At 34.3% G+C, this 87,329-nt stretch carries 75 protein-coding genes, 1 tRNA gene, 2 rRNA genes, 1 pseudogene and 1 riboswitch (2 of these 80 only partly in view); of the genes and pseudogenes, 59 read left to right on the top strand and 20 right to left on the bottom strand.

All coding sequences use genetic code 11. The annotated features are described in order from the left end of the window. The 3 genes from J0J69_RS08315 to J0J69_RS08305 form a co-directional block, all read left to right on the top strand. Positions 1–2,443 (top strand): 23S ribosomal RNA (locus J0J69_RS08315) (it extends 448 nt beyond the left edge of the window). Positions 2,444–2,495: 52 nt separating this feature from the next. Further along, positions 2,496–2,604, top strand: a 5S ribosomal RNA gene (rrf, locus tag J0J69_RS08310). Positions 2,605–2,615: 11 nt separating this feature from the next. Continuing rightward, a tRNA-Gly gene (locus tag J0J69_RS08305) sits at positions 2,616–2,689 on the top strand. Positions 2,690–2,866: 177 nt separating this feature from the next. Here J0J69_RS08305 and J0J69_RS08300 read toward each other — a convergent pair. The 3 genes from J0J69_RS08300 to J0J69_RS08290 form a co-directional block, all read right to left on the bottom strand. Next, entirely contained in the window at positions 2,867–4,963 is a 2,097-nt protein-coding gene (locus J0J69_RS08300) for a sensor histidine kinase (protein ID WP_237252641.1), read from the bottom strand. Between the two features lie 135 nt (positions 4,964–5,098). Then, complete coding sequence (locus J0J69_RS08295) at positions 5,099–5,344, bottom strand: hypothetical protein (protein ID WP_055243941.1); 246 nt, start codon at positions 5,342–5,344, stop codon at positions 5,099–5,101. Positions 5,345–5,512: 168 nt separating this feature from the next. Further along, positions 5,513–6,217: a response regulator transcription factor gene (locus J0J69_RS08290; protein WP_055243938.1), complete on the bottom strand. Its 705-nt coding sequence runs from the start codon at positions 6,215–6,217 to the stop codon at positions 5,513–5,515. 137 nt (positions 6,218–6,354) lie between these two features. On the opposite strand from J0J69_RS08290, the gene rfbB reads away from it, so the two are divergent. Beyond that, entirely contained in the window at positions 6,355–7,311 is a 957-nt protein-coding gene (gene rfbB / locus J0J69_RS08285) for a dTDP-glucose 4,6-dehydratase (RefSeq protein WP_070099810.1), read from the top strand. 38 nt (positions 7,312–7,349) lie between these two features. Here rfbB and J0J69_RS08280 read toward each other — a convergent pair whose 3' ends face one another. Next, the gene (locus J0J69_RS08280; RefSeq protein ID WP_212725952.1) at positions 7,350–8,315 is read right to left on the bottom strand and encodes a tocopherol cyclase family protein; all 966 of its coding nucleotides are present in this window, start codon (positions 8,313–8,315) and stop codon (positions 7,350–7,352) included. Positions 8,316–8,407: 92 nt separating this feature from the next. Between J0J69_RS08280 and J0J69_RS08275 the strand changes: the two genes are divergently transcribed. From J0J69_RS08275 to J0J69_RS08245, 7 genes are all read left to right on the top strand, one after another. Then, entirely contained in the window at positions 8,408–8,926 is a 519-nt protein-coding gene (locus tag J0J69_RS08275; protein WP_212725953.1) for a GNAT family N-acetyltransferase, read from the top strand. Positions 8,927–8,995: 69 nt separating this feature from the next. After that, positions 8,996–9,121 carry a hypothetical protein gene (locus tag J0J69_RS08270; protein WP_256637855.1) on the top strand — a complete coding sequence of 42 codons (126 nt, stop codon included), beginning with the start codon at positions 8,996–8,998 and terminating at the stop codon, positions 9,119–9,121. A 126-nt stretch (positions 9,122–9,247) separates the two neighbouring features. Continuing rightward, the gene (locus J0J69_RS08265; protein ID WP_212725954.1) at positions 9,248–10,627 is read left to right on the top strand and encodes a YjiH family protein; all 1,380 of its coding nucleotides are present in this window, start codon (positions 9,248–9,250) and stop codon (positions 10,625–10,627) included. A gap of 275 nt (positions 10,628–10,902) precedes the next feature. After that, on the top strand, positions 10,903–11,331 hold the full coding sequence (locus J0J69_RS08260) for a MarR family winged helix-turn-helix transcriptional regulator (protein WP_212725955.1): 429 nt from the start codon (positions 10,903–10,905) through the stop codon (positions 11,329–11,331). Between the two features lie 17 nt (positions 11,332–11,348). Continuing rightward, positions 11,349–13,073 (top strand): ABC transporter ATP-binding protein, encoded by a 1,725-nt coding sequence (locus J0J69_RS08255; RefSeq protein WP_212725956.1) that lies wholly within the window; start codon positions 11,349–11,351, stop codon positions 13,071–13,073. A 2-nt stretch (positions 13,074–13,075) separates the two neighbouring features. Further along, positions 13,076–14,905 (top strand): ABC transporter ATP-binding protein, encoded by a 1,830-nt coding sequence (locus tag J0J69_RS08250; RefSeq protein ID WP_212723401.1) that lies wholly within the window; start codon positions 13,076–13,078, stop codon positions 14,903–14,905. A 164-nt stretch (positions 14,906–15,069) separates the two neighbouring features. Beyond that, positions 15,070–15,996, top strand: a complete 927-nt coding sequence (locus J0J69_RS08245) for a dipeptidase (RefSeq protein ID WP_212725957.1) — start codon at positions 15,070–15,072, stop codon at positions 15,994–15,996. A 51-nt stretch (positions 15,997–16,047) separates the two neighbouring features. Here J0J69_RS08245 and J0J69_RS08240 read toward each other — a convergent pair whose 3' ends face one another. The 3 genes from J0J69_RS08240 to J0J69_RS08230 all read right to left on the bottom strand — a co-directional run bounded on the left by J0J69_RS08240 (position 16,048) and on the right by J0J69_RS08230 (position 18,820). Beyond that, a complete protein-coding gene (locus J0J69_RS08240) occupies positions 16,048–16,641 on the bottom strand; it encodes a GNAT family N-acetyltransferase (protein ID WP_212725958.1) in 594 nt (197 codons plus the stop codon). A 359-nt stretch (positions 16,642–17,000) separates the two neighbouring features. After that, complete coding sequence (locus J0J69_RS08235; protein WP_212725959.1) at positions 17,001–17,486, bottom strand: hypothetical protein; 486 nt, start codon at positions 17,484–17,486, stop codon at positions 17,001–17,003. A 95-nt stretch (positions 17,487–17,581) separates the two neighbouring features. Beyond that, a complete protein-coding gene (locus tag J0J69_RS08230) occupies positions 17,582–18,820 on the bottom strand; it encodes an NAD(P)/FAD-dependent oxidoreductase (protein ID WP_212725960.1) in 1,239 nt (412 codons plus the stop codon). Positions 18,821–19,056: 236 nt separating this feature from the next. Between J0J69_RS08230 and J0J69_RS08225 the strand changes: the two genes are divergently transcribed. The 3 genes from J0J69_RS08225 (at position 19,057) to J0J69_RS08215 (ending at position 21,854) form a co-directional block, all read left to right on the top strand. After that, on the top strand, positions 19,057–20,601 hold the full coding sequence (locus J0J69_RS08225; RefSeq protein WP_212725961.1) for an oligosaccharide flippase family protein: 1,545 nt from the start codon (positions 19,057–19,059) through the stop codon (positions 20,599–20,601). 67 nt (positions 20,602–20,668) lie between these two features. After that, on the top strand, positions 20,669–21,319 hold the full coding sequence (locus tag J0J69_RS08220; protein ID WP_055243913.1) for an SAM-dependent methyltransferase: 651 nt from the start codon (positions 20,669–20,671) through the stop codon (positions 21,317–21,319). Between the two features lie 235 nt (positions 21,320–21,554). Then, on the top strand, positions 21,555–21,854 hold the full coding sequence (locus J0J69_RS08215; RefSeq protein ID WP_055277028.1) for an RNA-binding S4 domain-containing protein: 300 nt from the start codon (positions 21,555–21,557) through the stop codon (positions 21,852–21,854). A gap of 311 nt (positions 21,855–22,165) precedes the next feature. Here J0J69_RS08215 and J0J69_RS08210 read toward each other — a convergent pair whose 3' ends face one another. Beyond that, on the bottom strand, positions 22,166–23,095 hold the full coding sequence (locus J0J69_RS08210) for a prenyltransferase (protein ID WP_212725962.1): 930 nt from the start codon (positions 23,093–23,095) through the stop codon (positions 22,166–22,168). A 776-nt stretch (positions 23,096–23,871) separates the two neighbouring features. On the opposite strand from J0J69_RS08210, the gene J0J69_RS08205 reads away from it, so the two are divergent. The 13 genes from J0J69_RS08205 (at position 23,872) to J0J69_RS08145 (ending at position 40,345) form a co-directional block, all read left to right on the top strand. After that, the gene (locus tag J0J69_RS08205) at positions 23,872–24,918 is read left to right on the top strand and encodes an ABC transporter substrate-binding protein (RefSeq protein ID WP_212725963.1); all 1,047 of its coding nucleotides are present in this window, start codon (positions 23,872–23,874) and stop codon (positions 24,916–24,918) included. 497 nt (positions 24,919–25,415) lie between these two features. Continuing rightward, positions 25,416–26,153 carry an ABC transporter permease gene (locus tag J0J69_RS08200; RefSeq protein ID WP_212725964.1) on the top strand — a complete coding sequence of 246 codons (738 nt, stop codon included), beginning with the start codon at positions 25,416–25,418 and terminating at the stop codon, positions 26,151–26,153. A gap of 172 nt (positions 26,154–26,325) precedes the next feature. Beyond that, positions 26,326–26,643 (top strand): sporulation protein YabP, encoded by a 318-nt coding sequence (gene yabP / locus J0J69_RS08195; RefSeq protein WP_055243903.1) that lies wholly within the window; start codon positions 26,326–26,328, stop codon positions 26,641–26,643. Next, positions 26,643–27,167 carry a spore cortex biosynthesis protein YabQ gene (gene yabQ, locus J0J69_RS08190; protein ID WP_055243901.1) on the top strand — a complete coding sequence of 175 codons (525 nt, stop codon included), beginning with the start codon at positions 26,643–26,645 and terminating at the stop codon, positions 27,165–27,167. The genes yabP and yabQ overlap by 1 nt, the downstream gene beginning before the upstream one ends. Continuing rightward, the gene (locus tag J0J69_RS08185; protein ID WP_055243899.1) at positions 27,127–27,465 is read left to right on the top strand and encodes an FtsB family cell division protein; all 339 of its coding nucleotides are present in this window, start codon (positions 27,127–27,129) and stop codon (positions 27,463–27,465) included. Before yabQ ends, J0J69_RS08185 begins: the two co-directional genes overlap by 41 nt. Before the next feature lie 46 nt (positions 27,466–27,511). After that, the gene (locus tag J0J69_RS08180) at positions 27,512–27,868 is read left to right on the top strand and encodes a S1 RNA-binding domain-containing protein (protein WP_055243898.1); all 357 of its coding nucleotides are present in this window, start codon (positions 27,512–27,514) and stop codon (positions 27,866–27,868) included. A 211-nt stretch (positions 27,869–28,079) separates the two neighbouring features. Next, positions 28,080–29,405 (top strand): MATE family efflux transporter, encoded by a 1,326-nt coding sequence (locus J0J69_RS08175; RefSeq protein WP_055277021.1) that lies wholly within the window; start codon positions 28,080–28,082, stop codon positions 29,403–29,405. Positions 29,406–29,764: 359 nt separating this feature from the next. Next, positions 29,765–30,925 carry a SpoIIE family protein phosphatase gene (locus J0J69_RS08170; protein ID WP_055277018.1) on the top strand — a complete coding sequence of 387 codons (1,161 nt, stop codon included), beginning with the start codon at positions 29,765–29,767 and terminating at the stop codon, positions 30,923–30,925. A 3,614-nt stretch (positions 30,926–34,539) separates the two neighbouring features. Beyond that, complete coding sequence (tilS, locus tag J0J69_RS08165; RefSeq protein WP_317452380.1) at positions 34,540–35,946, top strand: tRNA lysidine(34) synthetase TilS; 1,407 nt, start codon at positions 34,540–34,542, stop codon at positions 35,944–35,946. Then, positions 35,930–36,478, top strand: a complete 549-nt coding sequence (hpt, locus tag J0J69_RS08160) for a hypoxanthine phosphoribosyltransferase (RefSeq protein WP_425330334.1) — start codon at positions 35,930–35,932, stop codon at positions 36,476–36,478. The genes tilS and hpt overlap by 17 nt, the downstream gene beginning before the upstream one ends. Before the next feature lie 15 nt (positions 36,479–36,493). Beyond that, positions 36,494–38,527, top strand: a complete 2,034-nt coding sequence (gene ftsH, locus J0J69_RS08155; protein ID WP_055242410.1) for an ATP-dependent zinc metalloprotease FtsH — start codon at positions 36,494–36,496, stop codon at positions 38,525–38,527. 629 nt (positions 38,528–39,156) lie between these two features. Next, a complete protein-coding gene (gene hslO / locus J0J69_RS08150) occupies positions 39,157–40,026 on the top strand; it encodes an Hsp33 family molecular chaperone HslO (protein ID WP_055277014.1) in 870 nt (289 codons plus the stop codon). A 16-nt stretch (positions 40,027–40,042) separates the two neighbouring features. Then, positions 40,043–40,345: a hypothetical protein gene (locus tag J0J69_RS08145; protein WP_055242414.1), complete on the top strand. Its 303-nt coding sequence runs from the start codon at positions 40,043–40,045 to the stop codon at positions 40,343–40,345. A 44-nt stretch (positions 40,346–40,389) separates the two neighbouring features. Here the strand turns inward: J0J69_RS08145 and J0J69_RS08140 are convergent, their stop codons facing one another. Next, the gene (locus tag J0J69_RS08140) at positions 40,390–40,566 is read right to left on the bottom strand and encodes a hypothetical protein (protein WP_156343902.1); all 177 of its coding nucleotides are present in this window, start codon (positions 40,564–40,566) and stop codon (positions 40,390–40,392) included. 166 nt (positions 40,567–40,732) lie between these two features. Here J0J69_RS08140 and J0J69_RS08135 point away from each other — a divergent pair, with 166 nt between their 5' ends. Then, positions 40,733–42,016 (top strand): alkaline phosphatase family protein, encoded by a 1,284-nt coding sequence (locus J0J69_RS08135; protein ID WP_212725965.1) that lies wholly within the window; start codon positions 40,733–40,735, stop codon positions 42,014–42,016. A gap of 29 nt (positions 42,017–42,045) precedes the next feature. On the opposite strand, the gene J0J69_RS08130 is transcribed toward J0J69_RS08135, so the two are convergent. Then, a complete protein-coding gene (locus tag J0J69_RS08130) occupies positions 42,046–42,417 on the bottom strand; it encodes a helix-turn-helix domain-containing protein (RefSeq protein ID WP_055242418.1) in 372 nt (123 codons plus the stop codon). 217 nt (positions 42,418–42,634) lie between these two features. Here J0J69_RS08130 and J0J69_RS08125 point away from each other — a divergent pair, with 217 nt between their 5' ends. From J0J69_RS08125 to srtD, 6 genes are all read left to right on the top strand, one after another. Next, positions 42,635–43,591 (top strand): ABC transporter permease, encoded by a 957-nt coding sequence (locus tag J0J69_RS08125; protein WP_212723396.1) that lies wholly within the window; start codon positions 42,635–42,637, stop codon positions 43,589–43,591. Continuing rightward, positions 43,578–44,528, top strand: a complete 951-nt coding sequence (locus tag J0J69_RS08120; protein ID WP_212725966.1) for an iron chelate uptake ABC transporter family permease subunit — start codon at positions 43,578–43,580, stop codon at positions 44,526–44,528. The genes J0J69_RS08125 and J0J69_RS08120 overlap by 14 nt, the downstream gene beginning before the upstream one ends. Then, positions 44,525–45,280, top strand: coding sequence for an iron ABC transporter ATP-binding protein (locus J0J69_RS08115; protein ID WP_055277006.1), 756 nt, complete (start codon positions 44,525–44,527; stop codon positions 45,278–45,280). The genes J0J69_RS08120 and J0J69_RS08115 overlap by 4 nt, the downstream gene beginning before the upstream one ends. A 37-nt stretch (positions 45,281–45,317) precedes the next feature. Next, on the top strand, positions 45,318–46,292 hold the full coding sequence (locus J0J69_RS08110; RefSeq protein ID WP_212725967.1) for a siderophore ABC transporter substrate-binding protein: 975 nt from the start codon (positions 45,318–45,320) through the stop codon (positions 46,290–46,292). A 705-nt stretch (positions 46,293–46,997) separates the two neighbouring features. After that, the gene (locus J0J69_RS08105; protein ID WP_212725968.1) at positions 46,998–48,653 is read left to right on the top strand and encodes a hypothetical protein; all 1,656 of its coding nucleotides are present in this window, start codon (positions 46,998–47,000) and stop codon (positions 48,651–48,653) included. Positions 48,654–48,706: 53 nt separating this feature from the next. Then, a complete protein-coding gene (gene srtD / locus J0J69_RS08100) occupies positions 48,707–49,267 on the top strand; it encodes a class D sortase, LPxTATN-specific (protein WP_212725969.1) in 561 nt (186 codons plus the stop codon). Between the two features lie 34 nt (positions 49,268–49,301). Here srtD and J0J69_RS08095 read toward each other — a convergent pair whose 3' ends face one another. Next, positions 49,302–49,874 (bottom strand): hypothetical protein, encoded by a 573-nt coding sequence (locus J0J69_RS08095; protein ID WP_055242433.1) that lies wholly within the window; start codon positions 49,872–49,874, stop codon positions 49,302–49,304. A gap of 116 nt (positions 49,875–49,990) precedes the next feature. After that, the gene (locus tag J0J69_RS08090; protein ID WP_082411238.1) at positions 49,991–50,242 is read right to left on the bottom strand and encodes a hypothetical protein; all 252 of its coding nucleotides are present in this window, start codon (positions 50,240–50,242) and stop codon (positions 49,991–49,993) included. Positions 50,243–50,420: 178 nt separating this feature from the next. Between J0J69_RS08090 and J0J69_RS08085 the strand changes: the two genes are divergently transcribed. After that, positions 50,421–51,203: a tyrosine-protein phosphatase gene (locus J0J69_RS08085; protein ID WP_055242435.1), complete on the top strand. Its 783-nt coding sequence runs from the start codon at positions 50,421–50,423 to the stop codon at positions 51,201–51,203. Positions 51,204–51,292: 89 nt separating this feature from the next. Here J0J69_RS08085 and J0J69_RS08080 read toward each other — a convergent pair whose 3' ends face one another. Continuing rightward, on the bottom strand, positions 51,293–51,580 hold the full coding sequence (locus J0J69_RS08080; protein ID WP_055242438.1) for a hypothetical protein: 288 nt from the start codon (positions 51,578–51,580) through the stop codon (positions 51,293–51,295). A 151-nt stretch (positions 51,581–51,731) separates the two neighbouring features. Between J0J69_RS08080 and J0J69_RS08075 the strand changes: the two genes are divergently transcribed. The 4 genes from J0J69_RS08075 (at position 51,732) to J0J69_RS08060 (ending at position 55,408) form a co-directional block, all read left to right on the top strand. After that, positions 51,732–52,232 carry a lecithin retinol acyltransferase family protein gene (locus J0J69_RS08075; RefSeq protein WP_055276995.1) on the top strand — a complete coding sequence of 167 codons (501 nt, stop codon included), beginning with the start codon at positions 51,732–51,734 and terminating at the stop codon, positions 52,230–52,232. Between the two features lie 400 nt (positions 52,233–52,632). Beyond that, positions 52,633–53,493, top strand: a complete 861-nt coding sequence (locus J0J69_RS08070; protein ID WP_212725970.1) for a class I SAM-dependent methyltransferase — start codon at positions 52,633–52,635, stop codon at positions 53,491–53,493. Between the two features lie 18 nt (positions 53,494–53,511). Next, complete coding sequence (locus tag J0J69_RS08065; RefSeq protein WP_055242444.1) at positions 53,512–54,372, top strand: class I SAM-dependent methyltransferase; 861 nt, start codon at positions 53,512–53,514, stop codon at positions 54,370–54,372. Positions 54,373–54,535: 163 nt separating this feature from the next. Continuing rightward, positions 54,536–55,408, top strand: a complete 873-nt coding sequence (locus J0J69_RS08060; protein WP_212725971.1) for a hypothetical protein — start codon at positions 54,536–54,538, stop codon at positions 55,406–55,408. Positions 55,409–55,466: 58 nt separating this feature from the next. Here the strand turns inward: J0J69_RS08060 and J0J69_RS08055 are convergent, their stop codons facing one another. After that, positions 55,467–55,556: a sporulation protein YjcZ gene (locus J0J69_RS08055; RefSeq protein ID WP_082411259.1), complete on the bottom strand. Its 90-nt coding sequence runs from the start codon at positions 55,554–55,556 to the stop codon at positions 55,467–55,469. A gap of 194 nt (positions 55,557–55,750) precedes the next feature. Here J0J69_RS08055 and galU point away from each other — a divergent pair, with 194 nt between their 5' ends. The 8 genes from galU (at position 55,751) to J0J69_RS08015 (ending at position 62,720) form a co-directional block, all read left to right on the top strand. Next, complete coding sequence (galU, locus tag J0J69_RS08050; protein ID WP_055242448.1) at positions 55,751–56,734, top strand: UTP--glucose-1-phosphate uridylyltransferase GalU; 984 nt, start codon at positions 55,751–55,753, stop codon at positions 56,732–56,734. 122 nt (positions 56,735–56,856) lie between these two features. Next, positions 56,857–57,825, top strand: coding sequence for a hypothetical protein (locus tag J0J69_RS08045; protein WP_068759185.1), 969 nt, complete (start codon positions 56,857–56,859; stop codon positions 57,823–57,825). A gap of 51 nt (positions 57,826–57,876) precedes the next feature. Continuing rightward, on the top strand, positions 57,877–58,296 hold the full coding sequence (locus J0J69_RS08040) for a DUF3908 family protein (RefSeq protein ID WP_055277653.1): 420 nt from the start codon (positions 57,877–57,879) through the stop codon (positions 58,294–58,296). Between the two features lie 138 nt (positions 58,297–58,434). Continuing rightward, the gene (gene rbr / locus J0J69_RS08035) at positions 58,435–59,037 is read left to right on the top strand and encodes a rubrerythrin (protein WP_055277651.1); all 603 of its coding nucleotides are present in this window, start codon (positions 58,435–58,437) and stop codon (positions 59,035–59,037) included. A gap of 98 nt (positions 59,038–59,135) precedes the next feature. Beyond that, positions 59,136–59,975, top strand: a complete 840-nt coding sequence (gene folP, locus J0J69_RS08030) for a dihydropteroate synthase (RefSeq protein ID WP_237252645.1) — start codon at positions 59,136–59,138, stop codon at positions 59,973–59,975. 15 nt (positions 59,976–59,990) lie between these two features. Then, positions 59,991–60,353, top strand: a complete 363-nt coding sequence (gene folB, locus J0J69_RS08025; RefSeq protein ID WP_068759183.1) for a dihydroneopterin aldolase — start codon at positions 59,991–59,993, stop codon at positions 60,351–60,353. 11 nt (positions 60,354–60,364) lie between these two features. Beyond that, entirely contained in the window at positions 60,365–60,847 is a 483-nt protein-coding gene (gene folK / locus J0J69_RS08020) for a 2-amino-4-hydroxy-6-hydroxymethyldihydropteridine diphosphokinase (protein WP_212725973.1), read from the top strand. Positions 60,848–61,103: 256 nt separating this feature from the next. Continuing rightward, positions 61,104–62,720, top strand: a complete 1,617-nt coding sequence (locus J0J69_RS08015; protein WP_256637854.1) for an IS1182 family transposase — start codon at positions 61,104–61,106, stop codon at positions 62,718–62,720. A gap of 178 nt (positions 62,721–62,898) precedes the next feature. Here the strand turns inward: J0J69_RS08015 and J0J69_RS08010 are convergent, their stop codons facing one another. After that, positions 62,899–64,116 (bottom strand): phosphodiester glycosidase family protein, encoded by a 1,218-nt coding sequence (locus tag J0J69_RS08010; RefSeq protein WP_055242520.1) that lies wholly within the window; start codon positions 64,114–64,116, stop codon positions 62,899–62,901. Positions 64,117–64,327: 211 nt separating this feature from the next. Next, positions 64,328–64,447, bottom strand: a pseudogene (locus J0J69_RS13595) (hypothetical protein); the annotation flags it as partial. A gap of 429 nt (positions 64,448–64,876) precedes the next feature. Between J0J69_RS13595 and J0J69_RS08005 the strand changes: the two are divergent. The 3 genes from J0J69_RS08005 to dusB all read left to right on the top strand — a co-directional run bounded on the left by J0J69_RS08005 (position 64,877) and on the right by dusB (position 67,758). Then, on the top strand, positions 64,877–65,443 hold the full coding sequence (locus tag J0J69_RS08005) for a manganese efflux pump MntP (protein WP_212725906.1): 567 nt from the start codon (positions 64,877–64,879) through the stop codon (positions 65,441–65,443). Positions 65,444–65,467: 24 nt separating this feature from the next. After that, on the top strand, positions 65,468–66,424 hold the full coding sequence (locus J0J69_RS08000) for a calcium/sodium antiporter (RefSeq protein ID WP_212724876.1): 957 nt from the start codon (positions 65,468–65,470) through the stop codon (positions 66,422–66,424). A 326-nt stretch (positions 66,425–66,750) separates the two neighbouring features. Continuing rightward, on the top strand, positions 66,751–67,758 hold the full coding sequence (gene dusB / locus J0J69_RS07995) for a tRNA dihydrouridine synthase DusB (RefSeq protein ID WP_055242465.1): 1,008 nt from the start codon (positions 66,751–66,753) through the stop codon (positions 67,756–67,758). 33 nt (positions 67,759–67,791) lie between these two features. Here dusB and J0J69_RS07990 read toward each other — a convergent pair whose 3' ends face one another. Then, positions 67,792–68,832, bottom strand: a complete 1,041-nt coding sequence (locus J0J69_RS07990; protein WP_212725905.1) for a M42 family metallopeptidase — start codon at positions 68,830–68,832, stop codon at positions 67,792–67,794. Positions 68,833–69,064: 232 nt separating this feature from the next. On the opposite strand from J0J69_RS07990, the gene J0J69_RS07985 reads away from it, so the two are divergent. The 8 genes from J0J69_RS07985 to J0J69_RS07950 all read left to right on the top strand — a co-directional run bounded on the left by J0J69_RS07985 (position 69,065) and on the right by J0J69_RS07950 (position 80,012). Then, positions 69,065–69,514 (top strand): RDD family protein, encoded by a 450-nt coding sequence (locus J0J69_RS07985; RefSeq protein WP_055242522.1) that lies wholly within the window; start codon positions 69,065–69,067, stop codon positions 69,512–69,514. A gap of 24 nt (positions 69,515–69,538) precedes the next feature. Further along, positions 69,539–70,195, top strand: coding sequence for a VanZ family protein (locus J0J69_RS07980; RefSeq protein ID WP_212725904.1), 657 nt, complete (start codon positions 69,539–69,541; stop codon positions 70,193–70,195). 193 nt (positions 70,196–70,388) lie between these two features. Continuing rightward, positions 70,389–70,490: riboswitch (purine riboswitch) on the top strand. Positions 70,491–70,706: 216 nt separating this feature from the next. Beyond that, positions 70,707–72,002 carry an NCS2 family permease gene (locus J0J69_RS07975; protein ID WP_055242470.1) on the top strand — a complete coding sequence of 432 codons (1,296 nt, stop codon included), beginning with the start codon at positions 70,707–70,709 and terminating at the stop codon, positions 72,000–72,002. A gap of 197 nt (positions 72,003–72,199) precedes the next feature. Further along, a complete protein-coding gene (gene guaA / locus J0J69_RS07970) occupies positions 72,200–73,735 on the top strand; it encodes a glutamine-hydrolyzing GMP synthase (protein ID WP_055242471.1) in 1,536 nt (511 codons plus the stop codon). A 263-nt stretch (positions 73,736–73,998) separates the two neighbouring features. Then, a complete protein-coding gene (gene adhE / locus J0J69_RS07965) occupies positions 73,999–76,659 on the top strand; it encodes a bifunctional acetaldehyde-CoA/alcohol dehydrogenase (RefSeq protein WP_055305063.1) in 2,661 nt (886 codons plus the stop codon). A 201-nt stretch (positions 76,660–76,860) separates the two neighbouring features. Then, positions 76,861–77,700 carry a prephenate dehydrogenase gene (locus J0J69_RS07960; protein ID WP_055305065.1) on the top strand — a complete coding sequence of 280 codons (840 nt, stop codon included), beginning with the start codon at positions 76,861–76,863 and terminating at the stop codon, positions 77,698–77,700. 132 nt (positions 77,701–77,832) lie between these two features. Further along, positions 77,833–78,399 carry a DapH/DapD/GlmU-related protein gene (locus tag J0J69_RS07955; protein ID WP_055275289.1) on the top strand — a complete coding sequence of 189 codons (567 nt, stop codon included), beginning with the start codon at positions 77,833–77,835 and terminating at the stop codon, positions 78,397–78,399. A 230-nt stretch (positions 78,400–78,629) separates the two neighbouring features. Beyond that, entirely contained in the window at positions 78,630–80,012 is a 1,383-nt protein-coding gene (locus J0J69_RS07950) for a DUF7309 domain-containing protein (RefSeq protein ID WP_212725903.1), read from the top strand. Between the two features lie 686 nt (positions 80,013–80,698). Here J0J69_RS07950 and J0J69_RS07945 read toward each other — a convergent pair. Beyond that, positions 80,699–83,317 carry an FAD-dependent oxidoreductase gene (locus J0J69_RS07945; RefSeq protein WP_212725902.1) on the bottom strand — a complete coding sequence of 873 codons (2,619 nt, stop codon included), beginning with the start codon at positions 83,315–83,317 and terminating at the stop codon, positions 80,699–80,701. Between the two features lie 303 nt (positions 83,318–83,620). Here J0J69_RS07945 and J0J69_RS07940 point away from each other — a divergent pair, with 303 nt between their 5' ends. Continuing rightward, on the top strand, positions 83,621–84,979 hold the full coding sequence (locus J0J69_RS07940; RefSeq protein WP_147614348.1) for a DUF7309 domain-containing protein: 1,359 nt from the start codon (positions 83,621–83,623) through the stop codon (positions 84,977–84,979). A 111-nt stretch (positions 84,980–85,090) separates the two neighbouring features. Here the strand turns inward: J0J69_RS07940 and J0J69_RS07935 are convergent, their stop codons facing one another. Together J0J69_RS07935 and J0J69_RS07930 are read right to left on the bottom strand one after the other, a co-directional pair. Next, complete coding sequence (locus J0J69_RS07935; protein ID WP_055275281.1) at positions 85,091–85,885, bottom strand: YidC/Oxa1 family membrane protein insertase; 795 nt, start codon at positions 85,883–85,885, stop codon at positions 85,091–85,093. Positions 85,886–86,574: 689 nt separating this feature from the next. Then, positions 86,575–87,329, bottom strand: the 3' portion of a protein-coding gene (locus J0J69_RS07930) for a YidC/Oxa1 family membrane protein insertase (RefSeq protein WP_055275279.1). Its footprint extends 37 nt past the window's final position; 755 of the gene's 792 nt are visible here — the last part of the coding sequence; its start codon lies beyond the right edge, outside the window; it ends in the stop codon at positions 86,575–86,577.

Genomic DNA, 87,329 nt, shown 5'->3' with positions numbered 1-87,329 from the left:
TCTCGTAAGGCTAAATACTACCTAGTGACCGATAGTGAACCAGTACCGTGAGGGAAAGGTGAAAAGAACCCCGGAAGGGGAGTGAAAGAGAACCTGAAACCGTGTGCCTACAAATAGTCAGAGCCCGTTAATGGGTGATGGCGTGCCTTTTGTAGAATGAACCGGCGAGTTACGATATCGTGCGAGGTTAAGCAGAAGATGCGGAGCCGTAGCGAAAGCGAGTCTGAATAGGGCGAAGAGTACGATGTTGTAGACCCGAAACCGTGTGAGCTAGCCATGAGCAGGCTGAAGGTCAGGTAACACTGACTGGAGGGCCGAACCAGGGCACGTTGAAAAGTGCTTGGATGACTTGTGGCTAGGGGTGAAATTCCAATCGAACACGGATATAGCTGGTTCTCTCCGAAATAGCTTTAGGGCTAGCCTCGATGTTAAGTCTACTGGAGGTAGAGCACTGAATGGGTGATGGCCCCACCTCGGGGTACTGATCTCAATCAAACTCCGAATGCCAGATAGATATAATCGGGAGTCAGACTGTGGGTGATAAGGTCCATGGTCAAAAGGGAAAGAGCCCAGACCGCCAGCTAAGGCCCCCAAGTGTCCGTTAAGTGGAAAAGGATGTGGAGATGCACAGACAACTAGGAGGTTGGCTTAGAAGCAGCCATCCTTTAAAGAGTGCGTAATAGCTCACTAGTCGAGTGACTCTGCGCCGAAAATGTACCGGGGCTAAACGGACCGCCGAAGCTGCGGATTGACTTTAGAGTCAGTGGTAGGAGAGCGTTCTAACAGCGGTGAAGCAGTACCGGAAGGAGCTGTGGAGCGGTTAGAAGTGAGAATGCCGGTGTGAGTAGCGAAAGATAGGTGAGAATCCTATCCATCGAAAGCCTAAGGTTTCCAGGGGAAGGCTCGTCCGCCCTGGGTAAGTCGGGACCTAAGGTGAGGCCGAAAGGCGTAGCCGATGGACAACAGGTTGATATTCCTGTACCACTTATTAAACTGATGGAGTGACGGAGAAGGCTAAGTTGAGCGTGTGATTGGATTCACGTGTAAGCAGTGAGGTGGTCATGTAGGCAAATCCGCATGGCATAACATTGAGCTGTGATGCCGAAGCCGAATGGCGAAGTCAACTGACGTCACGCTTCCAAGAAAAGCTTCTAGGGTTAATTTAATAAGTGCCCGTACCGATAACCGACACAGGTAGGCGAGGAGAGAATCCTAAGATGAGCGAGAGAACTCTTGTTAAGGAACTCGGCAAAATGACCCCGTAACTTCGGGAGAAGGGGTGCTTGTGAAAGCAAGCCGCAGTGAATAGGCCCAGGCGACTGTTTATCAAAAACACAGGTCTCTGCTAAACCGCAAGGTGATGTATAGGGGCTGACGCCTGCCCGGTGCTGGAAGGTTAAGAGGAGAGGTTAGCGCAAGCGAAGCTTTGAATTGAAGCCCCAGTAAACGGCGGCCGTAACTATAACGGTCCTAAGGTAGCGAAATTCCTTGTCGGGTAAGTTCCGACCCGCACGAAAGGCGTAACGATCTGGGCGCTGTCTCAACAAGAGACTCGGTGAAATCATAGTACCTGTGAAGATGCAGGTTACCCGCGACAGGACGGAAAGACCCCGTGGAGCTTTACTGTAGCTTGATATTGAGCACTGGTGGCACATGTACAGGATAGGTAGGAGACGAAGAAACCAGGACGCCAGTCTTGGTGGAGTCGCTGTTGGGATACTACCCTTGTGTCACTGGGGTTCTAACCCGTGGCCCTTATCGGGTCAGGGAACAGTGTCAGGTGGGCAGTTTGACTGGGGCGGTCGCCTCCCAAAGAGTAACGGAGGCGCCCAAAGGTTCCCTCAGAATGGTTGGAAATCATTCGAAGAGTGTAAAGGCAGAAGGGAGCTTGACTGCGAGACCTACAAGTCGAGCAGGGACGAAAGTCGGGCTTAGTGATCCGGCGGTACCGAATGGAAGGGCCGTCGCTCAACGGATAAAAGCTACCCCGGGGATAACAGGCTGATCTCCCCCAAGAGTTCACATCGACGGGGAGGTTTGGCACCTCGATGTCGGCTCATCGCATCCTGGGGCTGTAGTCGGTCCCAAGGGTTGGGCTGTTCGCCCATTAAAGCGGTACGCGAGCTGGGTTCAGAACGTCGTGAGACAGTTCGGTCCCTATCCGTCGTGGGCGTAGGAAATTTGAGAGGAGCTGTCCTTAGTACGAGAGGACCGGGATGGACACACCGCTGGTGTACCAGTTGTTCTGCCAGGAGCATAGCTGGGTAGCTACGTGTGGACGGGATAAACGCTGAAAGCATCTAAGCGTGAAGCCCCCCTCAAGATGAGATTTCCCATTCGAAAGAAGTAAGATCCCTTGAAGACGACGAGGTTGATAGGTCAGGAGTGGAAGTGTGGTGACACATGGAGCGGACTGATACTAATCGATCGAGGACTTAACCAAAGAAACTGAAGAAGATATCTAGTTTTGGAAGATTAACAACATCTTTCAATGGTCTAGTGATGATGGCAAGGAGGGCACACCTGTTCCCATACCGAACACAGAAGTTAAGCTCCTTAGCGCCGAGGGTAGTACGCAAGTGCGAGAGTAGGACGTCGCTGGGCCAAACCTATATGCGGGTGTAGTTTAATGGTAGAACTTCAGCCTTCCAAGCTGACTGTGAGAGTTCGATTCTCTTCACCCGCTCCAATTCGAATAGTCGCACTCTTAGAGTGCTTTTTTTTATCTTTATAAGTCTATTTTTACAAAACTAATTTTATATCTTATCTTTTTGTATATTATAAAACTCCAATCAGTTGATTGGAGTTTTTTTATAAGTTGAATTAATAGATGGAGAGGTATTGAGGGTGTTAGAAACTCTCTATTTTACAGTGTATTTATTTTGATAATAACTTTGAATAAATCACCATCTTGTGATAATTCAAATGCTGCTCCGTGTAATTCTAAAATTGATTTTACAATGGATAGTCCGAGTCCTGAACCTTCTGTATGGCGAGAACTATCTCCTCGTTTGAAGCGTTCAGCTAGTTCAGATACGTCGAATCCTAATTCATAGTTCGATATATTTTTTAATGTTATGATAATTTCAGAACCTTCATAAGTCATTTCTAAGTATACTCGTGTTGCGGGTTGTGTGTATTTGATTACATTACTAAATAGGTTTTCAAATACACGGTACATTTTTCTTCCATCACAATAGGCATACATGTGTTGATTAGAAGTTTTTGTTCTAACAATTAATTTTTGATCTTCAAATCGATCTTCATATTCTGCTAGTGCTTGATACATTAAGGCAACTAAATCTACTTGTTCTTTATTTAATTCAACAGCTCCACTAGCCATTTTGCTAGCTTCAAATAAGTCATCGATTAATACTTTTAATCGTTTCGATTTATTATCAATGATTTGTAAGTATTCTTGTCGTTCTTCTTCTGTGATGTCACTTCTTTTAGCTAAGTCGACATAGTTTAAAACACTAGTTAGAGGTGTTCTAAGATCGTGAGAAACGTTTGTAATTAATTCTGTTTTCAATCTTTCACTATTTGATTGTTTTTGATTTGAGATTGCAAATCCTTCACGAACGGCATTCACATCTTTAGCAATATTAGCAATAAGACCATTTCCTTTAACATAGATTTCAGATGTTATTTCGTTATTTGCCATTTTAGATAAAGTATCAGCAATTGCCTGAATTGCTTTAGTGCGTTTTTTAATGATAGATAAAAGAATGAGTGCGAGTATTACACTAATAAACGTAATAACTAGGAATGCCCCATAGTCATGGAAACAAAATCCCCAGATTATTCCCCATACCCCAATAATACATGAATATACAGTGATTCGTATAAATGTATTACGATAAATAGGTAGTTTACTCCAATCATCAATATTACTCATGTAAAATCCTTTATACCATTCTTGCTTAAATAACTCTGGATTTTTTATTCGATGGATAATTCCTTTAAGTTGTAAAAAGAAGAAGTATAAAATAGATAATAGGATAATAACTTGTAGAATTAATTTGAATCCATAAGATAAAAGATTTCCATAGTATCGATAGTATGTAGTTAGGTTCATATTTTGTAATATGTACACTGTTACTAGGAAGATTAGACCTTTGAATTCAATAGGTAAGTCCAAGTATTTATCTTCAATCCACTTGTATTGGGGTGGAATATTAAGTTGTGTATTTTTAATTTTTTTAAAATTACGATAGATAGGAATGACAAGGATAATCGCTGCAAGAATTGCTCCAATCCAAATAACTTTAGTTGTTATATTTTGAATAAATGCACCTTGGATTGTTGATTCTCCCATTGGATATTTAGGGAGGTAGAGTGTTCCGCTAATTCCTTTATCACGAGCACTACTATTAACAATACTAAAATTCGAAACATTTTTTCCTTTATAGGGAATTTCAATAATATTTAGATAATCTTTTTCTTCTAAGACTACATTAGTATAATGATTTCCATTACTATCAGTTATATCATAATAAAAAGCATCTTGTTGGTCATAGTATGTATTTTTATAGTGAGAGACTTCAGATTGATATTGTTGATATTTATCATATTGAATCATATCTCTGATTTGCTCATCAGTTAAGGTATTAATCGAATAGTGTTCGCCAGTATTGTCATCATAAAGGTATTGTTCATATTGATAGCTATTAAATTTTGCATCAAGAATCTCTTGTTTAGTCACCTCAATCTCTTCTAATGGGATTTGAAGTTTTTGTAATTGGATTTGCGTTATGTAAAACGAATCTAGAAATTGTACTACTTGTATAGCATATTGATCTGATTGAAAATAATTAAGTGGGAATATTTGACCAAACCTTAGTTGATCAGTGATGTAATTAAAGGATAGTAAGAAGATAAAACAAGAAAGTAAGAATTTAATCCAGCTTTTTTTTAGAGTTTCTGGGACTCTAGATTGATTCATGTCCTCTTTATTTTTCATAAGTTCAACTCCATTATTTTATTGATTCTATTGTAAGAGTAACATCTATATCTTAAAAATTACATAGTTGATTTCTTAAGAAATTCTTAATACTAAGAAAAAACCACAGCACGATTTGCTATGGTCTATATCAGATTAGATTAATGGTTCTTTACGATCAATTTTATGTAACTTTTCATATTCCTTGATTGCTTTTTTGAATTGATGATATTGCTCTTTATAATTTTTTTCAAACTCTTTTGTTTGTGGCGGCACTAATAGTACTAAGTTGATGTCAACACGATACCTTGTTGTCCAATTAGATTGTGGTTCATTTTTTGCTTCAGTTGGGTGTTGGTTATAACTAATTGTATGTTGTATTGATTGTAATAACTTAACCATTCCAGTTTTGACACGGTCATTTGTTGATTCGATCAGTAATGCTAGTTGTGGGATGTCGTAGCATTTGAAGATTGGTGATTTAAATTATAACGGTGATTTAGTTGATGTAATTCGGAATAATTAAATATAAGTATCCCCTTAGTATGAATATTATATAATTGGGTAAATCTAAGCTTCAATTTTATAGCCGATTCCCCAAACAACTTTAAGATATCTAGGATCACGGGGGTTAATTTCAATTTTTTCACGAATTTTTCGGATATGAACGGCAACGGTATTTTCTGCGTTATATCCGGGTTCATCCCAGACATTTTCATAGATATCACTGATAGAGAAAACACGGCCTTTATTACGCATGAGAAGACTAAGAATTTTGAATTCTGTTGGTGTCAGACGAACTTCTTTTCCATCTACAAAGACTTGCTTTGTTGCAGTGTTGATACGTAGGCCATTAACTTCAAGGATATCTTGATTAGTACTTGAAGTAACAGTTTGCGAACCGAGTTGTAAATAGCGACGAAGTTGACTTTTAACACGTGCAACTAATTCCATTGGATTAAAGGGTTTGGTAATATAGTCATCTGCTCCAAGCGAAAGTCCCATGATTTTATCAGTGTCTTCTGACTTAGCAGTGAGCATGATGATGGGAACATTTGAGAATTCTCTGATGAGACTTGTGGCAACTATTCCATCTATGCCTGGCATCATCACGTCCATTAGAATTAGATGAATGTCTTGTTGCTTCATTAAATCGACAGCTTCTTGACCGTTAGTAGCCATAATAGTTTCAATATCTTCCCCGCGAAGATAAATACGGATGGCTTCTCTAATTTCACGTTCATCATCGACTACGAGTACACGAGGTTTTGTCATAGAGATGAATCCTCCTTAAAAAGTATTTTTATTTATTATACCGTTCTTTCCTTATACTAGTAAATACCGTCTATTGTTTTGAGATTTGATTATAAGTATAATATAGTTTAGTTTATGTAATTTTACGGGGGATAGCTATGACAAAGTTGTTAGTAACGGGTGGATCAGGTTTTATTGGTTGTAATTTTATTGAGTATATGTTGAAGACGTATCCCAATTATGAGGTCATTAATTTAGATTTATTAACGTACGCAGGTTGTTTAGAAAATAACGGAGCTGTACAAGATTATCCACAGTATCGATTTATTCATGGTGATATTCGAGATAGGGCGTTTATTTTTGAATTGTTTGAGAAGGAACAATTTGATTGGGTTGTTAATTTTGCCGCTGAGAGTCATGTGGATCGTTCAATTGAAGATCCGAGTTCATTTTTGACGACGAATGTATTAGGAACTCAAGTGTTAATGGATGCTTGTCGATGCTATGGGGTGAAGAGATTCCATCAAGTATCAACCGACGAGGTGTATGGAGATTTATTATTAGAGGATGATACTTTATTTACAGAGATGTTCCCATTGAAGGCATCTAGTCCGTATTCTGCCTCGAAGGCTAGTGCAGATTTATTGGCATTATCATATTGGAGAACGTTTAAATTACCTATCACGATTTCTCGTTGTTCAAATAATTATGGGCCTTTTCAGTTTCCTGAGAAGTTAATTCCATTGATGATTTTAAAGGCAATGAAAAATGAAAAGTTACCTGTATATGGAACGGGGCAGAATATTCGAGATTGGTTACATGTTTGGGATCATTGTCAGGCTATTGATTTTATTTTACATAAAGGGCGTATTGGAGAAGTTTATAATGTAGGTGGAAATAATGAGTATTCGAATTTAACGATTGTAAAGCTGATTTTGGATGAACTGGGTAAGCCATATGAGTTGATTGAATTTGTGAAGGATCGTCCAGGTCATGATTTACGGTATGCGATTGATTCAAGTAAGATTAAATATGAACTTGGATGGGAGCCTTTGTATACATTCGAAGATGCATTAAGGTCGACAATTTCGTGGTATGTGGATAAGTTTAATTGATATAAAAAGGGGATATCTCATTTTGAGATATCCCCTTTTTAGTCATCAAGAAGTTTGGAGAAGTCGCCACCATATTCAATGCCGCACGCTTTTCCAATTCCATGATAGATTAGTAGATTTTTTTTGGTATTGATAAGTGTCATTTCGACTTCACCTTTAAGTGTTTCTTCAAGTATTGGTGACATTTTTCCGTTTTTAGGTCCGTAACATTCAACAAAGTCTTCTGGTTTACTTTTTGTTTTAAGAATGAGTTGGAGATTATCATGCGTTGCACACAGGATGATGTCTCGATCGCAGACGGTAATGTTAAGTTTACTGTTGTTCATCGTTGTAAAAGGATAGAATTTGTGATCGACAGTAACACCAATCAGAAACCCGCGGAATTCTTTAATGAGTGGAAATGGAACAATACCGAGCGAGCACGTTACAGTTGCTCGGTGATTCTCGAAGTTATTACTTTGAACCCAAATCCATGAGGTAGGAAAACTCTTTCCCCAATTTTTTTCGATATAGTATTTTCCGTTACTAAAATCAATTACTTGTCCGTTAATTTTTAGATGACCCTCTTCAATATCCCCGTCGATTGCGCATACTTGGCTGTAACATTCCATAAAGGGAAGGTGATTGTAAATCCCCATGCTCCCTGGATTGAGTTTAGAATCTGGCCATTTCGTAGGTGATCCTAAGTATAAGATGCCGTGAATTTGTTCGAGATTGACGTAGATTTTATTAAAGCTAAATTCATTAATTCCGATATTTATTTTTAGATGACGGTTATTTGAGTAAAAATCATCTATACTATATCGGTAATAGTGATAGGAATGATTAACTAAGTTAATCACTTGAATGAAGCTATGATGATCTCGTGTATCTTCACTGCGAGAGATTCCAGGAATAAACGCTAAGGCATAAGTTGCAGTGGCGTCTACGATTTTAAAATACCAACCCTCAAAAAAATTAGTATATTGATCGTGGCCATGATATAAATCAGGATTTATTTTCATTGTTTGGCCTCCATATATTAACTTTCTTGTAAATGTGAATAATTCATGTTATTATGTGCAATATGACTAAGTTTTATGCAGAAGGTGATAATTTGGATCAATTGTTTGATGCAGTTTATGAAATTATGAAAGAATCATTTCCAAGGGATGAATTTAGAAGTTATGAAGGTCAAAAAGCATTACTTGAACGTTCGGACTATCATTTGAAGACGTATGAGCAGGAAGGGGAATTATTAGGCTTTTGTGCATATTACGTGTTTGATGAGTTTTTATATATTGAACATTTAGCTTGTACACCATTATCCAGAGGTCTTGGAATTGGGACAAAGTTAGTTCAAGATATTTTATCAGAAGCGGGTAATCATCCCGTTATTTTAGAAGTGGAACCGCCTGTAGATAAAGTGACGAAACGACGAGTTGGATTTTATGAACGTTTAGGGTTTGTTTTAAATCTTTATCCACATTATCAACCGCCATTAAATCCAACAACAGATATGGTTGAATTAAAAATTATGTCCTCTTTTAAAGCATTAGAGGAAGAAGAACAAAAGGCATATCGTCGTATTTTAAATCAAAGAGTATATGGTGTAGATGCAGAGTTTAGAATATAGGGACCGGATTCGGTCTCTTTTTTGTATGATGAAGGTAATAGTGGTTATAATAGGGATGAGGTGATCGGATTGAAAGATTATGAGATTGCATCGTTAACAGATGAAGAAATTGCAGCATTACAAATGATGGAACAAGAGTTTTTTAATACGTTTCACGAAGAGATTGTTCTTGTGGCATGGAAGAAGACTGAATAGTAAAAAAGGGTCTTCTTTTTTGTTGTAAAAAGATGATTATTGTCGTTAAAATGGTTGATAAGTTTTGGCCTACCAAGTATACTTATAAAATCAAAGAAAAAATTTTTTATAAGGATGGTAATAATTATGAATAAAAACAATCAAGTTCCAGTTAAAGGCTCGTGTAGCTCATATAAGATTTCAGAAATATTAAAGTTTTTAGTTCCTTCTTTAATTGGTGTGACGTTATTTATGCTTCCTGTTTCTCAGGCTGGTGGGATTACGATTCCGATTGCGATGTTATCAAATTGGGTTCAAGCACACTTTGCAGATGTTTTACCTACAGTAGTTTTATTTTTAGTGATGATTACAGTGATCGGAACGATTGTAACGAAGTTATTTACACCAAAATTCATTCTTAAAAATGAATTTTTAAATAATTTATTTAATGTGACACCCGTTTGGTTTGTGATTCGTATTTTAGCAGCAATTTTTATTGTTATGGCTGTTTATGAAATAGGATTCGAGGCCATTTTCTCGTTAAACACGGGTGGATTAGTTTTATATGATTTGCTCCCAATTCTTTTCTCCGTATTTTTATTTGCAGGGTTATTCTTACCTTTATTATTAAACTTTGGATTATTAGAGTTTGTTGGGACATTATTATCAAAAGTGATGCGTCCAGTCTTTAATTTACCTGGTCGTTCGGCGATTGATTGTATTGCGTCATGGTTAGGTGATGGGACAATCGGAGTTTTATTAACAAGTAAGCAGTATGAAGATGGATTCTATACGAAGCGTGAAGCAGCTGTCATTGGAACGACGTTCTCATTAGTATCGATTACGTTTAGTTTAGTCGTGATTAATACGGTTAATCTTGGAAATATGTTTGTTCCATTTTATGTAACAGTGACGATTGCGAGTTTAGTAGCTGCTATTATGTTACCGAAGCTACCGCCATTATCTAAAAAAGAGGATCGATTCTTTGATGGCACGCTAAAGGTTGAGAATGAGAAAGCATTAGCTGGATTAAATAATTTTTCTCATGGATTTGCTCAGGCAATTGAAAAGGCGAAATCACAGGATTTAATTCAAGTTATTTTTATTGATGGGTTTAAAAATGTGTTAGATATGTGGCTAGCAGTTATTCCAATTGTTATGGCAGTTGGAACGATTGCTTTAGTGATTGCTGAGTATACGCCAATTTTCAAAATTTTAGGGTTACCATTCTTACCGGTTTTAATGTTATTACAAATTCCTGAGGCTATGGCAGCTTCTCAAACTTTAGTAGCGGGATTTGCTGATATGCTATTGCCATCTGTTTTAGCATCTGGAATTGAGAGTGAGATGACTCGCTTTGTCATTGCAGCCGTATCTGTTTCTCAGTTAATTTATTTATCTGAGGTTGGAGCTTTATTATTAGCTTCAAAGATTCCTGTTAATTTAAAAGAGTTATTTATTATTTTTATTCAACGTACATTAATCACATTACCAGTGATTGCTTTAATTGCACATTTAATTTTTTAATTAAGTTAGGCAGAAAATCAAAACGATTTTCTGCTTTTTTATTTTTTAATGCTTAATTTTTTATTTCTGTTTCACACTAACTATATAAGAAGGAGTAGGTACTATAACATGTATGATCCGTATTTGGTTAAAGGGTGTCGCTGTTTAAGTTTTATAAATTGAAATTGCTATCTTTTGTGGAAGAATTGTATAAAATAATTAGTTAACTAATAGTTAGTTGACTAACTATTATAAGTGTCGTAAGATAGTTTTAGTTTAATGTGAGGTGAGTTGTGTTGAATAGTCAAGAAATCAATGAGGTAGCTATTATGTTTGGTCATTTGATAAGAAGTCAAATGTCAATCGCTCAACGAAGATTAGAGGAAGAGGGATTGTGCCGAGCACAACCTGGGATTGTTCATGCTTTATCTCAATGTGAAGGATCAACACAAGTTGAACTAGCTCAAAAACTAGGTGTGACAGCAGCGACAATTAGTGCTATGTTAAAACGTATGGAGCGTGATGAAGTGATTGAACGTCGACGTAGTGAAGCTGATCAACGAGTGACGCATGTTTATTTAACTGAAAAGGGTAAAGGTCAGGCAAAAATTGTGAATGAAATTTTTAAAGAACTAAATCTTAGATCTTTCGGAAATTTTTCAAAAGAAGAATTAGAGCAGACAAGAGCTATTTTCAGTAAATTAATAGCGAATTTTAGTGATTAAGGGAGGAATAGATAGACATGTTAAAGTTATTTAAAGGATTAAAACCTTATTGGACGTTAGTTATCGGTGTTTTAGTCCTAGTGTTTATTTCGACTCTGACGGATCTAGAGTTACCAGATTTAATGTCAGATATTGTTGATACTGGAATTGTTCAAGGAGATGTTTCCTATATCCTTGGACGAGGTGGTGTCATGTTATTAGTGGCTTTATTAGGGACAGTGTGTACGATTTTAACGAGTTATCTTTCATCAAAAATCGGGATGGGATTTAGTCGTGATTTAAGAAAGAAAGTTTTTGAAAAAGTTGAATCATTTTCATTAACTGAAATTAATGAGATGGGTACAGCGTCTTTAATTACGCGTACAACAAATGATATTAACCAAGTTCAAATGGTTGTTATTATGATGATGCGGATGATGTTAAGTGCACCAATAATGATTGTGGGTGCATTGATTATGGCACTTCGTAAAGATGTGGAATTATCAAAAGTTATTTTAGTGGTGATTCCAATTATCATCGTGACGATTGCTATTATCGCCAAGTTTACGCTACCAATGTTCCAAAAGATGCAAAATAAAATTGATAAATTAAATTTAGTTGTCCGTGAAAATTTAACAGGAATCCGAGTAATTCGTGTGTTTAATAAGGTAGAGGCAGAACAGGAACGTTTCAATCAGGCTAGTTTAGAAGTATCTCGAATTGCTACAATGGCTAACCGTTTAATGGGAGCTTTAATGCCATTAATGATGTTAATTTTAAATTTATCGATTATTGCTGTTATCTGGTTTGGTGGAATTCGAATTAATGATGGAGACTTAATGGTTGGGGATTTAATGGCCTTTATTCAATATTTAACGCAAGTGATGTTCTCGTTATTAATGTTAACGATGATGTTCGTTTTAATTCCACGTGCTCAAGCATCGGCTGTTCGTATTAATGAAGTTTTAGAAATGGAATCTCCGATTCAAGAGCCTAAAGAAGCTATTCAACCTCAGTTAAAAGGTTATGTTGAATTTAAAAATGTCTCATTTGGTTATGAGGGTGCAGAAGAATATGCAATTTCAAATATTTCGTTTGTTGCTAAGCCGGGTGAAGTGACAGCGATTATTGGTGGAACTGGATCAGGTAAATCGTCAATTTTAAATATGATTCCACGCTTTTATGATGCGGCTAAAGGTGAAGTATTAGTTGATGGTGTTAATGTTCGTGACATGAATCAACAAGAGTTGCGTTCCAAAATTGGGTATGTTCCTCAAAAAGCTATGTTATTTACAGGAACGATTCGAGATAATATCTTATATGGTAAAGAAGATGCGACAGACGAAGAAGTTCGTCATGCTTTAGATATTGCACAGGCAACAGATTTTGTTTCTAAAATGAAAGAGGGAATTGAGTCACCAATTTCACAAGGAGGAACAAATGTATCAGGTGGACAAAAGCAACGTTTATCAATTGCTCGTGCGATTGTTCGTAAGCCGGAAATTTATTTATTTGATGATAGTTTTTCAGCTTTAGATTTTAAAACTGACGCTCAATTACGTGCAGCGTTAAAGAAGGAAACAAAGGATTCAACAGTTATTATTGTGGCTCAGCGTGTAAGTACAGTTATGGACGCAACACGTATTTTAGTAATGGATGAAGGACATATAGTTGGTATGGGAACACATGAGGAGTTATTACAAACAAATGAGATTTATCAACAAATTGTCGAATCTCAACTTAAAAAAGGAGAGGAGGAATAATTATGGCTGGACCTATGGGACATGGCCCACATGCGGGTAATCAAAAAGCAAAAGATTTTAAAGGGACGTTAGTTCGCTTAAGTAAATATTTAAAACCATATCGTGTTGGTTTAGTAGTAGTTGCTATTGCAGCTATTACGAGTGTTATTTTCTCAATTATTTCTCCAAAAATTATGGCTAAGATTACAGATGAGTTAATACGTCCAATTTTAGAGTTGGTAGGAGGAAATCCAACTCCATCGCCAATTGATTTTTCATATATTTGGAATATTGTTGTAATTTTAATTGGTTTATATGTTTTAAGTGCAGCTTTTAGTTATTTACAACAATTTATTATGGCAGGAGTTTCTCAGAAGGTTGTCTATGATTTACGTCGTGATATTGATGAAAAATTAGCAAGATTACCATTAAAATTTTTCGATTCACATACACATGGAGAATTATTAAGCCGATTTACAAATGATGTTGATAATATTAGTGCAACTTTGCAACAGTCGATTACTCAAGTTATTACATCAGTCACTACGGTGGTTGGGGTTTTAATTATGATGTTAACGATTAGCCCGCTTTTAACATTAATTTCAATCATCGTCATTCCGTTATCTGGGATTTTAATGATGATGGTCGTTAAACGTTCACAAAAATATTTCATTGGTCAACAAAAGAAATTAGGTGAATTAAACGGTCATATTGAAGAAATGTATACGGGACATAATGTGGTTAAAGCATTTGGTCATGAGAAAAAAGCTATTGATGAATTTGATGAAGTTAATGAAGGTCTTTATAGTGTAGGATGGCGAGCTCAGTTTTTATCTGGATTAGTGATGCCAATTATTAATTTTATCGGAAATTTAGGCTATGTTCTTGTTGCTGTTGTAGGTGGGGTTTTAGTAACGAAAGGACGTATTACTGTGGGAGATATCCAAGCGTTCATTCAATATAACCGTCAATTTACTCAACCAATTGCACAGGTAGCTCAAATTTCAAATATTATTCAGTCAACGGTTGCATCAGCAGAGCGTGTATTTGAATTATTAGATGAAGAAGAAGTGATTCCAGAACCAGTAAATCCGGTTAAAGCAAAAGCTGATTGTGGAGCTGTTGAGTTTGAACATGTTAAGTTTGGTTATCGCGAGGATCGTATTTTAATTAATGATATGAATATTAAAGCGGAACCAGGACAAATGGTTGCTATTGTTGGGCCAACTGGTGCAGGTAAAACGACATTAGTGAATTTATTACTTCGTTTCTATGAATTGAATGGTGGACGTATCTTAGTGGATGATGTTGATATTACAGAGATGAATCGTGCTGATTTACGTAAAAAATTCGGTATGGTTTTACAAGATACATGGTTATTTAATGGAACAATTCGCGATAATATTGCTTATGGTAAAAAGAATGCGACAGAAGAAGAAATTATTGCGGCAGCTAAAGCAGCTCATGCTGATCACTTTATTCGTGTTTTACCAGAAGGATATGATACGATTTTAAATGAAGAAGTCTCAAATATTTCTCAAGGTCAAAAACAGTTATTAACGATTGCTCGTGCACTACTAGCTGATCCCGAAATTATGATTTTAGATGAGGCAACAAGTAGTGTTGATACACGTACAGAGTTACAAATTCAAAATGCGATGAAGACCTTAATGAAAGGTCGTACAAGCTTCGTTATTGCTCACCGTTTATCAACGATTCGTGAAGCTGATGTTATCTTAGTAATGAAAGATGGAGATGTTATTGAAACAGGAAATCATGAGACATTAATGGATCAAAATGGATTCTATGCTGATTTATATAATAGCCAATTTAATCAAGAAGAAGAAGCTTAATGAAAGAGAAGCCTATGAATTAAATTTCGTAGGCTTTTTTAATATTTTTACACTTCTTTTGTCGGAAAAAAGGGAAAAAAATTTGCTCTTTTTTGAATAGAGATAAGCTATAATAGGTAGTAATTAGATGCAAATCTGATTGTGTTTATAAGGAGGGGAAACCTTTGATTTTCGATACGCACACGGATATTTTATATAATATTGTTGAGAAGCGTTTAAGAGGACAACGTGGTATTGTTGAGTCATATCATATTCCTGAGTTATTAGAAGGGAATGTGACTGGGGGAATTTGGACGTACTATACTGATGTTAATCAGCTATTACATAATAATTTTGATCAAGCAATTCATTATATTATAGAGGAACTAGAAGAGTCACCCGATGTTCAAGTAGTAACCGCCAAAGGGGATTGGGCTGATCATAAAGTCAATGTGATTTTAGGACTTGAAAGTTTAGCATCGCTTCGAGATATCGATCATTTAGTTGAAATTTACGAAAAAGGATTTAGACATGCGATGTTAACTTGGAATGAAAAGAATCAATTTGCAACTGGGATTGGTTGTAAGGATGGGACAGGGTTATCACTATTAGGATGTGAGTTGATTGAAAAGATGAATGAGCTTGGAATGGTGATTGATGTTTCTCATGCTAGTATTCAAACGTTTGAGGATATTTTATCGGTAACAAAAGAGCCTGTCATTGCCTCTCATTCGAATTGTTACTCAATTACTCCTCATCCAAGAAATTTAACCGATGAGCAAATTAAAGAAATTGCTTTGGTAGATGGTGTTATTGGCGTGACGGCAGTACCGCATTTTACGAATCAATTAAAGCCAGATGTGGAATCCCTCGTTGATCATATTGATTATCTGAGAGAGTTAGTTGGTACACGACATATTGCACTTGGATTTGATTTTATGAATTACTTAGGAGATGGTCATTTAGAATCAAACTTAATCGATTGTCAAAGTGCATCCTCAGCAAATAATGTCATTGATGAACTCGTTAATCGAGGATATAGTAGTATGGATATTGATGGGATTACCCATGTAAATGCGAAGCGTGTCATTAATCATATTCTAAAAGATTAAAAATAAAACCACTCGTACGTTAGTAGTCGAGTGGTTTTTTAATGCAGTTGATTATTTCGATTTTTTGATATGTTTGACTACTTTAGCGATTGGAATAATTATACATGCAGTAATTATTCCTGTCATAACGTATTTACTAATACTTAAAAATGAATTTTCTTCTAATTTAATTTGATAAAGGTCCATTTCATCCTCTTCACCAATTAATTTGAAACCAAGTTTATCAAGTAAGCTTTGGGAAGGGATGTTTTTGTAGTGGCATTTAGCAATAATTGATTTGACTTCATCTTGAGTCAGAGTCCACTCTAGAAGGGCTTCGATGGCCTCTGTCGCGTAGCCTTTTTGACGTTTAGATTCGATGATTTCATATCCAATTTCAATTTCACCACGTGAATCAGGATTTCCTTTATATCCACCATCACCAATGACTTGGTTAGTTGATTTTTCAATGAAAATCCATGAAGTGAAGCCCATTTTTGGTGGGATGAAGGCGTAAAGTTCTTCGTACATCCACGTTAAAAGTGTACGGTTATCTTCTGTTAGCCATTCTTTTGTTGAGTAGTCCATCACTTCATCATTTAAAATTTGTTGAATGAGTGATTTAGTCAGTGGATAAAGAATTAAGTTTTCGGTTTCTAGTTTCATCAGGGCTATGTCTCCTTCGTCGTTGAGTTAATGTTATGATAACATGAAAAAAGGGACCTCGTCCCTTTTTCTATTAGATTTAGTCTTTTTAGTGATGAAAAGGTAGTTGTTTTTGTTAGGACGATCAATTATCCTTTTGGCTATTTTTGAAATAATGATGGATTCAATAAATAAACCTAGCGATAAATATTAGGTTTTGATTGATGTTTCTTTTTTTCACTGCATGATTATGCTCTTTTGGGGATAAGATATTGTTTCTAGAGTTAGAAAGTGCACTAGTTTCGTGTCAATCCGATTAATCGATTCTTTTGTTTCTATTTTCATAGGTTCAAAGGAATAGAAGTGCTTTTGTTAAATATCTATTTTTCATAAATAGTATCTAATAATTGAATGAATTGATCAAATGTTTGGGATTCACCATTGATAGAGTAGGAAGTAATATCAAACTGTTCAGTTTCTAAATCAACTTTAAATTGAATCGTAAACAGTGCTTCATCCTCTCCAAAATACGCTTCACCGTTAAATTTGACTGTATTTTCTTCAATTAGCTCCCAAGTTGGATGATAGAAAAACTCATCCAGGGCTTCTCCGATGCTTTGTTTTTCATAACATTCAATGACTTGATTCTTAACGAAAGTAATTTCTGGTGAAGAGAACACAAAATAAATAAAGATGTAGATAATACCTAGAAGAACAATCCCTATCGTGATGAAAGAAAAACTTCGAAAGAATCTTTTATAGGCGATGCTTTTTTTAGAGGTAGCATCGTCCTTTTGTTTAGGCGCTGATTGTGGACAGTTTGGATTAGAATCGCTTTGATTATGATGATAGTTTGGACACGCCAAGATGACTTCCTCCCTTCTCATAAAGCTCTAGTCTTGAAAGTTTATGATGAGAAAGCTAGGAGTATGAAAAAAAGAGCGGACTATTCCGCTCTTTTTTAATAACGATTGAATTTGAAGATTTCTAGTTCTTTTGGATTTTTCCCAGCTACGTCTTGAGAAATTAATTTAGCTCCGATTAAAGAGTAAAGCATCCCATTTGATCCGTATCCAAGGTTGAAGTAAGCGCCTGGATAATCTGGGTGTTTCCCGATGAATGGAAGTCCATCTTTTGTATCGACGAATAATCCGTGGAACCAGCAATCTGTTTTAATATTTTCGATTTGCGGGAACATACGGCGCACGCGACGTAGTAATTGATGATATTGTTGTAAGGCTAATGGGTGGCGATCTCCCATGTTTGCTACTTCACCATCTAAGTCATCGATTTCTAAATCTTCTCCACCGATAATAATCGAGTTACTTAAGGTTGGACGAATATAAGTGTATGGGTCTTGATCATCACGAATGATACACGCTTCTTTCCATCCGTGGAAGTTTTCCACAGGTTTCGTTAAAACAGCAAAACTGCGGCTAAGTGTATAGAATGGCTTTTCATGTTTGAACCATTCTAATGCATCATATCCTGTACAGATAATCACTTTATCAGCTGTAATGGTGAATTCTTGCTCTGTTATTAAGACACTTTGACGTGAGGATAAGTTATAGTCAACGATATTTGTATTTTCAAACACTTGCAGTCCTTTTTTTACATTGTAATCAATTAAATCACGTGTAAATTGAACAGGGTTAATGATGGCTGCTCCGTAATGTGAATAGACACCTACTTCGAAGTTGAAGCTAAATTCATTTTGGTGTGTTTCTGATGTAAACAGTTCGCAATGAATTCCGATCGCCTGACGTGATTTACATTCATCCGCCATATAGTCTACTTTACGAGGATCTTGTGTATAAAGGAAGCATGGTTTGAAGGTAAAGTCACAGTTACTGTTGATTTCTTTGACGATTTGGCTCATTTCCATGACTGCTTGATAACCAAATAGAAAGGCCTGTTGTGCATTCTGTTCACCAACCATCGACATTAATCGATTTAACCCTAAATCGATTTCATATTGTAAAATGGCAGTTGAAGCTGCAGTTGATTGGTGTGCAATTTGATTTTTTTCAACTAAGACACAGTTTAGGCCTTGTTTCATAAAATAATGAGCTGTTAGCGCTCCTGTTGTTCCACCACCGACGATAACAATGTCAGTTTTAATGTCTTGTGATAGAGGAGGATACGTTGTTCCTTCTTCGATGTTTTTAGTCCATAATGGACTGTCTCCTGTCATTCTCATGTGATATCACCTCTATAAAAAAGCTAAACATAGTTTGTGTTAAATGTTTTTGTATAACCTTTTTATTATAACTTTTTTAATCTTTTTTATCAAAAGGAAAAATGGACGGATTTATTTCTTTTATATGAAAAAATTTGATTTTTTTATGAAATGATTTGACCTTTTTTTTATTGTTGCCTGTTTTGATGATATAATATTAATTTGAATAGAGTGAAAGCTAGGGAGGCTTAGATGTTATGAAATCGGGTTGGATGAAAGGGACGATGATTTTAACAATCACGGCTTTTTTTGTTAAGCTATTAAGTTTGCTGTATAAAGTGCCGTATCAAAATATTTCAGGTGATGAAGGATTATACGTTTTTCAACAAGTTTATCCTTTAATCGGGATTTATACGACATTAAATGGAGTGGTATTACCAACGATTATTGCGGAATTATTATTAACGTATCAATATAGTGAGGATATTAAGCGGTATATTAAAAATTCATTATGGATTTTTGGTCTTGTGTCATTTATAGGATTATTTCTAGGTAGCCATTTGATTGCTTATACGATGGGCGATATGCAATTGAGTTGGCCGATTCGGATGGTTGGTTTAGCGTTCTTACTAATTCCTACTATTTCTTATTGGCGAGGAGTTGCTCAAACGAGGGCAGAAACGATTCATGTTGTGGGCTATTCTTCAACCATTGAGCAGCTGATCCGAGTGATGGCGATTATTGTTGCTTTAGTGATGGTTCAAGGACAAAATGTTTATAAGTTAGCTTATTTTGCGTATTTAGGTGGGCTCTTTGGTCCATTACTTGCAATTGCTTATTTAATGATTAAAAAGTTGGACGATAGTCCAAGGATTTATTTAAAGATGACTCATCGCCCGCATTTCTTTAAGAAAAGTGTTTATTTATTCTTAAGTGCAGGAATCTTAATTATTTTCCAATTAATCGATAGTTTCTTTGTGTTTAATTCACTTGTTAATAGTGGGGTGCCTGCATTAGAAGCCATGTCACTTAAAGGGAGTTTTGATCGAGGATTACCAATTATTCAGACAGTGACTGTCTTTACGAGTGCGATTGTCTCATCAACTGTTCCACAAATGGCAGGAGTAAGAGATTCGAAGGAACGTAAAAAGGTGTTTAATGCTTCATTATTTATGGTCATTGCATTATCAATCCCAGCTTGCGTGGGGTTGTTTAGTGTCGTAGATGAGCTAAATATTGCGTTATTTAAAGATTCAAATGGGATTGGAGCATTGAAGTTATTAACATTACAGGTTTTATTTTATCCATTTATTTTCTTATGCACAGCCATTATGCAGCAGGAAGAACAATATTCGAAATTATTAGCAGCTGTTTTGGGAGGTGTACTAGTTAAAGTCGTATTGACAGGACCATTAACTCAAAGTTTAGGTATTTGTGGAACAGCTATTGCATCAGTTGCTTCACTGGCAATGATGGCACTGATAAATTTATGTCAGTTTAGAAAGATGATGTATAAGAAGTCATTCTTTAATTTATTAAAAGTAAGCTTTTCAACAGCTGGGCTTTGGCTAGTATTAGCATATTTAGAACCACAGATTCCGAATATTTTATCTGGATTAGATGATGTACGTGTATATAATGTTATTTCATTGGCAATTCAAGTTGGAGCTGGTGTGTTAGTCTATAGTCTGATTATGGGAATTTTCTTAATGACCTCACAGGTCGCTTCTAAAGGGGCCAAACGTCGAAAGAAACCTGCTAAGAAGCAAACAGCTACCAAAAGAAAGCCAGCAGAATTGTAATTGAATAAAGGGTCAATTTCTGACCAAGATAAGTAATAAGATTGAAGATAGGAAGGGGCATCATGAGATGATTTACATTGTAGGACTTGGAGCTGGGGATGAGTCTCAGTTAACGTTAGGCGTAGTAGCTAAATTAAAATCTGGCTTACCATTATTTTTAAGAACAGCAGAACATCCAATGATTAATTTCTTAGAGGAAAATGAAATTGAGTATCGTGCCTTTGATGATGTTTATATGAAGCATGAAACATTTGAGGCTGTTTATGAAGAAATTATTGAAACCATTAAAGAAGAAGCCAAAAAAGGAGATTTAATTTATGCGACACCAGGTCATCCTTGTGTGGCTGAATATGCAGTGAAACGTTTAGTGGCTGAAACAGAGGCAGTAATTATTGGAGGACAAAGTTTCTTAGATCCGATGTTTGCTGCACTTGCCATTGATCCAATTGAAGGGCTACAAGTGATGGATGCATTAGACTTTGATTATGAAGCGATTGCTCCTAAACAACATTTAATTGTTCCTCAAGTATTCGACCAATTAACAGCATCAAATTTAAAGTTAGATTTAATGGAAGTTTATGATGATGAGTATGAGGTTTGTATCGTTAAAGCAGCGGGAAGTAACATCGCCGAATTAAAATGGGTTAAACTTTATGAATTAGATCATAACTTCAAATTGGATAATTTAACAACTATTTATGTTCCACCTATGAAATAGGGTTGGACCCCATCTTTTACAAAATGAAGGCATCTACAACTGATGGGATAGTACAGAGTTTGAACTTTAATTTAAATTAAATAATAAAAACTTGTGCATTTCCTCAACTAGTCGGTCTATAAAAGGTTTGAGTTAAAATAGGTATTAAATAATGGGGTTATCGTTTTTTTACTAGAGTTGTAGCGTGAAATTTAAATTGTGGATAACTGCATTCAACGTTTGAAAGGAGATTTATATGCGTTTAGATAAATATTTAAAAGTGTCTCGTTTAGTGAAACGTCGTACGTTAGCAAAAGAAGTGGCTGATAAAGGACGTATTGAGATTAATGGGAAAGTCGCAAAATCAAGCTCAACGGTTAAAGTTGGTGATGAGTTGACTTTATACTATGGCAATAAAATTTTAAAAGTCCGTGTAACAGATATTAAAGATTCAACGAAAAAACAAGATGCGGCTTATATGTATGAAATTATTTCAGAAGAGCGTATCGAGCGCCCATCTTTAGATGAAGTAACAGGAATCGAAATTTTTGAATAATCAAAATGAGGTCATACTCTATGATTAATTAAAAAAGGTCATTGGAGGATGACCTTTTTTATGCTTTTATTAATAAAAACAGTTATCTTAAGTTGGTGTAAAGAGTTAAGGTAACTATTCAGGATTAGAATTTTCTTGAATGATTGGGGGATAATCGTATCTTCGAAGTATTTTATTTAGATGAAGCAAAAGCTGTTATTGCTGACGTTTTAGCAAATGCTCCTAAAACATATTCTTTCTAACAAAATAAGGCTGTATCACGAAAAGATACAGCCTTATTTTTAATGAATTGATGATCGATCGATAGTTTTTTATTGAAGTAATAGGTAAGCAAAGAATTCTAAACCTAAGATGATATTGAAACTGTAAATTAAAAGTAATGGACGTGGTCCCCAGTCACGCTCCATTGTCGGATAGTGTTCTTTAATTTGATAGTAGTCTTTATACCAACGGACATATCCGTAGTAATAGAAAATTAAAAAACCTGTGACAAGCATAAGGAGGGTAATACTCCCCATAGCGTAAAGAGATAGCCAGGCGGCAATCATGATTAAAGCTTCAGGGATAATGATTTTAATTGAATTTCTAAATCCAATGACATGAGGTAAAGTCGTGCGAGTTCCTTTATCTTTTTCATAATCTGAAGTATTGTTCGTTGACATTAAGAAGATGGTCATAATCATTGGAATAATGGAATAGATAATAATCGGGGCGTTAAGAACATCTGTTTGTAAGTAAGCTGAAACGATGGTGCTAATAGCTCCAACAAAGAGTCCTGAAACAAGCTCACCAACTGGATAAACAATATAAGGTTTTGGCCCAAGTGAGTAGCAAACAGCGGCAATGACACTTAAAATTCCAATCGCTAGAATATTAAAATTATTTGTGATTAAAACAAGGGTAATTCCAGACAATCCACTGATTCCTAAGAAAAATAGTAAGACAATGATACTATCTTTGAACGTTGCATCACCGCGTACGAGTCCTTCACTTCCAGCATGATGAGTGAAAGTATTCTCATTTTCTTCATTTTTTAGATAAGCACGAATTTCATTTGAAACATTTGCCACGATATTTAGACAAAATCCAGTGACAAACATTAAGAGAAGTGGAATTAGTTTCAAGTGTCCAGCTAAGTACGCCCCAAATAATCCGCCACTTAAAACAGGAAGCCCAGTTGCAAATCCTGTACGAATTTCCATGACAGTATAGGCGCGCTGGAAAAAGCTTTTATTTCTCATTATATATTTCCTTTCTGTTTCATAATTTCAGATGATAGGCCACTATAAATCGATTTTTGTAAAATAAACAATTAGAATAGAGTTTCAACTAATAACTGCACTGATGAGGTGTTATTCGATATGTAAGATTCCATAAGATTTCTCATGAGATATCAACATGAGAAAGGAAGAAGTCATTATCAATTAAGATGACGTTTAACAGAGTAACCATTGTAGTGGCTAGCTTTAGAAGTAGGAAGATAACCTTTTGATAAATTTCAAAGTAGATTGTTCCCTGATATACAAATAGATGAAGAGTAACCAGTGACTGCATTAAATATACTTTGTACATACTGATGATAGAAGTAGTTAATGTTTTATGGTAGGTAAAAATGAATGCTTTTCGTAGTTATCAATTTTTCAAGTCACATCAGGTTAAACTTCCACATTAATCAATTGAAATCACTGATAACTAATCACCTATTTCCATGATATAAAAAATACTTTCCTATTATAACAAATCTATTTATCTAGAGCTATAGAGGTTATGATGTTTTTAACATAAACCGACAAAAGGATAGATAGAGATAAAAACTTTACATAAATAACGGTAATTTTATCGAGATGCTACATGGGGTATTTTTTAATTTTTGATAAGGTTCGATATTTTTATTAAATTACTTACATGATTGGATAAGTTTAGCATCATGTGTGCGAAAAGTGACTAATGATTCCTAAAGAAAAATAAGTATTCCTTAGGTATAATCTTAGACAGAATGCATAGGGAGGAATTTTAGATGAAAAGATTTTTAGCGATTTTTATTTTTATATTAGGATTAGTAGGGTGTGCGAATGAAGATCAGCAGAGTAAAACACCACCAACTACAACACCTGAAGTCGTTGAACAAAATCAAACAAATGATTCAGGTGAGGAAATAAAATTAACACCTCAATTTGATCCTATATCATTTGATATGTTAGTGCCGAGTGGCTCAACAGCGATGGCACTCGCTCATTTAGTGGCGACAACACCTCAGCTAGGCGATCATGTTACTTATACCGTGCAACCATATGTTCAAGGAAGTGATCCGCTAGTAGCAGCTTTCACGTCTGAGACATCACAGGTTATTGTCGCACCAACAAATTTAGGGGCGACACTTTATCAAAAAGAGCTGCCTTATCAATTAGTCGCGACTTTAGTTTGGGGGAATTTATATTTAATTAGTAATGAGGAGTTAACATTTGATGATTTAGCGGGAAGAAAAATTACAGCCTTTGGTCAAGGAAGTACGCCCGATATTGTGTTACAGACGATTTTAGACGAAAAAGGAATACTTGATTCTGTCGAGGTTGAATATTTAGCAAGTGTTTCTGATGTTCAATCTATGTTTGCAGCGGGAGAAATTGATGTAGCTGTGATTGCTGAGCCCTCATTATCTGTTTTAAAAACAAAAATAGAAAATGTGAACGTTGTTGTTGATTTTCAAGAGCAATGGGGAGAGCTATATGGCGTGACTTCTTATCCACAAGCGAGTCTATTCGTGCATAAAGATTTAATTGAAAATCATCCAGAGGTCATTGAACCTTTATTAGCACAGGTAGAAACAAGCGTTAAGTTTGCGAATCAGTCACCAGCTGAGATGGCAAAAGAAGCAATTGAGACAGGACTTGAGATGCCAGAACCCATCATTACAGCATCAGCCCCAAATTCTAATTTAATGTTTAAAACAGCGGAAGAAGCAAAAGAAGAGATTGAACTTTATTTAGAAAAACTATATGAATTTGATCCGAAGACAGTAGGCGGTGCATTACCGGAAGATGATTTTTATTATTTAATAAAATAAGTAGTATATTTTAATTTGAAGTGCATATATTATAAAGGATAGTTACTTGAATCTCGGTTTGGTAGCCGACAAAGAGAGCAGGGGAAAGACCACCTGCCAAGTAATTGTCATTAAACACTTAAAGATACACTTTATTCTGTTGTCTAACTTAACGTCGATTCTAGAGAGAATCACTTTTGTGAATTCAGTTTGAAGGTATTCTTTAAGTGCTTTTTTATGATAAATCTATAAAAAATAGGTCATCTATGTCAGATGACCTATTTTTGTTTGTGAAATGTTTATTTTAGTAGAAAAAATCCAAGTCTAATAGCGCGGTAAACATATATTAAAAAGATGATTAATAAACATCAAACACACAACATTTCGATGAGTGTAAAAATCACCTCAATAATTTTTATACAATACTTCATAATCCAAGCGCATTATAGCATAGAGTTTAGATAATCTAACATAAGTTATCTTTTTCATCCGTAAGATTAAATAAGGGAGGAAGTGTGATGAATCGGTATAGTCTGTTAATTATTGTAGGGGTAATGGTTGGTTATGAGTTAGCAGTCGAGATAGTAGATAAACCTATTATTTTACCTTCTATCTTGTTGATTTTTACTGAGTTATACCGAATTATTTTTAGTTCTTCTTTTGTGAGTATTATTTGGGCAACGTTAGTGAGGACGATGATGACGTTTAGCTGTGTTTTTATCATTAGTTTGATACTAGGTGTGTTTTCTGGGTATTTTAAAATCATCCGACTGCTATTGTCTCCGATAGTGACCTTTTTACGGACGGTGCCTACGATTTCTGTGACGATTATTTTATTGATTTGGTTTGGTCGTGACTTGGGGCCAATTATGATTATGGCGCTCGTTATCTTTCCACTGTTGTATGAATTAATAGGAGGAGCTATGAATGATATTGATCCTGATTTGTTGGACGTTTGTTTGTTATTTGGAGCCACTCATTTTGAAACATTTAAGGCCCTATATTATCCACAACTTTTAAAAATACTGAGTAGTGGGGTTCAGGCTACTATTGGGTTGTCTTTTAAAGTGATGGTCATGGCTGAGGTTATGGGACAAAGTCAGGTTGGAATTGGCCAACAATTAAACTATGAAAAGACGTATTTAAATATGCCAGCTGTCTTTGCTTGGACAATTGTGCTGATCCTATTAGTTATGTTTTTTGAGATAATCATTGGCTACTTAATAAAAAGATTAATTCGTCATCTTGATGCCTGATAACGACAAGGGGGATAAAAATATGATGAAATCAAGTCGTTTTAGTGAACAAGTTGTAGCGCAAAATCATAAAATATAAGGTAGAAACAATGTGTTTCTCGACTCGAAGTTATATTTAAATTAGAGCAATCATAAGTTCTAGTGATAAAACAGATAACGGAGGGAAGAGAATATGAACATTTATGAGAAAGAGTCTTATATGAAGCAAAAACCAAGCACACTATTAGGTTATCATCAAGTGTCAATGAAGGAGCGTAAATTGATGGATGTCACTGGTATTAAGAAGTTATTAAGCTTTGATAGCGAGTTATTTACGATTGACACAACAATGGGGATTTTAACGGTGAGGGGTATGGATTTAGAGCTTAAAAATCTAGATCTTGAAAAAGGAGAGCTATCGATTATTGGGTATATCACTGGTTATGAATATGATGATTTTGGCATGGTTGGTGAAGACTCAAAAGGAATCTTTAGCAAATTATTTAAATAATGAGTTTATCAGTTCAGTTTCAATTCATGATTCATGTCCTATTGTATGGAATTTTTATTGGTGTGACATTAGATTTTGTTTGCATCGTAAAGGAGATTTTCTTTAATTATTACATGCAATGGGCCATTATTATTTTATATTGGTTAATTCAAGTGCCCCTCACTTTTGTTTATATATATAATGTCAATGAAGGTATCTTTCATCTGTACATTTTAATTTTCTTAATTGTTGGAGCTATCATTTACTTTAAATTCTTAAAACAACCACTGCATCGTGATCTAGAAATGCTAGGAGAAAGTTTATTCACAATTGCACACTTTATAAAAAAAGTAGTGAATATCTTAGTAATTTCACCCATTATGTTTATTTACAAGCTTGTTTCTGATATAATAATGTTGTTTCTTAGAATCTTAAAGCTTTTATTTTATACGCCTTTAGCTAAATTGGGAAAATGGATGTCAAGTAAGAAGAAGGAGAGACGACGTGGCAAAAAGAAAACTAACCTTAATACAGAAGAAGAATAGAAAAAGAAGAAGACAATTGCTCTATCGTCGTGCTTTAACGATGAGTCTTTTAATAGGATTCTTTATCGTAGCGGGAGCTTTTATGTACACAGGACGTCTAGCTAAACTTACTGAAGCTAAAGAAAATTTAGCCGCATACCAACAACAATATGATGAGTTAATCGCAAAACAGGAATATTATCGCAATGAAATAAGCAAACTTGAAAATGAAGATTATATTGCTAAGCTTGCACGCGAGAAGTATTTCAAATCTGAGGAAGGCGAAATATTATTTAAGCTTCCAAAAGAACAAGAATAATTAAATTAAAATTATAAAAAATTTATGAGGAGGACTGTCGATTTTTATGTCAATCACAGCTGGTCAAAAGTTAAATGGTAAAATCACGAGTGTGAAGAAGTTCGGTGCATTTGTGGAATTAGAAAATGGAAAATCAGGACTTGTACACATTAGTGAGTTATCTGAAAAATTCGTAGAAAAAGTTGAAGATGTTGTCAGCGTGGGTCAAGAAGTAACTGTGCGCGTTAAAGAGGTGACACCAGAAGGGAAAATTAACCTTTCAATGAAACCAGCTCGCCCAGAAAAGCCAGCTCGTCCAGCTTTAGACCTAGATAAAGCAATCACTAATTTCTTAAAAGATAGCGATGAAAAACAATCGGCTCTTAAAAAGAACATGAAAACACAACGTCGTCGTTCTAACTAATTAAGCGACACTTGTTTAGTATATATATTCTAAAACCATCCAATTTCGGATGGTTTTTTTGGGTTATGTAAAGAAGTACTCAGAGGCGTTTAGATGTTTTGATGGAAAGTCTCAGGGAATAAAAAATATTTACTTTATGCAAGATAGATGTTAAAATCCATTGTTGTCTTTTTTGAGGTGCAAAAATTTAGTTAATTATAAGGAGAATAAAATGGGTCAAACATTAAATATGAATGATAAAGGCTTGTTATTTAAATTAACATGGCCAATTTTCATCGAGCTTGTTTTACAGATGCTTGTTGGAAATGTTGATCAGATGATGATGAGTCAATATTCTGAAAATGCTGTGGCAGCTATCGGAAATGTAAATACGATTATGAACTTTGTAACGATTACGTTTAGTATTGTGACGATGGCTATTACGATTATGGTCACACAGTATTTAGGTTCAAAAAATAAAGAGAAGGTCTCAGAGATTTATACGGTTGGAATTTTTACGAATTTAATTTTTAGTGCTATCATTAGTGCAGGGTTATTCTTTGGAAGTGACGCTTTATTTAATGCCTTGAAGATGCCTGTTGAATTACATGCAGATGCACAAGTTTATTTAAATATTGTAGGTGGGTTAGTTTTCTTACAGGCACTATTTATGAGTTTCTCAGCGATTTTTAGAAGTAATGGATTGATGAAGCAGGGGATGTATATCTCGGTCATCGTGAATGTCTTAAATATTATTGGCAACGCCATATTGTTAAATTCAATGGGCATTATGGGGATTGCCATTTCTAGTGTCTTTAGTCGTTTCATTGGAGTAATTTTAGTTTATCGTTTATTTTCGAAACGTATTGAAGGGGAATTACATTTAAAATATTTGCGCCCCTTCCCGAAAGAGACGCTTAAGCAATTATTGCGCATTGGTGTACCTGCCGGTGGAGAAAGTGTCATGTACAATTTTTCGCAGATGGTTATTTTAATGTGTGTAAATATGTTAGGAACAGCAGTCATTACAGCTCGCGTCTATGCGAATATGATTGCATGGCTATCATATTTATATTCTTCAGCTGTTGGCCAAGCCAATCAAATTATTATTGGTCATCTAGTGGGAGCGCGTGAAGAAGATGCTGCGTATAAACGTAGTTTAAAAACTTTACGTCCTACAATGATTATTACATTAATTATTTCAACCAGTGTCTTTTTATTAAGTGATCATATTTTTGGAATCTTCACAAAAAATCCAGATGTTTTATCTTTATTAAAGACGATTACATTTATTGAAATTTTCTTAGAGCTTGGTCGTGCAGTGAATATTGTGATTATTCGTGGGATGCAAGCGGCAGGTGATACGCAATATCCAGTCTTTATTAGTGTGTTATCGATGTGGGGAGTAGCAACGTTACTTTCTTATGTGTTCGGAATTGTTTTAGATTGGGGATTAGTAGGAATTTGGATGGCGATGGCACTTGATGAGTGTGTACGTGCGGTGATTTTCTATATTAGATGGAAACGTGGTGGATGGCGAGGGAAAGCCGTTATCTAGTTAGCAAAAAAGGTCAATCAATTTAGATTGGCCTTTTTGTTTTATCTACAATTTGCTACAACATCACAATTTTAATAAAGATTAAACATGTATTATATGTTCGTGAATGAATTTTTATTCATCTTTCCTTAAAAGGTTTCAATTGTTTTGACATCAATTACTGCCGAGTGCTGTAAAACGAGGTAGAAAGGCTGGAATTTTTTTAATAGATGTGCCGAAGATGTAAAAAATGTGTCTTTCGAAAGTTTAAATGCTTCCAATAAAGTGACAAATTCTCTACTAGACGGATGGTAATATAGGCTTACAAATTGAGCCCGGGGGAGGGAGCAATTAGTTAAGGTCATTAGGAGGAGAGAAGAATGGAACTCGTAACGAAAATGAAACAAACATTTTCGCCTAAGCCAAAGAGAGAGACAAGAGATAGATTAAACATCTATACGATTAGTCAACTCTTTAACCAACTAGTGAATTTTCAACAGTTAGTGAAATCACTACGTTCGTTTATTGGCAAAGGTCAATTAATCAGAGTCGATGTGATTCTTGATTGTATTGGATTAGCTATTGATAATATGATGCAATCGATGATGTATGATCGTCATGACTTTGAATTACAGTTTAATCGAATTAAAGAAGAATTAGCAAGAATTCACGTGAGGTGTTCGGATATTAAGATTAAGAGTCTTTATCCTAGACTCATTAAGATGGATTTAGTTATAAATTCGCCCCCGAAGGAATTAACGTTGTTGTCCATTCAAGCAATACTTGAAAGTATTACGAATGAACCACTTCGATTGATTGTTGAGAAAACGAAGGGCAAACAAACTAAAATAAAAGTCTATTCCTCTAATATGTTTAAAATTGATCATGCGGTTTCTTATGTTGGGAAAGATGGAAATAAAATTTCAGGTGATAGTTATATCTATGAGAATTTCACAAATGGTCAAACGTTTATTGCAATTAGTGATGGAATGGGAAATGGCGAGCTGGCTCACAAAGAGAGCTCAGAAGCTTTAAAAATTTTGAAATGTTTGCTAAGTTTTAATATTCCAATTAAAACAGCCATTCAAACCTTACAGCAATTAAAACAACATTCCAATGCGAACGAAAGATTTTTTTCGTTAGATATTTGTATGATTGACCGGGAACGTCAGCGGGCGACTTTTTACAAAAAAGGAGCGACACCTACGTTTCTTGTACGAAATCATCAAATTGAATTAATTAATTTGGCTCAACTTCCAGTTGGCGTCATGAGTGATCAAGAAGTTGATCATGTAACGTTAAGTTTAGAAGAAGATGATGTGCTACTCATGTGTAGCGATGGTATTGTAGAGCAGTATCCAGATATAAAGGAATTAGAACAAGTCATATTAAATCAAATGGGGAAATCCCCCAAAAATATAGCAAAAAATATTCTTCAAGCAACAGTTAGTAAACATAAAGGAAAAATTAAAGACGATATGATGGTTTTAGTGGTTGAGTATAAGCGGCAAGGTGTAGCTCAAGCTCAATATGCGTCTTAAAGCCATAGGTTTAATCTTGTTTTTATTAATGATTATTGATTAAGTAGTAGATATATTAAATTGATTAGAATCAACTATTTTATATTAAATTCTTTATGGCTGGCAACGTAAAGAATTTAATCAATAGAATAGATTGAAAATTTATGTCGAAAGTGGGGATATATCGGTAAAATTTAATCGGAAATTTATGCGGTATGCAAGGGTAGTTTGTTTTGATACCAATTTTTAATCATGTGACTTGAAGTCATAGATTAAAATGTTAGAGAGAATCTATGTATTTGGGTTCTTAAAGTAGTATCGTATGTGATATGTGTATGAGTTTGGTAAACAAATCAGAAGTCGGAGCTGGTTTGAAAAAGTGTGAAAGTAAATTAGTGTGTGATGTGTGTATGAGTTTGGTAAACAAACCAGAAGTCGGAGCTGGTTTGAAAAAAAGTGTGCGAGTAAGTTAGTGTGATGTGTGTGAAGTTTGTTAAGTAAATCAGAGTTAGAGCTGGTTTGAAAAAAAAGTGTGCGAGTAAGTTAGTGTGATGTGTGTATGAGTTTGGTAAACAAACCAGAAGTCGGAGCTGGTTTGAAAAAGTGTGTGAGTAAATTAGTGTGATGTGTGTATGAGTTTGGTAAACAAATCAGAAGTCAGAGCTGGTTTGAAAAAGTGTGCGAATAAATTAGTGTGATGTGTGTATGAGTTTGGTAAACAAATCAGAGTGAGAGCTGGTTTGAAAAAAGTGTGTGTAAGTTAGTGTGTGATGTGTGTGAAGTTTGGTAAACAAGTCAGAAGTGAAAGCTGGTTTGAAAAAAGTGTGCGAGTAAGTTAGTGTGATGTGTGTGAAGTTTGGTAAACAAACCAGAAGTCGGAGCTGGTTTGAAAAAGTGTGAAAGTAAATTAGTGTGTGATGTGTGTATGAGTTTGGTAAACAAACCAGAAGTTGGAGCTGGTTTGAAAAAAAGTGTGCGAGTAAGTTAGTGTGATGTGTGTGAAGTTTGTTAAGTAAATCAGAGTTAGAGCTGGTTTGAGAAAAAAGTGTGAAAGTAAATTAGTGTGTGATGTGTGTATGAGTTTGGTAAACAAACCAGAAGTCGGAGCTGGTTTGAAAAAAAGTGTGCGAGTAAGTTAGTGTGATGTGTGTGAAGTTTGTTAAGTAAATCAGAGTTAGAGCTGGTTTGAAAAAAAAGTGTGCGAGTAAGTTAGTGTGATGTGTGTATGAGTTTGGTAAACAAACCAGAAGTCGGAGCTGGTTTGAAAAAGTGTGTGAGTAAATTAGTGTGATGTGTGTATGAGTTTGGTAAACAAATCAGAAGTCAGAGCTGGTTTGAAAAAGTGTGCGAATAAATTAGTGTGATGTGTGTATGAGTTTGGTAAACAAATCAGAGTGAGAGCTGGTTTGAAAAAAGTGTGTGTAAGTTAGTGTGTGATGTGTGTGAAGTTTGGTAAACAAGTCAGAAGTGAAAGCTGGTTTGAAAAAAGTGTGCGAGTAAGTTAGTGTGATGTGTGTGAAGTTTGGTAAACAAACCAGAAGTCGGAGCTGGTTTGAAAAAGTGTGAAAGTAAATTAGTGTGTGATGTGTGTATGAGTTTGGTAAACAAACCAGAAGTTGGAGCTGGTTTGAAAAAAAGTGTGCGAGTAAGTTAGTGTGATGTGTGTGAAGTTTGTTAAGTAAATCAGAGTTAGAGCTGGTTTGAGAAAAAAGTGTGAAAGTAAATTAGTGTGTGATGTGTGTATGAGTTTGGTAAACAAACCAGAAGTCGGAGCTGGTTTGAAAAAAAGTGTGCGAGTAAGTTAGTGTGATGTGTGTGAAGTTTGTTAAGTAAATCAGAGTGAGAGCTGGTTTGAGAAAAAAGTGTGCGAGTAAGTTAGTGTGATGTGTGTATGAGTTTGGTAAACAAATCAGAGTGAGAGCTGGTTTGAAAAAGTGTGCGAGTAAGTTAGTGTGATGTGTGTATGAGTTTGGTAAACAAATCATAAGTCAGAGCTGGTTTGAAAAAAGTGTGTGTAAGTTAGTGTGTGATCTGTGTGAAGTTTAGTAAACAAATCATAAGTCAGAGCTGGTTTGAAAAAGTGTGCGAATAAATTAGTGTGATGTGTGTATGAGTTTGGTAAACAAATCAGAGTGAGAGCTGGTTTGAGAAAAAAGTGTGCGAGTAAGTTAGTGTGTGATCTGTGTATAAGTTTGGTAAATAAATCAGAAGTCGGAGCTGGTTTGAAAAAAAGTGTGCGAGTAAGTTAGTGTGTGATGTGTGTATGAGTTTGTTAAGTAAATCAGAGTTAGAGCTGGTTTGAAAAAAAAGTGTGTGAGTAAGTTAGTGTGTGATGTGTGTGAAGTTTGGTAAACAAACCAGAAGTCGGAGCTGGTTTGAGAAAAAAGTGTGCGAGTAAGTTAGTGTGTGATGTGTGTATGAGTTTGTTAAACAAATCAGAAGTCGGAGCTGGTTTGAAAAAAGTGTGCGAGTAAGTTAGTGTGTGATGTGTGTATGAAGTTTAATGATCTATATGTAAAACGTTGAGCTAATATAGGGACGTTTAGTTAGTAATAAAAATTGCTAAAGTTTAATAGTAGGGTAGTATGATAATTAAGGTTTCAAAATGTAAGAAAATTAATTATTGAATCAGATGAATGATTTAGTCGGTAAAACGTATGGATGGAGTTGAGATAAGTTTTCCATGTGTGAGTATGTGTATGAGTTTGGTAAGTAAATCCAGATTCAGAGCTAGTTTGTAACAAATAGGTATGAAAATCAGATTAAGGTCAGAGCTAATCTGATTAAAATGAGTTAAAGAATGTATATGCGAGTTAATTGATTAATAGGTTCCAGTCGGAGTGGGCATATTAATAGTGGAACTTATCCACAATTTAAAAAAATCAGAAACGAAATTGATTTTATGTACAGGAATTTATAAAAGTAGAGGCTATCTTATAGATAGAATATCTCATAATTGGGGTCGGAGCCAATTTTGTTGATCGATCACTTAATAATTGAATGAAGTCTTGAGTAAGACGAAGATTAAAAATATGAAAGGATTTATGAATTCATACTCTAGAAAGAGCCATAAAGAATGGATGAGAATAAAAATGTATGAAGTAATAAATCAAAGATTATTTATTATAGTCAAATATCCAGGTGGTTATACATAAGTAATTTAAAATTAAGAAAAGATTCTAAGAAAACAAAAAGAGCTACCAACGTTTGCTGGTGGCTCAAAAAATTAATGTAGTATAATAGTGCTTTTCCATGTGAGAAGCCGTGTTCGGACAGACAATTGAATAGATGCCACGATAGAAATATCGTTTTTACCGGATACAGGGCCGTATTCGGAGGTCCGCCTAAGATGAAGGACCACTAATAAGTAATTTTATCTGTTAATAAAAATTGATGCTTAAGGCTAAGGAAATTAATAAGATTATGTGCGCAAGTAATCTTGTTTAATATTCTTTAGTAACGCACCTTTTGTGCAAGTTTATAGATTGTAATAGAGCTCATTACAATTAAAAGCGATCAGAATTTTATCTGATCGTTTTTAATTATAATTGGATAATGGGGAAAAAGTGTATGAAACTTTAGGCGATACTTTTTTTTTACCTCAAAATGGATATAATAGATTATAAGCGTTTTTTATGAGTTATAAGGAGTTTGAGATTTTAATGCAAAAGGTTATATTAGAGACGATAAAAAAATACAATTTATTTGAGAAAAACAACTCGGTTATTGTAGCTGTGTCGGGAGGTGCGGATTCGATGGCATTATTGCATTTCATGAAGCACTTTGCTACAACTCATCAACTACGTTTAATCGTGGCTCATGTTAACCATAAAAAACGAGAAAACTCAGAGTTAGATGAAATCTTAGTTGAACAAGTTTCACGTGCTTATGATCTTCCCTATGAGGTCTATTACTTACCTAAAACGAATGAGGTTGAAAACTTTCATGAATATGCGAGAAATAAACGTTATGAGTTCTTTAAGTCAGTAGCCAACGATTACGGGGCGGGATGTTTAGTGACAGCACATCACGCAGATGATCAACTAGAGACTCAGCTTCATCGGTTCTTATATCAAAATATTCCTAGTGGTTTAATTGGCATTGAACCAACGACTATAAATGAAGGATTAAAAGTTGTTCGACCTTTAATTGCTGTTACTAAGAAACAAATCTATGAATATTGTGAAAAAGAGCAAGTCTTGTTCAGGGAAGATGAATCTAATAAAAGTGATGTTTATACAAGAAATCGTATTAGAAAGTATATTGTTCCGGAGTTGGTGAAAGAAAGTCCATCTATTTATGAACATGCAAGGATGATTAGTGAGCAATTAAGTGAAGATGAAGCCTACTTTTCCGCACAAGTTGATCAATTAATGAGTCATGTTTTTCAAAGTGAAGGAACTTTTGAAGTCTCGCGAAGTTTTCTTCAAGAATTACCTCCAAGTTTAATGAGACGTCTTATTAAACGGATTTTACAGAAGTTTACACTCAAAGATATTCAAACGATGCATATTGAAGAAATTCAAAAACTTATTAAAAATCCGAAGCCTAATTTAATGTTAACCTTACCACATCAAATCAGTTGTATAATCGCATATGATGTAGTAAAATTCTCTACAATACCTCTATTGGAGCATGACTATGAAGTGGTTCTATCATTTGATACAAGGACAGTTTTACCCATTGGTTCTGTGATTAAAGTAAGTGAGAACAAAGTCGATGAAAAAACGGAAAAATCTTGCATTAATAAAGTTCATTTGTGTTATAATGAAATAGAATTACCTTTAAAAGTTAGAACGCGTAGACCAGGCGATCGTATTCAGTTAATGAATGATTATGGATCTAAAAAAGTAAAGGAAATTATGATTGAAAATAAGATTCCTAGGGTACTAAGAGATTCTTGGCCTATTGTAACAGATGCCAATGATCAAATCATTTGGATCCCGCTTTTAAAAAAGTCAGCGCTTTGTCATCGACAAGTAAAAGGTCATGTAATTACAATTGATTATTGCCACCGTGGAGGGAATGAAAAAGATGCATAACGATATTAAAGAAATTTTATTTACAACTGAGCAAATTGAGGCCAAAGCAGCAGAATTAGCAAAACAATTAGAAATCGACTATGCGGATAAAAAACCAATTTTATTAGGTTTATTAAAAGGATCAATTCCTTTTATCGGAGATTTAATGAAACACATGAACATTCCAGTTCAAATCGAATTTATGGATGTTTCTAGCTATCACGGGGGAACAACTTCTTCTGGACAAGTTAAAATTTTAAAAGACTTAGATACTTCAGTGGAAAATCGTCATATCATCATTGTTGAGGATATCGTAGATACAGGGTTCACATTAGATAAAGTGATTGCGTTATTAAAACATCGTGGAGCAGCTTCAGTTGAGGTGGTAACAATGTTAGATAAACCAGAAGGACGCGTCGTTGTCATGGAACCTAAATATATTGGATTTAATATTCCAAAAGCATTCGTTGTAGGATACGGATTAGATTATGATGAGTATTATCGTAATTTACCATATGTAGGTATTCTTAAAGAAGAAGTCTATATGAATTAAGAAAGAGGTGCGAAAATGCCGCCAATTAATCCAAAGGATAAGATTAATAGCATTAAAAAGAAAAGTAGTTTTAATAAAAAAGGTCCACAAAGTATTGGAATCTACTTCATTCTATTTATTATTGTTTTAGGATTATATGGATTTATATTTATTGAACCGGAACAAACAGTTATTGAAGAACCAACATATAATGAATTTGTTACACAAATTGAAAACGAGAATGTCCTTTCAATGGATGCTCGTCCAATCGATGGAGAAGATAATAAAAACTTATGGACTATTTCAGGTAAGATGAAAGTTAATGGGAAGGAAACTCCTTATACAATCATTGTAGCTGATACTGCTTATGATAAAATAAGTGACTTAGCTATTAGCCATAATGTTAGCTTAACAAATGGTGTAGCACCAACGATTGGTAAGGTATGGAGTTTCTTATCTTATGCTGTATTAACAGTATTATTCCTAGGGGTTATCATGTTCATGTTTAGATCAGCCCAACGCGGGAATAATAAAGCATTTGACTTCGGTAAGAGCCGTGCGAAGTTATCAAAACAAGAAGGGATTTCATTTGATGACGTAGCCGGAAATGATGAAGAAAAAGAAGAGTTAGTAGAAGTTGTGGACTTCTTAAAAAGCCCAGCTAAATATAATGAAATGGGTGCTCGTGTACCAAAAGGTATTTTATTAGTCGGGCCTCCAGGTACAGGTAAAACATTACTTGCTCGTGCCGTAGCTGGTGAAGCTGGTGTGCCATTCTATTCAATCTCAGGTTCAGATTTCGTTGAGATGTTCGTTGGGGTTGGAGCAAGCCGTGTTCGTGATATGTTCCAAACAGCTAAGAAAACAGCACCATGTATCATCTTTATTGATGAGATTGATGCTGTGGGTCGTCAACGTGGAGCTGGTATGGGTGGAGGACACGATGAGCGTGAACAAACATTGAACCAGTTACTTGTTGAAATGGATGGATTCGGTCCAAACTCTGGAATTATTGTTATGGCTGCAACAAACCGACCAGACGTATTAGATCCAGCTTTATTACGTCCAGGACGTTTTGACCGTCAAATTACAATTGGTCGTCCAGATGTAAAAGGACGTGAAGCAATTTTAAGAGTACATGCTCGTAATAAGCGTTTAGCACCTGAAGTACGTTTAGAGGATATCGCCCGTCGTACACCAGGATTTAGTGGTGCAGATTTAGAGAACTTATTAAATGAGTCAGCGTTATTAGCTGCTCGTGATAATCGTAAGCAAATTCAAATGAAAGACGTGGATGAAGCAACAGACCGCGTTATGATGGGACCTGCTAAAAAATCGAAAGTCTTCTCGAAGAAAGAGCGTCGTGTTGTTGCTTATCATGAAGCAGGACATGCTGTTGTTGGTATCAAACTTGAAAATGCTGAGGTTGTTCATAAAGTTACAATCATTCCTCGTGGTGAAGCAGGTGGTTATGCCTTAATGCTTCCTGAAGAGGAAACATATTTACAAACAAAACAAGATTTATTAGACCGTATTACTGGTTTACTTGCTGGACGTGTGTCAGAAGAAATTACATTTAATGAAGTAACAACAGGAGCTCATAATGACTTCCAAAAAGCTACAGCGATTGCACGTGCAATGGTAACAGAGTATGGGATGAGTGATTTAGGTCCAATCCAATACGAACAACGTAGTGGAAATGTCTTCTTAGGACGTGACTATAATAAAGATAAAAACTTCTCTGATCATTTAGCACGTCAAATTGATGAAGAAATTCATAAGATTATTAGTGAGTGTTATAATCGTTGTCGAAAAGTTTTACTATCAAATCAAGACTTAGTAAAATTAATTGCTGAGACATTATTACAATACGAAACATTAACTAAAGAACAAATTGATGAGTTAGTTGAAAAAGGGAAGTTAGAAACAACTGCTTATAGTGTAGCTGATTCAAAAGAAGATAAAAAACAACCTAAATTTAAGTTAGTTCGTGAAGGTAACTATAAGTTAAAATCAACCTTAACTGTTTCGAAAGAAAAGTTACCAATCATTGATTTAACAAAAGAATAATTTTTTGAATAAATATAAAAAAACCGCTTCTTGTATGAAGAGCGGTTTTTTATTTGATTCGGTGTTTTAAGTGACGGATAACCGTATAATCAAGGGAACAAATAATAATCATTAAGAGAATTCCAATAATCAAAATTAATCCAATAATAATTCGACGACTTATTTCCCATATCTGACAGGATAAGAAAAGAAAAGTCAGAAAGGAAGCACTCAGGATAATTAGGCATTGGTCATTAATCTGGTGTCGTTGAATAAACCAAAGGAATAAAATCCCTATCCAAATATAACGTTCATAGGGTTGAAGATTTATTGGACTGAAAATTAGGAGTGGAATCAAACAAAGAATAAGTCCTAATGCTAAAAAATTTCTTAAATAGTACAAATAAAATCCCCCTATCCGTTAAAAATAAGGGTTGAATAGCCCATTATTAGTTTATAAAATTAGAGTAAAATATATGCATATATCGTGTAGTTTTATCTATAGGAAAAAATCATATAGTTATTGGGATAATGAAGTAGATGGATAATGAAAGTAACTTTTCAAATAGACACCATTCGTGTAAAATTGATAAACGAGATATTAGTTTCTAATTTCCTAAGAAATAACTATCAATCAGGAGGAATCATAGATGAAAGATTATTTAGTAAAAGCTTTAGCCTTTGATGATCAAATTCGTGCGTTTGCAATTAGTTCAACGAATTTAGTTGAAGAAGGGCGCCGTCGTCATGGATGTTGGCCAACAGCATCTGCTGCATTAGGTCGTACTTTAACAGTTGCAGCGATGATGGGAAGTCAATTAAAAGGTGAAGAAACAATTACAATTCGTATTAACGGGAACGGGCCCATCGGATCAATCATTGTTGATGCAGATTCAAAAGGAATCGTTCGTGGATACGTAACAAACCCAGAGGTTCATTTCCAATATAATTCAGGAAAATTAAATGTTGGAATGGCTGTTGGAACAGATGGACAATTATCAGTAACAAAAGATTTAGGATTAAAAGATTACTTCACAGGACAAGTTCCATTACAAACAGGTGAAATAGGTGATGATTTCACTTATTATTTTGCAGTATCTGAGCAAGTACCATCTGCAGTTGGAGTTGGGGTTTTAGTTGATCCAGATAACTCTGTTCGTGCAGCAGGAGGATTCATTGTTCAAGTGATGCCAGGTGCAACAGAAGAAACACTAACTAAATTAGAAACAGCATTAGCTAATATCAAGCCAGTTTCTACAATGATTGATGAAGGATATACACCAGAAGCTATTTTAGAAGCGATTTTTGGTAAAGATGAAGTTCGTATTTTAGATCGTCATGATGTTCATTTTGAATGTAAATGTTCAAAAGAGAAATTTGAAACTGGAATCATGAGCTTAGGTAAAGATGAAATTCAAGCAATGATTGATGAGGATAATGGTGCAGAAGCAGTTTGTCACTTCTGTATGGAACGTTATCAATTTACAGCTGAGGAGTTAGAGGAATTAAAAAATAGATAATAAAGGATAAAAATCAATGGGACAATATGAAGAGCAAGTAGAAGTTGTAGAAGCAGAAGTTATCAGTGATGGTAGCCAGTCTTCGGAAAAAGATTATTGGCGTAAACAGCTGAAGGAAGAGTTAAGAGCAGAATTGCGTGAAGATTATCATCATCAACTTCGTAAAGGAGTACTGTCTGCTTTAGGGAAAAGTTATAATCTTGGAATGATGATTGCAGTTGTTGTCTCATTTAGTATTCATCACTCCATCTTATGGGCTATTATCCATGGTCTATTAGGATGGTTTTACGTCATTTATAAAATTCTTTTTGGTTACTAAAAACAAAAATCCATTATTTCATTATGAAATAATGGATTTTTATTTTACATTGGATAAAGTAGATTAATCACCTGTTCAATATTAGGTCTTAAATCCAATTCTCTTAAATTTGTTGAACGTTTAAGATAGGAGATATCTGGTTCAACTGAAACAGGTGTTTCAATTCCAATAAAAAAGAGCAGAAAAGCGCAAATGATAAGAAGTGTGTTAAGCAATTTCATAAATATCGCTCCATTTCCTATTTAACTAATATATTGTACGTCCTAAATATAACGAGTGTGCGACTTAAAGTTGGACAATTAAATTAATTTATGTCATCATTATAAATGAATAGAGTGATTTGTAGCATCAAGTTAGAGGAGTACAGCAAGAAAGAGAGTGGAATCAATGAAGAAAAAATTATTATTAATTTCCTTAGACGCCATGATTGGTAAAGATATTGAAATTTTAAAAATTTTACCGACATTCGCCCCGATTTTAGAAAAAGCATCAATTGTTAAGTCAGTTGAAACAGTTTATCCATCAATGACTTATACAGCACATGCCTCGATTGTATCAGGAACTTATCCAGAAAAGCATGGTGTTATTACAAATGAAGTGTTCACACCATTAATGAATAAAGCACCTTGGTATGAATTACGTACACAAAACAAAGCTCAAATTTTACCTGAGTTGGCGCAAGAAAATGGATATTCAGCATTCATTAATAGTTGGCCAACTTTAGTAGGAGCTAACGTAGACTATGTTATTCAACGTGCAGGGATTCATTATCCAAAAGAAGAACAAGAATCAGAAATTCGCAAAAACTCAAATGCTGTTTTAACACAAGAAATGTGGGATTACTGTGCGGAAGCATGGACATTACCAAATTACTATTCAACAGATAAATTCTCTGCATTAGCTTCAAAATATGTGATTAATCGCTATCAGCCAGATTTAACATTAATGCATATGACATTACCAGATCATTATCGTCATTCACATGGTGTATTATCTGAAAAGCTAGTAGATGCTTATAAGTATTTAGATGATATGTTAGCTATTGTTGTGGATGAATTAAAAGCTCAAGGATTATACGAGCAAACAACATTTGTATTTTGTTCAGACCACGGTCAAGTAGATATTGATATGAGCGTTAATGCCAATAAATTATTAATTGAAAATGGATTGTTAACAGTAGATGAAGAAGGAAACATGACAGATTGGCAAGTCTATGTTCAATCAAGTGCTGTTTCTGCTCATGTTTATTTAAAAGATCCAACTGATCAACAGTTAACAGATAAAGTGTATCAATTATTAAATGAAAATCGTGAGTTATTATATATTGAGCATATCTTTACTCGTGAGCAAGTGAAGAAAACATATCGTTTAGATGGAAACTTCACCTTTGTTTTAGAAGCAAAAGAAGGATCTTCATTTGGATTTAATATTATGGCGGATTACCAAAATCCTATCATGAATGAAGATTACCGTGTAAGTCGTGGGACACATGGTCATATTCCAAGTAAAGGAGAACAGCCATGTTTAATTTTAAGTGGTCCAGGAGTATTAGAAGGAAAAGAACTTTCTGTTGCTAAAGTTGTGGATATTGCTCCAACATGTGCAGCTATTTTAGGATTTGAAATGCCTGAAGCAGATGGACGTGTGTTACGAGAAATTTTAGTTGATTAATAATAAAAGAGGCGTAAGTAACTAGTTACTTACGCCTCTTTTTCGTTGGGATGAGCAATTTTACGATACTGTAAAGGAGTCATTCCTGTTAGTTTTTTAAATGTCATATTAAAGTAATTTTGATTATTAAATCCTACTGATAGAGCAATTGATAATGTTGAGAGATTTCCTTCTCTTAATAGCTCTTTGCTTTTTTCAACTCGAACTTCATTCACAATTTGTGAAAATGTCTTTCCTAACTCTTTTTTTAAAACAGAACAAAAATAGCATTTATTCAAGTGAAAATAACTTGCAACATCTTCAAGTTTTAATTGACGATCAAAATTTTGCTCTACATAGTGGTAGACACGCTGTCCATATAAACCTACTTTATTAGACTCATTTATAGTTTCTTGCTTCATATCCACACCTCGCTCATTATATTAGAAGGTGCTTATTTACAGAAAACACCACTAACGTAAAAATAGTTATAAAAATCTAAATATAATCAAAGAAATTAATTTTTATAACTGCTATAATATAATCAGTAATTTGATAACGATTATCAATTGCGTTGAGGTTATTATAGCATATAGAAGATAAAGAGTAAATATGAAGATAAAGAAAGAGGGGGTAGACTTGAAGAAGAGATATTTAGCAACTTTGCTTATCATCTTATCCGTCATTTCCGTGTTTATTGGAGCCAGTGAAGTGACACTATCAGCAATTTTAAATGGCGATAGTCATCAATTATATATTTTATTTGTCAGTCGTATACCACGTTTATTAAGTGTTTGTGTAACTGGGATTGGAATGAGTATCTGCGGTTTAATTATGCAGCAGCTGACAAGAAATAAATTTGTTTCACCAACGACAGCAGCAACGATGGATTTTGCAAAGTTAGGAATGTTAATTGCAATGGTATTCTTTGCAGGGGCTTCACTCGTCCATAAGATGCTGTTTGCTTTTATTTGTTCATTATTTGGAACATTTTTATTTATGGGGATTATGAAGCAAGTAAAATTTCAAAATTCCTTATTTATTCCGTTAATCGGGATGATGCTTGGAAATGTCGTCAATTCGATCACAAGCTTTATTGCTTATCAGTTTGATCTTGTACAAAATATTTCTTCTTGGGCACAGGGAGATTTCACGAACATCATGAAAGGAAATTATGAGTTACTTTATTTAAGTATTCCTCTTGTTGTTGTCGCTTTCTTATATGCCAATAAATTTACGATTGCTGGGATGGGAGAAGATTTTTCAACTAATCTAGGGCTTAATCATAAATGGATTGTCAATGTAGGATTAACGATTGTCGCTTTAATTACATCGGTAATCATTATTACCATTGGATCGATTCCGTTTATCGGATTAATTGTTCCAAATGTTGTATCGATGTACTTAGGCGATAACTTAAAACATAGTTTAGGACATACTGCATTACTAGGAGTAGTATTCTTACTGATTTGCGATGTCATTGGACGCTTAGTCATTTATCCATATGAAGTATCGATTGGATTAACTGTTGGGATTATCGGAAGTGTCATTTTCTTATACATGTTGATGAGGAGGGATTCAAATGCGTCGGCATAAAGTTTTATATATCCTACTCCTATTAGTAATAGTATGTAGTGTTTTATTCTTAGTTTATGGATTGAACCCCAACTCTTATCAATACGCCTTATCAAGACGTATACCAAAATTAATTGCAATTGCAATGACAGGAAGTGGAATCGCTGTTTCATCAGTTATTTTCCAGACAGTTACAAATAATCGAATTTTAACACCAAGTGTATTAGGATTAGATTCACTTTATAATTTATTCCAAACATTAATTGTCTTTTCTTTAGGATCATTAAATGTCGCTTTAATGGGGTCCAACTTAAACTTCTTGATAGCAGGAGGATTAATGATTATCTTCTCATTACTACTGTTTAAAATGATGTTTAGAAGAGAAAATACAAATTTATTCTTCTTATTAATGATTGGAATGATTTTTGGAACATTGTTTAGTAGTTTATCATCATTTATGCAAATGGTCATGGATCCAAATGAGTTCTTAATTGTTCAAAATAAGATGTTTGCAAGTTTCAACAATGTTAAGTCCTCCTTATTGGGTATCTCAACTATTACGATGGGACTTACTCTATTTTGGGTTTTAAAAGATGCTAAAAAGTTAGATGTTATAGCTTTGGGAAAAGAACAGGCTATTAATTTAGGGATTGATTATGACCGAATGGTTAGAAAAATGCTTGTTGCTGTAGCCATCTTGGTTTCTGTTTCTACAGCTTTAGTAGGGCCTATTACTTTCTTAGGGATTTTAGTCACGAATTTAGCTTATCAAATGATTAAAGATTATCGTCATAGTATCGTCATTCCAACGTCTATCTTACTTAGCTTATTAGCTTTAATTGGAGGGCAGTTCTTAGTCGAACGAGTATTCCAATTTAATACAACCATAGGGGTTATTATTAACTTCGTCGGTGGACTTTACTTTATTTATATCTTATTGAAGGAGGAACGTTTATGATTGAGGTTAAAAATATTTCAAAAAAATATGGTTCTAAAGCAGTCGTGAATAATGTTTCTTTCCAAATCAAGCGTGGTAAAATTACTTCATTTATAGGTCCGAATGGTGCAGGAAAAAGTACTGTTCTCGGCATGATGAGTCGATTGCTTAAAAAAGATTCAGGTGAAGTATTTATCGATGGAAAAGAGATTTCTAAATGGGACACAAAAGAATTATCAAAAGTGATGGGAATCTTAAAACAAAGTAATCACTTAAATGTTCGTTTAACCATTCGTGACTTAGTTGCCTTTGGACGTTTCCCACATAGTCAAGGAAATCTAACATCAGAAGATCAGGTTAAGATTGATGAGGCATTAGCCTATATGCAACTAGAAGATATTCAACATAAATTCTTAGATGAATTAAGTGGAGGGCAACGACAACGTGCTTTTATTGGAATGGTTTTAGCTCAAGACACGGATTATATCTTCTTAGATGAACCATTAAATAATCTAGATATGAAACATAGCGTTCAGATTATGAAGATGCTACGCCGAATTACGGATGAATTAGGTAAAACCGTTGTTATTGTTATTCATGATATTAACTTTGCTTCTTGTTATTCAGATGAAATTATCGCCTTACAAGATGGTGAGATTGCGGTAACAGGAACAGTCAATGAAATTATGCAGGCGTCAACATTAAGTAAGTTATATGACATGGAGTTTAATGTTCAAGAAATCAATGACAAAAAAATCTGTGTATATTACTAAGCTTAGTTGAAAATATAAAATAAAGGTGGAGAAGAAAATGAAAAAAGGATTAAAAAAATTATTATCGACTTCAGCAGTATTAGCGGGGTTAGTGGCTTTAACAGCATGTGCTCAAACATCAGCAGGTAATGAAATTACACAAGGTGAAGGTGAATCAGAAGAGCTAAAAACAATCACTGTTACTCATGAATACGGAGAAACACCAGTCAAAGAAGAGCCTAAAAATGTTGTTGTTTTCGACTTTGGAATTTTGGATGCATTAGATTATATGGGAGTTGAAGTAACAGGTTTACCACGTTCAGGTTCATTACCAGCTCACTTATCAAAGTTTGAATCAGATGAGTATGCAAATGCAGGGTCATTAAAAGAACCAGATTTAGAGGCAGTTTATGAAATGAATCCGGACCTAATCATTATTTCTGGTCGTCAAGCAGATTATTATGAGGAATTAAATGAAATTGCTCCTACTATTTACATGGGACTTGATAATGAGGATTATTTAAAATCATTTGAAGAAAATATGACGTTATTAGGCGATATCTTTAATAAAGAAGATATTGTGAAAAAAGGATTAGAAGAAGTTAATGAAAAAGTTGAAGCTTTAAATAAAGAAGTAACCGCTCAAGGATCAAATGCATTAGTTGTGTTAACGAACGAAGGATCTGTTAGTGCATACGGTGCATCTTCTCGTTTTGGAATCATTCATAATGGTTTTGGATTTGCTGAAGCAGATGAAAACATCGAATCAGCTGCGCAACACGGAGCAAAAGTTTCATTTGAATATATCGCTGACTTAAACCCAGATTACTTATTCGTTGTTGATCGCGGTGCAGTTGTCGGTGGAGAATCATCAGCACAAGGAACATTAAATAACGAATTAATCAATTCAACAGATGCAGCTAAAAATGGTAATATTATTTACTTAGATGCAGCAGTTTGGTACACAGCAACTGGTGGATTTACATCTACACTAAAAATGGTTGATGAAGTTTCAACAGCTATTCAACAGTAATTTAATAAAAATAGGGTGATTATAATCACCCTATTTTTATCACATGCACCGTAAATTGCTTATTATAATACCCTGCCTGTCATAGGATAATAGAAGTAAAAAAAATAAAAGTATAAAAAATCACAAAGTTTTCGTGTTTTTTCACAAAAATACAAAATTTTGTAGTATAATAGAATCTGTTAAGAAATTTGAGATAGTATAATGAATCTAATCAGTCATGAGATTAGGCTTATTATTACCACTAAAATGTGAATTTGAATAACCGATTATTTCGGTACATATTCCCTATAGATTAGTTTTGTACTCCTCAAATAAAATAAGACTAACTTTAAATCTATGATTTGCAGCGCAGATTTAAAAAACTTCAAATTCTCATACTATCTTAATAATCGATTTCTTAATAAGCTCTGACAACTGTCAGAGCTTTTTTTATAGAATAGAAAAGTAATTTTAAATGATAAAAAGAATCCACAAGAGAATAGAATTTTCGGCAGAATGTTGTAAGTCTTTATTAGCTGATTAGTATAAGTATGTAAAATATTAGGTGAATTAAGCTGTATATTTCTCATATCTTTTGAGTGTGAAAAGAGCCATTTTAATTGGTAGGCAGATTTATTTTAAACTATGGTATTAGATTGGACTATTTGGTATAATAGCCTCATTAAATGATATGGAACTCGAAGAGAGATTAATGGAGTGAGTAGAATGAAAAGGTTAAGAAATATTTTAGTAACCATTGTTCCGTTGATTATTTTATTTTTAATAGCGGACTACGTATTACTAGTACCTCTAAATATTCGATTTGAAGAGGGATTTAATTTATTTTTTGCGTTATTAGTCATTGCGATTATTGCTTATTTTTATGAAGATGTTCGTTATATTTTTCAAGATTTAGCCAAAGGTCAATCGATTCATTTTCCAGGTAAGGCAATCAAATTTTGTGTTATCACATTGTTTGTGATTTATATTGGGTATCAAGTTTCATCTACCCCAATTCTTTTAAGTCAGCAATATCGTGATTTAATTGGAGAAATTGAAACAAAGGATTTCACAGAAGACATTCCGATGGTTGATTTATCAAAAATTCCAACAGTAGATGAGGCTTATGCTCGTCGCCTAGGAGATAAGAAATTAGGAGAAGATGTTGGACTTGGATCACAAGTTTATGTTGGCGATTATACGTTAATTAGTATGAACGATGAATTATTCTGGGTTGCTCCACTTGAGCATGTGGATATTATTAAATGGTTTACAAATCGTGAAGGAACACCAGGATATATTATGGTTTCTGCAACAGATGCTCAAGATGTACGTTTAGTCCAACAAGATGCCGAAGGAAATCCTATTAAATTAAAATATTTACCATCAGCTTATTTTAATGATGATATTAGACGTAAAGTTTATTTCGAAGGAAATATGTTTGAAGGATTAACGGACTATTCATTTGAATTAGACGATAATGGTCGTCCATATTGGGTGGTAACAACTTATACGAAAAAAGTTGGAATTCACGGTGGGGCTGATGCGACAGGTGTTGTTGTAGTCGATGCTCAAACAGGTGAAACTGCGAAGTATTCAGTTGAAGATGCTCCAAAATGGATTGATCGTATCCAACCGCAATCATTTGTGATTAATCAAATTAATGATTGGGGATGGTATACAAACGGATTTATCAATACATTATTTGCGAAAAAAGGAATTATTCAAACAACACATGGGACAAATTATATGTACATTGACGGTGATTGGTATTTCTATACAGGGATGACATCAGCAGGTTCAGATGAATCGACGGTTGGATTTATGTTATCAAATACACGTACGAAAGAAACAACATTCTATAAAATTGCTGGAGCAACTGAAACAGCTGCAATGAAATCAGCAGAAGGGAAAGTTCAGCATTTAGGATATCAATCAAGTTTCCCATTACTATTAAATGTTGAAAATGAGCCAACTTATTTCATGACGTTAAAAGATAATCAAGGATTAGTTAAACAATATGCATTTGTTAATGTTAAAGATTATTCTAAAGTTGGAACGGGTGAAACACTGGATGAAGCTCGTGCAAATTATACGAAGTTAGTCTTCGGTGGACAAGGAAACTTCTCTGATATTTCATCAGGTGAGCATAAAACAATTACGGCTACAATTGACCGTTTAGGAATGAGTCAAACGGATGGAAATACGTACTATACAATTATTTTAAAAGAACATCCTGAATTACTGTTAATGGGATCTGGAACAATTTCGCCAGAATTACCAATTAGTCGTGAAGGAGATCAAGTGACTATCGAGTATATCGATGCTAAAAATAAAACAAAAACAATTGTATCGTTTGATAACTTGAGTTTTGATCAGTAAATAATAAAAAGGAGAAGCCGAAAGTCTTCTCCTTTACTATAGGGGGATTGATGATGAGAAAATGGTTTTCTATTTTATTAATTGTGATTGGAGTAGGATGTTGTGTCATGGCAATTTATCCAATCTTCGAAATGAATCAAAAAGTGAATGAATCTTTAAACGAGTGGGAAGGAATTAAAGATCAATATCAACAATCAGATGTAGAAAACAAGGAGCTATTAGTTGAAGGTGTAATTGGGACATTAAAAATTACCGATTATGATAACATTATTCCAATACGTATGGGAACGACAGATGCTATTTTAAAGCAAGGGATTGGATTAGATGAAAGCACAGTTAAGCCAGGGGAAGTAGGGAATTCTGTTTTATATGGACATCGAGAAAATATTTTATGGAATCTGAAAGATGTTGAAATTGGTGACAACATTACTGTAGAAACGTTAGATGGAACGCTAACGTTTGAGATTAGTGAGATTCAAATTGTTGATCCAGAAGATCCATATATCTATCATACTGCTGAAGAACCAACGATTACTTTAGTCACGTGTTATCCATTTATTTATATGGGGCCCACTCCAGAACGGTATGTCGTTAAAGCTGTTCTATCGAAATAATTAAAAAAGTCCAACATTGTTGGACTTTTTTATATTATCGATTTTGACCTTGTGTATCTGTTGTATCAGTTGAGTTTGTTTGGTTAATGTTGAATAATCGATTCCAAGTTGATTCGAAATCTTTTACGATACGTGGTGTATGTTTTTCATCTAAGATTTTAGCTTCATTCATTGTTTGACCTGCTTCGTAGTAGTATCCACCAATAACGTTTTGATTAGCATCTGTCATAACGAAAACATCATAGTTTTTATTGTGTTTAGTTGCAGTATATTGTTGAACATTGACATCTTTTTCAACATATTCTGCTGGTTCAACCCATGTAAAAACCCATTGACCATAGATGTTTTGATCAACTGCAGTTGCTTCATTTAATTTATATGTCTGATGGGCATTTGTACCAGTAGCAGCTTTAACATCTTTATATCCTAAATCTTCAAGATATTTAACGTCAGCATCAGCTGTTTGATCAGTAGTTGTATCGTTGTTGTTTTGATTTTGAGTGGTATTATTCTGATTTGCATTGTTTTGATCGGTTGTATCTGTTTTAGTGTTTGAACAAGCTACAAGTGCTAAACCAATGAATAAAGTCATTAATAAGCGTTTCATCTTAACACGATCCTTTCGAAATAAGTTCGTATATAGTATTCATCGGTTTTAAAGTCACTATACAAAAAAAGTAAAAAAATAAGCGCATTAAAGTTTATCCTTTAATGCGCTTATTTTTAATAATTAATTCCAGCTGGAACAATATATTTATGATCATCTGCTGAACATGGTGTCACAGCGTATGTCATTTTACAATTTGGACAATTATCAATCAGTTTTGTTTTTGTATAAGTTTCTCCACAAGAACAGTTAATTGTTGCTGGTTGAGGCATTTCACGATCAGCAAAACCTTTCATACGGACTTTATCTGCAACAGCTTGTCCGTTTTCAAATTCACAACCACATTTCATTGAAATCATTTCACTCATGAGGCTCATCCTTTCTCACATTGTTAGTCTCATTATAACAAACGCCAGTCATTAAAAATATGATATAAGTCACATTTTAAATAAAAATTAAAATAAACAGATAGTTCAAAATGTCTAAAAAGTAATTTTATAGAAATTATGATAAAATAAATAAAAGAATAGACAGGGGAGGAATTAGATGATTGATTTACACTGCCACATATTACCAGGAATTGATGATGGATCAAAAGATATTGAAGAAACGTTAGAAATGGCACGTATTGCGGTGAGTGAAGGAATTCATCATATTATTTGTACACCACACTACATCCAATATAGTGACTATTACAATAAAGCACAAGTTGAGGCTTTAGTCGCTGAAATGAATGAGAGATTTGTTCAAGAAGAGATTGATTTGACTTTATCAATAGGACATGAAGTATATATGACACCTGATTTACCAAAGCTAGTACAAGAAGGTGAAGTCAGCACATTAAACAACTCTCAGTACATTTTAATTGAGTTTCCAATGAACGATATTCCTATGTATGCAGAAGATGTTTTTTATGAACTAAGATTAATGGGATTAACACCTATTTTGGCACATCCAGAACGTTATCCAATGATTATGGAAGATCCGAATTTATTATTAAAATTCTTAAATCTCGGTGTTTTATGCCAAGCTAATGTTGGAAGTATTCGTGGATTCTTTGGAGAACGAGTTCAACAGACAGTACTTAAATTAATTGAGCATCATATGATTCACTTTATTGCCACTGATGCGCATACACCGAGAAAACGTTCGCCAAAGGTACAAAAAGCATTAGAAGCGGTGACACAGTTAGATTCAAATTTAGCCAAAGAACTATTTATTGAAAATCCATTAAAGGTTTATCAAAATGAACTAATTGAACCGAGACAACCAATTGAGATTGTTAAAAAGAGTTTTTGGAAGTCATTATTTTCAAAGCGTCAAAAATAAGTATATAAAAAGGGCATGTATCAAAATGACTGAAATTTTAGAGTCATAGAGCTACATGCTCTTTTTGAATTTATATGAGTAGTTAGTGATTACGCATTTTTAAATAAAAGAGGTGAAAAAATGATTTCATTATCGGTTTTAACTGGGTGATTTTTAAATAAAGATTTTAAGTAGGGATCTCTAGCTGCTATTTCTTCATTAATCAAAGGTAAGTCAGAGACGATTTGTGAAGATTCATCTTCAATTTCGAAGTAATAGCGGTGGACATTAATTGAAACATTGGGATAAAGCGAACGAACGCCTTCATAGATGGCGTGTTTATGATAGGTTAAATCAGTGGTAACGCAATATGATGGATCAACGAGTTGAAATCTCATACTCTTCCTCCTTTTTTAATTAATAGGGCTTTTTGATATCAATATATATGCTAGAAGGGTGTGTTTTATGAGATATTCTCATCATTTTTTTGAGCCAAATTTCATCAACTGACATATACTGTATTAACCATTGTATAGGGCGGTGAGAGTCTTGAGCAATAACAATAAACGGAATTCTTCTAATCGAGGATCAAAACCCTCTAGTTTATTGGAGAGCGTTCAGGATAAGCATCCAAAGGTTTATGGTGCATTTGATCAACTCAGTCGTATTGGGAGAACGATTGGCAATAAAATAGATAGTGATTTGAATCTTAGGATGAATCAACAATATATTCAATCAAAATATAATCTAGATTGCGCTGATCATATTTGCGTAAAAAGATTTCGTCCTACTCCGTATACCCATCATGGGTTATATTTAGGTTTTGGATTGGTGATTCATTATGATTTTAGTCATATCTGTATTGTATCGTTAGAAGAGTTTGCAAAGGGACAGCCTATTTTTACAGTAAATAGTCCCATCAAATATCCTAAGGAAGTTGTCATGTTACGAGCCTTAAGTCGATTAGGTGAAGAGAAGTATCATTTGATAACAAATAATTGTGAACACTTTGTACGTTGGTGTCGAAGTGGATCTGCTATTGATTTATAAACAGAAAGAGGAGATAATCCTCTTTTTTTGATGAAGATTTAAGGGAAATATCAAATCTGGGGATAAAACGCTATCGTTTTTTCGACAATCGATAGATGTTTAATTCGAAAATAGACAAAATATTATATTAAGCGATAAAGATTAGACAAAAATCAACGTTTAATTCTTAAATAATATAAAAAGTGGTAATAAAAATATTTATTTTTTTCCACATTATGTTAGAATATAGTTATGCACAATTTTGTGGATAGATTTCTTTATTTTCCGTCAAACTATTGATTTACTCGACGAAAATCGAGTTTTTATTTATCCACATAAGCAACTTTATTATGTAGATAGTATTGTTTATAAGTAGGGGATAGAAGTAGCTGTGTGAGTTTTAAAGGGGGATTTAGGAAATATGACATATACCATTTGTAATATTGATAAGATGATATTAACTTCAGTCACAAATAATAATTTAAAGATGGTCCCATATCCATCGCATCAGTATGATTTAGTATATATGTTTCAACGATATAGTCTAAATCCAGAAAGCTTTATACAATGGTTTATTAAAAAAATGAATTTAACGGGTAATGAAGTTGCCCTAGAGTTAGGGTGTTTTTCTAAAATTTATTGGACTCATAATTTGGAATATGCGCAGTTCTTTCAGAAATTATATTTAGTCGATGAGAAAATCGATAATATTTTACAAGCAAAACGAATTTTAAAAAACCATTCCAATATTAATATGACCTTACATCAAAGTGAAGGATTAGATATTGAAAATCAAACGGTCGATTTAGTTTATTCAAGTAATTTGGATTTGAAACTAGATTGTTATCATCCGTCACTTTTATCAGAAGTGATTCGTGTACTTAAAGCCGATGGAACTTTTTATTATACACATATCTTAGAAGATTACTATGCCTCTATTTATCGTTTATTAGAAGAATATGACTTGAATTTATATGTAAATCAACTGCTATCACGACATCTCCAATCGAATATACAAGAAGTTGAACAATTGTTAGCTAGTACTTTTTCAACGATTGAGTCGAGCGAATATCAAACTCAATGGATGGTTGATAATGTGGATGATTTAATTGGGTTTATTTTATGTGATCCAGAGTTTAAAGATATTAAGAATCAAATTTTCAAATCGGGAATCTCTAAATTTAGAGCATTTTTACAAAACAAGATAGAAAAACTTGGGGGAATTTCTGTTATAAGGAGAGTTATCGTTATTTCTTGTACACAGAAGAGAATTTATAGCTAATACTGGGGGTTGGTTATTGTGTCTTTATTAAGTCAGAAGCATTTTAATAGGTCAGCTAAAAGAAATGTGAGTATGATGGAGAATCATGAATTGAAGATTTTAAATATGTTTATTAAATATATGGCGTACTATTCTGATACAGAACTTACTGCATTTACAGATTGGATAGAGAACAATACTAAGTTTGAATTATATCAAGATTTAAAAGTACTCCATATCGGAACATATTTGAAGGAAGTATGGACGCACCAACTACAAGTTGAGAGATTTGAGATTGAAATTATTGATCAGTCATTACTGAATGTTAATGTTACAAAGAAAAAGTTGATGGATACAGGAATTAATATTTCTATTGGTCAAATGGAATATACTAATCTAATCTATGAAAGTTATACATTTGATCGTGTTTTTTCGAAAATTGCTTTTCAGCTTCAGAGTGCAGAACAACAAATTGAATCATTAAACGAAGCCAGTCGAGTTTTGAAGCCAACCGGCATTCATTATATTTTAGTAAATGAACAAAGTTTGATTAGTAGCTTATATCAATTAATGAATGAGTTCAGTAATGAATTTAATATTATTGATCCTTACCAAAAACATCAGATAGATATTGACCAGCAGTTAAAAATGCTTTATGAACAGATAGACGTGACAGAATATGAGGCGAATCATTTAATCCGTGACGTGAAGCAATGTATGTCTCTGTTTTTATCGTATGAGGATGAGAATTATATCAATTATATTGTGAAGCGTCATTTAGGAAAACAATTTAATGAATTTCTTGAAATGAAGTTTAAAACACAAGGTCCCATTATTTTAAAGAGAAAATTCAGACTATTTAAATGTAAAAATAAAAAGAATCAATTAAAGCAATTTTAGTAATCTGGTTATTTATAGTCATCATAAAAGGCTTTTATGACTAAGGCATTTTTGGTGCTCTAGACATAGATTAATTAAAAATAATTATTTCCTCATTCAAATCGTTTTATCGATGCGAATGAGTTTTTTAGGCGCATCTTTTGCAGTGAAGGAGTCAACAGAGATGTCGAGATTAAAACGTTTGAACCATTGGGTGATAAACAATCGAAGTCGTATATGGATATTAATAATTATTGCTGTACTAATGGTAGGATGTATATTTGTTAGTAAACTTCCGCGTTATGTGGATATGTATAAATATATTTTAAATGCTGAAGTATCGCTGGATAATGATGATTTAAAAGGAGCTCTTCTTAGTTTTGAGAAAGCATATGAACTGGTTCCAACTGAATTATTAGAACAGGAGATTGAACGCTTGAATCAGTTAATTAAATCTAAATCCAATTTTTTAAGAGGGGAACAGGCTGAAGAAAGTCAAAATTATGAATCTGCCTATTACTACTATAATGAAGTAAATTCTATTGATGAAGAACGTTATTATCGGGCACAAGAGAAGTTACCGCAAATAGCTGAAAAGGTTGTTGAGAGTATTTATGAACAGGTTGAAAAATATTATGAGGAACATTTATATCTACTTGTTATTGGAAGACTAGAATCTGCTTTAAATTATAATATCCGAGTGGATGAGACATTAGAAAAAATTGACCAGTATAAAGACCTTTTATATAAATACTATATTGATAAAGCTCAATCAGAGGCGTTGACTTATTTTGATGATCCACTGTTTTATCAATTATTTATTACAAGTATTGATAATGCTTTAAAATATGCCATCACAGATGAGCAAAAAGAGTACGTCTTACAACTAAAAGATGAGTTAATAAAGACGAATATCGAACGTTATCTGATATTAGTGCAGGAATCTCATAAAATTGGAGATGAAATCGTGGCAAAGAAATATATTGAACAAATATTAAGTTTAGATGCCACCAATAAAGACGTCTTTCGTTTATTAGAAGAAATATCATTAGATTAATAAAAAAGGACTCTGTTAAACGAGTCCTTTATCACTTTTATAACTGAATTTTATCGGCTTAGAATCCACCATTACAGCAGCATGCGATAATTGCCAATAAAATAAATAAAACTAAGATAAAACAACAAGAATTTCCATTTCCAAACATAAATATTCACCCCACTTAAGTGATCGGTAGATTTACTACCTAATTTAATCTATGAATTTGGTGAGGATTGGTGAGTAAAATACATAAGAAATTTCATCAATTTAAATCTTTATAATAATTTTACAATGTGTAAGAATAAATTATGATATAATTGCTTTAGAAAAAGCGGTTAAAAGTGAAATGGAGATGAAATCATGCGTAAACCGGTGAGAAAGGCAGTTATTCCAGCAGCAGGATTAGGAACACGTTTTTTACCTGCAACAAAAGCACAACCAAAAGAAATGTTACCTATTGTTGATAAACCAACAATTCAATATATTGTCGAAGAAGCTGTAGCATCTGGAATTGAAGAAATTTTAATTGTTACAAGTTCAATGAAACGTCCGATTGAGGACCATTTTGATAAATCATATGAGCTGGAAGATACATTAGAGAAAAAAGGAAAAACGGATATGTTAGAAATGGTTCAAGGAATTTCTAACTTAGCTCAAATTCATTATGTGCGCCAAAAAGAAGCCAAAGGATTAGGGCATGCAATTTTATGCGCAAAAACATTTATTAAAGATGAACCGTTTGTCGTTTTATTAGGTGACGACGTTGTTGTTAATGATGAAAATCCAGCTACACGTCAATTAGTTCAAGCTTATAATAAAATTGGATGCTCAATTATGGGAGTTCAACGTGTACCCCATGAAGAGGTGTCGAAATATGGAATCGTCCGTCCATCTCAGTCTCATACACCAACCGAAAATGGTCGTATGGTGAAATTAACAGGTATGGTTGAGAAACCAAAGGTAGAAGACGCGCCATCTGATTTAGCGGTAATGGGACGTTATGTCTTAACACCAGAGATTTTTGAAATGTTAGAAAATCAAGAGCCTGGTGCTGGAGGAGAGATTCAATTAACAGATGCAATTGACCGTTTAATGGATCGTCAAGCTGTGTATGCTTATGACTTTGAAGGTCAACGTTATGATGTTGGGGATAAGTTTGGATTTATTAAAGCAACAATTGATTTTGCTTTGAATCGTGAAGATTTAGGAAAACAAGTTCGTCATTATTTATTAAATGATATTGCACCACGTTTAAAAGCAGAATTAGAAACAGAACAAGAAGCAATTGAGCTAGTGACTGAAGAAGAAGTTTCTGAAGAAAAAACAGAATTATCGGTGGAATAGAAGAAGGGAAGTCCTCCCTTCTTTTTTTATGTTTTCGGAAAGCATTAACAAAAATAGACATCATCGTGCATATAATGTAATAGGAACCTAAAAGTTTAATTGATATAGGCGGGGTGAGAAATATGAAATTTAAAAAATCTATTTATAAAGCTGAGAAGTTATTAGATAGTTATCAACATGACCCTGATATTACATTATTGAATCCATTTAAAAAAGCAAGTAATGATATAGGAAGCAAAGGTTATTTATTGAATATTAAATATTTATATGTTTATCAGATGTTAAAAGCATCTGAAACATTACCTGATTGGTATGTCTCATTAGCAAAATCAAAGCTCAATCGGTTAGAGTCATATTTTAATTCATCGTTTCAAAATGTTCTTCAAGATGCAAGGTTAGAAACAGAGACCTTAAATAAGTTCTTAACTCAGCGAATTGCATGGATTTATCAAGGGAAATTCAGGGTTTATCCGACGACACCGCTCGATTATTTACCACTTCAATTGCGATTAAAAGTTTATGTTTTCTTATATCATAATGAGGAGGATGCTAAGGCTAGATGTCATTTGAGAAATCGAATTTCTGTAACGTTAGCAAAACTAGGACATCTAGAATTAGCCAACTTTTATAGTGTTTATAACTGGTTAATGGCACAAGATGTTATCAATACACATTTTGCAGAATCGAGTCATTTAAGACATAGTTTACACAGTCAAAAGTATGCCAGCCAATCTACGAAACGATTAGCTAAAGATGGACAAGATGTTACTATTATGACAGAGCTAAGTTACTACTACACTCAGTTATTGAATCCTAAAACCATGAAGTACGATCGTGCAAATGTAGCGACGATTGACTTAGTGGCATTGTATTATGATCAATATCCACAACTGGAGCAATTAAGCTTACCATTAAAAAACTATTTAAGAACGAAAGATAAAAAAGAATTTTATGAAAAAGTCGCTCAAAAACGAATGAAATTCATTCGAGATGTGGTTCATGTTCCATATACCTTAAAAGAACCAAAGCTGAGCCCTGTAAATCAAGATCAGCTTGCTATTTATAATTACTTATTACGAATCACTGAATAAAAGCATGTCTACTCCCTTTTCGACATATGTTGTTGTGAAGGGAGTTTTTTTATGATTACGATTAGCCAGTTAAGAGAAAGTTCAATGCGTTATATTGATTCACAATCGATTGCGCTTATTTATATGTTAAAAGCTTTAGATGAAATCCTTATTTTAGATAATGAAATCCTCGTCTATCCTAAAAACTTATACTGTCGTGATGAGGATTTGATTCTTTATATTTTTACGCCAACCTATCAACTCATCACGATTACTTATGATTTAGAAGTGATTCGCGTAGTTACACGAAGTCTTCGTTATCTTGTGAAAAGTGAGTACCAATTAGCTGAGAATTGTCACCGATTAATCTTATCATTTGCTGATGATGAAATTATCTGCTTTCAACCGAAAAAAGATACGACATTACCGTATGTAAAAGAATTTAATTCACAGCTTGTACTGATTTGTAGATATTTACAAGAAAAATATTAATGAACAAAAAAATAGGAGAAAGCGAGTCCTTTTTGTGTGTGACTGATAGCAGATTAATTAAAGTTTGAATTTTTTTGAATAATCTTTTTTGAACCTCCCACAATAAAATTATCATTCAGATTAACGGAGGTTGGGAATATGGCATCTTTAAAAGGGACTGAAACACATAAAAATTTAATGAGAGCATTCGCGGGAGAATCGCAGGCTAGAAACCGATATACATTTTATGCAGGGATTGCACAAAAACAAGGTTATCCATTAGTAGCGGATGTTTTTAACTATACCGCTGAACAGGAACGTATGCATGGAAAAATCTTTTTTGAGTATTTAGCTGAAGAGTTCAATGGAGAAGAAATTGAGATTGATGCGGCTTATCCTGTTGATTTATATCAAGAAAATACGGTGAAAAACTTATTAGCATCTGTCGCTGCCGAAAGTCATGAACATGAACAAGTTTATCCTACGTTTGCTAGAGTGGCAAAAGAAGAAGGATTTAATCAAATTGCAGCTTCATTTAATATGATTGCTAAAATTGAGGAAATACATAGTAAACGATTTGCGAAATTAGCCAAAGAGTTAGAGGATGACACGATGTTTAAAAAGGCAACTCCCGTTGCCTGGGAGTGTCAAGTTTGTGGGCATATTCATTATGGAGTAGCAGCACCGACTATCTGTCCAGTTTGTAAGCATCCAAAGGGATATTTCAAAGTACATGGAGAAGAGCTAACTGAACAAAAATAGGCATCGAGTAATCGATGCTTTTTCTTTATTTACTTCATGAAAAAGATGAATTATACTTATACTAAGTTATGGATATTGATGAAAAATGAGGGATTATGATGTGGCCAAGTGAAAAAAAGACATTAATTATGGGAATATTAAACACTACCCCAGATAGTTTCTCAGATGGAGGAAGTTATCAACATTTAGATGAGATTGTGGCTCGAGCTAAACAAATGGTAGCAGATGGGGCCGATATTATTGATGTCGGTGGTGAATCGACACGTCCGGGTTCAACTATTGTAGAACTTGAAGAAGAGTTAGCGCGTGTAATTCCTGTTATTAAACGATTAGCGAGTGAAATTGATGTGCCCATTTCAGTAGACACTTATAAAGCAGAAGTGGCAAGACAAGCGGTTGAAGTGGGAGCGACAATTATTAACGATATTGGTGGTGCTAAGTTTGATCCATTAATGCCAGAAGTTATGGCTCAAAGTGGTGCTTATGTTATTTTAATGCACAATCGTAAGCCGAATTTAAATGAAACAAATTGTATCACTACGATTAGTGGTGAATTAACAGAATATGAAGATATTGTTGATACAGTGAAAGCTGAGCTGAAAGAGTGTATTGATCTAGTGAAAGTAGCTGGAGTACCAGACGATAAAATTATTATTGATCCAGGAATTGGTTTTGCTAAAACTGTTGAGGGTAATATTGAATTAATGCAACGAGTTTCCGAATTACATGACCTAGGGTATCCAATTTTACTTGGTGTAAGTAAGAAAGGATCGATTGGACATTTACTTGGCGGGCTTGATGTTAACAATCGTACGGAAGGTACAATGGCAGCTACTTGCTTTGCTGTGAGTCAAGAAGTTGAAATTGTGCGTGTACATGATGTACTTGAAAATTCGCGGGCAGCAAAAGTGATGCAAACCCTTTTAAATTATGTATAAAGTGAGGATATAAATATGGGAAAAATTATGTTGAATGATATGATTTTTATTACACGCCATGGGGCTTGTCCACATGAATATGAATTTGATCAAAAATTTAAAGTGGATGTATGGATGACAACAGATTGTGTCGTAAAAGCAGGAGCAGTTGATGCGTTAAATTTAACGATTAATTACGCAGATGCGTATGCTTTAGTTGAAGATGTGATGTATGGTGAACATGTTGATTTATTAGAAACGTTAGCTTATCGTATTGGAAATAAGTTAATTGAAACTTATCTATCAGTTGAGAAAGTAACAGTTGAGGTTCGTAAAATGCAACCACCCATCGCAAACTTTAACGGCACAGCTGCTGTTAGTTTAACAGTGACACGTTAGGAGCGATGAGAATGAATAAAGCCTATTTAGGACTAGGTTCAAACATGGGAGATAAAAAGCGTTATTTGTATGATGCGATTCAAATACTAAATCATCACGAACAAATAACGATTACGACGTTATCATCTTTGTATGAAACAGCACCATGGGGATATGTTGACCAAGATATTTTTATGAATTTAGTTGTTGAAATTGAAACGACGTTAGGTCCAATTGAACTATTGGATGTTTGTCAACAGATTGAAAATGAGCTTGGACGTGTACGTGAGTTTAAGTGGGGACCTCGTGTGATCGATGTGGATATTTTAATTTATAATGATGAGAAAATTGAGTGTGAACGTTTAATCGTGCCACATCCATATATGACAGAACGTGATTTTGTGATGATTCCACTAGCAGAGATTTGTCCACAGTTAGTTGTTAAAGAAAAAAAGGTACAAGATTGGGCACAAAATTTTAATCAAGAAGCCTTAAAAATTATTTCATCAAAATAAAAAGGAAGCCAAGGCTTCTTTTTTTGTGTTTTTGACTTAAACAGTCCAATTTTCTATGTAAAAGAGATGTTCTTAATTCATCACTTACATGGGTGGAGACTTTATTTTATTTATACAGATGATTGTTATTTAGTAAATAAATGGAGTTATGTAAAAAAAGGGGCTGTCTCAAAATAGATGGCCCTTTGAATTAAAAAACTAGAGTTTACAAAAAAAGGCAGTCCCATTCGGGACTGCTTTTTTGTATACTTTTTTTATGCTAAAAAAAGAAAATATACATCAAGATTATACAACTTATTCAGCTGGATATCAACTCTCTTTAACGATGGATATTCAAGTTTATATTGCACCTCATGACCCTGTACGTTTGCTTAATCAATTATTGGAGGGATTAGATGATAAAAAATTATTAAGCACTTACTCTGATCAAGGGAGAAATTCTGTCGTACCACCGGTTATTATGTTTAAGATTTTAGTTTACGCGTATATGAATCGCGCTTTCTCTTCGCGAGAAATTCAGCGACTTTGTCAACGGGATATTCATTTTATCTGGTTGTTAAACGGTTATCCCGCGCCTAGCCATCATACGATTAATCGATTTAGAAAACATCATTTAAGCGATGGTGTCATGGAAGATTTATTTGATCAATGGATTGAGCGTCTTCACGCCTTAGATGAAATTCATTTTAAAAACCTATTTATTGATGGAACAAAAATTGAAGCGAATGCCAATCGTTATTCCTTTGTTTGGTTAAAATCAGTCACTAAAAATGAATCTAAACTTCATACAAAAATTGAAAAACTGCTTCAACAAATCAACGAAATGTATCTAACAACGTATCAGTTCAATTCGAATCAACCCTTAGATGTTTTAGAATCTTGTTTAATGAATTTGAAACAACGAGTGATTGAACAATCCATTGAATTTGTTTCTGGAAAAGGAAAGAGAAAAACCGTTCTCCAACGTCAAGTGGAAGCACTCGAGGATTATATTGAAAAACAGAACATGTATTTGACGTATCAAGAAAGGATTGGCGAGCATCGTTCAAGTTGTTCAAAAACGGATGTTGATGCCACTTTTATGAGAATGAAAGACGATCACATGAAAAATGGTCAATTAAAACCAGGATATAATGTCCAAATTGGCGTTGAAGCGGAGTATATTGTGCATGTTGGAATCTTTAGTTCGGCCAATGATGTCACGACTTTGATTCCCTTTCTGACATCCATGGAATCTCGATTATCTAACACATTTGAACGGGTGATCGCAGATGCAGGTTATGAAAGTGAAGAAAATTATGCTTATTTGAAGGAGAACCATCAAAAAGTTTTCATTAAGCCTCTCAACTATGAAGCCTCAAAAACAAGAAAATATAAAGCTCAACTGGGGAAACGAGAAAACATGGCATATGATGAACTCACAGATACCTATACGTGTGCCAATGGAAGAGTGTTAAAACCGATCGAAGTTAAAAGTCGAGAAAGTCGGACGGGATATCGAAAAGAAGTCACGATTTATGAATGTGAAACTTGCCAAGATTGTCCCTTGCGTTCCAAATGTACAAAAGCGAAAGAAGGAAACCATAAACGAATAGAAGTGTCTAAAAAAATGCTTTCGCTAAGAACAGAGTCACTTGAAAATATCCAAAGTGAAGAAGGGATTATTTTAAGAAAGAATCGCCCCATTCAAGTTGAAGGTGCTTTTGGCGTGTTAAAACAAGATTACGGCTTCAGAAAATTTTTAACCCGCGGAAAAGTTCATGTCACAGTAGAAATGTTGCTTCTATGTTTTGGATATAATGTACAAAAATTACATAACAAAATCCAAAACAATCGTTGCGGGCAACAACTCCATACACAAAAAGTGGCTTAAAAAATCAGAATATACGGTCATTTTGAAGGAAAGAAACGTCCTTCTTTTCATCGTACTCAAAAATAAATTCAATCCATAAAATTCAATCCAGGGCCTAATTTTTTTACGATGAATAGCCAAAAAAAGGAGCATGTAGCTCCATGACTATGAAGTTTTAGTCATTTTGATACAGCCCCTTTTAGAAATAAATCATATCGACCACTGAGCGCTCACTTCCATCAGAGGGAGTGTTAATTAATTTTCCTTGGAAGTAAAGGCTAGTCGATCCACCACCATCTAAGTTATAGGCAGTTTTGCATCCGAGATTTAAAAAAATTTGTTGAAGTTCATTTAAGGTCATTCCATCCGCACCTTCCATTCGCCCTTCAACAACAACAATCACATATCGATTATCATTGAGTTGACCAATTGCGGTTCTTGGATGACGACTTTTATCACTTAACTGAGTAGCTTGTCCATCTCGAATAAGAATAGGACCAAAAGTAAAGGTTTGCTCAATATCACCGGAATTAAATTCTTCTTCTGTATTAACAGTTGTAAAATTTAAATTGCCATCTGATTGTAAAGATAAAATTTCCTCTGTATAGGCAGAGTCAAGGCTAATAAGTTCTCCGTTGCGAACGACAGTTCCCATCGGTTTATTTGTTTTAGCATAAAAGCCTGAGGCGTTAATGGCAAGTACGGCATTTAAACGATTGGCCATAGAGGAGATAGTCTCCCGATTTCCATTGTACGTATCATTGGCCATCGCCCCTTTTAGGGGAGTGGTATCAGACGAAATCACTTCAGTGACCCAATAATGCTGATTTTCCGTTCTTGTTTCAACAAGTTTTACTTTTAAATCATCTTTAATATAAAAATGTTCGTTAATTTCATTATAATAGTTTTGGATTTTATCATGTTCTTTTTGAACTTCATTTTTTGCTGTCTCTAGTTCGCTCGCTTTAGTTTGTGCCTCTCCAAGAAGTTTTCGATATTTTGTTTCAAGATCTATAACACTGAGTGGTCGTTCGGCGATATATTGTTCGTTTAATTTAGTTAGTTCATCTAACTGACTGCTCAAGCTACTAATATTCTGATTGAGTTGCTCATTTTGCTCAGTTAATGCTACAAGTTGATCTTCTTGAGATGTATTTTCATCTTCTAATGTTAGTTTTGTTTGTAGGGCCTCTTCTAGTTGTTGTTGTAGCGAATGATTGGCATCAATTAATGCTGTTTGGGCATGATGTTGTTGATCAATTGTTTGATTTTGTTGCTCAATTTTAGTATTTAATGATTTAATGAGTGTGCTTGTTTCGTAATAATAGTACGCGCATCCCCCAATAATTAAAGTTAAAATATTAAGTGTGATAATATTAAACCAAATCTTTTTTTGTTTATTTTGATAACGGCTCACAGCATTCACCTCCATATGATTTTCTCATTATACACTGTGAAGGCGACGAAAAAGTTGGATTTACGTCGTTTGAGTTGTAAAGAAGTCATAAGATTTTAGATAAATTAAAAAGCCCTCATCAAAAGAATGGAGGCTTTTACTTGCTAGTCTAAACTAATATTCTAGTAACTGAAGCGACTATGATACTGATGAACTTTAAATTAGGTTAGCCCTAGTTAATAACTAAGACCTTACTATCAATGACATATGGCATAAAGTTAGTGATTTTTTCAGATGATAAGTCATCAGCTAGACTATGGATATTAATTGAACGTAATTGACCTTGTGAATTTCTAAATTTACATGTTCAAGTAGTTGTTTCATTCATATTAAAATTTCCCTATAATAAGTTTAGATTGAAGTCGTTCAAGCTTGATCACCCATTCATGGCATAGATATAGCAGAATCTGTGAATTAGTGTGTTAAAATTGATATTTTTGTAAATACTAAGAATAGTCTCTTTAGATATTGGTATAATTTTCTTGATTTATAAAATCTAAATATAGTATAATAATCTCGTTATAATTAAATAACTCATTTAATGATGAGGGAGTAGTTGGCATCTTTGATGTGATTAAGTCAACAACCGCGAACTTAGTTTCTGGCTTAATATTAAATAACGAGACTCATACATAACAGCTTTTTTTGTTATGTAAGATTCTCGTTTTTTTATTGCGTACTTTTCTCAGCTTAAATGAAAAAATTAAATAGGAGGTCACTTATGGGACTTATTACATTGGTCTTTGTTGCGATTAGTTTAGCGATGGATGCTTTTACCATAGCTATCGCAAAAGGGATTAGTTTGAAAGAAGCTAAACCTCACCAAGCAGCGAAAGTTGCATTATTCTTTGGTGGTTTTCAGGCACTAATGCCGTTTATTGGATGGGCATGTGGACAAAGTTTTGAAAAATATATTCATGCCTTTACACCATGGATTGCTTTAATTTTATTATGTGCTATTGGTGGAAAGATGTTATATGAGTCTTTTCAAGATGATGAGGATGAGTTTGAAGAGGGCAATCCATTAAGTACGAAATCTTTAATGATTTTGGCCATTGCAACGAGTATTGATGCATTAGCAGTTGGAGTGACGTTTGCCTTTTTAAATGTGAATATTCTTTGGGCGATCACTTTAATTGGAGGAATTACGTTTGTCATTAGTTATGCTGGAGTCGTGCTTGGAAACAAAGTTGGAAAATATTTAAAAAATTATGCCGAGATTGTCGGAGGTATTATTTTAATTATTATTGGTCTGAGTATTTTCTTACAAAATACAATCCTAGGATAAAATTTAATAAAGGATGTGAAATAAATGAGTTATATTATCTTGGTTATTGGTTTCATTTTATTAATTAAAGGTGCGGATTGGTTCGTAGATGGCGCGTCTTCAATTGCAAAATCATTGAAAATTCCTAGTTTAATTATTGGATTAACCATTGTGGCATTTGGTACAAGTGCCCCAGAAGCATCAGTTAGTATTACAGGAGCATTTGCAGGTGCAAATGATATTACAGTTGGGAATGTTGTTGGATCGAATATTTTCAATTTATTAGTTGTTGTTGGAGTAGCCGCCTTTATTTGCCCCTTAAATGTTAAACGTTCCATTATTGCGAAGGAGTTTCCATTTGCAATTATGGGGGCTTTCGTTCTTATCGTTTTAGGATATGATTCAAAATATCATAATTATCCCGATAACGTCTTAACACGTGCAGATGGAATTATGTTATTAGTGTTATTTGGAATCTTTATGTACTATCTAATTGAATTAGCCTTAACCTCTCGTAAAAATGGTACGGATGAGGAAGAAGAGATTAAAACGTACTCAATGCCAAAAAGTATTGGATTATGTTTAGTCGGAATTGTTGGAATTGTTTTAGGTGGTGACTGGGTAGTTGATGCTGCTTCTGATATTGCCATTACCTTTGGAATGAGTCAAAGTATGGTCGGATTAACAATTGTAGCAGTGGGAACTTCACTTCCAGAGCTAGTCACATCAATTGTGGCAGCTCGTAAAGGTGAAAGTGACATTGCCCTTGGTAACGTAATTGGATCGAATATCTTTAATATTTTCTTCGTATTAGGTATTTCATCATTTATTCATGAAATCACAATTAATAATACCGTCTTCTTTGATATGTTCATTATGTTAGCAGCGTCATTCATTACTTATGGATTTGCGGCTTCAAAACGTAAAATTAATAAACCAGAGGGTGCCTTCTTAGTGTTGCTTTATGTAGCATACATGGCATTTGTTATTTGGAAAGGATAAAAAGAGAGTGAGACTCTCTTTTTTATTTTGAGTGTGTTTGAGATAAAGGTTGAGGTTTCAAAACATGGATATGAATAACTGCTATATTTTGAAGTGATGGAGCGACAATTTAAATAAATTAGTATATTTTAAAGAAATATAAACACTTTTTTAAAACAGATCTCAATAAAAAATATTACCTAGGTAATATTTCAAAAAGGATTGAGAAAGTTGCTTGGCTTGAAGTTTTCAATGGGATAAGGTATAATGATGATTTGAGATTTTGTGTCGAAATAATTTTGATTGATATATAGATGAATGAGAATTAAAAAGAAAGTGGTGAAAATATGACTTGGAAAATTCGTGAGATTGAAATTGATAACCCAGTTGTTTTAGCGCCGATGGCAGGTGTTTGTAATGCAGCGTTCCGTACGATTGTTAAAGAAATGGGAACAGGTTTAATTTATGCTGAGATGGTTAGTGATAAAGCTGTTGTTTATCAAAATAAAAAAACATTAGATATGCTTTATGTTGACCCAGCAGAACGTCCATTATCAATGCAAATTTTTGGTGCAGATAAAGAAACATTCGTTGAGGCAGCTAAATATGTTGATGCAAATTGCGATTGCGATATCATTGATATTAATATGGGATGCCCAGTTCCAAAAGTCACTAAAAATGAAGCGGGAGCTCGTTTATTATTGGAACCAGATAAAATTTATGACATTGTCGCAAGTGTCGTTGATGTATGTAAAAAGCCTGTTACGGTAAAAATGCGTACTGGATGGGACAAAGAGCACATTTATGCAGTAGAAAATGCACTTAAGATTGAGCAAGCAGGTGCAAGTGCCATTGCTGTTCATGGCCGTACACGTTCTCAAATGTATGAAGGAAAAGCTGATTGGGGAATTATCAAAGATGTTAAGGATGCAATCAAAACTATTCCGGTAATCGGAAATGGAGATATCAATTCACCTGAATTTGCGAAAAAAGTGTTAGAAGAATCAGGTGTGGATGGAATCATGATTGGTCGTGCCGCTTTAGGTAACCCATGGTTAATGAAACAAATCGTTCATTACTTAAAAACAGATGAATTAATCGCAGAACCATCAGCTGAAGAAAAATTACGCTTAGCAGTGGATCATATGGATCGTCTAATTGATTTAAAATGTGAAAAAGTAGCGTTACTTGAAATGCGTTCACACATGGCATGGTACATCAAAGGACTAGATGGGGCAACTCATGTTAAACGTATGGTAACAACGGTTAAAACACGTGAAGAAATGATGGATATTATTAATCGTTATCAAGCGTATTTAAATGGAGATAAATCAGCACGTTTAGTTGTTGAATAGTAAAAGGAGCCGTTAGGCTCCTTTCTTTATGGATTAAAACTTAATTTCTGTTAAATAAGCATGTAATAATTTCATTGTATTCGTGCATCCATCAATATGTGTACGTTCTACACCGTGTGAGGCATGAACACCTGGTCCAATTAATGCCGCTTGAATATCATGCCCAGCACGAAGAGCAGCCGAGGCATCTGAACCGTAGAATGGGTAAACATCGACCGCATAACCTAAGTTATATTTTTTAGATATTTCAATTAATTCAGATACCATTTGATAGTCGTAAGGCCCTGATGAATCTTTCGCACAGATTGAAACATCATATTCTGTACATGATAAATCTTTTCCGATACATCCCATGTCAACGGCAATCATACGATCGATACTACTTGGTAAGTGTGCGGCACCATGTCCGATTTCTTCATATGTTGAAATAATAAATTTGATATTGTAGTTTGGTTTTTTGTTGTTTTCTAATAAATATTTAAAAACAGTAAAGATAATTGAGACGCTAATTTTATCATCAATATGACGTGATTTAATAAATCCGCTGTCCGTGATAGTTGTTTTAGGATCAATAGAAATAAAATCACCATTTTGAATCCCAAGAGCTAGTGCATCATCTTTGCTATGAACGACTTCGTCTAAGCGAATCATTAATTCATCAGCTGTTTGACCTTTACGGGCACAATCTTCATAAACGTGCGAAGATGGGGAAGTGCTTAGAATTGTTCCTGTATATGTCTTTTGGTCGCGTGTATGAACTTTACAATATTCCCCTTGTAAGGTCATCATTTGATTCCCACCAATTGAAGTGATAGCTAATGTTCCATCACTATTGATTGAGCGAACCATTAAACCTAGTGTATCCACATGGGCAGATAAAGCTAAAGTTTTGTTTGAATCTTCACCCTCAAATTCAACGATTAGATTTCCTTTATTCGTTTTAAAGCTTTTCAGACCTAATTCATCAGCATAATTTTTAATTTTATCGATTACGATATGTGTGTAGCCACTAGGGCTTGGTGTTGTCAAAATGTCTTTAGCTAATTCATAAAAATATGAATAATCGAATGACATAAAAAATTCCCCTTTTCCGAATGATTTTCTTAATAGCCGTATAGATTCTGCTATTAAGAGTATTATACTATAATATGGAATATTTACACTATATTACTGCATAAAAGATAGGTAGAAGCTAAAAGATATGAGCGCTTAATTTACACGCTTTCTTATCTCATGTATAATGAAACAGTATTAGTTTACATCAACGAAAGTGAAATTTATTATGATTGAGAAGGGAAGAATAGAAATGTTTAATATGTTATTAAGACGTGGGACTGCGTTTATAGTGGATGCATTATTATTAGCTTTAATCTTTTTTGGGAACTTTAGTTTTATTATGACTTCATTACAGGCTAGTGGGAATAATCCATTAAGCTTAAGTGGACTAGGTATGATGGTTGCTTTGCAATTATTTTATGTGTGGATTTACTTTGTTTATATTCCAGTTAAAATGCCAGGACAAACAATTGGTAAAAAATTATTAAAAATTAAAGTAGTTACATTAGATGGAAATGATTTAACACCAAAACAGTATTTTCAACGTGATTTCGTTGTGAAGTTCTTATTGTCATCATTGACACAAGGAGTTATTGTATTATTTAATGGGATTTTATTAACATATCAATGCATTCGTAAGCAAGAATTACGTGCGTTACACGATATGCTAGTTAAGACGAAAGTCGTACATGTAAAATAAAAATGATAAAAAGAGGTGGACATTATGAACTGGGAGTTATCTGACTGTCGGAATTTATCTGAGTTAGCCGATCAAGTAACTGCACTCGAGAAAACATCCGTCATTCATTTTAGCTTTTTGATGACAGTCATTTTGACATTAGTGTTTATGTTTATATATCATAAGAGGTCAGTGGATAAGTCATTACTTCAGTTTATGATTGTCTCAAGCTTCATTTTTTATGTGTTAAATGTGATTCGATTAGCTTTTTTTCCAATTCCAATTAATGAAACATATATTGAATTGCTTAAACAACAAGTAAAATGTGGAATCCTTGTGGAGCGTAGACATAATTTACAGCTATTTGATTTTATGAAATGGGGAAATCTTTTTCATATTACAACAGTCGGAAATTTCTTGATGTTGATGCCCCTAAGTTTTTATTGCCCTATATTATTTAAGAAAAGGGATTGGGGATTCTTACGAATGATACTCATTGGATTTTTTATTTCATTATCCATTGAATTGATCCAGTTGTCTTACGATTTTGTTACAGGATATGCGTATCGGGGATTTAATGTTGATGACTTGATGATGAATACACTAGGAGTCATTTTTGGATTTTTGGTGTTTACTATTGTTAGAGGATTTTTTTTGATTACCATAAAATTTATACAATTCTTTTATCGAAAGGCTCGCTGATTAATCAGGAGTCTTTTTTTATCGGTGAAATTTAGTATTTTTTGAGAAATCATGTGATACTTTGTTAGAATATATTGAATGATTAATGAAAAAACTTTTTGTTATTTTCATTTTAGCTTGATTTTATTTATTTTATGTAAACAATTTGTGGAAATTACATTGACTTTTTTCTTAATTGATTTTATAGTTAAGTAGTAAATTTAATCTTTTCTCTCGTATATTATCGGAAATAAGGTCCGAAAGTCTCTACCTACTCACCGTAAATGAGTAGACTACGGGTGGCAATTGCTAGATAAACAGGTCAAGGTTTATCTGGTTTAATCATTCCACTGTGGGGACTTTCAGTACTAATTGCTGAAAGTCTTTTTTTGTTTAAATGATTATCATGATCATGGGAGAAGGCCATTTCATATCTAACTATTGGGAGTAGGAATTTAGATAATTCATGGTCATTATAGTTGTTTAAACAAACAGTCGAGAGAAGAATGAACAATTAGGAGGAGTAACCTATATGAACAAATTCTTCAAACTAGAAGAGCGTGGTACAACGGTTTCAAGAGAGTTTATCGCCGGATTGACAACATTCTTATCAATGGCTTACATCATCTTTGTTAATCCAAACACGCTTGGAGCATCGGGGATGGATACAGGAGCGGTATTCACTGCAACGATTTTAGCAGCTGCTGTGGGTACATTAATTATGGGACTTTATGCAAATTTCCCAGTGGCATTAGCACCAGGTATGGGAATGAATGCTTTCTTCGCTTATACAGTTGTCTTAATGATGGGATATAGCTGGCAACAAGCATTAGCAGGGATTTTTGTTTCAGGAATTTTATTTATTATTTTATCAGCAACAGGATTACGTGAGTTAATCATTAACAGTATTCCAACGTCATTAAAACATGCGGTTGGAACAGGGATTGGGTTCTTTATTGCATTCTTAGGATTCCAAAACTCAGGAATTATTGTGAATAATGATGCAACGCTAGTCGGAATCGGTAACTTCACAGATCCTAACGTTTTAATTACAGTTATCGGTTTAATTGTAACTTTAATTTTATTAGTTCGTAAAACACCGGCAGCGATCTTTATCGGTATGATTGTGACAGCTGTTGTAGGAATCTTTTTAGGAGTTGTTGATTTACCAACACAAATTATTGCTCCAATTCCATCTTTAAAGCCAACATTCGGAGCATTATTTGAAGCATTACCATCAATTTTTACAGCAGAAATGATTCCAGTTATTTTCTCATTCTTATTTGTTGATTTCTTCGATACAGCAGGAACATTAATGGCAGTTGGTTCTCGTGCTGGATTAGTCAATGAAAAAGGTCATTTAGTTGATGGAGATAAAGCATTATTAGCCGACTCAACTGCAACAGTTATTGGATCAGTATTAGGAACATCTTCAACAACTTCATTCGTTGAATCATTAACAGGAGTTGAAGCAGGTGGACGTACAGGATTAACTTCTGTGTTTACAGCATTATGTTTCTTAGTGATGTTATTCTGTTCAGGATTATTATCAGTTGTTACATCAGCAGTAACAGCACCAGCACTAATTACAGTCGGAATTTTAATGGCATCTTCTTTAGGAGATATTGAATGGAAGAACTTAGAGACATCAATTCCAGCCTTTGTAACAATCATTATGATGGTCTTAGGATATTCAATCGCAGAAGGGATTGCATCTGGGTTCTTATTATATCCAATTATGATGGTAGCTGCACGCCGTGAAAAAGAAATTCATCCAGTGATGTGGGTATTATCAGTTATCTTCTTAATCCATTTCGTATTAGCGTAATTTCGTTTTGGGTACTTTTAAATTTGGGAGATTTAAAAGTGGTATCTTGTCGTAATTAGTAGTAAAAGTGAACGTTTTGTCTTAATTTTGATGGCGAAAGTTCATTTTTTACTATATAATCGTAATAAGAAATTTTTAGGGTGATGACCTATAAATTTTTATTGTAATAGTCATACTAGTAAAAAGAGGTGAAAGGCATGCAACACGATCAAGTTATTGTTCTTGACTTTGGTAGTCAGTACAATCAATTAATCGCGCGACGTATTCGCGAATTTGGAGTATACAGTGAATTAAAATCACATAAATTAACAGCTGAAGACATCAAAAAAATGTCTAATGTAAAAGGGATTATCTTCAGTGGAAGTCCAAACAGTGTCACTCAAGAAGGTGCTTTTACAGTAGACCCTGAAATTTTTAACTTAGGATTACCGATTTTAGGTATTTGCTATGGGATGCAATTAACAACTCATATGCATGGTGGAACTGTTGAACGTGCAGAGCAACGTGAATATGGAAAAGCTGAAATTACAATTAAAAATAACAGCAAGTTATTCCAAGGAACACCAGAAGAGCAAGTCGTATGGATGAGCCATGGTTACCATGTAACAAACTTACCAGAAGGATTTGTTGTTGATGCAAGTAGTGACTCTTGTCCAATTGCTGCAGCTTCATGTGAAGAGCGCAATATTTACTTAGTACAATTCCATCCTGAGGTTCAACACTCAGTACACGGAACAGAAATGTTACGTAACTTTATCTTTAACGTATGTGGTGCACAAGCAAACTGGTCAATGAAAAACTTCATTGAAGACCAAGTAGAAAAAATTCGTGCACAAGTTGGAAACGACAATGTATTATGTGCGTTAAGTGGGGGAGTAGACTCATCAGTAGTTGCTGCATTAATTCACCGCGCAATTGGAGATCAATTAACATGTATGTTCGTTGATCATGGATTACTTCGTAAAGGAGAAGCTGAAAGTGTTGTTGAAACATTTGATGGAAAATTCAATATGAACTTCATCAAAATCGATGCACAAGAGCGCTTCTTAAGTAAATTAAAAGGAGTTTCTGATCCAGAACAAAAACGTAAAATCATCGGAAACGAATTTGTTTACTGCTTCGACGAAGAATCAGCTAAATTAAAAGACATGAAGTTCTTAGCACAAGGAACTTTATATACAGATATTATCGAATCGGGTACAGATACAGCTCAAACAATTAAATCTCACCATAACGTAGGTGGATTACCAGAAGATATGGAATTTGAGTTAATCGAACCATTAAACACATTATTCAAAGACGAAGTTCGCCAATTAGGATTAGAACTTGGTTTACCTGAAGAAATTGTCTTCCGTCAACCTTTCCCAGGACCAGGATTAGGAATTCGCGTTTTAGGAGAAGTCACAGAAGAGAAATTAGAAATCGTTCGTGATTCAGACTTCATCTTACGTGAAGAAATCAAAAAAGCGGGATTAGAGCGCGACGTATGGCAATACTTCACAGCTTTACCAAACATCAAATCAGTAGGTGTTATGGGCGATGAGCGTACTTATGATTACACAGTCGTTGTTCGCGCCGTAACTTCAATCGATGGAATGACTTCTGACTGGGCACGTATCCCATTTGAAGTATTAGAGAAAATCTCAGTTCGTATCGTAAATGAAGTGGCACACGTTAACCGCGTAGTGTATGACATTACATCAAAACCGCCTGCAACAATCGAGTGGGAATAATCAAAAAAGAGCCGAAAGGCTCTTTTTTTATGGTTTTATAAATAATATTTTAGGAATAGATAAGTTAGACACGAAATAGTTCCTTTTGAGCATAAGTCATGAAAAGTATCATGTTTATTATTCAATCGATAGCGGATTTTGTCTTTAGTTACTAGAATTTTTAATAGCAGTGAATTGAATTTATTGAAGTTGGAATAATGGCTCTCATTTTTTAATATATCTAGCGTGTATAAACTAAAAAGACAGGAGAGAGATTTTAAAAGATGAGTGAACAAAACAAAGTAGAACAAGAAGTGAAGCCAGTTCAAGAATGGACAAATGAACAGATTGATGCTCATGTAGATGAATTAGTTCAAAATGCGTTAGCTGCTTTAGAAAAATTTGAATCGTTTGATCAAGAGGCTGTGGATTATATTGTAGCAAAATGCTCGGTTGCAGGACTTGACCAACATGGGGTTTTAGCGGAAGCAGCAGTGAATGAAACAGGACGAGGAGTCTTTGAAGATAAAGCTGTTAAAAATTTATTTGCCTGTGAATATGTGACAAATAACCTTCGTCACTTAAAAACGGTAGGGATTATTAATGAAGATCCCCTAACTGGAATTACTGAAATTGCTGAACCAGTTGGTGTTATTTGTGGAATTATTCCAACAACAAATCCAACTTCAACCGTTATCTTTAAATCATTAATTGCTTTAAAAACAAGAAATCCAATTATTTTTTCTTTCCATCCATCGGCATATGAGTGTTCGGTACAAGCGGCAAAGGTCATTAGAGATGCAGCTATTGCAGCTGGAGCACCTGATAACTGTATTCAATGGTTAGGAATGCGCTCAATGTATGCGACAAATGCTTTAATGAACCACTCAGGTGTTGCAACAATTTTAGCAACAGGTGGTAATGCAATGGTGAAGGCGGCTTATTCATGTGGAAAACCAGCTTTAGGGGTAGGTGCAGGTAACGTTCCGGCTTATGTTGAAAAATCTTGTGTCTTAAAACGAGCAGTTAATGATATCGTATTATCTAAATCATTCGATAATGGGATGATTTGTGCCTCTGAACAAGCGGCTATTGTTGATCAAGAAATCTATGATGCATTTAAAGTAGAAATGAGCCGTTTCAAAGTGTATTTTGCAAATCATGAAGAAAAAGCTAAATTAGAAACATACATGTTTGGATGTACTGCTTATAGTGATAAAGTCAACGAAGCTCGATTAAATCCAGCTATTGTTGGTAAACCTGCGACATGGATTGCTGAGCAAGCAGGATTCGTTGTTCCAGACGACACTCAAATTATTTGTGCTGAATGTGAAGAGGTTGGACCAAATGAACCATTAACAAGAGAAAAATTATCCCCAGTCTTAGCTGTTTTAAAAGCAACATCGACGGAAGATGGAATTGCTAAATCAGCGGCCATGGTAGCTTTTAATGGATTAGGACATTCAGCTGCGATTCACACTCAAAATCATGAGATTTCAATTGAATTCGGTTTAAAATGTAAAGCGATTCGTGTCATTGAAAATGCCCCATCGACATTTGGTGGAATTGGTTCGGTTTATAATGCCTTTATTCCTTCATTAACACTCGGTTGTGGTTCTTACGGTCACAATTCAGTTTCTAATAACGTTAGTGCAATCAACTTATTAAATATTAAACGTATCGGAAGACGTAACAATAATATGCAATGGATGAAGCTTCCTCCAAAAATCTACTTTGAACGAAATTCAATTCGTTATTTAAGAGATATGAAAGAAATGGAGAAGGCCATGATTGTAACCGATCGAGGAATGTACAATCTGGGATATGTGGATAAAATTGAAGATGTGATTAAAAGACGACGTAATAAAGTTAATGTAGAACTATTCTTTGATGTCGAACCGGATCCAAGTATTGAAACCGTTAATGCAGGTGTTGAATTAATGAGAAAATTTCAACCGGATGTGATTATTGCATTAGGTGGTGGATCTTCAATGGATGCTGCAAAAGTTATGTGGCTTATGTATGAACATCCTGAAGTGAATTTTGATGATATTAAACAAAAATTTATGGACATTAGAAAACGTGCATTTAAATTTCCTGAGTTAGGAAAGAAAGCTCGATTAATTTGTATTCCAACGACATCTGGAACCGGATCAGAGGTTACACCTTTTGCAGTTATTACCGATAAACAAGAGAATAAGAAATATCCATTAACTGATTACTCTTTAACACCAACCGTTGCAATTGTTGATCCAGAGTTCGCTATGAGTATGCCAGCTTCAATTGCTGCGGATACAGGAATTGACGTCTTAACGCATGCTATTGAAGCTTATGTCTCAATTTTGGCTTCTGATTTTACAGATGGATTGGCCAAACAAGCTGTCAAATTAGTTTTTGATTACTTAGAGCGATCAGTGAAAAATGGTAAAAATGATCCAGAGGCAAGAGAAAAAATGCATAACGCTGGGACAATCGCTGGGATGGCGTTTGCAAACGCCTTTTTAGGAATGAACCACTCATTAGCCCATAAAATTGGTGGAGAGTGGCATGTACCGCATGGACGTACCAACGGAATTTTATTGCCACACGTCATCCGATATAATGGAACGATTCCAACAAAATTAAATATTTGGCCTAAAATTGAAAACTATAAAGCGGATGTGAAATACATGGAACTTGCTCAATTAATTGGATTAAATCCTCAAACACCAGCGGAAGGTGTTGCAATGTTTGCGGACGCTTGCGAAGAATTATGCAAAAAGGTTGGAGTTCCTGCTAATATCAAATCGCAAGGTATTGATCAAGAAGCTTGGGAAGAATCTGTTCATCGTATGGCCATGAATGCATATGAAGATCAATGTACACCAGCTAACCCTAGAATGCCAATGGTCCATGATATGGAAGCTATCTTACGAGTAATCTATGATTATGAAAGTAAGTTTTAATAAACATTAATAAAAAGAGCCGAAAGGCTCTTTTTTGTTAGAGTTATAAAGGAATATCGATTAAAACATTGTCCATATAATGAAATATGGTGATGGAAGTTTATTTGTAAAGAGATGGGAATGATAATAAACGTTACCATGGAGGATGGAGTGAGATTGACCTAATTTAGGAAGTAAATTTTAAAAAGGAGGAATCTTGGGATGAATATTGTGGTTGTAGGTTTAGGGGTCATTGGTGGTTCGTTTGCGATGGCTCTTAAGGAAGCGAGTTATCAACAAGTTTATGGAATAGATACGAATAAACAGACGCTAGAAAAAGCTAAACAGATGGGGTTAATTAAGGATGGATCGGTAACAGGTGAGTTATTTTTGAAGCAAGCTGATTTAATTATTTTGTCTATTTATCCTAAGTTAGTGAAATCATTCATACAGAGCAATAGAGATAACTTTAAACCTGGATGTGTGATTACTGATGCAACAGGTGTTAAAGGAATGTTCATTAATGATATTTTAGAGATACTACCTAATGAAGTTGATTTTGTATTTGGACACCCGATGGCAGGAAGAGAAAAAAGAGGGATTGATTTTGCATCAAGTCGTGTTTTTAAAGGAGCTAATTATCTGATTACACCAACCCCTCGAAATCAAGAAAGGAATATTGAATTAATCGAGAATTTAGCTTATGAAATAGGCTTTAAAAAAGTAAGAAGAATAACACCAGACTTTCATGATGAAATGATAGGATTTACCTCTCAATTACCTCATGCAATGGCAGTTGCTTTAATTAATAGTGATATAGAAGGAAGAGATACAGGAAGTTTCATCGGGGATAGTTATCGAGAGCTAACTCGAATCGCTAATATTAATGAAGATTTATGGAGTGAACTTTTTTTAGGCAACAAAGACCATCTATTAAACGCTATTAATCGTTTTGAATTAGAATTAGATTTAATAAAGAAATCAATCTATGATAATGATGCAGAAACATTAAAACAATACTTTATTAAATCAACCAAAAGAAGAGAGAAGCTTGATCAGTAACAATGAGTCTAAGTTGATTAAATTGGACTTATTTTGAATAAAGGTATTTCGGGTTAAATAGGTTGAATCAATTTAGAGACAGATTCAAAAATAATAACCTGTGGATATTGGAGATTCAAAGGGGGAGATAGGATGGAAGCAAGGGATATTTTTGAAAGAGATAAATTAGGGGAGGAAATCTCACATCAGGATCCGGAATATCATAAGATTCGTGAAATGATAGATGAGGCACAAAAACTTCTTTTTGAATTAAATAATAAGTATCATGAAGAACCGGAGGTTAGACGTTTATTTTCTCAATTGACGGGGATCGAAGTTGATAAAACGTTCCGGCTTCGCCCCCCGTTTTATACTGATTTTGGAAAGAATATTAGGGTTGGTAAAAATGTTTTTATCAATCATTGTTGTACCTTTATGGATCGGGGAGGAATTACATTAGAAGAGGGTGTTTTAATTGGACCAAAAGTCAATTTAATTACGATTAATCATCCATTAGAACCTCATCGTCGACACTCAACTATTTCATCCCCAATTTTAATCAAGAAAAATGCTTGGGTAGGTGCGGCGGCGACTATTATGCCGGGTGTCACCATTGGAGAAAATGCTGTTGTCGCAGCGGGAGCAGTTGTAACAAAAGATGTTTTACCCAATACAGTTGTCGCAGGAGTACCAGCTAAAGTGATTAAAATGATTGAATGAAAAAACTCCTTAATTAAAGACAGTTTTTTATCAAAGAGATCGACGTTAGCATATCAGATTTAAAATTATCAAATGCCCTTTATACAGATTAACGATAGAAGCAAAAATTTATTAGGATGGATAGAAAAGTGACTGCAAAATAGAGTTGCTTTTTATTTTGCATGAAAAATAGCGTTAATTTTTTAAGAATCTACCTATAATAAAAGAAACATGTGAGAAGGAGTCAGATGATGAGCAAAGATAGTATAGCGTTGTGGACACGTTTGTATGAGGTTTGTAAGAAATTGAGAAAGTTAAATCCATGGGAATTTTGGAGCAATCAAGATATTATTTTAATTGAAGATCCGGTTACAAAGATGATGGGCTATTGTGTGGTTGAACAAGACCCCTTAGATGGAACGTTAATGATTAATATTTTGCATGGACAGGCCGGAATGCGTGCCTACTTAGAGTCATTAAATTATGATTTTGAAGAATTAGAGGATATGAATTATATTAAGTCCTCATATCGCCAACAGGGATTTCTATTACTTTATGCGAATCGCGATGAACTGTTTGAAGAGGACTATGAACGGATTAAATCAGTGGGCATGAGTTTTAGAGGAAAAGCTCAGTGGCCCATTTTAAGACGATTGTTTCCAGGATCAAAGCCTTGGCTACTTGAAACAGATGAAGATGTACGATTATTAACGATGTACTTAGATCAATTAGTACAAGTACTGACTGATTTTGATCAAGGAAAAATTGATTTGCGTGAAAACTTTTATTTGACAATAAGTGTTCAGAATGGGAAGTGGACACTTACCTATACTGAAGAAGATGAACTACTGGGTGAAGAAGAGATTTTCATTTATCCAAATGAATTAAAAGCTCATCGAGTTAGTAAGCTACCTAAACAACCGGTCATCATGGAAGGAAGTCAGTTTTATTTACCTACGCCACTCTGGGATGAAGAAAATAATCGTGAATTGTTCCCGCTACTTACTACATTTATTAACCATGAAAGTGGGGAAGTTTATTCAGGTGAAATTTATAAGTCAACTCGCCAAGAGTTAGAGTTAGTTAGTGATCGCTTAGCGGATTTACTGTTGACTCGATTACAGTTCCGACCGCGTGAAATTATTGTATCTGATGAAATACTATTAGATTTAATTAGTGATTTTTGTGAGAAAGCGAACATTGACTGTGATTTAGGCCCGACTGTTGCAGCTGATGCTTTTATGAGTTCATTTCTATCCACTCAGATGGGAGATTTAAATGGTGAAGAACAAGCATTTTTACACCTTATTCAAGCTGCAGAACAATCATATGAAGTCATGTTAGAGACTCATTTAGGGCAAATGCTAACTTCTATTCAAAAATCGGCATTGAAAGATATTTGGATTTATTCCGTTTTATTTTTATATAAAGAGTTTAATGAACTTCCTGGTGAGTGGAGTAAAGAAGGATTTGAAGCTTTACTTCAATCTCATCTTTTAGAAGAAAGTGTCAAAAATGATTATAGACCGTACATTGGTTCATCAATTAAAGCTTACTTAGATTGCCAACAAGAGCTTGGACTATTTAAAAATTCATTTGTTTTAAGTCATGTATTGGCTAAATATTATAAATAAGCAAGGGTCTATCTCAAAATGAGATGGCCCCTTTTAAGTTAGAATGGGACGATATTAGTATCTTTATTCCGTCGGCGACTCACGCATAACTAGCGGGGTTAGCCGCTAGTCATCCCACGTCAAAGATATTTTATCTTTCCCATTCTCACTTCATATGAAGAGAGAGGGTCTCTATAATATAAATACCCTGATTAGCAAATATTTTCTCTCCTATAAAGCGGCACAACGGTTTTGAAACTAATTGGCTCATTCAAATCATGAAAATTTTCATATCAAATTTATTTTAATAGAAGAAATGCATCGGTTATTAATCATCAAAAATGAAATTTCTACTTCATTGAAGAGGATTTTAGTACAAGATGAATATATAAAGTTTCAAAAAAGTGTGTCATTTATTAGAGAAAAAATTAAAGTAATCAGTGAATCCTAACTTATAGAACTAATAAAACTTCATCATTCTTTTTAATAAGTATTAAAAAGGGACTCTAAGGTCAAGAAAACTCAAAATATGGGATGATTAGCGAGCTTGCTCGCTATTTATGGGGAAATTATTTTCCCCGGCCCATTTAAGATGTTTTCGTAGACTACAGAGTCCTTTTGTTATTTTAATACTTATGATTCAAAGAGATGCTCTCTATAACGAACTTTAACTATTTATAGCTATTTTGAGACAGCTCCTTTTTAAATTAACGATATAATTTTGAAACAACTGTTGCATAATCGTCACCGTTACGAACACCTGTTAATAACACGCTTGCTTTTGAGATATCTTTGAATAAGACACCATAAACAAGTTCATCTTCCTTGAAGTATAATTTTTTGAAGTGACCCGTTTTTGCATTAGAGTCTAATAAGATTTGGTACTCTTCAATATTTTCAGTTGGATATGTCCCCATTGCGAAGACTTCTGTATCGAAGGCGATTAATGATAATGGCTCCACCTTATTAGAGAATTCTGCATGATCGCCAACAGCATTGATACCAGCAACCTTACCTTGATCGATAGCAGGTGCCCATAAGTTTGTTGAAATCCCTTCAAATTCAGCAACATCCCCACAAGCATAGATATCAGCCACTGATGTTTGCATTTGATTATTAACCACAATCCCATGATTAGTTTCAATGTTAGCCATCGTTGCTAATTGTGTATTTGCACGAACACCGGCACTGATCACAACCACATCAGCATTGATTGTTTCATCAGCTAATTTTACGCCACTAACTTGACCATTTGAATTGATGATTTCTTGAACTTGAACACCTGTACGAACATCAATTTTACGTTCGGCTAAAATGTTTGAAATGAATGATGAAGTAGATTCATCTAATTGACGAGGCATTAAACGATCAGCAACTTCTAATACCGTGATATTTAATCCTAATTCTTGTAATGCATCAGCAGCCTCTAATCCTAAGACGCCACCACCGATGATAACGGCATTTTGTTTACCTTTTGCATAATTACGTAATGCTAATGCATCAGTTTTATATTTAATTGAGAAGATACCTTCTGCTTCTGTACCAGGGATTGGTGGGATGAAGTTTGAAGTTCCCGTTGCTAAGATTAATTTATCGTAAGCCACTGTACTTCCATCTTCAAGTGTTAATACTTTTTCATCTACATTTAATGCTGTTACTTTCGTATTTAATTGAACGTTGATATGATTCTCGGTATACCAATTTTCAGGGTTTAAGTTAAACTCCTCAGCTGGAACATCTTTCACGATTAAATCTGATAAAGCAGGACGGTAATATGGATAGCTTGATTCTGCACTAATCATTGTGATTGATGCAACTTCGTTACGAACACGGATCGCATTTGCAGCTGTCACAGCAGCAACTCCGCCACCAATAATGACGAATTTTTCATCCGCTGTTGATTTGAAGTTGATTACTTCTTCTTCATAAATTTCGAATAAATCAGAACCTACTCCACACGCAGGACAAACTTCTGGTGGTAGAACACCTGGATAAACTTCTCCACAGATGATACAACGCCATAATACAACTTTACCACTTGGATTTAATTCTTCTGCAGTTAGAGCAGCGCTTGTCTCTTTTTTACGAGCTGGGACTTTTCCTGTTAATAAGCTGTTAGCAAATAATTTACCGAAATCGATAGCTGCTTGTGTTTCACTTTCAGATGCACGGAATTTGATTTTGAATCCATCGATGACTTTCATGCGAAGTTGGTGTAAACGGTCCATGATGTTATCCACACCTTCTCCGCTCCATCCGTATGAGCCAAAGGCAGACACAATTTTTCCACCATGAACGATTGGGTTTAAGTGGATTGATAAATCCCAAATAATTGGAAGAGCATCTCCGTTAATGGTACATGTTCCGAGTAAGATTCCATCTGCATCTTCAAAGTGTGCTAAGATTTCATCTTTCTTCTGTGGATAATTTAAAATATCTAAGTTGTAAGGAATGACTTGAATTGTTGGATCGACTTCATGAATTCCCTTTGTAATAGCTTCAGCTAATTCACCTGTATATCCGTAAGCTGATACGTAAGGCATGACCACTTTTTTAGGTCCTTCTTTTTTAGCAGGGGTTGACCAGTTACGATAGGTTTCGATGATTTCATCGATACGTGTATCTAAGACTGGGCCATGTCCGGTACAAACCATATCTAATTTTAAATCATTAATTTTGTTGATGGCTTTAATTACGTATGGCTTAAATGGTGAGAAGATGGCTGTGTAGTAGTAAAGTAGAGCATCTTGGAAAGCTTCCTCTTCACTTGCAGGCACTTCCGATAACTTAATTCCGTGTTTTGGACTATAGTGGGATCCGAAGGAATCACATGTGAATAACACGTTATCTGAACTGAGGTAAGTGTACATTGAGTCTGGCCAGTGTAAGAATGGAGCTGGGATAAAATCGAATGTTTTCTCTCCAAGTGTGAATGTTTTTAAGCTGTCAGCTGTTAAATAGTTAAAGCTGATATTTAAAATATCTTTTAAATAAGTGATGGCTGTTTTAGAACCAATGACTGTTAAACCAGGAATTAATTTAACTAAGCGTCCAATTGAACCTGCATGATCAGGCTCAGTGTGGTTGGTAATAATATACTTAATCTGACTTAAATCACCGATTGCTTCTTCGATTTTTTGTAAGTATGAATCAAAGAATTTTTCTTTTACTGTTTCAACTAAAATAGCTCCTTCAGTCGTATTTACTAAATAAGAGTTATAAGTTGTCCCGTATTTTGTTTCCATGATGATATCAAAGACATCTAGATTTGGGTCTAAGACACCTAACCAATATACGTCATTTTTTAATAATACAGATTGAATCATATGGTCCCTCCAATAGTCAAGTTAAGAAATAGATTAGCTCGCAATAGATATTTAATGGATCGTTTAATTCACCTAAGAAATAGTATTATCAGGATAACTTGATTTTACAATTATGATATTGTGAGAATTTTAATTTATTTCTAAATATAAAATAAATCACAAGCAAATATAACGCAAGAAAGATGCATTTTTATTTTAAGCCTATCCTTTGATTACATTTTTACATTAATAATTTTTCTAGTATGTGTAAAAACAAATAAAAAATACCATAATATAGAAAATAATATTAAGGGAGAGATAATGGTGAAGGCGACTAAATTAGAATTGAAATCATTATATGAAGCGGCCGATGAATTTGAAAGATTGCAGCCTTGGGAATGGATCAGTGAATACCAGTTATTAGTGGTAGAAGATCCTGAAACACATATTATGGGATTTTGCTGCATTATTGGAAATAAATCAGATGAAAGAGGATTAAAAGTCTATCTTGGCATTGATGGGCTTCGTCATTATATCGAAATGCTTGACTTTAACCAATTGACGATTGAAGATAAAACACTTGATAGTCTTCTATCTCGAGAGACTTGTTTATCAGTGGGGTTTAATCGAGTTTCAGAGTTACGTAACCGAGAGGTTGTAGCACAATTTCGAGATTGTTTAGCTGGTTTTGTCCCAATCTCACTGACAGGTGGTTGGCAGTGCCGCTTTTTAACACAGGCATTAAAACAAGTGGGTGAATTAGCAGAGCTGGTTAAAGAAACGCCTTCATTTACGTTAGAAGATGATCAGGTCTTAATGAGGTTACAAGATTTTGAAGGGAATTGGAAAACGTTAAAAATTTCATTATCTGTCTTCTTAGAGCAAATGAAAGAGACAGGGGTACGTTATGAAAATGAATTAGCAGCTTATCGTATTTCTAAACTTCCAAGTACGAATATGGTTTTTGAAATCGCGCGATTTTTAATGCCTCGTCCTATTGAAGAGAAGGGGGATTCAAGAGCATACTATCCGATGATTACGGCTATTTTAGAAAAGGAAACGAAACAATTAGTATTTGCAGAAATGTCAAGCCCTAGCTTAGAAAGTCAAGAAACAATTTTATCTCGATTCGCCAATACATTAATAAAAGATTTAGAGTTTAAACCCCAATGCTTAGTCACGGATTGTGAGGCGGTTTTAAGACAGTTTAAAGATTTTTCAGATAAAACAAAAATTCCACTTATGAAAGTTCCAGAGCTAGAGGCAGCCACAGATTTTGTTTGTGATTTAATGAAGATTGAAGAGCAATTTGATGCCTCAATGGAAGTAGATATTGAAGAAAATATCGATTTAGTTTTATTAACAAGTAGGGAAATCTGTCAAAATATTTTAGAGTGTGATGCTTTAAGTCGCCATCTACCAGAAGGGGTAAAACAGCAGTTTACGAATATAGTTGAGTTATTTCATGTTGTTATGTTAGGCCATTTTCAAGAATTGCCAGATCATTGGAGTGTACAGAATGTGGAACGTGCGTGTAAAGAGGTCTTACCTGGCTTATTAACAGAAGAAGAGTTAAAGATTGTCCCAGATATTCTCACTCATTATTTAGATGTCGTTGGAGAAGCAGAACTCATTCCGAATTATATTCACTTACAAAAATGTGTCACTGAAAGTTATTCTTAATGAAAAGCTATCAAATAGATGATAGCTTTTTGTGCTTCATTAAAGATTACCTAAGTGGTTAAAGAATATAAAAAAGCTTATTTCAAATAAAATAAGCTTTAATGTTTATTGTTATTTTTTTCGTTGTGGCTTTTTGATAATAAGAAATTGAATGATTTGCATGATGGCTCCTGTTAAGAAGTATAGACCAAATGCAAATGGTGTTCCAATTGTAATCGAGAACATCGCAAATGGAAGGTAATAAGTCATAACTTTCATCATTGTATTATTCGCTTGATTTTGTTGAGAATTTTTCATAGTATCTGCCATATTGTTGTTCATTAAACGTTGAGAGTAGATGGATAAACCTGCAACGATTAGAGCTAAAATCCAGTTTGCCGGCGTTCCTGTTGCTCCTAAATTAATTCCAAAGAACTCATTAGCACTTGCATTTTTAATTAATGGATGGCGAGAAATGGCTTGATAGAATGCTAAGAAAATTGGCATTTGTAATAGCGGTAATAGGCATCCCATCATAGGATTAAAATTATATTTTTTATAAAGTTCCATCATCTCTTGTTGCATTTTAACTTGGGAAGCCTGATCTTGTTTATGTTCGTATTTCTTTTTCATTTTCTCCATCTCTGGCTGAATTTCTTGCATCACCATGGTTGATTGATTTGACTTTAAATATAATGGAATTAAAACTAAACGAACAATCGCTGTTGCTAAGATAATCGAAAGACCTAGATTATTATTAAGGATGTTATATAAAAAGGTAATAAAGTTAGCTAGTGGTAATACGAATAATTTATCCCAAAGTCCTGTTGCTGTTGCGGCTGTAATAGGCTCGGTTGAAATACTGCATCCCGATAATAATCCAATGGTTAAAACTAAAAATAATAATAAGCTAAAATTCTTTTTCAATTGAATGCCTTCTTTCTCTTAAGGTGAAATACTGTCATAAAGGAAATTTATTTTTCATTTATTATGAATAAAATCACTGTAATTGAAAAAATAAGATCAATAAATGGATATCGCCACATGTGATTTTGTCTAAATTAAATATATAAGTTCAGATAAGTTTTTCACAGTGTAAAAACTAAAGCCCTAGTAATGGAGGAATAGATTTCTTTCAGAAATCGCTAGGTGACCCAAGCCCTAGCAGTTGAGGAATAGATTTCTTTCAGAAATCGCTAGGTGACCCAAGCCCTAGCAGTTGAGGAATAGATTTCTTTCAGAAATCACTAGGTGACCCTTGGACGATAGGATGCCTTAATATCGAACACGGTTAATTACTAAGACTGACTTAGAAAGATGAAAAACATTTCTATTTGTCTATAGAGTTAATTGATTTTTCATCTTCTGAATCATTGTGTCATAGATAATATAACATTAGAGTTTTTTAGGATGTGTCTAAATATGCCGAACATACAATACTTTTATAATTTTTTTGTTATACAACTGGTAGCTATATTTTAAGAAGATGAAAGACATATCATATAAAACAGTAATTAAGGACATTGCTAGAGCCAGTTCGTCACATCGGTGTTGGGTGGAGATGATTAGCTATAAAAAAAGCTTATTCCAAATAGAATAAGCTTTAAAATTCATTATTATTTTTTCGCTCCTGGACGTTTGAAGATTAACGATTGAACGATTGTCATAATTTGTCCAGTTAAGAAGTATAAACCGAATGCGAATGGTGTCCCAATCGTGATTGAGAACATTGCAAACGGGAAGTAATAAGTCATAACCTTCATCATCATATTGCTTGTTTGATTTTGTTGAGAATTCATGTTAGCAGCCATGTTTTTATTCATTAAACGTTGAGAATAAATTGTTAATCCAGCCACGATGAATGCTAAAACGTAGTTTGGTATTGTACCTGTTGCTCCTAAATTGATTCCAAAGAACTCAGCTGCACCAGCATCTTTAATTAATGGATGGCGAGAAATAGCCTGGTAGAATGCTAAGAAGATTGGCATTTGTAAGAATGGTAGCACGCATCCCATCATAGGGTTATAGTTATATTTTTTGTAAAGTTCCATCATCTCTTGTTGCATTTTAACTTGAGACGCTTGATCCTTTTTGTTCTCGTATTTCTTTTGAATACGTTGCATTTCTGGTTGGATTTCTTGCATAACTGCCATTGATTTATTTGATTTTGAATATAATGGCATTAATACTAAACGAACGATTGCTGTTGCTGAGATAATCGCGAAACCTAAGTTATTAGCTAATAATTTATAAAGTAATGTAATAAATGAAGCTAATGGTAAAACGAAAACTTTATCCCATAATCCAGACGCTGTCTCTGCAGTAATTGGCTCTGGTGAAATTGCACATCCCGATAATAGTCCAATTGCTA

Origin of the sequence: Turicibacter bilis (assembly GCF_024499055.1) — a bacterium.
Lineage (GTDB): Bacteria > Bacillota_I > Bacilli_A > MOL361 > Turicibacteraceae > Turicibacter > Turicibacter bilis.
The sequence above is the reverse complement of the archived record's forward strand: the minus strand, read 5'-3'. Positions and strand labels throughout refer to the sequence as shown.

Coding starts and splice junctions, on each gene's coding strand:
- J0J69_RS07990 (WP_212725905.1), bottom strand. CDS start 68,832: ATGTCATTCGATTATTCATATTTTTATGAATTAGCTAAAGACATTTTG.
- J0J69_RS08110 (WP_212725967.1), top strand. CDS start 45,318: ATGAAAAAAGGATTAAAAAAATTATTATCGACTTCAGCAGTATTAGCG.
- J0J69_RS08135 (WP_212725965.1), top strand. CDS start 40,733: ATGAAGAAAAAATTATTATTAATTTCCTTAGACGCCATGATTGGTAAA.
- J0J69_RS08040 (WP_055277653.1), top strand. CDS start 57,877: ATGATTACGATTAGCCAGTTAAGAGAAAGTTCAATGCGTTATATTGAT.
- folK (WP_212725973.1), top strand. CDS start 60,365: ATGAATAAAGCCTATTTAGGACTAGGTTCAAACATGGGAGATAAAAAG.
- yabP (WP_055243903.1), top strand. CDS start 26,326: ATGAACATTTATGAGAAAGAGTCTTATATGAAGCAAAAACCAAGCACA.
- J0J69_RS08130 (WP_055242418.1), bottom strand. CDS start 42,417: ATGAAGCAAGAAACTATAAATGAGTCTAATAAAGTAGGTTTATATGGA.
- J0J69_RS08085 (WP_055242435.1), top strand. CDS start 50,421: ATGATTGATTTACACTGCCACATATTACCAGGAATTGATGATGGATCA.
- folP (WP_237252645.1), top strand. CDS start 59,136: ATGTGGCCAAGTGAAAAAAAGACATTAATTATGGGAATATTAAACACT.
- J0J69_RS08005 (WP_212725906.1), top strand. CDS start 64,877: ATGGGACTTATTACATTGGTCTTTGTTGCGATTAGTTTAGCGATGGAT.
- J0J69_RS08255 (WP_212725956.1), top strand. CDS start 11,349: ATGTTAAAGTTATTTAAAGGATTAAAACCTTATTGGACGTTAGTTATC.
- J0J69_RS08015 (WP_256637854.1), top strand. CDS start 61,104: ATGCTAAAAAAAGAAAATATACATCAAGATTATACAACTTATTCAGCT.
- J0J69_RS08120 (WP_212725966.1), top strand. CDS start 43,578: ATGCGTCGGCATAAAGTTTTATATATCCTACTCCTATTAGTAATAGTA.
- galU (WP_055242448.1), top strand. CDS start 55,751: ATGCGTAAACCGGTGAGAAAGGCAGTTATTCCAGCAGCAGGATTAGGA.
- J0J69_RS08225 (WP_212725961.1), top strand. CDS start 19,057: ATGAAATCGGGTTGGATGAAAGGGACGATGATTTTAACAATCACGGCT.
- J0J69_RS08295 (WP_055243941.1), bottom strand. CDS start 5,344: ATGGTTAAGTTATTACAATCAATACAACATACAATTAGTTATAACCAA.
- J0J69_RS08240 (WP_212725958.1), bottom strand. CDS start 16,641: ATGAAACTAGAAACCGAAAACTTAATTCTTTATCCACTGACTAAATCA.
- J0J69_RS07945 (WP_212725902.1), bottom strand. CDS start 83,317: ATGATTCAATCTGTATTATTAAAAAATGACGTATATTGGTTAGGTGTC.
- hpt (WP_425330334.1), top strand. CDS start 35,930: ATGAAAAAGATGCATAACGATATTAAAGAAATTTTATTTACAACTGAG.
- J0J69_RS08205 (WP_212725963.1), top strand. CDS start 23,872: ATGAAAAGATTTTTAGCGATTTTTATTTTTATATTAGGATTAGTAGGG.
- J0J69_RS08070 (WP_212725970.1), top strand. CDS start 52,633: ATGACATATACCATTTGTAATATTGATAAGATGATATTAACTTCAGTC.
- J0J69_RS08095 (WP_055242433.1), bottom strand. CDS start 49,874: ATGAAACGCTTATTAATGACTTTATTCATTGGTTTAGCACTTGTAGCT.
- J0J69_RS08280 (WP_212725952.1), bottom strand. CDS start 8,315: ATGAAAATAAATCCTGATTTATATCATGGCCACGATCAATATACTAAT.
- J0J69_RS07960 (WP_055305065.1), top strand. CDS start 76,861: ATGAATATTGTGGTTGTAGGTTTAGGGGTCATTGGTGGTTCGTTTGCG.
- J0J69_RS08080 (WP_055242438.1), bottom strand. CDS start 51,580: ATGAGATTTCAACTCGTTGATCCATCATATTGCGTTACCACTGATTTA.
- J0J69_RS08265 (WP_212725954.1), top strand. CDS start 9,248: ATGAATAAAAACAATCAAGTTCCAGTTAAAGGCTCGTGTAGCTCATAT.
- J0J69_RS08060 (WP_212725971.1), top strand. CDS start 54,536: ATGTCGAGATTAAAACGTTTGAACCATTGGGTGATAAACAATCGAAGT.
- J0J69_RS08105 (WP_212725968.1), top strand. CDS start 46,998: ATGAAAAGGTTAAGAAATATTTTAGTAACCATTGTTCCGTTGATTATT.
- J0J69_RS08210 (WP_212725962.1), bottom strand. CDS start 23,095: ATGAGAAATAAAAGCTTTTTCCAGCGCGCCTATACTGTCATGGAAATT.
- J0J69_RS08290 (WP_055243938.1), bottom strand. CDS start 6,217: ATGACAAAACCTCGTGTACTCGTAGTCGATGATGAACGTGAAATTAGA.
- J0J69_RS08090 (WP_082411238.1), bottom strand. CDS start 50,242: ATGAGTGAAATGATTTCAATGAAATGTGGTTGTGAATTTGAAAACGGA.
- J0J69_RS08170 (WP_055277018.1), top strand. CDS start 29,765: ATGGAACTCGTAACGAAAATGAAACAAACATTTTCGCCTAAGCCAAAG.
- J0J69_RS08140 (WP_156343902.1), bottom strand. CDS start 40,566: ATGAAATTGCTTAACACACTTCTTATCATTTGCGCTTTTCTGCTCTTT.
- J0J69_RS08180 (WP_055243898.1), top strand. CDS start 27,512: ATGTCAATCACAGCTGGTCAAAAGTTAAATGGTAAAATCACGAGTGTG.
- J0J69_RS07980 (WP_212725904.1), top strand. CDS start 69,539: ATGAACTGGGAGTTATCTGACTGTCGGAATTTATCTGAGTTAGCCGAT.
- J0J69_RS08145 (WP_055242414.1), top strand. CDS start 40,043: ATGGGACAATATGAAGAGCAAGTAGAAGTTGTAGAAGCAGAAGTTATC.
- J0J69_RS08055 (WP_082411259.1), bottom strand. CDS start 55,556: ATGTTTGGAAATGGAAATTCTTGTTGTTTTATCTTAGTTTTATTTATT.
- J0J69_RS08000 (WP_212724876.1), top strand. CDS start 65,468: ATGAGTTATATTATCTTGGTTATTGGTTTCATTTTATTAATTAAAGGT.
- folB (WP_068759183.1), top strand. CDS start 59,991: ATGGGAAAAATTATGTTGAATGATATGATTTTTATTACACGCCATGGG.
- J0J69_RS08220 (WP_055243913.1), top strand. CDS start 20,669: ATGATTTACATTGTAGGACTTGGAGCTGGGGATGAGTCTCAGTTAACG.
- J0J69_RS08300 (WP_237252641.1), bottom strand. CDS start 4,963: ATGAAAAATAAAGAGGACATGAATCAATCTAGAGTCCCAGAAACTCTA.
- yabQ (WP_055243901.1), top strand. CDS start 26,643: ATGAGTTTATCAGTTCAGTTTCAATTCATGATTCATGTCCTATTGTAT.
- J0J69_RS08175 (WP_055277021.1), top strand. CDS start 28,080: ATGGGTCAAACATTAAATATGAATGATAAAGGCTTGTTATTTAAATTA.
- rbr (WP_055277651.1), top strand. CDS start 58,435: ATGGCATCTTTAAAAGGGACTGAAACACATAAAAATTTAATGAGAGCA.
- hslO (WP_055277014.1), top strand. CDS start 39,157: ATGAAAGATTATTTAGTAAAAGCTTTAGCCTTTGATGATCAAATTCGT.
- J0J69_RS07985 (WP_055242522.1), top strand. CDS start 69,065: ATGTTTAATATGTTATTAAGACGTGGGACTGCGTTTATAGTGGATGCA.
- J0J69_RS08045 (WP_068759185.1), top strand. CDS start 56,857: ATGAAATTTAAAAAATCTATTTATAAAGCTGAGAAGTTATTAGATAGT.
- guaA (WP_055242471.1), top strand. CDS start 72,200: ATGCAACACGATCAAGTTATTGTTCTTGACTTTGGTAGTCAGTACAAT.
- adhE (WP_055305063.1), top strand. CDS start 73,999: ATGAGTGAACAAAACAAAGTAGAACAAGAAGTGAAGCCAGTTCAAGAA.
- J0J69_RS07950 (WP_212725903.1), top strand. CDS start 78,630: ATGAGCAAAGATAGTATAGCGTTGTGGACACGTTTGTATGAGGTTTGT.
- srtD (WP_212725969.1), top strand. CDS start 48,707: ATGAGAAAATGGTTTTCTATTTTATTAATTGTGATTGGAGTAGGATGT.
- J0J69_RS08250 (WP_212723401.1), top strand. CDS start 13,076: ATGGCTGGACCTATGGGACATGGCCCACATGCGGGTAATCAAAAAGCA.
- rfbB (WP_070099810.1), top strand. CDS start 6,355: ATGACAAAGTTGTTAGTAACGGGTGGATCAGGTTTTATTGGTTGTAAT.
- tilS (WP_317452380.1), top strand. CDS start 34,540: ATGAGTTATAAGGAGTTTGAGATTTTAATGCAAAAGGTTATATTAGAG.
- J0J69_RS08230 (WP_212725960.1), bottom strand. CDS start 18,820: ATGAGAATGACAGGAGACAGTCCATTATGGACTAAAAACATCGAAGAA.
- dusB (WP_055242465.1), top strand. CDS start 66,751: ATGACTTGGAAAATTCGTGAGATTGAAATTGATAACCCAGTTGTTTTA.
- ftsH (WP_055242410.1), top strand. CDS start 36,494: ATGCCGCCAATTAATCCAAAGGATAAGATTAATAGCATTAAAAAGAAA.
- J0J69_RS08200 (WP_212725964.1), top strand. CDS start 25,416: ATGAATCGGTATAGTCTGTTAATTATTGTAGGGGTAATGGTTGGTTAT.
- J0J69_RS08215 (WP_055277028.1), top strand. CDS start 21,555: ATGCGTTTAGATAAATATTTAAAAGTGTCTCGTTTAGTGAAACGTCGT.
- J0J69_RS07975 (WP_055242470.1), top strand. CDS start 70,707: ATGAACAAATTCTTCAAACTAGAAGAGCGTGGTACAACGGTTTCAAGA.
- J0J69_RS07955 (WP_055275289.1), top strand. CDS start 77,833: ATGGAAGCAAGGGATATTTTTGAAAGAGATAAATTAGGGGAGGAAATC.
- J0J69_RS08115 (WP_055277006.1), top strand. CDS start 44,525: ATGATTGAGGTTAAAAATATTTCAAAAAAATATGGTTCTAAAGCAGTC.